The 112,474-nt window shown below is 72.4% G+C and carries 99 protein-coding genes, 2 tRNA genes and 1 pseudogene (2 of these 102 running past the window's edge); 52 read left to right on the top strand and 50 right to left on the bottom strand.

Going from position 1 to position 112,474, the window contains the following annotated elements; genetic code table 11:
* Together ACH4S9_RS01955 and ACH4S9_RS01950 are read left to right on the top strand one after the other, a co-directional pair.
* A protein-coding gene (locus tag ACH4S9_RS01955) for a DEAD/DEAH box helicase (protein ID WP_398369201.1) crosses the window boundary here: on the top strand, positions 1–902 show its 3' portion. It extends 583 nt beyond the left edge of the window; only the last 902 of its 1,485 coding nucleotides appear in the window; its start codon lies beyond the left edge, outside the window; its stop codon occupies positions 900–902.
* Between the two features lie 66 nt (positions 903–968).
* Positions 969–1,769 carry a phosphatase gene (locus tag ACH4S9_RS01950; RefSeq protein WP_311729692.1) on the top strand — a complete coding sequence of 267 codons (801 nt, stop codon included), beginning with the start codon at positions 969–971 and terminating at the stop codon, positions 1,767–1,769.
* A 36-nt stretch (positions 1,770–1,805) separates the two neighbouring features.
* On the opposite strand, the gene ACH4S9_RS01945 is transcribed toward ACH4S9_RS01950, so the two are convergent.
* The 3 genes from ACH4S9_RS01945 to ACH4S9_RS01935 all read right to left on the bottom strand — a co-directional run bounded on the left by ACH4S9_RS01945 (position 1,806) and on the right by ACH4S9_RS01935 (position 4,718).
* A complete protein-coding gene (locus ACH4S9_RS01945; RefSeq protein WP_311729693.1) occupies positions 1,806–2,732 on the bottom strand; it encodes an acyl-CoA thioesterase II in 927 nt (308 codons plus the stop codon).
* A gap of 55 nt (positions 2,733–2,787) precedes the next feature.
* Positions 2,788–3,945: an acyl-CoA dehydrogenase family protein gene (locus ACH4S9_RS01940; RefSeq protein WP_398369198.1), complete on the bottom strand. Its 1,158-nt coding sequence runs from the start codon at positions 3,943–3,945 to the stop codon at positions 2,788–2,790.
* A gap of 107 nt (positions 3,946–4,052) precedes the next feature.
* On the bottom strand, positions 4,053–4,718 hold the full coding sequence (locus tag ACH4S9_RS01935) for a TetR/AcrR family transcriptional regulator (protein WP_398369196.1): 666 nt from the start codon (positions 4,716–4,718) through the stop codon (positions 4,053–4,055).
* A 95-nt stretch (positions 4,719–4,813) separates the two neighbouring features.
* Here ACH4S9_RS01935 and ACH4S9_RS01930 point away from each other — a divergent pair, with 95 nt between their 5' ends.
* From ACH4S9_RS01930 to ACH4S9_RS01915, 4 genes are read left to right on the top strand one after another with little or no spacing between them, the layout of a single operon-like run.
* A complete protein-coding gene (locus ACH4S9_RS01930) occupies positions 4,814–6,466 on the top strand; it encodes a carboxyl transferase domain-containing protein (RefSeq protein ID WP_311729696.1) in 1,653 nt (550 codons plus the stop codon).
* Positions 6,467–6,496: 30 nt separating this feature from the next.
* A complete protein-coding gene (locus tag ACH4S9_RS01925; RefSeq protein ID WP_398369194.1) occupies positions 6,497–8,587 on the top strand; it encodes an acetyl/propionyl/methylcrotonyl-CoA carboxylase subunit alpha in 2,091 nt (696 codons plus the stop codon).
* Complete coding sequence (locus tag ACH4S9_RS01920; RefSeq protein ID WP_311729698.1) at positions 8,587–9,531, top strand: hydroxymethylglutaryl-CoA lyase; 945 nt, start codon at positions 8,587–8,589, stop codon at positions 9,529–9,531. The genes ACH4S9_RS01925 and ACH4S9_RS01920 overlap by 1 nt, the downstream gene beginning before the upstream one ends.
* 3 nt (positions 9,532–9,534) lie before the next feature.
* Complete coding sequence (locus ACH4S9_RS01915) at positions 9,535–10,701, top strand: acyl-CoA dehydrogenase family protein (protein WP_385340691.1); 1,167 nt, start codon at positions 9,535–9,537, stop codon at positions 10,699–10,701.
* Between the two features lie 40 nt (positions 10,702–10,741).
* Here ACH4S9_RS01915 and ACH4S9_RS01910 read toward each other — a convergent pair whose 3' ends face one another.
* A complete protein-coding gene (locus tag ACH4S9_RS01910) occupies positions 10,742–12,379 on the bottom strand; it encodes a beta-N-acetylhexosaminidase (protein WP_398369191.1) in 1,638 nt (545 codons plus the stop codon).
* Between the two features lie 127 nt (positions 12,380–12,506).
* Between ACH4S9_RS01910 and ACH4S9_RS01905 the strand changes: the two genes are divergently transcribed.
* Positions 12,507–13,421, top strand: coding sequence for a DUF4429 domain-containing protein (locus tag ACH4S9_RS01905; RefSeq protein WP_398369189.1), 915 nt, complete (start codon positions 12,507–12,509; stop codon positions 13,419–13,421).
* 42 nt (positions 13,422–13,463) lie between these two features.
* Here the strand turns inward: ACH4S9_RS01905 and ACH4S9_RS01900 are convergent, their stop codons facing one another.
* The 3 genes from ACH4S9_RS01900 to ACH4S9_RS01890 all read right to left on the bottom strand — a co-directional run bounded on the left by ACH4S9_RS01900 (position 13,464) and on the right by ACH4S9_RS01890 (position 17,272).
* The gene (locus ACH4S9_RS01900; RefSeq protein ID WP_398369187.1) at positions 13,464–15,062 is read right to left on the bottom strand and encodes a S41 family peptidase; all 1,599 of its coding nucleotides are present in this window, start codon (positions 15,060–15,062) and stop codon (positions 13,464–13,466) included.
* 92 nt (positions 15,063–15,154) lie between these two features.
* Positions 15,155–16,459 (bottom strand): sensor histidine kinase, encoded by a 1,305-nt coding sequence (locus ACH4S9_RS01895; protein ID WP_398369185.1) that lies wholly within the window; start codon positions 16,457–16,459, stop codon positions 15,155–15,157.
* 153 nt (positions 16,460–16,612) lie between these two features.
* Positions 16,613–17,272 (bottom strand): response regulator transcription factor, encoded by a 660-nt coding sequence (locus ACH4S9_RS01890; RefSeq protein WP_311729704.1) that lies wholly within the window; start codon positions 17,270–17,272, stop codon positions 16,613–16,615.
* 239 nt (positions 17,273–17,511) lie between these two features.
* On the opposite strand from ACH4S9_RS01890, the gene ACH4S9_RS01885 reads away from it, so the two are divergent.
* Both ACH4S9_RS01885 and glmS read left to right on the top strand, forming a co-directional pair.
* Positions 17,512–17,787 (top strand): hypothetical protein, encoded by a 276-nt coding sequence (locus ACH4S9_RS01885; RefSeq protein ID WP_311729705.1) that lies wholly within the window; start codon positions 17,512–17,514, stop codon positions 17,785–17,787.
* Between the two features lie 57 nt (positions 17,788–17,844).
* Entirely contained in the window at positions 17,845–19,686 is a 1,842-nt protein-coding gene (gene glmS, locus ACH4S9_RS01880; RefSeq protein ID WP_311729706.1) for a glutamine--fructose-6-phosphate transaminase (isomerizing), read from the top strand.
* A 305-nt stretch (positions 19,687–19,991) separates the two neighbouring features.
* Here glmS and ACH4S9_RS01875 read toward each other — a convergent pair whose 3' ends face one another.
* Entirely contained in the window at positions 19,992–20,513 is a 522-nt protein-coding gene (locus ACH4S9_RS01875; protein ID WP_311729707.1) for a universal stress protein, read from the bottom strand.
* 452 nt (positions 20,514–20,965) lie between these two features.
* On the opposite strand from ACH4S9_RS01875, the gene ACH4S9_RS01870 reads away from it, so the two are divergent.
* From ACH4S9_RS01870 to ACH4S9_RS01855, 4 genes are all read left to right on the top strand, one after another.
* The gene (locus ACH4S9_RS01870) at positions 20,966–21,292 is read left to right on the top strand and encodes a hypothetical protein (RefSeq protein ID WP_311729708.1); all 327 of its coding nucleotides are present in this window, start codon (positions 20,966–20,968) and stop codon (positions 21,290–21,292) included.
* Between the two features lie 438 nt (positions 21,293–21,730).
* Complete coding sequence (locus ACH4S9_RS01865; RefSeq protein ID WP_311729709.1) at positions 21,731–23,038, top strand: helix-turn-helix domain-containing protein; 1,308 nt, start codon at positions 21,731–21,733, stop codon at positions 23,036–23,038.
* A 5-nt stretch (positions 23,039–23,043) separates the two neighbouring features.
* The gene (gene orn / locus ACH4S9_RS01860; RefSeq protein ID WP_311729710.1) at positions 23,044–23,652 is read left to right on the top strand and encodes an oligoribonuclease; all 609 of its coding nucleotides are present in this window, start codon (positions 23,044–23,046) and stop codon (positions 23,650–23,652) included.
* Positions 23,653–23,747: 95 nt separating this feature from the next.
* A tRNA-His gene (locus ACH4S9_RS01855) sits at positions 23,748–23,820 on the top strand.
* Between the two features lie 45 nt (positions 23,821–23,865).
* Here ACH4S9_RS01855 and ACH4S9_RS01850 read toward each other — a convergent pair.
* Complete coding sequence (locus ACH4S9_RS01850) at positions 23,866–24,978, bottom strand: sensor histidine kinase (RefSeq protein ID WP_398369181.1); 1,113 nt, start codon at positions 24,976–24,978, stop codon at positions 23,866–23,868.
* Positions 24,975–25,637, bottom strand: coding sequence for a response regulator transcription factor (locus tag ACH4S9_RS01845; RefSeq protein ID WP_311729712.1), 663 nt, complete (start codon positions 25,635–25,637; stop codon positions 24,975–24,977). Before ACH4S9_RS01845 ends, ACH4S9_RS01850 begins: the two co-directional genes overlap by 4 nt.
* A gap of 201 nt (positions 25,638–25,838) precedes the next feature.
* On the opposite strand from ACH4S9_RS01845, the gene ACH4S9_RS01840 reads away from it, so the two are divergent.
* Genes ACH4S9_RS01840 through ACH4S9_RS01830 form a run of 3 tightly spaced genes read left to right on the top strand, consistent with a single transcriptional unit; the run spans position 25,839 to position 29,043 of the window.
* A complete protein-coding gene (locus ACH4S9_RS01840; protein WP_385340675.1) occupies positions 25,839–26,774 on the top strand; it encodes an ATP-binding cassette domain-containing protein in 936 nt (311 codons plus the stop codon).
* The gene (locus ACH4S9_RS01835) at positions 26,771–28,270 is read left to right on the top strand and encodes an ABC transporter permease subunit (protein ID WP_398369178.1); all 1,500 of its coding nucleotides are present in this window, start codon (positions 26,771–26,773) and stop codon (positions 28,268–28,270) included. The genes ACH4S9_RS01840 and ACH4S9_RS01835 overlap by 4 nt, the downstream gene beginning before the upstream one ends.
* A complete protein-coding gene (locus ACH4S9_RS01830; protein WP_398369176.1) occupies positions 28,267–29,043 on the top strand; it encodes an ABC transporter permease in 777 nt (258 codons plus the stop codon). Before ACH4S9_RS01835 ends, ACH4S9_RS01830 begins: the two co-directional genes overlap by 4 nt.
* Positions 29,044–29,129: 86 nt before the next feature.
* Here the strand turns inward: ACH4S9_RS01830 and ACH4S9_RS01825 are convergent, their stop codons facing one another.
* Positions 29,130–29,360, bottom strand: coding sequence for a hypothetical protein (locus ACH4S9_RS01825; protein WP_311729715.1), 231 nt, complete (start codon positions 29,358–29,360; stop codon positions 29,130–29,132).
* A 122-nt stretch (positions 29,361–29,482) separates the two neighbouring features.
* Between ACH4S9_RS01825 and ACH4S9_RS01820 the strand changes: the two genes are divergently transcribed.
* Positions 29,483–30,463 carry an NADPH:quinone reductase gene (locus ACH4S9_RS01820; protein ID WP_398369174.1) on the top strand — a complete coding sequence of 327 codons (981 nt, stop codon included), beginning with the start codon at positions 29,483–29,485 and terminating at the stop codon, positions 30,461–30,463.
* Positions 30,464–30,509: 46 nt separating this feature from the next.
* On the opposite strand, the gene ACH4S9_RS01815 is transcribed toward ACH4S9_RS01820, so the two are convergent.
* The gene (locus ACH4S9_RS01815; protein WP_311729717.1) at positions 30,510–30,845 is read right to left on the bottom strand and encodes a YnfA family protein; all 336 of its coding nucleotides are present in this window, start codon (positions 30,843–30,845) and stop codon (positions 30,510–30,512) included.
* Positions 30,846–30,986: 141 nt separating this feature from the next.
* Positions 30,987–31,337 carry a hypothetical protein gene (locus tag ACH4S9_RS01810; protein ID WP_385350600.1) on the bottom strand — a complete coding sequence of 117 codons (351 nt, stop codon included), beginning with the start codon at positions 31,335–31,337 and terminating at the stop codon, positions 30,987–30,989.
* A 142-nt stretch (positions 31,338–31,479) separates the two neighbouring features.
* On the opposite strand from ACH4S9_RS01810, the gene ACH4S9_RS01805 reads away from it, so the two are divergent.
* From ACH4S9_RS01805 to ACH4S9_RS01785, 5 genes are all read left to right on the top strand, one after another.
* Positions 31,480–33,096 carry a N,N-dimethylformamidase beta subunit family domain-containing protein gene (locus ACH4S9_RS01805; RefSeq protein WP_398369171.1) on the top strand — a complete coding sequence of 539 codons (1,617 nt, stop codon included), beginning with the start codon at positions 31,480–31,482 and terminating at the stop codon, positions 33,094–33,096.
* A gap of 112 nt (positions 33,097–33,208) precedes the next feature.
* The gene (locus ACH4S9_RS01800) at positions 33,209–34,645 is read left to right on the top strand and encodes a hypothetical protein (RefSeq protein ID WP_398369169.1); all 1,437 of its coding nucleotides are present in this window, start codon (positions 33,209–33,211) and stop codon (positions 34,643–34,645) included.
* Positions 34,646–34,768: 123 nt separating this feature from the next.
* Positions 34,769–37,264 carry a glycosyltransferase gene (locus tag ACH4S9_RS01795; RefSeq protein WP_398369167.1) on the top strand — a complete coding sequence of 832 codons (2,496 nt, stop codon included), beginning with the start codon at positions 34,769–34,771 and terminating at the stop codon, positions 37,262–37,264.
* 46 nt (positions 37,265–37,310) lie between these two features.
* Positions 37,311–37,688: a hypothetical protein gene (locus ACH4S9_RS01790; RefSeq protein WP_398369165.1), complete on the top strand. Its 378-nt coding sequence runs from the start codon at positions 37,311–37,313 to the stop codon at positions 37,686–37,688.
* Positions 37,685–38,731, top strand: coding sequence for a glycosyltransferase family 2 protein (locus ACH4S9_RS01785; protein WP_398369163.1), 1,047 nt, complete (start codon positions 37,685–37,687; stop codon positions 38,729–38,731). Before ACH4S9_RS01790 ends, ACH4S9_RS01785 begins: the two co-directional genes overlap by 4 nt.
* A 58-nt stretch (positions 38,732–38,789) precedes the next feature.
* Here the strand turns inward: ACH4S9_RS01785 and ACH4S9_RS01780 are convergent, their stop codons facing one another.
* Positions 38,790–41,636: a glycoside hydrolase family 48 protein gene (locus tag ACH4S9_RS01780; RefSeq protein ID WP_358846948.1), complete on the bottom strand. Its 2,847-nt coding sequence runs from the start codon at positions 41,634–41,636 to the stop codon at positions 38,790–38,792.
* 531 nt (positions 41,637–42,167) lie between these two features.
* On the opposite strand from ACH4S9_RS01780, the pseudogene ACH4S9_RS01775 reads away from it, so the two are divergent.
* The 4 genes and pseudogenes from ACH4S9_RS01775 to ACH4S9_RS01760 form a co-directional block, all read left to right on the top strand.
* Positions 42,168–43,171: pseudogene (locus ACH4S9_RS01775) on the top strand (glycoside hydrolase family 5 protein); the annotation flags it as partial.
* The gene (locus tag ACH4S9_RS01770) at positions 43,168–44,565 is read left to right on the top strand and encodes a glycoside hydrolase family 6 protein (protein WP_398369161.1); all 1,398 of its coding nucleotides are present in this window, start codon (positions 43,168–43,170) and stop codon (positions 44,563–44,565) included. The pseudogene ACH4S9_RS01775 and the gene ACH4S9_RS01770, both read left to right, overlap by 4 nt.
* Positions 44,566–44,945: 380 nt before the next feature.
* A complete protein-coding gene (locus ACH4S9_RS01765) occupies positions 44,946–45,329 on the top strand; it encodes a hypothetical protein (RefSeq protein WP_398369159.1) in 384 nt (127 codons plus the stop codon).
* Positions 45,326–45,631 (top strand): hypothetical protein, encoded by a 306-nt coding sequence (locus tag ACH4S9_RS01760; protein ID WP_398369157.1) that lies wholly within the window; start codon positions 45,326–45,328, stop codon positions 45,629–45,631. The genes ACH4S9_RS01765 and ACH4S9_RS01760 overlap by 4 nt, the downstream gene beginning before the upstream one ends.
* 28 nt (positions 45,632–45,659) lie before the next feature.
* Here ACH4S9_RS01760 and ACH4S9_RS01755 read toward each other — a convergent pair whose 3' ends face one another.
* Complete coding sequence (locus ACH4S9_RS01755) at positions 45,660–46,706, bottom strand: LacI family DNA-binding transcriptional regulator (protein ID WP_311730398.1); 1,047 nt, start codon at positions 46,704–46,706, stop codon at positions 45,660–45,662.
* Between the two features lie 280 nt (positions 46,707–46,986).
* Here ACH4S9_RS01755 and ACH4S9_RS01750 point away from each other — a divergent pair, with 280 nt between their 5' ends.
* From ACH4S9_RS01750 to ACH4S9_RS01730, 5 genes are all read left to right on the top strand, one after another.
* Complete coding sequence (locus tag ACH4S9_RS01750; RefSeq protein WP_385350618.1) at positions 46,987–48,324, top strand: ABC transporter substrate-binding protein; 1,338 nt, start codon at positions 46,987–46,989, stop codon at positions 48,322–48,324.
* A 7-nt stretch (positions 48,325–48,331) separates the two neighbouring features.
* Positions 48,332–49,357 carry a sugar ABC transporter permease gene (locus tag ACH4S9_RS01745; RefSeq protein WP_311730400.1) on the top strand — a complete coding sequence of 342 codons (1,026 nt, stop codon included), beginning with the start codon at positions 48,332–48,334 and terminating at the stop codon, positions 49,355–49,357.
* Positions 49,358–49,375: 18 nt separating this feature from the next.
* Positions 49,376–50,302 carry a carbohydrate ABC transporter permease gene (locus tag ACH4S9_RS01740; RefSeq protein ID WP_358848306.1) on the top strand — a complete coding sequence of 309 codons (927 nt, stop codon included), beginning with the start codon at positions 49,376–49,378 and terminating at the stop codon, positions 50,300–50,302.
* Positions 50,303–50,421: 119 nt separating this feature from the next.
* The gene (locus ACH4S9_RS01735) at positions 50,422–51,825 is read left to right on the top strand and encodes a GH1 family beta-glucosidase (protein WP_398369153.1); all 1,404 of its coding nucleotides are present in this window, start codon (positions 50,422–50,424) and stop codon (positions 51,823–51,825) included.
* 203 nt (positions 51,826–52,028) lie between these two features.
* Entirely contained in the window at positions 52,029–53,714 is a 1,686-nt protein-coding gene (locus ACH4S9_RS01730) for a cytochrome bc complex cytochrome b subunit (protein WP_398369151.1), read from the top strand.
* Between the two features lie 57 nt (positions 53,715–53,771).
* On the opposite strand, the gene ACH4S9_RS01725 is transcribed toward ACH4S9_RS01730, so the two are convergent.
* On the bottom strand, positions 53,772–54,086 hold the full coding sequence (locus tag ACH4S9_RS01725) for a DUF1330 domain-containing protein (protein WP_311730404.1): 315 nt from the start codon (positions 54,084–54,086) through the stop codon (positions 53,772–53,774).
* 77 nt (positions 54,087–54,163) lie between these two features.
* Here ACH4S9_RS01725 and ACH4S9_RS01720 point away from each other — a divergent pair, with 77 nt between their 5' ends.
* Positions 54,164–54,886: a TetR/AcrR family transcriptional regulator gene (locus ACH4S9_RS01720; RefSeq protein WP_398369149.1), complete on the top strand. Its 723-nt coding sequence runs from the start codon at positions 54,164–54,166 to the stop codon at positions 54,884–54,886.
* Positions 54,887–54,934: 48 nt separating this feature from the next.
* Here ACH4S9_RS01720 and ACH4S9_RS01715 read toward each other — a convergent pair whose 3' ends face one another.
* The gene (locus ACH4S9_RS01715) at positions 54,935–55,831 is read right to left on the bottom strand and encodes a fused MFS/spermidine synthase (RefSeq protein WP_311730406.1); all 897 of its coding nucleotides are present in this window, start codon (positions 55,829–55,831) and stop codon (positions 54,935–54,937) included.
* A 46-nt stretch (positions 55,832–55,877) separates the two neighbouring features.
* Positions 55,878–56,372, bottom strand: a complete 495-nt coding sequence (locus ACH4S9_RS01710; RefSeq protein ID WP_311730407.1) for a hypothetical protein — start codon at positions 56,370–56,372, stop codon at positions 55,878–55,880.
* A gap of 165 nt (positions 56,373–56,537) precedes the next feature.
* On the opposite strand from ACH4S9_RS01710, the gene ACH4S9_RS01705 reads away from it, so the two are divergent.
* Positions 56,538–57,923, top strand: a complete 1,386-nt coding sequence (locus ACH4S9_RS01705) for a hypothetical protein (protein ID WP_385350638.1) — start codon at positions 56,538–56,540, stop codon at positions 57,921–57,923.
* Between the two features lie 16 nt (positions 57,924–57,939).
* Here the strand turns inward: ACH4S9_RS01705 and ACH4S9_RS01700 are convergent, their stop codons facing one another.
* Positions 57,940–58,533, bottom strand: coding sequence for a histidine phosphatase family protein (locus ACH4S9_RS01700; protein ID WP_385350641.1), 594 nt, complete (start codon positions 58,531–58,533; stop codon positions 57,940–57,942).
* Between the two features lie 267 nt (positions 58,534–58,800).
* On the opposite strand from ACH4S9_RS01700, the gene ACH4S9_RS01695 reads away from it, so the two are divergent.
* The 7 genes from ACH4S9_RS01695 (at position 58,801) to ACH4S9_RS01665 (ending at position 65,405) form a co-directional block, all read left to right on the top strand.
* Complete coding sequence (locus ACH4S9_RS01695) at positions 58,801–59,859, top strand: phosphatase PAP2 family protein (RefSeq protein WP_311730410.1); 1,059 nt, start codon at positions 58,801–58,803, stop codon at positions 59,857–59,859.
* Positions 59,840–61,066, top strand: a complete 1,227-nt coding sequence (locus ACH4S9_RS01690) for a hypothetical protein (RefSeq protein ID WP_398370481.1) — start codon at positions 59,840–59,842, stop codon at positions 61,064–61,066. Before ACH4S9_RS01695 ends, ACH4S9_RS01690 begins: the two co-directional genes overlap by 20 nt.
* Positions 61,057–62,682, top strand: coding sequence for a hypothetical protein (locus ACH4S9_RS01685; protein ID WP_398369145.1), 1,626 nt, complete (start codon positions 61,057–61,059; stop codon positions 62,680–62,682). The genes ACH4S9_RS01690 and ACH4S9_RS01685 overlap by 10 nt, the downstream gene beginning before the upstream one ends.
* Positions 62,679–64,055, top strand: a complete 1,377-nt coding sequence (locus ACH4S9_RS01680; RefSeq protein WP_361193791.1) for an AAA domain-containing protein — start codon at positions 62,679–62,681, stop codon at positions 64,053–64,055. Before ACH4S9_RS01685 ends, ACH4S9_RS01680 begins: the two co-directional genes overlap by 4 nt.
* Positions 64,056–64,151: 96 nt before the next feature.
* Complete coding sequence (locus ACH4S9_RS01675) at positions 64,152–64,517, top strand: hypothetical protein (RefSeq protein ID WP_361193788.1); 366 nt, start codon at positions 64,152–64,154, stop codon at positions 64,515–64,517.
* 191 nt (positions 64,518–64,708) lie between these two features.
* Positions 64,709–65,275 (top strand): bifunctional DNA primase/polymerase, encoded by a 567-nt coding sequence (locus tag ACH4S9_RS01670; protein WP_311730415.1) that lies wholly within the window; start codon positions 64,709–64,711, stop codon positions 65,273–65,275.
* 56 nt (positions 65,276–65,331) lie between these two features.
* Positions 65,332–65,405: transfer RNA gene (locus tag ACH4S9_RS01665), tRNA-Lys, on the top strand.
* 198 nt (positions 65,406–65,603) lie between these two features.
* Here ACH4S9_RS01665 and ACH4S9_RS01660 read toward each other — a convergent pair.
* Together ACH4S9_RS01660 and ACH4S9_RS01655 are read right to left on the bottom strand one after the other, a co-directional pair.
* On the bottom strand, positions 65,604–66,836 hold the full coding sequence (locus tag ACH4S9_RS01660; RefSeq protein WP_385351878.1) for a serine hydrolase domain-containing protein: 1,233 nt from the start codon (positions 66,834–66,836) through the stop codon (positions 65,604–65,606).
* Between the two features lie 175 nt (positions 66,837–67,011).
* A complete protein-coding gene (locus ACH4S9_RS01655) occupies positions 67,012–67,308 on the bottom strand; it encodes an ATP-binding protein (RefSeq protein WP_398369141.1) in 297 nt (98 codons plus the stop codon).
* Between ACH4S9_RS01655 and ACH4S9_RS01650 the strand changes: the two genes are divergently transcribed.
* Positions 67,303–68,070, top strand: a complete 768-nt coding sequence (locus tag ACH4S9_RS01650) for a DUF5753 domain-containing protein (RefSeq protein ID WP_385351884.1) — start codon at positions 67,303–67,305, stop codon at positions 68,068–68,070. The genes ACH4S9_RS01655 and ACH4S9_RS01650 overlap by 6 nt on opposite strands.
* A complete protein-coding gene (locus tag ACH4S9_RS01645) occupies positions 68,067–68,258 on the top strand; it encodes a DUF397 domain-containing protein (RefSeq protein WP_398369139.1) in 192 nt (63 codons plus the stop codon). Before ACH4S9_RS01650 ends, ACH4S9_RS01645 begins: the two co-directional genes overlap by 4 nt.
* On the opposite strand, the gene ACH4S9_RS01640 is transcribed toward ACH4S9_RS01645, so the two are convergent.
* The 14 genes from ACH4S9_RS01640 to ACH4S9_RS01575 form a co-directional block, all read right to left on the bottom strand.
* On the bottom strand, positions 68,220–69,245 hold the full coding sequence (locus ACH4S9_RS01640; RefSeq protein ID WP_398369137.1) for a Gfo/Idh/MocA family protein: 1,026 nt from the start codon (positions 69,243–69,245) through the stop codon (positions 68,220–68,222). The genes ACH4S9_RS01645 and ACH4S9_RS01640 overlap by 39 nt on opposite strands.
* Positions 69,242–70,666 (bottom strand): NDP-hexose 2,3-dehydratase family protein, encoded by a 1,425-nt coding sequence (locus ACH4S9_RS01635; RefSeq protein WP_361189353.1) that lies wholly within the window; start codon positions 70,664–70,666, stop codon positions 69,242–69,244. The genes ACH4S9_RS01640 and ACH4S9_RS01635 overlap by 4 nt, the downstream gene beginning before the upstream one ends.
* Before the next feature lie 74 nt (positions 70,667–70,740).
* Positions 70,741–71,844: a nucleotide disphospho-sugar-binding domain-containing protein gene (locus ACH4S9_RS01630; protein WP_398369134.1), complete on the bottom strand. Its 1,104-nt coding sequence runs from the start codon at positions 71,842–71,844 to the stop codon at positions 70,741–70,743.
* A 134-nt stretch (positions 71,845–71,978) separates the two neighbouring features.
* Entirely contained in the window at positions 71,979–72,746 is a 768-nt protein-coding gene (locus ACH4S9_RS01625) for an SDR family oxidoreductase (protein WP_311730471.1), read from the bottom strand.
* Positions 72,746–74,128, bottom strand: coding sequence for a lipopolysaccharide biosynthesis protein RfbH (gene rfbH, locus ACH4S9_RS01620; RefSeq protein ID WP_398369132.1), 1,383 nt, complete (start codon positions 74,126–74,128; stop codon positions 72,746–72,748). Before rfbH ends, ACH4S9_RS01625 begins: the two co-directional genes overlap by 1 nt.
* Before the next feature lie 149 nt (positions 74,129–74,277).
* The gene (locus ACH4S9_RS01615) at positions 74,278–75,054 is read right to left on the bottom strand and encodes an NAD-dependent epimerase/dehydratase family protein (protein ID WP_398369130.1); all 777 of its coding nucleotides are present in this window, start codon (positions 75,052–75,054) and stop codon (positions 74,278–74,280) included.
* A gap of 93 nt (positions 75,055–75,147) precedes the next feature.
* The gene (locus tag ACH4S9_RS01610; protein ID WP_398369128.1) at positions 75,148–76,911 is read right to left on the bottom strand and encodes an FAD-dependent oxidoreductase; all 1,764 of its coding nucleotides are present in this window, start codon (positions 76,909–76,911) and stop codon (positions 75,148–75,150) included.
* Complete coding sequence (rfbB, locus tag ACH4S9_RS01605; RefSeq protein ID WP_352134436.1) at positions 76,908–77,876, bottom strand: dTDP-glucose 4,6-dehydratase; 969 nt, start codon at positions 77,874–77,876, stop codon at positions 76,908–76,910. The genes ACH4S9_RS01610 and rfbB overlap by 4 nt, the downstream gene beginning before the upstream one ends.
* The gene (locus ACH4S9_RS01600) at positions 77,873–79,003 is read right to left on the bottom strand and encodes a glucose-1-phosphate thymidylyltransferase (protein WP_385347103.1); all 1,131 of its coding nucleotides are present in this window, start codon (positions 79,001–79,003) and stop codon (positions 77,873–77,875) included. The genes rfbB and ACH4S9_RS01600 overlap by 4 nt, the downstream gene beginning before the upstream one ends.
* 131 nt (positions 79,004–79,134) lie before the next feature.
* Complete coding sequence (locus ACH4S9_RS01595) at positions 79,135–80,499, bottom strand: FAD-dependent monooxygenase (RefSeq protein ID WP_311730428.1); 1,365 nt, start codon at positions 80,497–80,499, stop codon at positions 79,135–79,137.
* Positions 80,496–81,296, bottom strand: coding sequence for an SDR family oxidoreductase (locus ACH4S9_RS01590; protein ID WP_398369125.1), 801 nt, complete (start codon positions 81,294–81,296; stop codon positions 80,496–80,498). The genes ACH4S9_RS01595 and ACH4S9_RS01590 overlap by 4 nt, the downstream gene beginning before the upstream one ends.
* Positions 81,286–83,580, bottom strand: coding sequence for an AMP-binding protein (locus ACH4S9_RS01585; RefSeq protein WP_398369123.1), 2,295 nt, complete (start codon positions 83,578–83,580; stop codon positions 81,286–81,288). The genes ACH4S9_RS01590 and ACH4S9_RS01585 overlap by 11 nt, the downstream gene beginning before the upstream one ends.
* Positions 83,573–84,538, bottom strand: coding sequence for an aromatase/cyclase (locus ACH4S9_RS01580; protein WP_398369121.1), 966 nt, complete (start codon positions 84,536–84,538; stop codon positions 83,573–83,575). Before ACH4S9_RS01580 ends, ACH4S9_RS01585 begins: the two co-directional genes overlap by 8 nt.
* 14 nt (positions 84,539–84,552) lie before the next feature.
* The gene (locus tag ACH4S9_RS01575; RefSeq protein WP_311730432.1) at positions 84,553–85,338 is read right to left on the bottom strand and encodes an SDR family NAD(P)-dependent oxidoreductase; all 786 of its coding nucleotides are present in this window, start codon (positions 85,336–85,338) and stop codon (positions 84,553–84,555) included.
* A 176-nt stretch (positions 85,339–85,514) separates the two neighbouring features.
* Here ACH4S9_RS01575 and ACH4S9_RS01570 point away from each other — a divergent pair, with 176 nt between their 5' ends.
* On the top strand, positions 85,515–86,003 hold the full coding sequence (locus ACH4S9_RS01570; protein ID WP_398369118.1) for a nuclear transport factor 2 family protein: 489 nt from the start codon (positions 85,515–85,517) through the stop codon (positions 86,001–86,003).
* On the opposite strand, the gene ACH4S9_RS01565 is transcribed toward ACH4S9_RS01570, so the two are convergent.
* The 7 genes from ACH4S9_RS01565 to ACH4S9_RS01535 all read right to left on the bottom strand — a co-directional run bounded on the left by ACH4S9_RS01565 (position 86,004) and on the right by ACH4S9_RS01535 (position 92,402).
* Positions 86,004–86,126, bottom strand: a complete 123-nt coding sequence (locus tag ACH4S9_RS01565; RefSeq protein ID WP_398369116.1) for a hypothetical protein — start codon at positions 86,124–86,126, stop codon at positions 86,004–86,006.
* Between the two features lie 197 nt (positions 86,127–86,323).
* Positions 86,324–87,526: a nucleotide disphospho-sugar-binding domain-containing protein gene (locus ACH4S9_RS01560; protein ID WP_398369114.1), complete on the bottom strand. Its 1,203-nt coding sequence runs from the start codon at positions 87,524–87,526 to the stop codon at positions 86,324–86,326.
* 11 nt (positions 87,527–87,537) lie between these two features.
* Positions 87,538–87,822, bottom strand: a complete 285-nt coding sequence (locus tag ACH4S9_RS01555) for an acyl carrier protein (protein ID WP_385347116.1) — start codon at positions 87,820–87,822, stop codon at positions 87,538–87,540.
* Between the two features lie 47 nt (positions 87,823–87,869).
* On the bottom strand, positions 87,870–89,105 hold the full coding sequence (locus ACH4S9_RS01550) for a ketosynthase chain-length factor (protein WP_398369112.1): 1,236 nt from the start codon (positions 89,103–89,105) through the stop codon (positions 87,870–87,872).
* Positions 89,099–90,388, bottom strand: coding sequence for a beta-ketoacyl-[acyl-carrier-protein] synthase family protein (locus ACH4S9_RS01545; protein ID WP_361189327.1), 1,290 nt, complete (start codon positions 90,386–90,388; stop codon positions 89,099–89,101). The genes ACH4S9_RS01550 and ACH4S9_RS01545 overlap by 7 nt, the downstream gene beginning before the upstream one ends.
* Positions 90,389–90,548: 160 nt before the next feature.
* Positions 90,549–91,325 carry a cyclase family protein gene (locus ACH4S9_RS01540; protein WP_311730439.1) on the bottom strand — a complete coding sequence of 259 codons (777 nt, stop codon included), beginning with the start codon at positions 91,323–91,325 and terminating at the stop codon, positions 90,549–90,551.
* A gap of 252 nt (positions 91,326–91,577) precedes the next feature.
* Positions 91,578–92,402 (bottom strand): AfsR/SARP family transcriptional regulator, encoded by an 825-nt coding sequence (locus ACH4S9_RS01535; RefSeq protein ID WP_311730440.1) that lies wholly within the window; start codon positions 92,400–92,402, stop codon positions 91,578–91,580.
* Positions 92,403–92,656: 254 nt separating this feature from the next.
* Here ACH4S9_RS01535 and ACH4S9_RS01530 point away from each other — a divergent pair, with 254 nt between their 5' ends.
* The 3 genes from ACH4S9_RS01530 to ACH4S9_RS01520 all read left to right on the top strand — a co-directional run bounded on the left by ACH4S9_RS01530 (position 92,657) and on the right by ACH4S9_RS01520 (position 96,685).
* On the top strand, positions 92,657–92,836 hold the full coding sequence (locus tag ACH4S9_RS01530; RefSeq protein ID WP_311730441.1) for a hypothetical protein: 180 nt from the start codon (positions 92,657–92,659) through the stop codon (positions 92,834–92,836).
* On the top strand, positions 92,836–95,295 hold the full coding sequence (locus ACH4S9_RS01525) for a TOMM precursor leader peptide-binding protein (protein WP_398369109.1): 2,460 nt from the start codon (positions 92,836–92,838) through the stop codon (positions 95,293–95,295). The genes ACH4S9_RS01530 and ACH4S9_RS01525 overlap by 1 nt, the downstream gene beginning before the upstream one ends.
* Positions 95,296–95,443: 148 nt before the next feature.
* Entirely contained in the window at positions 95,444–96,685 is a 1,242-nt protein-coding gene (locus ACH4S9_RS01520; protein ID WP_385347125.1) for a sensor histidine kinase, read from the top strand.
* Between the two features lie 83 nt (positions 96,686–96,768).
* Here the strand turns inward: ACH4S9_RS01520 and ACH4S9_RS01515 are convergent, their stop codons facing one another.
* From ACH4S9_RS01515 to ACH4S9_RS01505, 3 genes are read right to left on the bottom strand one after another with little or no spacing between them, the layout of a single operon-like run.
* Positions 96,769–97,374 (bottom strand): response regulator transcription factor, encoded by a 606-nt coding sequence (locus tag ACH4S9_RS01515; protein ID WP_311730444.1) that lies wholly within the window; start codon positions 97,372–97,374, stop codon positions 96,769–96,771.
* Positions 97,375–97,395: 21 nt separating this feature from the next.
* Positions 97,396–98,196, bottom strand: coding sequence for a 4'-phosphopantetheinyl transferase family protein (locus ACH4S9_RS01510; protein WP_398369106.1), 801 nt, complete (start codon positions 98,194–98,196; stop codon positions 97,396–97,398).
* Entirely contained in the window at positions 98,193–99,905 is a 1,713-nt protein-coding gene (locus ACH4S9_RS01505; protein ID WP_398369104.1) for an AMP-binding protein, read from the bottom strand. Before ACH4S9_RS01505 ends, ACH4S9_RS01510 begins: the two co-directional genes overlap by 4 nt.
* 301 nt (positions 99,906–100,206) lie before the next feature.
* Here ACH4S9_RS01505 and ACH4S9_RS01500 point away from each other — a divergent pair, with 301 nt between their 5' ends.
* A complete protein-coding gene (locus ACH4S9_RS01500) occupies positions 100,207–101,187 on the top strand; it encodes an ABC transporter ATP-binding protein (protein ID WP_311730472.1) in 981 nt (326 codons plus the stop codon).
* Complete coding sequence (locus ACH4S9_RS01495) at positions 101,187–101,912, top strand: ABC transporter permease (protein WP_311730447.1); 726 nt, start codon at positions 101,187–101,189, stop codon at positions 101,910–101,912. Before ACH4S9_RS01500 ends, ACH4S9_RS01495 begins: the two co-directional genes overlap by 1 nt.
* A gap of 36 nt (positions 101,913–101,948) precedes the next feature.
* Here the strand turns inward: ACH4S9_RS01495 and ACH4S9_RS01490 are convergent, their stop codons facing one another.
* The gene (locus tag ACH4S9_RS01490) at positions 101,949–103,220 is read right to left on the bottom strand and encodes a M6 family metalloprotease domain-containing protein (protein ID WP_398369101.1); all 1,272 of its coding nucleotides are present in this window, start codon (positions 103,218–103,220) and stop codon (positions 101,949–101,951) included.
* A 312-nt stretch (positions 103,221–103,532) separates the two neighbouring features.
* Here ACH4S9_RS01490 and ACH4S9_RS01485 point away from each other — a divergent pair, with 312 nt between their 5' ends.
* Complete coding sequence (locus ACH4S9_RS01485; RefSeq protein WP_385347133.1) at positions 103,533–105,443, top strand: putative bifunctional diguanylate cyclase/phosphodiesterase; 1,911 nt, start codon at positions 103,533–103,535, stop codon at positions 105,441–105,443.
* Positions 105,444–105,501: 58 nt separating this feature from the next.
* Here the strand turns inward: ACH4S9_RS01485 and ACH4S9_RS01480 are convergent, their stop codons facing one another.
* The 3 genes from ACH4S9_RS01480 to ACH4S9_RS01470 form a co-directional block, all read right to left on the bottom strand.
* Positions 105,502–106,551: an LLM class flavin-dependent oxidoreductase gene (locus ACH4S9_RS01480; RefSeq protein WP_398370479.1), complete on the bottom strand. Its 1,050-nt coding sequence runs from the start codon at positions 106,549–106,551 to the stop codon at positions 105,502–105,504.
* 279 nt (positions 106,552–106,830) lie between these two features.
* On the bottom strand, positions 106,831–107,625 hold the full coding sequence (locus tag ACH4S9_RS01475) for a decarboxylase (protein WP_398369099.1): 795 nt from the start codon (positions 107,623–107,625) through the stop codon (positions 106,831–106,833).
* Between the two features lie 83 nt (positions 107,626–107,708).
* Positions 107,709–108,692, bottom strand: coding sequence for a decarboxylase (locus tag ACH4S9_RS01470; protein ID WP_311730450.1), 984 nt, complete (start codon positions 108,690–108,692; stop codon positions 107,709–107,711).
* A gap of 233 nt (positions 108,693–108,925) precedes the next feature.
* On the opposite strand from ACH4S9_RS01470, the gene ACH4S9_RS01465 reads away from it, so the two are divergent.
* Together ACH4S9_RS01465 and ACH4S9_RS01460 are read left to right on the top strand one after the other, a co-directional pair.
* Positions 108,926–109,873: a D-2-hydroxyacid dehydrogenase gene (locus ACH4S9_RS01465; RefSeq protein ID WP_385347136.1), complete on the top strand. Its 948-nt coding sequence runs from the start codon at positions 108,926–108,928 to the stop codon at positions 109,871–109,873.
* A gap of 13 nt (positions 109,874–109,886) precedes the next feature.
* Positions 109,887–111,308 carry an amidase gene (locus ACH4S9_RS01460; RefSeq protein ID WP_398369096.1) on the top strand — a complete coding sequence of 474 codons (1,422 nt, stop codon included), beginning with the start codon at positions 109,887–109,889 and terminating at the stop codon, positions 111,306–111,308.
* 80 nt (positions 111,309–111,388) lie between these two features.
* On the opposite strand, the gene ACH4S9_RS01455 is transcribed toward ACH4S9_RS01460, so the two are convergent.
* Positions 111,389–111,889, bottom strand: coding sequence for a DUF3830 family protein (locus ACH4S9_RS01455; protein WP_311730453.1), 501 nt, complete (start codon positions 111,887–111,889; stop codon positions 111,389–111,391).
* Between the two features lie 117 nt (positions 111,890–112,006).
* Here ACH4S9_RS01455 and ehuB point away from each other — a divergent pair, with 117 nt between their 5' ends.
* Positions 112,007–112,474, top strand: the 5' portion of a protein-coding gene (gene ehuB, locus ACH4S9_RS01450) for an ectoine/hydroxyectoine ABC transporter substrate-binding protein EhuB (RefSeq protein WP_398369094.1). It continues 447 nt past the right edge of the window; the window shows 468 of its 915 coding nt (coding positions 1–468); its start codon is at positions 112,007–112,009; its stop codon lies off the right edge, out of view.

Below are 112,474 nucleotides of genomic sequence, written 5' to 3'. Positions count from 1 at the left end.
CCACCCCGGGACGGCTTCACGATCTGATCGAACGCGGCGACTGCCACCTGGACCAGGTGCGCGTCACGGTTCTGGACGAGGCCGACCAGATGGCCGACATGGGCTTCCTCCCCCAGGTGACCCGGCTGTTGCGGCAGGTCCCGGCCGACGGTCAGCGCATGCTGTTCTCGGCGACCCTCGACCACAACGTCGGCCAGCTGGTGCGCCGCTTCCTCGACGATCCGGCCGTGCACTCGGTCGACGCCTCCGCGGGCGCCGTCACCACGATGGAGCACCATGTGCTGCACATCGCGGACACCGACAAGCGCACCGTCGTCACCCGGGTGGCCGCCCGCGACGGCCGCGTCATCATGTTCCTGGACACCAAGCGCGCGGTGGACCGGCTGACCAAGCATCTGCTGGCCAGCGGGGTGCGGGCGGCGGCGCTGCACGGCGGCAAGTCCCAGCCGCAGCGCACCCGGACGCTGGACTACTTCAAGACCGGCCATGTCAGCGTGCTGGTGGCCACGAATGTCGCCGCCCGGGGCATCCACGTCGACGACCTCGATCTCGTCGTCAACGTCGACCCGCCGGCCGACCACAAGGACTATCTGCACCGCGGCGGCCGCACCGCCCGCGCGGGCGGCTCGGGCACCGTTGTCACGCTGGTCCTGCCCGACCAGCGCCGTGCGATGAACGGCCTGATGACGGACGCGGGCATCTCCCCGCACATCACCCGGGTCCACTCCGAGGACGCGGAGCTGGCCCGGATCACCGGCGCGCAGGCCCCCTCGGGTGTCCCCGTCACCATCAGCGCACCGGCCCCGGATCAGGCGGCCCCGGGCGCCGGCGGGCAGCGCCGGGGCCGTGGCCGGCGGCGCGGCCGCCGGGCGGGGGCGTCCCGGCCGAGGTCGGCATCATGATCCTGTCAGGGCCCGCACCTCGGTAGTCGCCCCCATTTCCTCGCGTCAGGGGCGACAATAGGCCCCATGCCGATACCCAGCTCCGTGCCCGGCCGGGCCGAACTGATCGACCACCTGGTCCGTACTCGCATCGCCGGCGACGTCGCCACGCCCAGAGACAACAACCTCTCCCACTACCGCAAGCTCGCGAACGGCGACCGCCACTACTGGCTGGGTCTGGAGCTGGGCGACCGCTGGGCCGATGAACAGGACGTGCTGGCGGTCATGGCGGAGCGCTGCGGCGTGGTCGACGACCCGCAGCACCGGATGGGGCAGGACACCATCGACCCCGAGCTCACGGTCGGGGCGCTGGACCGGATGGCCTCGGTGCTGCGCAAGGCGGCCGAGGCGAAGGAGCGGGTGCTGTTCGCCACCGGGCACCCGGGCGGGCTGCTGGAGGTGCACCGCTCCACGGCGGCGGCGCTGCGGGCCGCGGGGTGCGAGATCGTGGAGATCCCGGGCGGCCTGGAGGCGGACGAGGGGTACGTCTTCCAGTTCTGCGACGTGGCGATGCTGGAGCGCGGCGCGACGCTGTGGCACACCCACTCCCCCGCCCCGATGGCCGCGATCCTGGACGGGCTGGAGCGGGAGGGGCGGCCACTGCCCGATCTGGTGGTCGCCGACCACGGCTGGGCGGGGTGCGCGGGGCAGCGGGGCATCGACGCGGTGGGGTACGCGGACTGCAACGACCCGGCGCTGTTCCTCGGCGAGGCGGAGGGCACGCTCCAGGTGGTGGTGCCGCTGGACGACCATGTCACCAACCCGCGGTTCTACGACCCGATGGTCGCCTATCTGCTGGACGCGGCGGGGCTCACGGCCCGGTTCTGACCCGAGCGGGCCCGAACCGGACCCCAGGGCCCGTCGTCAACGGGGGCGCGGGACGCGCATGACGCCTTCCTGGATCACCGAGACCGCCAGCTGACCGTCGGCGGTGAAGATACGACCCTTGGCCAGGCCCCTCCCACCGGACGCGGAGGGGCTCTCCTGGTCGTACAGGAGCCACTCGTCCGCGCGGAACGGGCGGTGGAACCACATGGCGTGGTCCAGGCTGGCGCCGACGATGTCGCCGACCACCCAGCCGCCGCGGCCGTGGGCGAGCAGCACCGAGTCCAGCAGCGTCATGTCGGAGACGTAGGTGACCAGGCAGATGTGCATCAGGGGGTCGTCGGCGACACCGTCCAGTTTGCCGTTCGTCCGGAACCAAACCTGCGACTTCGGCTCGCGCGGCTGCCCCACGCTCGCGTACGGCGGCGCGTCCACGTACCGCAGGTCGATCGCGCCCCGCGCCTCCAGCATCCGCTCGATCACGCTCGGGCCGCTGAAGAGGTGCGCGTACCGGGGCAGCAGTTCCTCGCCCGCCGGGAGGGTGAGCGGGTCGGGCACCTCGGGCATCGGCTCCTGGTGCTCGAGCCCCTCCTCGTGGCGCTGGAAGGACGCCGAGAGGTGGAAGATCGGCCGGCCGTGCTGGACCGCGACCACCCGGCGGGTGGTGAAGGAGAAGCCGTCGCGGATGCGGTCGACGGTGTAGACGATGGGCACGTTCGGGTCGCCGGGGCGCAGGAAGTAGGAGTGCAGCGAGTGCGCCGGGCGGTCGGCCGGGACGGTACGGCCGGCCGCGATCAGGGCCTGGGCGGCGACCTGGCCGCCGAAGACGCGCGGCACCAGGGGTGCCGCGCCGCTGGTGCCGCGGAAGATGTCCTCGTCGATCCGCTCGAGGTCGAGCAGATCCAGCAGGTTCTGGAGCGCGCTGGGCGATGCGCCCCGCGGTGCTCCTTGTGGTGCTTCGTTCATGGTTTAAGGAGTTTTGCAGACCAAGATGGCTCGGGTCTTACAGGTCTTGCGGGGCTCAAAGGCCCATCGACTTCGCGACGATGGACCGCATGACCTCGCTGGTGCCGCCGTAGATGCGGGTGACGCGGGTGTCCGCGTACAGCCGGGCGATGGGGTACTCCATCATGTAGCCGTAACCGCCGTGCAGCTGGAGGCACTTGTCGATCACGACGGCCGCGCGCTCGGTGGTGAAGAGCTTCGCGGAGGCGGCGTCGGCGGCGGTGAGCTCGCCGGCGTCGTGCGCCTCCAGGGCCCGGTCGACGACCGCCTGCATCGCGTCCACCTCGGACTTGCAGTCGGCGAGCGCGAACTTGGTGTTCTGGAAGGACGCCACCGTCTTGCCGAAGATCGTACGGTCCGCCACATACGCCTTGGCGAACTCGACGGCCGCCGCGGCCTGCGCGTAGGCGCTGACGGCGATGCCCAGGCGCTCCTGCGGGAGGTTGTGGGCGAGGTACTCGAACGCCCGGCCCTCCTCGCCCAGCAGGTCCCGGGCCGGCACCCTGACGTCGGTGAAGGACAGCTCGGCGGTGTCGGAGGTCTTCAGGCCCAGCTTCTCCAGCTTGCGGCCGACCGCGTAGCCCTCGCTCCTGGTGTCGACGACGAGGATGGATATGCCGCCGCGGCGGTCCTCGGGGGTGGCGGGGGCGGTGCGGGCGCAGACCAGGACGCGGTCGGCGAGCACGCCGCCGGTGATGAAGGTCTTGGCGCCGTTGAGGACGTAGTGCGTGCCGTCCTCGGACAGCTTGGCGGTGGTCTTCATGCCCGCCAGGTCGGAGCCGGTGCCCGGCTCGGTCATGGCGATGGCGGTCATCAGGTCGCCGGAGACGAACGGGGGCAGCCAGCGCCGCTTCTGCTCCTCGGTGGCGTACTTGAGGAGGTACGGCAGGCACAGCGCGGTGTGCACGCCGCTGCCGCCGAAGCTGACCCCGGCCCGGGCGGTCTCCTCGGTGATGATCGCGTTGAACTTGAAGCTGGTCTCGCCCGCGCCGCCGTACTCCTCGGGCACCTCGATGCCGAAGATGCCCAGCTCGCCGAGTTTCTTGTAGAACGCGCGCGGGGCCTGGCCGGCCTCCCGCCACTCCTCGTAGTACGGCACGACCTCGGCGGCGATGAAGTCGCGGATGGTCTCCCGGAACGCCTCGTGGTCCTCGTTGAACACCGTGCGGCGCATCTGCGGCGGCCTCCTCGGTCAGCTGGCTAAGCGCTTGCTCAGCGAAAGCTACCGGCCGGTCGGCCGCCTGTCCAGGCCTGTCCGCCCCCGCCCGGCGGGCCCGCGGCTCAGGCCCCGGACCCGGCTTCGGACCGGGCTTCGGATCCGGCTTCGCCCCCGGCGTCCGGAGCGCCCCCGTCCGCCGCGGCGCTGAAGGCGCCGAGCGCCAGGCGGTGCAGCAGCTCGGCGGCGGCCGCGCGGCCCGGGAGGGTGCCGGGGCGACTGAGGTGCGGGGTGGAGTTGAGCAGGCCGAACACGGCGTGGACGCACACCCGCGCCTCGGGCTCGGCGAGCCGCGGATGGACCTCGCGCACCACCTGGACCCACAGCTCGACGTACTGCCGCTGGAGCGAGCGCACCAGCTTGCGGTCGGTGTCCCGGAGCCGGTCCAGCTCGCGGTCGTGGAGGATGATCAGCGGGCGGTCGTCGAGGGCGAAGTCGATATGGCTCCGGACCAGCGAGTCCAGTACCGCGGCCGGGTCCCGCTCCCGCTCCGAGGCCTCGGCGGCGCGCTGCTTGCCGCCCGCCAGGAGCCGGCCGCTGATGCCGACCAGCAGCTCGGCCAGCATGGCCTCCTTGCCCGCGAAGTGGCGGTAGAGGCCCGGTCCGCTGATGCCGACCGCCGCGCCTATCTCGTCGACGCCGACGCCGTGGAAGCCGCGCTCGGCGAACAGGCGCGCCGCCTCCTTCAGGATCTGCTCGCGGCGGGTGGGGGCAGGGGCTTGCGTGCTCATGGAAGAGATTCTAGACAGCGGCGTTAGTGGTCGTTAACCTGGCAGGGATGGGTTAACGCTCATTAACCGGACCACGAGCAAGGGAGCCCGTAGTCATGGAGCAGGCACCGGTGCTGGGCAGCGCCGCCGATCCGGCGTCCGACGCCTGGGCGGCCAATGAGGCCGCGCACCGCGAGCTGGCCGCGCGGCTGCGCGAGAAGCTGGCCGCGGCGCGGCTGGGCGGCGGCGAAAAGGCGCGGGCGCGGCACACCGCGCGCGGCAAGCTGCTCCCCCGCGACCGGGTCGACACCGTGCTGGACGCGGGCTCGCCGTTCCTGGAGCTGGCCCCGCTCGCGGCCGACGGGATGTACGGCGGCCAGGCCCCGGCGGCGGGCGTGATCGCGGGGATCGGGCGAGTGGCGGGCCGCGAGGTGGTCGTGATCGCCAATGACGCCACGGTCAAGGGCGGCACCTACTACCCGATGACGGTCAAGAAGCATCTGCGCGCCCAGGAGGTCGCGCTGGAGAATCGCCTGCCGTGCGTGTATCTGGTCGACTCCGGAGGAGCCTTCCTGCCCATGCAGGACGAGGTCTTCCCCGACCGGGACCACTTCGGCCGGATCTTCTACAACCAGGCGCGGATGTCGGGCGCCGGCATCCCGCAGATCGCGGCGGTGCTCGGGTCCTGCACAGCGGGCGGGGCGTATGTCCCGGCGATGAGCGACGAGGCGGTCATCGTGCGCGGGCAGGGCACCATCTTCCTGGGCGGGCCGCCGCTGGTGAAGGCGGCGACGGGCGAGGTCGTCACGGCCGAGGAGCTGGGCGGCGGCGAGGTCCACTCCAAGGTCTCCGGCGTCACCGACCACCTCGCGGAGAGCGACGCCCACGCCCTGCGCATCGTCCGCACGATCGTCTCGACGCTCCCCGCGCCCCTGCCCGCGCGCGGGGAGCTGCCGTGGCAGGTGACACCCTCCGAGGAGCCCGCGGTCGACCCGGCGGGGCTCTACGGGGCGGTGCCGGTCGACTCGCGCACGCCGTACGACGTGCGCGAGGTGATCGCGCGGGTGGTGGACGGCTCGCGGTTCGCCGAGTTCAAGGCCGAGTTCGGCACGACCCTGGTGACGGGCTTCGCGCACATCATGGGCCATCCGGTGGGCATCGTCGCCAACAACGGCATCCTGTTCTCCGAATCGGCCCAGAAGGGCGCCCATTTCATCGAGTTGTGCGACCAGCGCGGCATCCCGCTGGTGTTCCTTCAGAACATCTCGGGCTTCATGGTCGGCCGCAGCTATGAGGCGGGCGGCATCGCCAAGCACGGCGCCAAGATGGTCACCGCCGTGGCCTGCACCCGCGTGCCCAAGCTCACGGTCGTCGTCGGCGGCTCGTACGGCGCGGGCAACTACTCGATGTGCGGGCGCGCCTATTCGCCGCGCTTCCTGTGGATGTGGCCGAACGCGAAGATCTCGGTGATGGGCGGCGAGCAGGCGGCCTCCGTGCTGGCCACCGTCAAGCGCGACCAGCTGGAGGCGCGCGGCGAGGAGTGGCCGGCGGACGAGGAGGAGGCGTTCCGGGCGCCGATCCGCGAGCAGTACGAGACCCAGGGAAACGCCTACTACGCGACGGCGCGGCTGTGGGACGACGGCGTGATCGACCCCCTGGAGACCCGCACGGTGCTGGGCCTCGCCCTCACCGCCTGTGCGAACGCGCCGCTTCCCGGCAAGCCCGGCCAGGATCCCGTGACGCCCGGCTTCGGCGTCTTCCGGATGTGAGGGACCGTGGAGCTGAAGAGTGTGAGCCCGATGTTCGAGACAGTCCTGGTGGCCAACCGCGGGGAGATCGCCGTCCGGGTGATCCGTACGCTGCGGCGGCTCGGTGTGCGCTCGGTCGCCGTGTTCAGCGACGCCGACGCCGACGCGCTGCATGTGCGCGAGGCGGACACGGCGGTCAGGCTGGGCCCGGCGAGCCCCGCCGAGAGCTATCTGTCGGCCAAGCGGCTGCTGGACGCGGCCGACCGGGCCGGCGCCCAGGCCCTGCACCCCGGCTATGGCTTCCTCGCGGAGAACGCGGCCTTCGCACGCGCCTGCACCGGCGCCGGGCTCGCCTTCATCGGCCCGCCCGCGGCCGCGATCGAGCTGATGGGCGACAAGATCCGCGCCAAGGAGAGCGTGCGGGCGGCGGGCGTGCCCGTGGTGCCCGGCTCCACGGGCAGCGCCCTGACCGACACCCAGCTCGCGGACGCCGCCCGCGAGATCGGCATGCCGGTGCTGCTCAAGCCCTCGGCGGGCGGCGGCGGCAAGGGCATGCGGCTGGTGCGGGAGGAGGCGCGGCTCGCGGATGAGATCGCGGCCGCGCGGCGCGAGGCCCGCGGCGCGTTCGGCGATGACACGCTGCTGGTCGAGCGCTGGATCGACCGCCCGCGGCACATCGAGATCCAGGTGCTGGCCGACGGCCATGGCCACGTCATCCACCTCGGTGAGCGCGAGTGCTCGTTGCAGCGCCGCCATCAGAAGATCATCGAGGAGGCGCCGAGCCCCCTTCTGGACGCCGCCACCCGGGCGGTCATGGGCGAGGCCGCGGTCCAGGCGGCGCGCTCCTGCGGCTATGTGGGCGCGGGCACGGTGGAGTTCATCGTCCCGGGCGACGACCCGGCGGCGTACTGCTTCATGGAGATGAACACCCGCCTCCAGGTCGAGCACCCGGTGACCGAGCTCATCACGGGGCTCGACCTGGTGGAGTGGCAGCTGCGGATCGCGGCCGGCGAGCATCTGCCGCTCGCCCAGGACGACATCACCTTCACCGGCCACGCCGTCGAGGCCCGCATCTGCGCGGAGACCGCCCGTATCACCGCGTCGGGCACCGTCGACTTCCTGCCCTCGGCGGGCACCGTGCTGGCGCTGTCCGAGCCGGACGGGGAGGGCCTGCGGGTCGACTCCGGGCTGGCCGTCGGCACCGAGGTCGGCACGGTGTACGACCCGATGCTCGCCAAGGTCGTCGCCCACGGCCCCGACCGCCCCACCGCCCTGCGCCGGCTGCGCGCGGCGCTGGCCCGCACCACCACCCTGGGCCTGGACACCAACACCGGCTTTCTGCGCCGCCTCGCCGCCCACCCGGCCGTGGCCTCCGGCGACCTGGACACCGGCCTCGTCGACCGCGAGGCCCCCGGCCTGGTCCCCGCCACCATCCCGGACGAGGTGTACGCGGCGGCGGCCCTGCTGCGCCAGGCGGCGCTGGAGCCGGGCGGGCCTGCCGCCATGGCCGGTTCGGGCTGGGTCGACCCGTTCTCCGTCCCGACCGGCTGGCGGCTGGGCGGCGAGCCGGCCTGGACCGTCCATGCGCTGCGGGTGCCCGGACACCCCCCGGTGACCGTCCGAGTGCGCGGCCGGGCCCATGACGCGGAGGTATGGGTGGCGGGCCCGGACGCCCCCGAGACGCCCGAGACGCCCACCGCCGACGCGACGGTCCGCGCGCGGCTCACCCTGTCCGAGGCAGGCGCCGTGGACAGGGCCGTGCTGGACTGGGGCGGCGTCACCCACACCTTCGCGTACGCCGCGCGGGGCGCCGGCCACTGGCTGGGCCGGGACGGCGACGCCTGGCAGGTCGCCGACCACGACCCGGTGGAGGCGGCGCTGCGCGGCGGGGCGGCCGGCGCCCACGCCGGGGAGCTCACCGCGCCCATGCCCGGCACGGTCACGGTGGTCAAGGCGGCCGTCGGCGACCGGGTCACCGCCGGGCAGGGGCTGGTGGTGGTCGAGGCCATGAAGATGGAGCACGTCATCTCCGCCCCGCACGACGGCACCGTCACCGAGCTCGATGTGACCCCCGGCTCCACGGTCGCCATGGACCAGCCGCTGGCGGTCGTCACCCCGCACGACACCGAGGAGCGTGAGTGATGGCCCTCCCCGACAGCCTCCCCATGACCTTCCCGGCCCCCGGGCTGCCCGCCCGGGTGCGCATCCATGAAGTGGGCCCCCGGGACGGGCTTCAGAACGAGAAGACGCTGGTCCCCGTGGCGGTGAAGGCGGAGTTCATCCGGCGGCTCGTCGAGGCGGGGCTGACCACCGTCGAGGCGACGAGCTTCGTCCACCCCAAGTGGGTGCCCCAGCTGGCCGACGCCGAGGAGCTGATGCCGCTGCTGGAGGGCACCGAGGCCCGGCTGCCCGTGCTGGTGCCGAACAAGCGCGGCCTGGAGCGCGCGTTGGCGCTCGGCGCGCGCGATGTCGCCGTCTTCGCCAGCGTCACCGAGTCCTTCGCCCGCGCCAACCTCAACCGCTCGGTGGGCGAGGTGCTGGAGATGTTCGAGCCCGTGGTCGCCGAGGCCCGCGCCGCGGGCGCCGGGGTGCGCGGCTATCTGTCGATGTGTTTCGGCGACCCGTGGGAGGGCGCGGTCCCCGTCTCACAGACGGTCTCGGTCGCCCGCCGCCTGCTGGACATGGGGTGCGAGGAGCTGAGCCTGGGCGACACCATCGGCGTGGCCACCCCCGGCCATGTGCTGGAGCTGCTGTCCGCCCTGAGCGAGGCAAGCATCCCGGCGACCAGGCTCGCGGTCCATTTCCACGACACCTACGGCCAGGCGCTGGCCAACACCCTCGCGGCGCTTCAGTACGGCGTCACTTGCGTCGACGCCTCCGCCGGCGGCCTCGGCGGCTGCCCGTACGCGAAGAGCGCGACCGGCAATCTCGCCACCGAAGACCTGGTGTGGATGCTCGACGGCCTCGGCATCGAGACCGGGGTCGATCTGCGCCGGCTCGCCGCCACCAGCGCGTGGATGGCCCGCCATCTGGGCCGGCCGAGCCCCTCCCGTACCGTCCGTGCGCTCTCCCCGAAGGAGATCTGAGCCATGTCGACCGACCACCGCCTCTCTCCCGAGCACGAGGAACTGCGCCGCACCGTCGAGGCGTTCGCGCACGACGTGGTCGCCCCGAAGATCGGGGAGTTCTGGGAGCAGCATGAGTTCCCGTACGAGATCGTCCGCGACATGGGCCGGATGGGCCTGTTCGGGCTGCCCTTCCCCGAGGAGTACGGCGGCATGGGCGGCGACTACTTCGCGCTCTGTCTGGCCATCGAGGAGCTGGCCCGGGTGGACTCCTCCGTGGCGGTCACGCTGGAGGCGGGCGTCTCGCTGGGCGCGATGCCGATCTTCCGCTACGGCACGGAGGAGCAGAAGCGCCAGTGGCTGCCGGGCCTGTGCTCGGGCGAGTCCCTGGGCGCGTTCGGCCTGACGGAGCCCGGTGGCGGCTCCGACGCGGGCGCCACGCGCACCACCGCCCGGTTGGACGAGGCCACGAACGAGTGGGTGATCAACGGCACCAAGTGCTTCATCACCAACTCCGGCACGGACATCACCGCGCTGATCACGGTCACCGCGGTCACCGGCCGCAAGCCCGACGGCAGCCCCCGGATCTCCACGATCATCGTCCCCTCGGGCACCCCCGGCCTGACCGTCGCCGCGCCCTACTCCAAGGTCGGGTGGAACGCGTCGGACACCCGCGAGCTGTCCTTCTCCGACTGCCGGGTCCCGGCGGACCATCTGCTCGGCGAGCAGGGCCGCGGCTACGCCCAGTTCCTGCGGATCCTCGACGAGGGCCGGATCGCGATCTCCGCGATGGCCACCGGCCTGGCCCAGGGCTGTGTGGACGAGTCGGTGGCCTACGCGAAGACCCGCGAGGCGTTCGGCCGCCCCATCGGCGCCAACCAGGCCATCCAGTTCAAGATCGCGGACATGGAGATGCGGGCGCATATGGCCCGGGTGGCCTGGCGGGACGCGGCCTCGCGGCTGGTGCGCGGGGAGCCGTTCAAGAAGGAGGCGTCGATCGCCAAGCTCTACTCCTCCGAGGTCGCGGTGACCAATGCGCGGGAGGCCACCCAGGTGCACGGCGGATATGGCTTTATGAACGAGTATCCGGTGGCCCGGATGTGGCGGGACTCCAAGATCCTGGAGATCGGCGAGGGCACCAGCGAGGTCCAGCGGATGCTGATCGCCCGCGATCTGGGCCTCGCGGGCTGACCCACTCGGCCATGGCCCGTACGGCCGTGGCCCGCGCCGCTCAGCGCGTGGGCCACGGCACCTGGGGCGAGCGGTAGTAGTCGATGCCGAGCGCGTCCCAGCGCGGCCCCTGCGCGGCCAGCCGTACCCGGTACCCGGCCCAGTCGTGCGTGGCGGACGGGGACCAGCCGAGCTCGGCGATGCCCGGGAGCCGGGGGAAGGCCATGTACTCGAGGTGCGCGCTCGTCGAGAGGGTCTCCGTCCACAGCGGCGCCTCGACCCCGAGGACCGAGGACGCCGGCGCGCCCTGGATATAGGTGCCCGGGTCCCAGTCGTAGGACTGCCGGGCGTCCACCAGCCCGGCCCAGTCCTGCCCCAGCGGCGTGTCCTCGTCGTACTTCATGTCCAGGTAGGCGCGGTTGGCGGGCGAGAGGATCAGCCGGGTGCCCGCCCTGGCCGCGTCCGCGACCTCCTTCTCGCTGCCGTCCTGCCCCCAGTACTGGGCGATGGCCCCCTTCGCGGGCCGGGCGCCGGTCAGCTGATGCCAGCCGATCACCGTCTTGCCGTACTTGGCGACGATGGGCTGGACCCGGTCCATGAAGGCGACGAAGTCCTCGTGGCTGGTGGAGTGCGCCTCGTCCCCGCCGATATGGAGATAGCGGCCGGGGGTGAGCGCGGCGAGCTCCCGGATGACGTCGTCCGCGAAGTCGTACGTCACCTCCTTGGGCGCGCACAGCGAGCTGAAGCCGACCTCGGTGCCGGTGTAGAGCGGGGGTGCGACGCCGTCGCAGTTCAGCTCGGCGTAGGAGGCGAGCGCGGCGTTGGTGTGACCCGGCATGTCGATCTCGGGGACGACGGTCAGATGGCGGCTCGCCGCGTACCGCACGATCTCCCGGTAGTCGGCCTTGGTGTAGAAGCCGCCGGGCCCGCCGCCGACCTGGGTGGAGCCGCCGTAGGTCGCGAGCCTGGGCCAGGAGTCGATGGCGATCCGCCACCCCTGGTCGTCCGACAGATGCAGATGCAGGGTGTTGATCTTGTAGAGGGCGAGCTGGTCGATATAGGTCTTGACCTGGCGGACGGTGAAGAAGTGCCGGGACACATCGAGCATCGCGCCCCGGTAGGCGTAGCGCGGCACATCGGTGACGGTGCCGCCGGAGACGGTCCAGGGGCCGGGCTGCGAGGTCTTCCGCTCGACGGCGGCCGGCAGCAGCTGGCGCAGGGTCTGGACGCCGTGGAACAGGCCCGCGGGCTCGCGGGCGCTGATGGTGATCCCGCGCCGGGTCACCTCCAGCCGATAGCCCTCCGCCCCGAGGCCGCGCCCGCCGGCCGCCTCGCCGACGAGCCGCAGCCGGATGCCGTCACCGCCCCCGTGCGCGGTGACCGGCAGCCGGTACCCGGTGGAGGGGCGCAGCACGCCCGCCAGATAGTCGCCCACCTGGCGCGCCGCGCGGGAGCCGGGGGCCACCAGGATCCGGGTGCGCGGGCCGAGCGTGTACGGGGTCTCCGCGGGCCGTACGGAGGCGGGGGCGGGCACCACCCGGTCCAGCGGCACCGGTCGCACCCCGGCGGCCGTGGCGCCCGCCTCGGTGGCGCCCGCCTCGGTGGCGCCCGGTTGCGCGGCGCCGGCGGTGCCCGTACTCGCCGCCACGGCGAGCAGCAGGGAGCACAGGAGGCGGAGGCGGATCCGGCGTCGTCCCATGGCGTTCCCTTCGGCAGACGGACAAGGCGGACCAAGCGAACCAGGCGTACATCCTGCTTACCGCGCAGCCCAGTTGAGGTCAAGGTCCAGACCAATGCGTGTCTGTTCACCTGTCAGAATTCACGCCATGGCGGAAATCACCCAGCGCGATGGAACGTGGAGCTTCGACGGCGACACCGTGCGGATCGTCCCCGGCCGGGACAAGCGCGTGAACCCGGCGCGCCAGGCGCTCGGCGAACTCGCGGTGCCGCTGGAGGCGCTGGCGGGCATCGCGTACGAGCCGGGGCGCCGGACCGGGCGGCTGCGGCTGAAGCTGCGCGAGGGCGCGGACCCGCTGCTCCAGGCGGCGGGCGGCGAGCTGCCGGAGGCCGCCGACCCGTATCAGCTGCCGGTGGAGTCCGAGCGCGCGGGCGTCGCCGAGTACATGGTCGACGAGGTGCGCCAGGCCCTCCTGCTGGAGCAGGTGGACGCCGGGCCCTGCGACCGCTATCTGCTCCCGGGCCCCTCGGTGCCGCTGTCGGCCTCGGCGGGCGACGGCACGGCCTCCTTCGACGGCGAGCAGATCCGCCTGGAGTGGAACTGGAAGACCGAGCAGGCCAAGAAGTCGGGCGGGCCACGCGTCTTCCCGGTGTCGGACGTCGAGGCGGTGCAGTGGAGCCCGGCCAAGGGCCTGGAGAACGGCTACCTCCGCTTCGCCCTGTTCAAGGTCCCGACCTCGGCCCCGCCCAAGTACGACCCGTACGCCGTCGTGATGTACGGCCTCAAGAGGGACCCGCTGATGGCCCTGGTCGCGGCCGCGGTCACGGCCCGGCTGCCGCACCCCGCCGGGCCGCCGGAGCCCGCCGACGCCGTCCCGGTGGCGCTGACGAAGGATCCCGCCGCGATCGGGGCCGGGGCCGGGCAGGGCGGCGACGGGGGCGGTGACACGGATCACGACGCGCTGCTGCGCCGGCTGCGCGAGCTCGGCGAGCTGCGCAGCAACGGGGTGCTCACGGAGGAGGAGTTCACCGCCGTCAAACAGGCCGTGCTCCGCCGTTTCTGAGACTTGATCCGCAGTTCACCAGAGGCAGGGCCGCCGCGTCGGCTACGACGAGAGGATCGCTGTCGCCTTGTCGAGGGCCGGGTCCTTGCCGGTGGACACGTCCGCCGCGGTCAGCGGCGCGAAGTGGTCCGGGGGGACGCCGACACCGTCGATGATCTCGCCGTTCGCGCCGATGACGCGCTGCGACGGCAAGCGGATCAGGCTGGTGTGATCGTTGAGCGCGTACAGGCGGGCGGGGCCGGAGTTCACTCCCGCGGTGCGGGTGCCGACGAGGGCGCCCAGGTGGAGGTCCTTGACACCCGTCGCGAACACCTCGCACGCGGAGGCGCAGCCGTCGTCGGTGAGCGTGACCATGGGCAGGTGCAGCAAAGGGGTGCTGTTGTCGACGGGCTGGGGGTCGCAGTCGCCGTCGGCGTCGCAGAAGGAAACGGCCGATGCGTCGTGGACGAACGCGCCCATCAGCTTGTTGCCCTCGTCGGCGACGCCGCCGCGGTTGCCGCGCAGGTCGAAGATGATGCCGGTGAGCTTGGTGGTCGCGTTGAGGTCGTCGATGGCCTTGAGGGCTTCCTGGGCCGCGCCCGGATAGAAGGCGTCCAGGCGGACGTTGGCGATGCCGCCGGCCACCAGGGTGACGTCCACGCGCGGCTTGGGCTGCGCGGGCAGCGAGCCGGGAGTGACACGCACGCGCCGGGTCCGGTCGGTGGCGGGTCGCCGTACGGTGAGGGTCACCGGGACGCGCCGGGGATACGAGGGGTGGAGGGAGTCCACAACTCCCGGGTTGAGCTGCCCGTTGGTGAAGACCGGGACATTGTTCACCGCCTCGATGACGTCTCCGGGCTTGAGCCCGGCCGCGGCGGCGGGAGTACCGGTGCCGACCGTGGTGAGGAAGAGCGGACCGGTGAAGTCCGGGGCGGTCGCGGCCGGGGGAAGGGTTCTGTTCAGCCCGATGCCCAGGCCCCACGGGTGGGCGTCCGGCGTGGCACCCGGGCTGCCGGGACCCTGGTAGTCGGCGTGGTTGTCGTGCAAGGCCGTGAGCATCCCCTGGATCGCGGCCACGGCGAGTGAGGAGCGCAGCGCCTGGTCGTCCGGCACCGCGTCCAGCACTTCCTGGAGCCGCTTGGCGAAGAGCGGCCAGTCCTTGTCCCGGTCGCCGGTCAGCGTCGGCAGGACCGCGAACGGCTGGTCGACATCGCGTTTGCGCAGTTCCCGGACGACGGCCTGGGCGGCGTACTGGAGCAGTGGGCGGTCATCGAGCCGGGAACCGCCGTAATAGTTGTCGAAGATGCAGTAGTACGCCTGCTCCACCGTGCTGACGGAGGTCGGGGCCGGGTCCTGCGCGGGCGGCTGGGGGCTGGTCGGGTCCTGCGGTGCGCAGGCAGCGGGCCGGTCGGCCTGGTCCGGCTCTGCCGATGGGCTGGCGGACGCGGTCAGGGCGGTGACGAGCACGCTGCCCGCGAGTACGGCGATCCCGGTCGTGACCAGTACACGCCGCTGCCGCAGCAGCCCGATCCGGCGGTGGCCGAGCCTGCGGCCCGCCGACGGCGCTTGGGTGGCCGCGGGCTCGGCCGGTACGGGGTCGGTCGGCGTGGGGTCGGTCGGCGTGGGATCGGTCGGCAGCGGGTCGGCCGGTGTGTTGCTCATGCGGAGTGCTCCTGAACTCGCGTCGGTCGTGCCGTGGGCGTCGCCGCGGTCGGTGCGGCGTCGCTGACGGACGTTCTACGCGGCGGGCGGTTTCACGGCGGTTGCGTCGTCGCGGTGGGGAAGCCGACCGTGACGACCAGGCCGCCGCCGGGCCGCGGGGCGGCGGTGAGGGTGGCATCGTGGGCGGCCGCGATGGCCGAGACGATGGACAGGCCCAAGCCGAACCCCTGGGACGACGCGCCGCGGGCGCCGCTGCCGGTGCGAGCCGGGCCGAGACGCTGGAAGGGCAGGAGGATCCGCTCGACGGCGTCCGCGGGCACGTCCGGGCCGGTATTGGCGACCGTGAGGACCGCGCGGCCGGCCTGTGTGCCGGTGGTGACGTCGACCTGCCCGCCGGGCATGTTGTAGCGGATCGCGTTGTCCAGCAGATTGGCCACCAGCCGTTCGGCGAGCGCCCGGTGGCCCGAGGAGACGGCCGCGCCGGCCTGGGGGCGCAGCGTCACCTGCCGTTCGTGGGCCGCGGTGGCGCGCGCGGCCACGGCTTCCCGGGCGAGCCGGGCCAGGTCGAAGGGGTGGCGCTCGTCAAGGCCCGCGTGGCCGCGGGCCAGGGTCAGCAGCGCTTCGATGAGCCGTTCCTGCTGCCGTCCGGCGGCAAGTATCCGTTCGTGGGCCGTGCGCAGGGACTCGACGGTCGGTTCGGGGTCGGCCAGGGCGACCTGGCCCAGCACGCGCTGGCGGGCCAGCGGCGTACGCAGCTCGTGGGATGCGTTGGCGACGAACTGCCGCTGCGCTTGGAAGGAACCGTCGAGCCGGGTCAGCAGCGCGTCGAACGTGTCGCCCAGCTCCCGCAGTTCGTCCCGCGGGCCGGCCAGGGCCAGCCGCCGGTGCAAGCTGGTCGCCGAGATGTCCTGTGCGGTGGAGGTGATGGTCCGCAGCGGGCGCAGGACACGGCCAGCCACCACCCAGCCCAGCAGCACGGATGTCAGCGACATCAGGCCCAGGGCGATCCCCGACTGGACCAGCAGGGTGTGCAGCATGGCGGACTTCTGGTGGTCGACGGTCCGCTGTGCATCCTTCTGCAGGGCCGCCATGGCGGTGTCCATGGCGGCCCGGTCGCCGGGCTCGGCAGGCCGTGTCCCCTCGTTCCCGGATGCCCGGCCGGCCGGTGCGCTCGGGCTGGGGGCGGCCACGGTCACCTCCCGCTTCAGGACCATGGGCGGACGGTCGACGGCGCCGGCCACCAGGCCGTACGTGACCGCGAGCAGCGCGGCGCCGGACACCAGGAACAGCCCTCCGTACAAGGCGGTCAGCCGCAACCGTACGGTGCGGCGGGGCAGACCCGCGCGCACGATCCGGCCGGTGAGCCTGCACAGAGCGGCGGGGGCGTGGACGGGCATGTGAACGTCGCGACCTTTCGGTTGGATCCTGCGCTGTGCTCGGTCGGAGCGGCCGGCGGGCGTAGGTACCCGCGGACAGGCCAGGGAGGACCGTGTGGGAGACCGCCGAATGCGACCGCGCGACAGAACCCGGCGCTTCGCCCCCACAACCCCTCAGATCCGGTAACCGCTCCTGGCCACCGTCTCGATGACCGGCGGCGCCCCGAGTTTGGCCCGCAACCGGCTGATCGTGATCTTCACGGCGCTGGTGAAGGGGTCGGCGGCCTCGTCCCAGACCCGTTCGAGCAACTCCTCGGCGGAGACGGCACGGCCCCCGGCGGCGAGGAGCAGTTCGAGGACGCCGAACTCCTTGGGCGTGAGGGCCAGCGCCCGGCCTGCCCGTACGGCGGTGCGCCGGGCGCTGTCGACCAGGAGGTCGCCGTGGCGCACCACGGGCGGTACGGCCGGATGCGCGCGGCGCGCCAGGGCAGCGATCCGGGCGACGAGTACGGGGAAATCGAAGGGCTTGGGGAGATAGTCGTCGGCGCCCAGGCCCAGCCCGTCCACGATGTCCTCCGCCGTTCCCGCGGCGGTGAGCATCAGGATGCGGCTGCGGCACCCGGCGGCGATCAGCGCCGCGCAGACCTCGTCACCATGCGTCCCGGGCAGGTCCCGGTCCAGGACGACCACGTCGTACGCGTCGCCGTCGGCGCCCAGCCGTTCCAGCGCCTCCGTACCGTCGAACGCCACGTCGACGGCCATCTGCGCACGGCGCAGGCCCACCGCGACGACCTGTGCCATCTCCTCGTCGTCATCGACGATGAGCACTCGCATCCCCCCGGCACCCCCTCTCGTGTCGTCGTCCCGGTGCCCCGCAGCCCCACCGGGCCGGCTCCAGCGCCAGCCGGGCGAACGTACCAGTGACACATCGGGCACGCACTGAGCTGGTCCCCTGCCCTGCTGAACAGGCCCCGTGCGGACAACGTGCGTCTTGTTAGTCACCCACCCTTCCCCTCTGCCCGATATCGGGCAGGATTCTTGCGAAACGGGGCGGCTCACCGCAGTATCAACGGGTGCTCGATCGCCGTATGTCCCACGATGACCTCATCGACCACCTGGTACGCAGCACGCCGCTCAGCCGCGGCGAGGCCGCCCGGGTGGTGCTGGACGTGCTCGCGTACTTCGACGAGACGACCGAGGAATACGTCCGCCGCCGCCATCGGGAGCTCCAGTCCGGCGGGCTGACCAACCCGGACATCTTCGAGCGGATCACGGCCGAGCTGCCGCACCGCGCGGTGGCGCCGCCGGACCTCTCGCTGCGCCAGCTGCGCCGCATCGTCTACGGCTGAGCCGCCGGCCGAGCCGAGCACTCATGAGCGACCCACCAGGGAGGGACTGACACCACCATGTGCGGAATCGTTGGATATATCGGAAAACGCGATGTGGCGCCGCTGCTGCTGGAGGGCCTCCAGCGCCTGGAGTACCGCGGCTATGACTCGGCCGGGATCGCGATCCACGCCAAGCCCGCCAAGTCCGGTCAGGCGGCACAGTCCCCCGGCCTGAAGACCGCCAAGGCCAAGGGCCGGGTCCGCGAGCTGGAGGCCAGGCTCCCCAAGCGCTTCGCGGGCACCGTCGGCATCGCGCACACCCGCTGGGCCACCCACGGCGCGCCCAACGACGTCAACGCGCATCCGCACCTGGACGCGGACGGCAAGGTCGCGATCGTCCACAACGGCATCATCGACAACGCCTCCGAGCTGCGCGCCAAGCTCACCGCCGACGGCGTCGAGCTGGCCTCCGACACCGACTCCGAGACCCTGGCCCATCTGATCGGCCGCTCGCAGGCCGCCACGCTGGAGGAGAAGGTCCGCCAGGCCCTCGCCCTGGTCGAGGGGACGTACGGCATCGCGGTGCTGCACGCGGACTTCCCCGACCGGATCGTCGTCGCCCGCAACGGCTCCCCCGTGGTGCTGGGCATCGGCGAGAAGGAGATGTTCGTCGCCTCGGACGTCGCCGCCCTGGTCAGCCACACCCGCCAGGTGGTCACCCTCGACGACGGCGAGATGGCAACCCTCAAGGCCGACGACTTCCGCACGTACACCACCGAAGGCTCCCGCACCTCCGCGACGCCGACCACCGTGGAGTGGGAGGCCGAGTCGTACGACATGGGCGGCCACGACACCTATATGCACAAGGAGATCCACGAGCAGGTCGACGCCGTGGACCGGGTGCTGCGCGGGCGGATCGACGACCGCTTCGCCACCGTCCGCCTGGGCGGGCTCAACCTGGACGCCCGCGAGGCGCGCGGGGTGCGCCGGGTGAAGATCCTCGGCTGTGGCTCGGCGTACCACACGGGCCTGATCGGCGCCCAGCTGATCGAGGAGCTGGCCCGTATCCCCGCGGATGCCGAGCCCGCGAGCGAGTTCCGCTACCGCAACGCCGTCGTCGACCCGGACACCCTCTACATCGCGGTCAGCCAGTCCGGCGAGACCTACGACACCCTGGCCGCCGTCCAGGAGCTCAAGCGCAAGGGCGCGCGCGTGCTGGGCGTCGTCAACGTCGTCGGCAGCGCGATCGCCCGCGAGACGGACGGCGGGGTGTACGTCCACGCGGGCCCCGAGGTCTGTGTGGTGTCCACCAAGTGCTTCACCAACACGGCCGTCGCCTTCGCCCTGCTCGCCCTCCACCTCGGCCGGATCCGCGATCTGTCGGTCGCCGACGGCAAGCGGATCATCGCCGGACTGCGGCGGCTGCCGGAGCAGATCGCGGAGGTGCTGCGCGGCGAGGAGAAGATCAAGGAACTCGCCGCGGAATACGCGAATGCGAAGAGCATGATGTTCATCGGCCGGGTGCGCGGCTACCCGGTCGCCCGCGAGGCCTCCCTGAAGCTCAAGGAGGTCTCCTACGTCCACGCCGAGGCGTACCCGGCCTCCGAGCTCAAGCACGGCCCGCTGGCGCTCATCGAGCCCGAGGTGCCGACCGTCGCGGTGCTCCCGGACGACGACCTGCTGGAGAAGAACCGCGCGACGCTGGAGGAGATCAAGGCCCGCAGCGGCCGGATCCTGGCCGTGGCGCACCAGGAGCAGGAGAAGGCGGACCACACGATCGTGGTCCCGCGCAACGAGGTGGAGCTGGACCCGATTCTGATGGGTATTCCGCTGCAACTCCTCGCGTATCACACGGCGCTGGCGCTCGGCCGCGACATCGACAAGCCGCGGAACCTGGCGAAGTCCGTGACGGTGGAGTGACCGCTCGGCGGTCCCCCGCGTGAGCCACCACGCACGCGGGGGCCGCCTCCCCTGTGCCGGCGTCGCCCTAACGCCGGCAGGTGGGCCGCCGACAGGAACCGTCACTTCCCGGCCGACGGCACGTGAACACTCGCCCGTTCGCTCGGTTTGTACCCGTCACAAACGCACAATCCACCTCTACGCACGGGTAGATTTATCGACTGTCAAGCGGGACTTGCCGCCATCTCACCAGCTGTCAAGTGGAGTTGGCCGTGTCCGATTCCGGGCGCCCGCCGCCGGCCCACCGGAACCCGGTGAGCGCCGGGTCAGGGAATGACCACCACGGGGCGCTGCGCCCGCCGGGCCAGCCGCCCCGCGACCGAGCCGAAGATCCGCCCCACCAGCCCGTGCGTGGAGCCGACCACGATCGCGTCGGCCGCGTACTCCCGGCCGACCTCCTCCAGCTCATGACAGATGTCCCCGCCCCGCTCCACCAGGATCCAGGGCACTTCGGCGAGATGGTCCGCGCAGGCCAGTTCCAGGCCCAGCACTTCGGTGCGATGGTCGGGCACATCCACGAAGACCGGGGGCTCGCACCCGGCCCACACCGTCGTCGGCAGCCGGTTGGCCACATGGACGATGATCAGCCCGGAGCCGGAGCGCCGGGCCATGCCGATCGAGTACGCGAGGGCGCGCTCGCTCGATGTCGAACCGTCGAATCCCACCACGACGCCGTGCTGGAACGCCGGATCGCAGGAATGACGTGATTCTTCCGCCGCTTCGGGGTGCGCCATGTGATCGGCGACCCGCTTGCGGTCCGCGGGTTCGGGGAATTCGTGACCGGCCATCGGTGTCTCGGCGAAGGAAGTCCTCGTGAGGAGGGATCGGCGGGGGCTTGAGGGGTTGCGGTTGTCGGGGGCGGCGGCTCGCCGGCGCTCGGGGGAGCGTATCGAACGAACCGAATCCGTCCGGGATTCATCTTTCCAAGCCCTTACCCCTAAGGGTACGGCGCCACTCCCCTCCTGCCCAGAGAGCTCTTGGACGGCGAACCGCCCGAGGCGTTCCACGGAGCATGCCGGAGGGCGGCCGGTAACGCAATGCCCCAAGTGGTCCCGACCGTGCCGATGTGCGGCTGTGCGGCGTGGCCTGAGTGAGCCTTGAGCAAACCCCTAGTCGTCGCCCCGCGTACACCGTGCGGATGGTCGGCAGTGACCCGGGAGCCCGCCCGGCGTTGTAGTAGCCGCGCGGTGATCGCGACCGCCCCGGCCCCCCGTCCGCCCGCTCTCCGAGGAGCAGATACGTGCCCGCCACCCCCGAGTACGACGCGCCCCGCGACGACCGGGGCCACCCCTCCCCGACCCCGGCCGGCGAGGCGGCGGACGAGGTGATCCGCTGGGGCGCCTTCAGCTGCGCCCTGGTGCCGGTCGTCCTGCTGGCGTGCGGCTCGCCGTTCGGCGCGGCGGCGGGCGCCGCCCTCGGGCTGGCCGCGGTCACCGCCGTCTGCCGGACGCTGCTGCGCCGCTACGAGCGCACCGCCGCCCGGCTCGCCGGCACGGTGGTGAGTCCACATCGTGGACGACATGGGCGCACCGGAATCGGGGCGCACAGGGGCGGCCGGCGCGGCTGAAGGCGCGCTCCGTAGCGCTCCGGGTACACAGTGGTGAGAGTCACCGTGCGGGTCGTACGCCCGGCGGAGGACCCTTCCGTACGTCTGCGCCCACTCCTTTTCAGCCAACTTCCCGTGAAAGTTCTTTCCTTGGCAAACGCCGGGCCCAACCCCCTCCGACCAGCGCGGAAAGGGGTATGAGCGGGCCGTACCCCCTACGCGAAGTGGGGACGAAGGCTAGGCGTACTTCACAGGGAGGCCCACGAGTGCAACGCTTCGTGATCGAATGCTTCCCGCCAAGTTGTCATGTCGACATAGTGGCGGGTGGTGAACTGGTCACGGCGACCACACGCGACACAGTAGATTCGATCTTGGCCATGACCGGCGGGGGAACCGTTCAGGACCGAGGGGAAACGTGCAGGACCGAGAGGACGCGACCACCGAGGGGGGCTTAGTTCGATGAGCCAGGACTCCACGACCGTACCGGAGACCTCGCGCAAGCTCTCCGGACGCCGGCGACGAGAAATAGTCGCGGTGCTGCTCTTCAGCGGCGGCCCTATCTTCGAAAGCTCCATCCCGCTCTCCGTCTTCGGCATCGACCGCCAGGACGCCGGAGTCCCGCGGTATCGATTGCTGGTGTGCGCGGGCGAAGATGTGCCACTGCGAACGACCGGCGGACTGGAACTGACCGCACCATACGGCCTGGAGGCGCTGTCCCGGGCCGGCACCGTCGTCGTACCGGCCTGGCGGTCGATCACGCAGCCGCCACCGACCGCCGCGCTCGACGCGCTGCGCCGCGCGCACGAGGAGGGCGCGCGCATCGTGGGCCTCTGCACCGGGGCCTTCGTACTCGCCGCCGCGGGGCTGCTGGACGGCCGCCCGGCGACCACCCACTGGATGTACGCGCCGACGCTCGCCAAGCGCTATCCGTCCGTCCACGTCGACCCGCGCGAGCTGTTCGTGGACGACGGCGACATCCTGACCTCGGCGGGCACGGCCGCGGGCATAGACCTGTGCCTGCACATCGTGCGCACCGACCACGGAGCGGACGCCGCGGGCGCGCTGGCCCGCCGCCTGGTCGTGCCGCCGCGCCGCAGCGGGGGGCAGGAGCGATATCTGGACAGGTCTTTACCAGAGGAGATCGGCGCGGATCCGCTCGCCGAGGTCGTGGCGTGGGCGCTCGAGCATCTGCACGAGCAGTTCGACGTCGAGGCCCTGGCCGCCCGCGCCTATATGAGCCGGCGCACCTTCGACCGCCGGTTCCGCTCCCTCACTGGGAGCGCTCCACTCCAGTGGCTGATCACCCAGCGGGTGCTCCAGGCCCAGCGTCTCCTGGAGACCTCCGACTACTCCGTCGACGAGGTCGCCGGGCGCTGCGGCTTCCGCTCCCCGGTCGCGCTGCGCGGACACTTCCGGCGGCAGCTGGGGTCCTCCCCGGCCGCCTACCGGGCCGCGTACCGCGCCCGCAGGCCCCAGGGCGGCGGCCCCGACCGTGCGGACCGCCCGGAGCGCCTGGAGCGGGCCGACCGGCTGGAGAGGGCCGAGCTTGGCGAGCAGCGGCCCGGAGAGCACTCCATGCCGCTACGGCGCCCCGGCGCGCCCCTCGGGCACCCGGCCCACCCCCATCACGCCCCGCACCCGCACGGCGGCGGGGACCCCGGCAAGCCGGAATCCGATGCCTACGTCCCGCGCCTGCCCGAGCAGGCCACCGGGCGTGTGCCGGGCCGCCCGACCCTGCCCGGCCAGCGGGAGCGCCCCGTAGGGTGAGACGTATGAACGATCGCATGGTGTGGATCGACTGCGAGATGACGGGGCTCTCGCTGTCGGACGACGCGCTTATCGAGGTGGCCGCGCTGGTCACCGACTCCGAGCTGAACATCCTGGGCGAAGGAGTGGACATCGTTGTCCGGCCGCCGGCCGAAGCGCTGACCACCATGCCCGAGGTGGTGCGCGACATGCACACGGCCTCCGGACTGCTCGCGGAGCTGGACGGCGGGACCACGCTGGAGGACGCCCAGCGGCAGGTCCTGGCGTACATCCGCGAGCACGTCCCGGAGCCCGGCAAGGCGCCCCTGTGCGGGAACTCGGTCGGCACCGACCGCGGCTTCCTGCTCCGGGACATGCCCGAGCTCGAGAGCTACCTCCACTACCGGATCGTCGACGTCTCGTCGATCAAGGAGCTGGCCCGCCGCTGGTACCCGCGGGCCTACTTCAACAGCCCGAAGAAGAACGGCAACCACCGCGCCCTCGCGGACATCCACGAGAGCATCGCGGAGCTGCGCTACTACCGGGAGGCGGTCTTCGTCCCGCAGCCCGGCCCGGACTCCGACACGGCCAAGTCGATCGCGGCGAAGCACGTCCTTCCCGCCCGCCGGCCGTGACGCCTCGCTCCCGGCCCGAAAAGCCGGGAGCGAGCACCCCCGCGGACCCTGTACACTTTTTCTCGGCCGGTGCGGAACGGAAAGCGCCGGTCATGGTGGGTATAGCTCAGCTGGTAGAGCACCTGGTTGTGGTCCAGGATGTCGCGGGTTCGAGTCCCGTTACTCACCCTGAATAATCAAGGGGCTGACCTGGGAAAACAGGTCAGCCCCTTGTCATGTCCAAAGAGCGGTGCGCTCGAACCGTACAGCGATGGACAGGCCTCCTTCCGGGCGTGCGCTGGTGGTGAGGGTGGCGTGGTGAGCCTGGGTGACGGCGTTGACGATGGCGAGGCCGAGACCGTAGCCGTCGCCGCGGCCGTGACGATCGGGCGCCAGCTTCTGGAAGGGTTGGAAGAGGCGCTGGACCTGGCTGTCGGGGATGGCCGGCCCGCTGTTGGTGATCGTCAGGGTCGCCCGCGTGCCGGAGGTCTCGGTGGTGATCTCTACGTACCCGTCCGGGTGGTTGTGGCGGATGGCGTTGTCGACGAGGTTGGCGACGAGGCTTTCGATCAGTCTCGGGTCCCCGGCCGTCACCGCGGGCGTCAGGTGTTCGGCGACGTCGATGCCTCTCTCGGTGGCCTGGTCGCGGCGGGAGGCGAGCACTCCTTCGACGATGTGGGCGAGGTCGAGGGTGTCCCGGCGGGAGATTCCGCGCTCGCTGGTGGCGAGGGCGAGCAGTGCCTTGACGAGCCGTTCCTGGTGTCCGCCGAGGGCGAGGGCTTCCTGGCAGGCCGAGCGCAGCGTGTCGGCGTCGGCGTGGGGGTCTGCGAGGGCGACTTCGAGGAGGGTGCGCAGGCCGGCGAGGGGGGTTCGCAGCTCATGGGAGGCGTTGGCGACGAAGTGGCGTTGGGCGTCGAAGGAGGCTTGCAGGCGGGCGAACAGGTCGTCGAGGGTGTGGCCGAGCTCGGTCAGCTCGTCCGTGGGCTCGCCGAGGTCGAGGCGCCGGTGGAGGTCGCCGGCGGAGATGATTTTGGCGGTCGCGGTGATGGACCGCAGCGGGTGCAGGAACCGGCCGGCGACGAACCAGCCGAGAGCCAGGGCGACGGGTATCAGAACGACCAGCGCGACGGCGGATCCCGTGAGGAGTTGGGGCAGGCTGATCCCGTTGCCGGTTCCGGTGATCGCGCCCGATGACGGCCGGCCTTTGGGCTTGGTCGACTGGGCGCCGGCGAGCGGGACGGCGACGCATACGAGCACGAAGACCCCGGCGGCGTAGATGCCTGCCGCGTAGGCGAGCGCGAGCCGCGTCTGCAAGGACCTTCTGGCGGGCTGCTGGGGGGAGGTCATGACGATCCGATCCGGTAGCCGCCTTCGCGGATGGTCTCGATCACGGGCGGGCCGCCGAGCTTGGCCCGCAGCCGGTGCATGGTGTGCTTGACGGCGCTGCTGAAGGGGTCGGCGGCCTCGTCCCAGACGCGTTCGAGCAACTCCTCGGCGGAGATGACCAGGCCGGGTGCGGCGAGCAGGCATTCGAGGAGGGCGAACTCCTTGGGGCTCAGCTCAAGGCGCCGGCCGGCCCGGAACGCGGTGCGGCGGGCCGGGTCGAGGGTGATGTCCCCGCAGGCCAGGGTGGGCGGTAGCGGCGGGGTGGCGCGGCGGGCCAGCGCGCGGACGCGGGCGACCAGTTCGGCGAACGCGAACGGCTTGGGCAGGTAGTCGTCGGCGCCGAGGCTGAGCCCGTCGACACGGTCCTCGATCGTGTCGGAGGCGGTGAGCATCAGTACGCGGGTCTCGCAGCGGCCGTGGGCGAGTTGTCGGCAGATCTCGTCCCCGTGGACGCCGGGCAGGTCGCGGTCGAGGATCACCACCTCGTAGCGGGTGGCGGCCAGGCGGTCGAGGGCGGCGGTTCCGTCCAGGACGACGTCGACGGCCATGCCCTCGCGGCGCAGTCCGGTTCCGAGGGAGCGGGCGAGGACCTCGAAGTCCTCGACGACGAGGACCCTCACCCCCGCTCACCGCAGGTCGCTGCGCGGGCGGGGCGGACAGGGCGGACAGGGCGGCCGGACCGGCCGCCGGGTCGAGGTGCCATGCCCCGACGATGCCAGATCCCAGGTCGCAGCCGGGTCGCAGCCGCTGCGACCGGGCCGGAACCGGGTGCCGCGTACAACCGTCGGCATGAGTCCATTTCGAACCGTGAGCTCGCCGCGGTGAGCGCCCCAGGGATCGTCGTCGCCGGACTGCGCAAGCGGTATGGGGCGACCCTGGCCCTCGACGGCATGTCCTTCACCGTCCGCCCGGGGCTGGTGACCGGCTTCGTGGGGCCGAACGGGGCCGGGAAGTCCACCACCATGCGGGTGATCCTCGGCCTGGACGCGGTCGACGAGGGCACCGCGCTCATCGAGGGGAAGCCGTACCGCGGTCTTCGGCACCCGCTGAACCATGTCGGCTCGCTGCTGGACGCGGCGGCACCGCACCCCGGCCGCAGCGGGCGCAACCACCTGTTGTGGCTGGCGCATTCGCAGGGCCTGGCCGCGCGGCGGGTGGACCAGGTGATCGAGCAGGTCGGCCTCGCCCCGGCGGCCCGGCGCAAGGCCGGCGGCTACTCGCTCGGCATGCGGCAGCGGCTCGGGATCGCCGCGGCCCTGCTGGGCGACCCGCCGATCATCATGCTCGACGAGCCGTTCAACGGCATGGACCCGGACGGCATCATCTGGATGCGCGGCTTCCTGCGGTCGCTGGCCGCTCAGGGCCGCGCCGTGCTGGTCTCCAGCCACCTGATGAGCGAGATGCAGGACACGGCCGACCGTCTCGTCGTGGTCGGGCGCGGCAAGGCCATCGCCGACGCCGGCGTGGCCGAGCTGATCGCCGCCGCCTCCGGAAACCGGGTGGCCCTGCGGACCACGGCCAGGACACACGCGATGAGGGTGCTCGAGCGTGCCGGCGCGACCGTGGCGGCCACCGGCCGCGACACCATCGCCGTCTCCGGCCTGCCCGCGGACCGGATCGTGACGCTGCTCAACGACAGCGCGGTGCCGTTCTCCGAGGTGTCGGCACACCGCGCCACCCTTGAGGACGTCTACCTGGAACTCACCCACGAGGCGGTCGAGTTCCACGCCGCGACACCCACGGAGGTCTCGCGGTGACCGCCACCCTCGCTCACGTGGTGCACGCGGAGTGGACCAAGTTCCGGACTGTCCGCGGCTGGGTGATCGGCGTGGTGGTGGCGGCGCTGATGCCGGTGCTGTTCGCCCTGCTCGTCGGGGTCAGCAGCGATCAGAAGGGCTCACCGCCCGTGCCGGTCGGACCTGGCGGTGAGCCGGTGACCGACAGCTTCTACTTCGTGCACCAGCCACTGACGGGAAACGGCAGCATCACCGTCTCCGTTTCCGCGCTCAGGAGCAGCATCCCCGAGCGCCCCGGTGACCTGCGGCCCGGCACCGTGCCGTGGGCGAAGGCCGGGATCATCATCAAGGAGAGCACCCGTCAGGGATCGCCCTACGCGGCGATCATGGTGACCGGCAGCCACGGCGTACGGATGCAGGACAACTACGTCAACGACACGGCCGGCCTCCCCGGCCCGGTCTCCGCCGCGTCCGTCCGCCGGCTGCGGCTGGACCGCTCGGGCGAGGTGATCACCGGCTATGCCTCCGCCGACGGCACACGCTGGACCAAGGTGGGCACCGTGCGTGTGCGCGGGCTCGGACCGACCGCGCAGGGCGGGCTGTTCGTCGCGTCCCCGCCTTCCGTGGACGGCATGGGCACCCGCGGCAGTGTGTCCACGGCCGTCTTCGGGGATCTCCGTATCCGGGGGCGCTGGGCCGGGGCCGGTGGCAACTGGACAGGCGGCCAGGTGGGAGCCGAATCCCCCAGCTTCTCCGGCTACCCGCGCAACACGTCGGGTTCGTTCACGGGAGCGGGATCCGACGGCAGCTTCACCGTGACCGGCGCCGGCGACATAGCGCCCGCCGTTCGCGACACTCTGCCGACCGGCGGCACCCTCGGAGAAATCCTCACCGGCACGTTCGCCGCGCTGATCGTGGTGATCGTCGTGGGGGCGCTGTTCATCACCACGGAATACCGGAAGAACCTGATCCACGTCACCCTGGCCGCCGGCCCGGGACGGAGCCGGGTGCTGGTGGCCAAGGCACTGGTGCTGGGGGGCGTCACCTTCGCCGCCGGGTTCGCGGGGGCGGCCGTCGCGGTTCCGCTCGGCGAGCGGCTCGCCCGGGCCAACGGCGTGTACATCTTCCCGGTGGCGTCTTCGACCGAACTGCGGGTGGAGCTCGGGATCGCGGCGCTGCTCGCGACCGCCTCGATCCTGGCCCTCTGCATCGGCACCGTTTCCCGGCACAGTGCCGGCGCGGTCACCACCGTCGTCGTGGCCATCGTGCTGCCCCACACCCTGATCGCCATCCCGTTCATGCCCGCGAGCGTGTCGAACGTGCTGGCCCAGGTGACCCCGGGCGCGGCCTTCGCCGTCCAGCAGACTCTTGTGCCGTATCACCAGGTCACCAGCAACTACACGCCGTACTACGGCTATTACCCGCTGGCACCGTGGGCCGGGTTCGCCGTCCTGGCCGGCTACGCGGTGGCAAGCCTGGCCGCGGCCGCCCTCCTTCTCCGCAGGAGGGACGCATGAGACCGGCCCTGCACGCGGAATGGACGAAGATACGGACCGTCGCCAGCCCCCTCTGGCTGCTGCTCGGTACCGTCGTGGCGACCGTGGCCCTGAGCGCTGGGGCGACCTCGATGGTGAGATGCACGTCAACCGGCTGCGGCGGCGACATGACCAAGCTCAGCCTCATCGGCGTTCAGCTGGGCCAGGCGCTGGTCGTCATCCTGGGCGTCCTGGTCATCGCGGGCGAGTACAGCACGGGCATGATCCGCACCACCCTGGCGGTGATGCCGCGCCGGGCCACCGTCCTCGCGGCCAAAGCCGTCACCCTCGCCGGGGTCGTGGCCGCGGCCGGGACCATCGCGGTGCTCGGGTCGCTGGTGGCCGGGCGGCTCCTCCTGCCCGGCCATGCCTTCACGACTGCCCGCGGCCACCCGGCCCTGTCCCTGGCCGACGGGCCCACGCTCCGCGCGGCCCTCGGGTCGGTCCTCTACCTGGCCCTGATCGCCCTGCTCAGCCTCGGCGTCGCCACCGCGGTGCGGGACTCCGCGACCAGTATCGGGATCGTCCTCGGCCTGCTTTACCTGGTCCCCGTCCTCTCCCAGATGATCGGCGATCCGCGCTGGCAGCGCCTGCTCCAGCAGATCGGGCCGATGAGCGCCGGGCTCGCCATCCAGGCCACCACCGACCTCCATAGCCTGCCCATCGGCCCCTGGGCCGGTCTCGGCGTGACCGCCGGGTGGGCCGCCGCGGCGCTCCTGGCCGGCGGCCTGCTGCTGCGCGGGCGCGACGCCTAGCGCCTTTGCTGCCATGGGAAGGGGCAACGGTGGGGGGCCTGACCTGCGCGCGCAGGTCAGGCCCTTCGCCATGCGGGTGCGGATGGTCAGTCACCCGGGTCCGGATGTCGTACGGCCTTCTTCACCGCGGCCTCGAGCTTCCCGCGCGGCGTGTCCGTCTCCTGGGCATGCGCGGTGAGCGCCGCCTGGCTCTCGACGGCGGCCTCGTACCAGTGCTTCCACTGCGCCTCCCACTCGTCGCCGATGAGCCCGGAGAGCTTGGCCCGCTCGGCGTCCGCGTTCTGCTGGAGGGAGATGAGTCTGTCGGGGATGTCCACGCGTTGGATCATAAGTCCGACGCTTCGGGCACCTGTGCGCACCGCGCGACCCGACACGCGCGGCGGGCGCGCCCCCTCGTAGGCTCGAAGCATCCGCGAGCCGACACGCGACGGAGATCCCCATGCTTGCGTCCTGGTACGACGAACAAGGTCCGGCCGCCGAGGTGCTGCGCGTCGGCGAGGCGCCCGACCCGGTCCCCGGCCCCGGCGAGGTCCGGGTCCGGGTCACCGTCTCGGGGGTCAACCCCGGCGACACCAAGAAGCGGCGCGGCTGGACCGGCTCGGCGATGCCCTTTCCGCGGGTGATCCCGCACAGCGACGCCGCCGGGGTCGTCGACGCGGTCGGCGAGGGTGTCGACGTCCGCCGTGCCGGGCAGCGCGTGTGGGTGTACGGCGCCCAGTCCTACCGGCCCTTCGGCACCGCCGCCCAGTACACCGTCGTGCCCGCCGATCACGCCGTCCCGCTCCCCGGCCACCTGGGCGACGACCTCGGGGCGAGCCTCGGCATCCCCGGCATCACCGCGCACCGCACCGTGTTCGCGGACGGCCCGGTCGACGGCAAGGTCGTGCTGGTCAACGGCGTCCTCGGCGGGGTCGGCTCGCCGGCCGCGCAGCTCGCCCGCTGGGCGGGGGCCACCGTCATCGGCACCGTCCGCCGCGGCGCCGATCTGAACCGCGTCGATCCGGCCGTCGTCTCCCACGCCGTCGCCCTGGACGGCGCCGACCCCGCCGCCGAGATCCGCTCGTACGTCCCCGGCGGCGTGGACCGGATCGTCGAGGTCTCCCTGTCCGACAACGCCGACCTGGACAACGCCGTCGCCGCGGGCGGCGCGGTCATCGCCGCGTACGCCACGGGCGCCGACCGCACCGAGATCCCCTTCTGGACGCTGCTGTTCAACAACGTCACCCTGCGGCTGATGGGCAGCGACGACTTCCCCGCCGAGGCCAAGCGGCACGCCGCCCGCGATCTGACGGCCGCGGCCGCCGTCGGCGCGCTCACCGTCGATGTCGGCGACCGCTACCCGCTCGCCGACATCGCCGAGGCCCACGAGCGCGTCGACGCGGGCGGGCGCGGGCGGGTCCTGGTCGACATCCCCCGGTGACCGCCACCGCCCTCGTACGACGGGCCGGACCGACCGGTGAGGCGGGTCAGTGGCCGCGCGGGGCGTACATGATGACCGCCATCCCGGCGAGGCAGACCAGCGCGCCGATGATGTCGAAGCGGTCGGGCCGGTAGCCGTCGGCGACCATGCCCCAGGCGATCGACCCGGCGACGAAGATTCCTCCGTAGGCGGCCAGGATGCGCCCGAAGTCGGCGTCGGGCTGGAAGGTCGCGGCGAAGCCGTAGGCGCCCAGGGCCAGGACGCCCGCCCCGATCCAGAGCCATCCGCGGTGCTCTCGTACGCCCTGCCAGATCAGCCAGGCGCCTCCGATCTCGAACAGGGCGGCGACGACGAACAGGGCGATGGAGCGGGCGACGAGCACGGCGAGGGGGCTTTCCGGTGAAGAGGGACGACGGACGGCACCGGGCCCCCGCGCTCGTGGAAGCGCGGCTGGGAGATCCGTACGGTGCGCATACCCGCGACGGTAGACCTTCGACCCGGCTCGAAGGTCAAGCGGTCGCCGTCAGGAGGCGGGCGGGCCGGTGTCGTGGTCGGGGTCGGTGTGCCCTCCGGCCCTCCCCCAGTGGTGTCCCCTGTGGTGCTCCCTGTGGTGTCCGCGCCCCGCCCGCCGGGGCGGCCACCACGGCGTCCAGGTGAACTTGTCGCCGCCCACCCAGCGGACGACGTCCGGGTCGTCGAGGTCGGCGTCCTCCATGCCGATCGTGCGAGCGATCTCGATCACGTCCAGGACCGAGTGCGCCTTGCCGATCACCTCCCCGGCGACCTCGACCAGGCGGAACGGAGGGTTGTTCGGCTGCACCCCGAGCACCACGATCGGCGGCAGGTGGACGCGCGGGCTCTCGCTCTCGGTCATATGTCCACGCTGCGACCGCCGCCGCCCCTTCGCACCCCGGCCGTCTCAGACGGGCGATCGCCGGTTCGGGCGCCCTCCGGTCGCCCGGCCCCCGGGCCCGGCCCAGGATGGCCGCAGGAGCACAGCGGCCGGGACGGGTGCGATGGACGACCAGGCGGAACACGGCGACGTCTCGACCCATGGGGACGTGCGGCCGCAGGACAGCGACCAGCCCGCCCTCGGGCGCCGGCGCTTCCTCGGGGCGGTCGGGGCCGCCGCCGGAGTGGCGGTGGCCGGGTGCGACTCGGCGAGCCATGGGGAGCCCGACCGCGCCGCCCGCCCCTCCGAGGCCATGCGGGCCGTGGACGCCGAGCGGTCCAAGCGGGGCAACGCCGACTGGCGGATCCGCTCGGTCGGCCCTCAGGAGGCCGTGGAGGGCTATGCCGACAAGGTGAGCGTGGTACCCGGGGAGGAGTTCGGGCTGTATGTGTCGACCACCTCGCCCGGCTTCCGCGTCTCGGCGTACCGGGTGGGCTGGTACGGCGGGGCACAGGCGCGGCTGATCTGGCGCTCGGGCCGGGTGCCCGGCCACCGGCAGAAGCCCCCCGTGCTGATCGACAAGACCCGTACGGTCCAGGCGGACTGGCAGCGCACGGTCCGGGTCGGCACCGAGAACTGGCCGGAGGGCGCGTATCTGCTGCGGCTGGACGCGGAAGGCGGCCACCAGCGCTACGTCCCGCTGATCGTCCGCTCCGAAGCGGCCGCGGGCCGGACGCTGTTGATGCACGCGGTGGCCACCTGGCAGGCGTACAACACCTGGGGCGGCTTCAGCCTCTACCAGGGCCAGGACGGGGCGTACGGGACGCGCTCGCTGGCCGTCGGCTTCGACCGGCCGTACGACGGCAACGGCGCGGTGAAGTTCCTGGTCTACGAGCGGGCGCTGGTGGTGCTCGCGGAGCGGCTCGGCATACCGCTGGCCTACACCACGGGGGTGGACGTACACCGCGATCCGAAGGTGCTGCACGGCGCCGCGGCGGTGCTCTCGCTCGGCCACGACGAGTACTGGACGCCGCAGCAGCGCCGCTATGTCACCCGCGCCCGCGACGCCGGGACCAATGTGGCCTTTCTCGGCGCCAACACCTGCTACCGCCGGATCAGGCTGGAGCGCGGCCCGGGCGGCGCGGACCGCACGGTGGTCTGCTACAAGAGCGCCTACCACGACGACCCGTATCTCGCGAACCGCCGCGACCTGGTCACCACCGACTTCCGGCAGCAGCCCGCCCCCGACCCCGAGTCGTCCCTGACCGGCGTCTTCTACGAGGGCTACCCGACCGACGCCCCGTATGTCGTGCACAACCCCGGCCACTGGGTGTACGCCGGCACGGGGGTGCGGCGCGGCGACTCCTTCGCGCATCTGGTCGGGGTGGAGTACGACCGGGTGACCCCCGGCGAGCCCACCCCGGAGCCGCTGGAGATCGTGGCCCACTCCCCCCTGGTGTGCAACGGCCGGCACAGCCACGCGGACTCCGCCTACTACACCGTCCCGAGCAAGGCGGGTGTGTTCGCCACCGGGACGATGCGGTGGGTCGAGGGCCTGATGGCGGGGACCCGCGAGGCCGGGCGCAACCACGGCATGGACGCGCGGACCGGCGCGTTCGTCCGGCGCACCACCGAGAACCTGCTGCGCGCCTTCGCGGCGGGCCCCTGTGCGAAGCACCGGCCGAAGCCCGAGGACAACGTGGCCGAGGTGTATCCGGGCGCGTCGCGCGTGCGCGCGTGAGGCGCCGCCGCTCTCCCCCGGTCTCCCTCGTCGTCCCTCGTTGTCCCCGAAAGCCCTCGGCCCGCTCCCCAACCCCCGTATGGTGCCCGGGACATGACAACGGGAGGCTCCCATGCGGAGAACGGACAAGGCCCGGCACGGCGCGCTGCGCCGCCGGGCGCCATGGATCAGCACGGCGGTGGCCGCGGTGCTCGGGGCCGGCGCGCTGCTGTTCACCAACGCCACATCCCAGGCCGCCGTGGCCGACAACCCCGGCGCGCTCACACCATTAACCACCTCGGCGGAGTTATCGAAGCTCGCGCTCACCCAGCGCACGGTGGCCGACACCACGATCGCCGAACTCGACCGGCTGCTGCCCAACGTGGGCGTGGACACCGTGCTGGGGAGCGCCAACCACACCATGCCCACCCCCACCTCCAGCCCGGCCTGCCGCGCCTCGGAGCAGGCCGCGCTGCCGGTGAAGCCGAAGGCCACCGCGGCGTACTGCTTCACCACCGGTGACGCGCTGACGCAGAGCTGGCTGCCGCAGTCGGTCACCTCCTCCGGGGACGCGGACGACGACGGCGCCTGGGGGGAGAACAAGGTCATCCTCTCCGGCTGGACGCACAACGACCACCTCTACGACGAGTACCCGGGCGCGGAACCGGCGGCCGACCGGGGCCTGGCCCGGGTCGCCTTCATCGACGCGAACACGCCCGGCGCCTTCAAGTACCGCTGGGTCCTGCTGACCGTGCCCACCGAGGGCGGCACCAACTTCGCCAAGCTGGGCTCGCACCTGGGCGGCATGGTCTGGTACGGCGACAAGCTCATCGTCACCGCGTCCAACGGCGACGCCAGCCAGAACGCCCTGTACGTGTTCTCGATGAAACACATCCTCCAGGCGACGGTGAACTCCACCGCCATCGGCAAGGTGAGCGGCGGCTACTCGGCCCACGGCTACCAGTACCTGATGCCCGCCATCGGCTCGTACGGCCTGAGCGGGAAGTGCTCCTCGGCCAACGACGACGGCATCCCCTGCTTCGCGTCCATCTCGCTGGACCGCTCCGCCACCCCCGACCGCCTGGTGGCGAACGAGTGGTTCTCCTCGGGCGGCACCCAGCCCGCGCGGCTGTTCCGGTACGACCTCGCCGCGCCGGGCGGCGCCATGCCGCTGGCCGTGGACGGCTCCGGGAAGGCCAAGGCCGCCGACGCGTACGAGACCAAGGCCGTGGGTGTGCAGGGTGTGCTGTCCTACCAGGACGACGCGGGCGGCAAGCGCTGGTACGTGCCCAGCGCCCGGGGCGGCCCCGGCCAGCACGGCATCCTGTGGCGCCAGGACACCGCCGAGGCGTCCGCGACGAGCTGTTCGGGCACCGACCTGGCCAGCGCCTGCTGGGCCAAGCACTCCGAGTCCATGTCGCTGTGGTGGAGCACCAAGACCGTGTGGTCGGTCACCGAGTGGGCCGCCGACTCCAAGGGAAACTGGCAGGATCCGACGTCCAGCGGGTGGCAGGACCGGGTGGTCCCCGAACGGGTGCTGTTCTCGGTGCCGTTGTCCTCGCTCGGCTGACCGCGGCCGACGGCCGCCAGCAGGGGCTTTGCCGCCCGGTCCGGCGCGCGCGCCGGACCGGGCGGGTGAATTTCCGCCGCCGCCCTCCGCCTGGCCGGCACACCGTCGGGACATACTGCGCGAATGTCCGAGAAGCCAGGAATTCCACATCTTATCCACCAGACCTGGAAGAACACCGACGTACCGCCCGAGTGGCGGGAGTGGTCCGAGACCTGGCGGCGGCACCACCCCGACTGGGAGTACCGGCTGTGGACGGACACGGACAACCGCGCGTTCCTCGAAGAGCACTACGCGTGGTTTCTCCCCGTCTACGACGGCTATCGCGAACCGATCAAACGGGCCGACGCCATCCGCTACTTCCTCCTCGACCACTTCGGCGGGCTGTACGTCGACATGGACTTCGAGTGCCTGCGCCCGATGACCGAGCTCTTCGCCGGGCAGGAGCTGGTGCTCGGCCTGGAGCCGGAGGCCCATGTCCACCTGCCGTTGAGCCGCCGCGGCGGAATGCGGCGCATCGTCTGCAACGCGTTCATGGCCTCCCGGCCCGGCCATCCGTTCTGGCCGCATGTGCACCGGCGGCTGGTGGGCGCCCACACCAGGCCCGGCACGCTGGACGCGACAGGCCCGTTCTTCCTCACGCGCGCCGTCGACAGCGCGCCCGAGGGCTGCTCCCCCGCCATCCTGGGGGCCGACACCCTGTATCCCAAGCTGAGCCCGGCCGCCGCGGAGCTGTTCGGGCAGCGCGAGACCGACCGGGACCTGGCGCATGCGGTGCACCACTGGGCGGGCAGCTGGATCCGGGAGACCCCCGGCGCTCCGGGGGCCTCGACGGGGCGTCAGGTCAGGTTCTGGACGAGCCAGGATCTACAGCCCTGCGCCCAGGGCGTGGTCGACCTCGACGCACAGCGCAGGCGGTGGGCCTCGGGGTCGCCCGCGCCGACGGTGTCCTGTCTGATGGTGACCAAGGGCCGGCTGCCGCTGGCCGAGCGGGCGATCCGGTGCTTCCTCGCCCAGACCTACACCCGCGCGGAGCTGGTCGTGGTGGACGACGGCGCGGACGGCGCCCTCGAGGACCACGTACGCGAACTCGCCGACCCGAGGATCCGTCTGCACCGGCTGCCGCCCGAGGGGCGGACGCTGGGCGAGCTGCGCAACATCGCGGTGGACCTGGCCGCCGGGCCGTATGTGTGCCAGTGGGACGACGACGACCTGTACGACCCGGAGCGGCTCGAGGTGCAGCTCGCGGCGGTCCTCGCGCTGGACGCCACGGCGTGCTTCCTGGCCCGGGAGCGGCTGTGGTGGCCAGCGCGCCGCAAGCTGGCCATCTCCGGGGTGCGGGTGTGGGAGGGCTCCATGCTCTGCGCGAAGGACGCGCTCCCCCGCTATCCGGAACAGCGGCGCGGCGAGGACTCACCGGTCGCGGAGGCCGTGGTGCGCGGCGGGCGGACGGTGTCCCTGGACGCGCCCGAGCTCTACACCTATGTGTTCCACGGGGCCAACACCTTCGACGAGCCGCACTTCACGAGCCTCTTCGACGCCGCGACCCAGGTGTGGCCGTCCGGCGACGCCTACGCGGACCAGGTCCACGCGATGGCGGCCCGGCTGCCCGTCGCCCCGGCGGACGTCCTGGAAGCGGAAGCCCCCGCGGAAGCCCCCGCGGAGGCCCCCGCGCACAACGCCGCGGACACCGCCGCCGACAACACCGCCGGCCCGTCGGCCCGGGTCCCGCACACCCGGCGGCCCGCCCCCGTGGGCGTACGCCCGGACGCGGACGGGCATCCCCCGCTCCTCGTCCTCACCCCCGTCAAGGACGCCATCGCCTTCCTGCCCCGCTACCTCGACCGGCTGCGCGCCCTCGCCTACCCCCGTGACGCGCTCTCCCTCGGCCTGCTGGAGGGCGACAGCCGCGACGGGACCTGGCAGGCCCTCCAGGGCGTCCTGCCCGCGCTGGAGGCGGAGTTCCGGCGGGTCACCCTCGTACGGCGCCACTTCGGCCTCCGGACGGCCGGGCCGCGCTGGGCGCGGACCGTCCAGCGGCGGCGGCGGTCGGTGCTGGCCATGGCCCGTAACCACCTCCTGTCGCGCGCGCTGGGCGACGAGGAGTGGGTGCTGTGGCTCGACGTGGATGTGGCCGACTACCCGCCCGACCTCGTCCAGCGGCTGCTCGCCGTGCGCGGGGAGATCGTCGTCCCGCACTGCGTCACCGAGCCCGCCGGCCCCAGCTTCGACCTCAACACCTTCGTACTGCACCCGAACGCGGCGGACCTGGACTGGGACCGATGGGTCCGGGACGGGGTCCTTCAGCCGCCCAAGGGGTTCGGCCGGAGCTATCTCGACGAGCTGCGCGCGCAGGAGAGGGTCCGAGTCGACGCGGTCGGCGGTACGGCCCTGCTGGTCCACGCGGATCTGCACCGCGACGGCCTGGTGTTCCCGGCCGTTCCCTATCGGCGGCTCATCGAGACCGAGGGGCTGGCCGCGCTGGCCCGGGACATGGGCATCGAGTGCTGGGCGCTGCCCGGGGTGGAGGTGGTGCACCCCCGCCACCTGGGCGATGGCGCGCTGGGCCGGACAGGTGAAGCCGCCGCCGGGCACGAAGCCCATGACGCCCGGCGTCGTTAGCGGGCTGTCCGCAGGCCTCTGCGGAGAAGGAGATCAGGAGAATCACATGAATATCGGCAAGACGGCAGCCCTGGTGACGGCGGCGGCCGGCGCGGTGGTCTTCGGCGGGTCCGCCGCCGGCGCACTCGCCTGGGACACCCCCACCCAACAGACCAACGACTGCGACTCCTCGAGCGGGGTGAGCATCTCGGGGCCGTCGGCCCAGTCCGACTGCCTCAACTTCGCGGAGATCTTCGGCGACCCGCACGGCGTGGTGCAGCAGAACGACTGCGACACCAGCGTCGGCGCCGCGGCCAACGTGACCATCCTCGCCCCTGTCGGCGGCGGCGAGATGGGCTCGGAGTGCGCCAACATCGCGGTCTCCGCCAAGCCGTCGAAGTCCAGGATGGACCACCGCGGCGCGTTCGGCGCCGGTCTCCGATGACCTCGGCACCGCCCGGCCCGGAACGCGGCCCCCGGGAGGCCGGCACCCTCCCGGGGGCCGCGGCCGCGCCGCCCGGAGAACGCGGCGGGCCTCCCGTGGTCTCGGTGGTCATCCCCTGCCACGACTACGCCCGCTATCTGCCGCAGGCCGTGGCGAGCGTGCTGGCGCAGACCTACGCGGACTGGGAGCTGGTCGTGGTCGACGACGGCAGCCGCGACGACACCGCGGCGGTGGCCCGGTCGCTGATCGCCGACCACCCCGAGCGGCGCATCCGGCTGCTGGAGCAGGCCAACGCCGGGGTCTCGGCCGCCCGCAACGCGGGCATCGCGGCCACCACCGGCCGCTATGTCCTGCCGCTGGACGCCGACGACGTGCTCGCCCCCACCATGCTGGAGCAGACGGTGGCGGTGCTGGAGCGGCGCCCGGACATCGCCATCGTCTCCACCGATGTGTCCGTCTTCACCGACGACGGCCTCCCCGCACAGGTGCTGGCGCTCCCGGCCTACGACCGGGACCTGCTGCTCCGGCGGCTGATCATGTTCTACTGCTCGCTCTACCGCCGCGAGGTGTGGCAGACCGTGGGCGGCTATGCCGAGGACATGCGCGCGGGCGAGGACTGGGACTTCTGGATCGCGTGCGCCGAACACGGCTTCACGGCCCACCACATCCACGAGGCGCTGTTCGGGGCGCGCAACAAGGACGACGGGCTGCATGTGGAGGCGGCCGAGAACGACCTGGCGGTCCGGGCCAGGATCGTGGCGGGCCACCCCGGGATGTTCAAGCCGGTCACCCGGGCCTGGGCGCAGGCCGTGCTCGCCGAGGACGAGCGGGATTGCCCGACGGACGAGCGGGATTGCCCGACGGACGAGCGGGAGTGCCCGGCCGACGAGCGGGTGCCCGACGACATCCTCACCCGGGCCGCCGACATGGACCAGTTCCTGCGGGTCGTCCTGCGGCTTCAGCGCACCGCGCGGCTCCAGCACCGCCACATCCGGCGGCTGGAGGCGGCCCTGGCCGAGCGCGAGATCCCCGTACCGGTCTGAGAGCGGCGAGAGCGGGGCTCCCCGTGGAGCCCCGCTCGGCGTGCCGGTCCGCTATCCGCTATTCGAAGAGATCGGCGTAAGACCCCATCGCGAGCGCGATGTCGGCCTGGGCCCAGAACCGGTGGTACGTGAAGCTCGGGACCGCCCCGCCCTTCAGATACGCCTCGACCTTGGACCAGGCCGGGTCGTTCTTGTAGAAGGACCGGATCGACATGAAGGTGGAGCTGGAGTCGACCTTGTCACCGTTCGGCATGGTGCCGGTCCAGCCGCTGGGCACATAGACCGGGTCGTCGAAGCGGTTGTAGTCGGCGCGGGTCTCCGGGACCGCGATGCCCAGCGCGTCCTGGTAGTTGTTCCACATGCCGTCCAGCAGCGCCTTCGCGGTGTCCCTGGCCTGGGTGTCGCCGGACTTGGCGGCGTAGTAGGACAGGGTCTTGGCGTACGCGGCCGTCACGCCGACGTCGTTGGTGTAGTCGGCGACGGTGACGTGCAGGCTCGCGTTGGCGCCGGGGCTGGAGGCGTTCCAGGTGTCCGGCTGGCCGGACCACTGGAGGGTGGACGGGATCTGGTAGGTGCCGTTGGCGTTGACCGTGGTCTTGGACAGCGCCCACTTCACCCACTTGTCCAGGATGGTCTTCGCGGAGGCGTCACCGGTGCGGTTGTAGTACTCCGCGACGCGCTCCATGGACCAGGCCTGGAAGCCGAACCACTGGTTGGACGGCGGGTCGTGGTAGACCGGCTTCTCGTCGTAGTACATGCCGTAGAACGTCGAGGTGCCCGACGGCGGCGTGGCGTAGCGGCCCTGCCAGCTGTTGGTGGCGCCGCCCGCGATGGCGCCCTCGCTGGACTGGAGCCAGCGGTAGAACTCCAGCTGGCGCTTGAGGCTGGTGGACCAGTCCGCGGCACCGGTGGCCGACTTGGGCTTGAGGTCGGCGTAGTTGGCCAGCGCCCAGGCCGCCATGGGGTTCTGGTAGCCGCCGTGGGCGTGGCTGGAGCCGATCCGCCAGGCCCAGCCGGCGGAGGTGTCGGTGGCGCCGCCCCAGGCGTAGTACCAGGACAGCAGGTAGTGGGAGCTGTTCTTGCCGCTGCCCGCCGCGCACGCGGTCTCACCGACGCAGTTGCCGACCTTCTTGAAGTACTTGTCGTACATCGCGTAGCGCAGGTAGTCGCCCATCTTGGCGGCCTTGGCCACATTGGCCGACACCTGGCTGCCCTTGCCCTGCGCCTTGGCCCACTCGGCGGCCCAGTAGGCGGCCTGGACCACGCGGGCGTCGGCGTCCGGGGCGTTGGTGAACTTCCACTGCTTGGCGTACGAGGCGTCGCCGGTGAACAGGTCCAGATAGCCGTTCTTGCCGCCGTACTTGAAGCTGTCGCAGGTGGGCTGGGTCACGGTCTCCCAGACCGACTCCTGCGGGCCGCGCTGGAAGGTGTTGACATAGCTCGGCCCGGTGTCGCTCGGCCCCGCCTCGCACTTGCCGGGGGAGTTGCCGTAGCCGTAGACGTTGTCGACGTCCTGGATCCAGTGCATGCCGTAGATGTCATCGGTGCCGTACGCGCTCTTCAGCTCGGCGGCGATGGGGTCGTTGCCGACCGACACATTGCCGTTGAGCTGCGAGGGGTACTGGGAGGGCTGGTCCCACTCGGGCGCGTAGGTGGCCGGCTTGGAGGCGTTGTAGAAGCTGTTGGTGGGCTGGTCGGCGTGGGTGGGGATCATGTACTTCTCCATGGTGTCCCACGCGTTGTTGAACTTCGACCAGTCGCCGGTGACCTTGCCGTACATCGCCTGGAGCCAGATCAGATAGCTGTACGCCTCGGAGGTCGTCTCATGGCCGTGGTCGGGGGCCTCGACGATCAGGGTCTCCACCGAGTGGTACGGGATGCCCTCGGGCGAGAAGTAGCCCGCCGCCGGAGCGGTGATCTTGTTGTAGAGATCCAGGAAGCGGGCGTCGTACGCCTTGGAGGCGGCGAGCTGGGTGACGGTGACCTCGGCCTTGGTGTGGCCGGTGGCGGTGGCGGTGAAGGTCGCCGAGCCGGTGCCGCTGTTCGCGGCGGTGACGGTCACCTGCTGGGCGGTGTCCCAGTTGGTGGGCGTGAAGGTGAGGGTGGCGCCCGAGGACACGGTCAGCCCGGTGTTGCCCGCGGTGCGGGCCACGGACACCGTTACGTTCGCGGACGGCTTGGTGGACAGCTTCACGCCGAACGTGCCGGTCTTGCCCTGCTGCACCCCGAGCTGGCCGGGGCTGGCGACGAGCGCGGGCCCGGCGGCCACCCGGATGCCGACGGGGGTGGACTCGGCGGAGGCGCCCTGGCTGTCGTACGCCTTGGCGTAGAGCGAGTAGTCGCCCGCGGGCACATCGGTGTAGTCGAACGTGAACGGGGAGGCGGTGTCGGTGCCGAGGAGCTTGGTGTCGCTGTAGAACTCCACCTTGGTGACGGTCGCGCCGTCGGCGGCCGCGGCGGTGGCGGCCATCGGGACGGTCCCGCCGGCGCTGAACGTGGCGCCGGGGGCCGGGCTGCTCAGCACGGCGATGGGCGGCTGGTGGGCGCCCGTGCAGCTGATGCCGTTGACGGCGAAGGTGGTGGGCGCGGTGTTGGTGCCGCTGTAGGTGAACTGGGCGCCGGTCGTGACATTGCCACCCGCCGCGATCTTCGCGTTGTGGGCGGCGTTCTTGACGGTCACGGTCTTGCCGGACTGGGACCAGGTGCCGTTCCAGCCGTTGGACAGCTTCTGGTCGCCCGTATAGCCGTACGACAGGGTCCAGCCGTCGATGGCGTCCGCGCCGGGGTTGGAGATGGTGAGCTCCGCGGTGAAGCCCGAACCCCAGTCGTTGGTCTTGTAGTCGACGCCGCACTGGACGGCGGCGGCGTGGGCGGGGGCCGCCCCGCCGGCCGCAGTCATGGCCATCGGCAGCGAGAGGGCGGCGGCCAGGGCGGTCACCAGCCGTCTCGTCCTCGGCCGCCTCGTCCCCGGGAGTCCCGTCTTCGGCCTTCTCAGCCCTAATCGAGCCAGGGTTGTTCGTGCCCCTGACAACGGCGAGCCTCGCTGTACACGCATCTGGGAGGTCCTCCTCGCGGGTCCGTGCGGGTGGGGGGGCAGTGCGAACCAGTGGGAGCGCTCCCAAGATGCGTGGGCCCTGAAGGGGTGTCAAGTCTTTGAACAAGATGCGCCTGTCGAACGTGTTCGACTGATAAATCTGTGAACGCCTCTGTTGACATGTGCGACACAGGCGTTACGGTCACTTCAACCAGTGGGAGCGGTTCCAGCAGTCAGCGCCACCTTCGGGTCACCCCGGGAGGCGCCTGGACTTCGAGGAGTCGCTCCATGCGAGCACCACCGCGCCTTTATGCCTTGGCGGCCACCGCGGCACTGACCCTCGCGGCCGCTCTGCTCCCCGTCGCGCAGGCGTCGGGTGCGGCCGCCGCGGCCACCGCACCACCGAAGCTGCACGCCTCGGGCAACAAGCTGGTCGACGAGAACGGCACCACCCGCAGACTGCTGGGCGTCAACCGCTCCGGCGGTGAGTTCATGTGCGTCCAAGGGCGCGGCATCTTCGACGGGCCGGTCGATGACGCGTCCGTCAAGGCCATCGCGGACTGGAAGGTCAACGCCGTCCGCATTCCGCTCAACGAGGAGTGCTGGCTGGGCCTTTCGTACATCAACGCCGCCTACCGGGGCGCCAACTACATCTCGGCGGTCAAGGGCCTCGTATCCCGGCTGGAAGCCCATGGCATCACCCCGATCGTCGAGCTGCACTGGACCCACGGCAAGTACACGGGGGGCGACAACCACTGCCGGGACACCGAGTACGCCACCTGCCAGAAGCCGATGCCGAACGCGCAGTACACCCCGGCCTTCTGGAGCTCGGTCGCCCAGACCTTCAAGGACGACCAGGCCGTGGTGTTCGACCTGTTCAACGAGCCGTTCCCGGACCGCGCCACCAGCGACCTCGCGGCGGCGTGGAACTGCTGGCGCGACGGCGGGAAGTGCCCCGGCATCGACTTCGAGGTCGCCGGGATGCAGGACCTGCTGGACGCGGTGCGGGGCGCCGGAGCCAAGAACCTCGTCCTGATCCCTGGAGTCGCCTACTCGAACGACATGCGCCAATGGCTCGCACACAAGCCGAGCGACCCGGCGGGCAACCTCGCCGCCGCCTGGCACACCTACAACTTCAACACCTGCAACAACGAGAGCTGCTGGAACGAGCAACTGGCCCCGGTCATCGGCCAGGTGCCCTTCGTGGCGGGTGAGATCGGTGAGAACACCTGCTCACACGGCTATATCGACCGGGTCATGGCCTGGCTCGACGCCAAGGGCGCCTCCTGGGCTGGACCTGGAACACCTGGGACTGCTCCTCCGGCCCTTCCCTGATCAGCGATTTCAACGGCACGCCGACCGGCTTCGGCGTGGGACTCCGTGACCACTTGAAGGGATTGTCATGAGCCGCACAACTTCACCCCCCCGTCGCAAGCGCACCGTCGCGCTGGCCGGCTCCGCGCTGCTCGCCGCCACCGCCCTGACCGTCTCGGCCCTGAGCGGCACCGCGGCCGCCCAGGTGGAGGGCAGCAACGCGGCCGCCGCCAAGGTGGACAACCCGTACTCGGGCGCCAAGGTGTACGTGAACCCCGACTGGTCCGCGAAGGCCGCCGCCGAGCCCGGCGGCAGCAAGATCTCCAACCAGCCGACCGGCGTCTGGCTGGACCGCATCGCCGCCATCAACGGCACCACCGGCGCCCGCGGTCTGCGCGCCCACCTGGACACCGCGCTGTCCCAGTCGGGCGGCAGCCCCACCGTCGTCCAGTTAGTCGTCTACGACCTGCCCGGCCGCGACTGCGCCGCGCTGGCGTCCAACGGCGAGCTCGGCCCGAACGACATCGACAAGTACAAGACGCAGTTCATCGACCCGATCGCCGCGATCCTCTCGGAGTCCAAGTACGCCAACTCCAACCTGCGGATCGTCACCACGATCGAGATCGACTCGCTGCCCAACCTGGTCACCAACACCAACGGCCGTCCCACCGCGACCCCGCAGTGCGACACCATGAAGGCCAACGGCAACTACGTGAAGGGCGTCGGCTACGCCCTGAACAAGCTGGGCGCCATCGGCAACGTCTACAACTACATAGACGCCGGCCACCACGGCTGGATCGGCTGGGACGACAACTTCAACGCCACCGCCCAGGTCCTCCAACAGGCCGCGACCGCCGAGGGCAGCACGGTCGACAAGGTGGCCGGGATCATCGTCAACACGGCCAACTACAGCGCCCTGAAGGAAAACAACTTCACCATCAACGACAACATCGCCGGCAAGTCCGTGCGCGAGTCGAAGTGGGTGGACTGGAACCGCTACGTCGACGAGCTGTCCTTCGCCCAGGCCTTCCGCCAGCAGCTCGTCAATGTCGGCTTCCCGAGCAACATCGGCGCGCTGATCGACACCTCCCGCAACGGCTGGGGCGGCACCGCCCGCCCGACCGCCCCCGGCGCGCAGACCACCGTGGACACCTACGTCAACGGCGGGCGCTACGACCGCCGGATCCACATCGGCAACTGGTGCAACCAGTCCGGCGCCGGGCTCGGCGAACGGCCCAAGGCGGCACCCGCGGCCGGGATCGACGCGTACGTGTGGATGAAGCCCCCGGGCGAGTCCGACGGCTCCAGCTCCGCCATCCCGAACGACGAGGGCAAGGGCTTCGACCGGATGTGCGACCCGACGTACACGGGCAACCCGCGCAACGGCAACAGCATGTCCGGCGCGCTGCCGAACTCGCCCCTGTCGGGCCACTGGTTCTCGGCCCAGTTCCAGGAGCTTCTGAAGAACGCGTACCCCGCGCTGTAATCCGCTCGGGCGACGACCGATAGACCGCACCAGGCACCCGCACCCGACGGGGCCGGTGGACGCGCACCCGCGCTCCGCCGGCCCCGTTGGCGATCACCCGTCGGACAGCCCGCCTCCTGAAAGCCCGAGGTGAGGGCCGCCAGTGACTTTGTGGTGAGTTTGGGACGTCGACACGCCGTCGCGTGGGGGGGGGGGCGGGCCCAACACACCCCCCCAACGGGGGGGGGGGGGGCGGGCGGGCGGCGGCGGGGGGCCGCGGGCCGCCGCCCCCCCTCACCCCCGGGGGGGGGGCCCCCTTTTTTTTTGGGTTTTTTTGGGGCCCGCCCCCCCGCGGCCGTGGGGGGGGCCCCACGACCCAAACTCACCACAGATCCGGGCGCGTGGTCTCAGGACGGCCGGCGCAGTTGCCCGGCGGCCTGCACATGCGGGGTGCACTGCTGGAACGCCCCGGCCCGAGCGGGGTGGCGCTCGCCCTGGACAACGCCGTGGCCTCGACGCTCGCCTTCTCCGACGGGTTCACCGCGAACGGGACCGTACGGCTGCGGGGTGCCCGGATCTCGGACGACCTGACCTTCGCGGGAGCCATCCTGAACGGGCCGCCCGACGGCCACGGCCCGTCATTGGTCGCCCTGCGGATGCAGGGAGCTGGTACCGGAAGGGCGGCCATGACGACGACGCCCGCCGCGTGCTCCTGGCCAAACAGCGCCATCGGCGTCGCACGCTGCCCCCGGTCAAGTGGGTGTGGGGGCACCTGCTGGACGTGACCGTCGGTTACGGCTACCGCCCCTGGCTGGCCGGCGTCTGGATCCTCGCGCTGACCTCGCTGGGCGCGGTGTCCTTCGACGCCCACTCCCCCGTCCCGGTCAAACAGGGCGAAGGCGCCCCGTTCCAGCCACTCGTCTACACACTCGACCTCTTGATCCCCATCGGTGGTCTGGGTCAGCGCACGGCCTGGTACTGGACGGACGACAGCGTCCAGTGGCTGGCCTACCTGCTGATCGCCTTCGGCTGGGTGCTGACGACCGCCGTCATCGCGGGTGTCACCCGCACCCTTCAGAAGAACTAGCGGCGCCGAGCCCCGTGCCCGGGGGTCCTCAGGACGACCCCCGCCGCACCAGCTCGGTCGGCAGCACCAGCTGCGGCCGCTTCGAGGTGCGGTCGCCCTGGGACTCGATCTCCTCCAGCAGCACCCGGACCATGGCCCGCCCCATCTCCTCGGTGGTCTGCCGGACGCTGGTGAGCGGCGGTTCCATGTGGCGGGCGACGGCCGAGTCCTCGAAGCCGACCAGCGCCACGTCCTCGGGCACCCGGCGGCCCTTCTCGCGCAGCACCTGGCGGGCGCCCGCGGCCATCACGTCGGAGGCCGCGAAGACGGCGTCCAGGCCGGGGCGGCGGTCCAGCAGATCGCGCATCGCCCGGCGGCCGCCCTCCTCGGTGAAGTCGGCGGCCGCGATCAGCCCCGGGTCCACCTCCTGGCCCGCCGCCTGGACCGCCTCGCGGTAGCCGTCGAGGCGGCACTGCGCCACGTACATGTCCAGCGGACCGGTGATCGTGGCGACCGAGGAGCGGCCGCGCCCGAGGAGGTGCTCGACCGCGGACCGGGCGCCGCCCGTGTTGTCGCAGTCGACGTACGGCACCGACTCGTGCGCGGAGCGGCGGCCGCTGAGCACCGCGGGCATCTCTATGCGCTCCAGCAGGTCGGGCAGCGGGTCGTCCGCGTGCACCGACACCAGCAGCACCCCGTCCACCCGGTGCGCCGAGAGGTACTCGGCGAAGCGCTGGCGCTCCTTGGGGGTGCGCAGGAGGGTCAGCAGCAGCTGGAGATCGGCCTCGGCGAGCTCGGCGCCCACCCCGCGGATGATGTCCGAGAAGTAGGGCTCGGCGAACAGCCGGGTCTCGGGCTCGGGGATCACCAGCGCGACCGCGTCGGCGCGGTTGGCCGCCAGCGCGCGGGCCACCCGGTTGGGTACGTACCCCAGCTCGGCGACCGCCTGCTCGACCGCGCTACGGGTGCGGTCACTGACCCTCGGGGAGCCGTTGATCACCCGGGACACGGTGCCGCGGCCGACCCCCGCGCGGGCCGCGACCTCTTCGAGCGTGGGCCTTCCCCGGCCCACACCGCGCCGTCGGGTTCCTGCCATTTCGCGCCTCCAGCCGTCCGGTACACCGAGCAGAACCACCCCGCGTGGGGAGCTGTTGGGCCATTCAACAGCAGGAGTGGGACCGAAATGTTTCCGCACGCTCCCTTGACACCCCGTCGGGGAGCCGCAACCCTTCAACACATCAACCTGGGAGCGCTCCCACAGTACCTGAGCCATACATAACCCGCACGTTCCCCGCCCGAGCCGATGCACCACAAACCCCCATGCAATGCCACCTTTTGGCCGGGAGCGGTACGTCAGGGCGTCAAGGAGGACGTGAATGTTCAGAAGTTCTGGTACGTACCGACACCGGGCGGTAACCCTCGCGGCCGTGGCGGCCATCAGCGCCGGACTCCTCGCGGGCTGCGCCAACGACAGCGATGACGAGACCGGCTCGTCCGGCGGCGGCAAGGGTGGCAACAAGGGGGGCACGACCATCACGGTCGGCACTTTCGGCGTCTTCGGCTACAAGCAGGCCGGGCTTTATGACGAGTACATGAAGCTCCACCCCGATATCAACATCGAGGAAACGTCGATCGAGCGGAACGAGAACTACTATCCGCAGCTGCTGACCCACCTCGGCGCCGGCAGCGGCCTGGCCGACATCCAGGCCATCGAGATCGCCAATATCACGGAGATCAAGACCACCCAGGCCGACAAGTTCGTCGACCTCTCCAAGGCGCCCGGGGTCAAGAAGGACAACTGGCTCTCCTGGAAGTGGGCCCAGGGCACCACCGAGGACGGCAAGACGATCGGCCTGGGCACCGACATCGGCCCGATGGCCATCTGCTACCGCAAGGACCTGTTCCAGCAGGCCGGGCTGCCCACCGACCGCACCGAGGTCGCCAAGCTGTGGGCGGGCGACTGGAACAAGTACATCGAGACCGGCAAGAAGTACATGAAGAAGGCGCCGGGCGACACCACCTTCGTGGACTCCGCCGGCGGTGTCTACAACGCGGTGATCTCCAGCAACGCCAAGCGCTACTACGACGAGAGCGGCAAGGTCATCTACAAGGACAGCCCTGCCGTCAAGGAGGCGTGGGACCTCGCGACCACCGCGTCACAGGACAAGCTGACCGCCAAGCTCCAGCAGTTCCAGAAGTCCTGGGACCAGGCCTTCTCGAACGGCAAGTTCGCCACCGTGTCCTGCCCGCCGTGGATGCTCGGCCACATCAAGGAGAAGGCCGGGGACAAGGCCAAGGACCAGTGGGACGTGGCCGCCGCCCCCAGGCCCGGCAACTGGGGCGGCTCCTTCATCGGCGTGCCGAAGGCCTCCAAGCACCAGGAAGAGGCGATCAAGCTCGCCGCCTGGCTGACCGCGCCCGAGCAGCAGGCCAAGGTCTTCGAGAAGCAGGCCAGCTGGCCGAGCTCCCAGGCCGCGTACAGCCTGCCCCAGGTGGGCGACGCCAAGCACCCGTACTTCGGCAACGCGCCCATCGGCAAGATCTTCGCCGAGGCGGCCAAGGGCATCCCGACCCAGGTGCTGGGCCCGAAGGACCAGATCATCGGCTCGAACATCGCCGACATCGGGCTGCTCCAGGTGGACCAGCAGGGCAAGTCCCCCAAGGACGCCTGGAAGGCCGCCACCAAGACGATCGACAACGCACTGGACCAGTGAGCCCGGGATGACACCCCCTTCCGGTTTCACTGCTGGTACGGCCGCGCCCCCCACAGGGCAGGGGGGCGCGGCCCCGCGCGCCACGGCCGCCAAGGCCCCCGATCCGGGCGAGGAGCGGCGGCGCGCCCGGCGCAGCCGCCGCTACCGCTGGGACCTCAAGTACTCCCCGTACGCCTTCGTCGCCCCGTTCTTCCTCTTCTTCGCGGCCTTCGGGCTCTTCCCGCTGCTCTACACGGGATGGGCCTCGCTGCACCGGGTGGAGCTCACCGACCCCACCCATATGGAGTGGGCGGGGTGGCACAACTACTCCCGGCTGTGGGAGGACGACTTCTTCTGGAACGCGCTCCAGAACACCTTCACCATCGGGGTGATCTCGACCGTTCCGCAGCTCCTGATGGCCCTCGGTCTCGCGCATCTGCTGAACTACAAGCTGCGCGGCTCGATGTTCTTCCGGGTGGCGATCCTCACCCCATACGCCACCTCGGTGGCCGCCGCGACGCTGGTGTTCGTGCTGCTCTTCGGGCGCGACTACGGCATGATCAACTGGGCGCTCGGGATGTTCGGGATCGACAACATCGACTGGCAGAACGGCACCTGGACCTCGCAGCTCGCGGTGTCCACCATCGTCATCTGGCGGTGGACCGGCTACAACGCGCTGATCTATCTGGCCGCCATGCAGGCCGTGCCCAACGATCTGTACGAGTCGGCGGCGCTGGACGGCGCCTCCCGCTGGCAGCAGTTCCTCAACGTCACCATCCCCTCGCTGCGGCCCACGATCCTCTTCACGGTCGTCGTCTCGACGATCGGGGCTACCCAGCTCTTCGGTGAGCCGCTGCTGTTCAACGGCGGCGCCGGGGCCTCCGGAGGCCCCGACCACCAGTACCAGACGCTCGGCCTGTACCTGTACGAGCAGGGCTGGGTGAACCTTCACCTCGGCCGGGCCTCCGCGATCGCCTGGACGATGTTCGTGATCCTGCTGCTGATCGCCGCCGTCAACGCGATCGTGGCCCGTCGGCTGCGCAAGAGCCAGTGAGTTGCCCGAGGGAGAACCATGAGCGCTGTTATCTCTTCCGGTAGGGCCGCCGAGGCCACCGAGGGCGGGGGGAGCCCGGACACAAAGGCGAGAAGAGGGAACAAGGGGGCCAAGGGCGCCGGCCGGCAGCTGCACGGTGGCAAGATCACCTATGCCGTGCTGATCCTGTTCACCATCGGCTCGCTCTTCCCGCTGGTGTGGACGGCCATCGCCGCCTCCCGCACCAGCACCCGGCTCGCCGAGACGCCACCGCCCTTCTGGTTCGGCGGCAATCTCTTCAAGAACCTGGACACGGCGTGGAACGACGTCAACATGGGCGCCGCGCTGCTCAACACCACCCTGGTGGCCGGGACCATCGCGGCCGGCACCGTGCTGTTCTCGACCATCGCCGGCTTCGCGTTCGCCAAGCTGCGCTTCCGGTTCAAGAACCTGCTGCTGATGCTGACCATCGGGACGATGATGGTGCCGCCCCAGCTGAGCGTGGTCCCGCTGTACATGGCCATCGCCAAGCTGGAGTGGACCGACCAGTTGCAGGCGGTCATCCTGCCCACGCTGGTCAGCGCCTTCGGCGTGTTCTTCATGCGGCAGTATCTGACCCAGGCGCTGCCGAGCGAGCTGATCGAGGCCGCGCGCGTGGACGGCGCCAGCAGTCTGCGGGTCATCTGGCACATCGTCTTCCCGGTGGCGCGTCCGGCCATGGCCGTGCTGGGCATGCTCACCTTCGTCCAGGCGTGGAACGACTTCTTCTGGCCCATCATCGCCCTCACCCAGGCCGGCAACCCGACCGTGCAGGTGGCCCTGACGGGGCTCGGTCGCGGCTACACCGTCGACCAGTCGCTGATCATGGCGGGAGCACTGCTCGGTACCCTTCCCCTGTTGATCGCCTTCGTCCTCTTCGGCAAGCAGATCGTCGGAGGCATCATGCAGGGCGCGGTCAAGGGCTGACCGGCCACAACCCGCCGACCCCGGCGCGCCGGCCGCAGCCCGGCCGGCGCGCCGTGACCCACCACTCGCCACCCCCCTCCCTTCCGCCCCGCACCACAACATCGAATGGGAGCGCTTCCATGAGTCTGACCTTCCCGCCCGGATTCCTGTGGGGCACGGCTGCCGCCGCCTACCAGGTCGAAGGCGCCGCACAGGAGGACGGCCGCACCCCGTCCATCTGGGACACCTTCAGCCATACGCCAGGCAAGACGCTCGGCGGCGACAACGGCGACATCGCCATCGACCAGTACCACCGCTTCCGCGACGACGTCGGCCTGATGTCCGAGCTGGGCATGGGCGCGTACCGCTTCTCGGTCTCCTGGTCCCGCGTCCAGCCCACCGGCCGCGGGCCCGCCGTGCAGCGCGGCCTCGACTTCTACCGCTCGCTGGTCGACGAGCTGCTCGCGGCCGGGATCCAGCCGGCGCTCACCCTCTACCACTGGGACCTGCCCCAGGAGCTGGAGAACGCCGGCGGCTGGCCGGAGCGCGAGACCGCCGAGCGGTTCGCCGAGTACGCCGGAATCGTGGCCGAGGCGCTCGGCGACCGCGTCGAGTTCTGGATCACCCTCAACGAGCCGTGGTGCAGCGCGTTCCTCGGCTATGGCTCCGGGGTGCACGCCCCGGGCCGCACCGAGCGGCTCGCCCCGCTGCGCGCCGCCCACCACCTGAACCTCGCCCATGGCCTCGGCGCCCAGGCGCTGCGCGCCGCGCTGCCCGCCCGCGCCCAGATCGGCATCAGCCTCAACCCGTCGGTGGTCAGGCCGCTCACCCAGCAGCCGCAGGACCTGGACGCCCAACGGCGCATCGACGCGCTCGCCAACCGGGTCTTCTCCGGCCCGCTGCTGCGCGGCGCCTATCCGAGCGACCTGATCGCGGACACCGCGGCCATCACCGACTGGTCCTTCGTGCGCGACGGCGACCTCGCCGCCATCAAGCACCCGCTCGACGCGCTGGGCATCAACTACTACACGCCCGCGCTGGTGTCGGCCGGCAGCGAGGGCGACCGCGGCCCCCGTAACGACGGTCACGGCGCCAGCGACCACTCCCCCTGGCCCGGCTCCGAGCGGGTGGCCTTCCACCAGACGCCGGGCGAGCGCACCGAGATGGGCTGGACGGTCGACCCGACCGGCCTGCATGAGCTGCTGATGCGCTACACCCGCGAGGCGCCGGGCGTGCCGCTGTACATCACCGAGAACGGCGCCGCCTACGACGACAAGCCGGACGCGGACGGCGCGGTCCACGACCCGGAGCGGATCGAGTATCTGCGCGCCCACTTCGCCGCCGCCCACCGCGCCATCGCGGACGGCGCCGATCTGCGCGGCTACTTCCTGTGGTCGCTGATGGACAATTTCGAGTGGGCTTACGGCTACAGCAAGCGGTTCGGCGCGGTCTACGTCGACTACTCGACGCTGGCCCGCATCCCCAAGTCCAGCGCCCACTGGTACGGCCAGGTGGCCCGTACGGGCGAAGTGCCGGACGCGTAGGACCACGGAGACCCGGTCGCGATCAGGCGGCCGGGTCGAGCCCGCCTCACCCCCGCCCCTCACCCCGTCCCTCACCGCAAGCCGTCACCGACATACGGGCGTGCCTTTCCTCCGAACGGCCTACGCAGGCCCGCCGTGCGTGGTCGGCCACTGGAATGTCCTGGTAAATCTGGCATATCCAGACTCGGTGACGAGGGTGAGGCATGACAGCAGAACCGGGGCGCCGACCTACCGCACACGAAACCGGCCCCAGCCGGCCCGGAGAGCGACCCGAACGGGTCGGCAAGGGGGAGGCTCTCGCCGACTGGTTCGACGGGCGGGTCGGCCTCTTCAAGATGGGCAAGGCCCAACTGAGGAAGGTTTTTCCGGACCACTGGTCCTATTTGATCGGCGAAATCGCCCTCTACACGTTTCTCATCATCATTCTGACCGGTGTCTATCTCACCTTCTTCTTCACGCCGAGCATGAACGAGGTCGTCTATCACGGCTCGTACCGGCCGCTGAACGGCATCCGGATGTCGGAGGCGTACCAGTCCGCCCTGAACATCAGCTTCGATGTGCGCGGCGGGCTGCTCATGCGGCAGATCCACCACTGGGCGGCCATCCTTTTCGTGGCGAGCATGCTCGTCCATATGATGCGCACGTTCTTCAACGGCGTCTTCCGCAAGCCGCGCGAACTCAACTGGCTCTCCGGCGCCGGCCTGCTGATCCTCGGCATGTTCGACGGATTCCTCGGCTACTCCCTGCCCGACGACCTCCTCTCGGGCACGGGTATGCGCTTCATGGAAGGCGCGATCCTGTCGGTACCGCTGGTCGGCACCTACCTCTCGTTCTTCGTTTTCGGCGGGGAGTTCCCCGGCCAGATCATCATTCCGCGGCTGTTCACGGTCCACGTCCTGCTGATTCCCGGCATCATGCTCGGTCTGCTCGCGGTCCATATGATCCTGCTCGTCTACCACAAGCACACCCACAACATCGGGCCGGGAAGACGGGACATGAACATCGTCGGGCCGCCCCTGTGGCCCATCTATGTCGCGAAGTCCGGCGGTTTCTTCTTCCTCGTCTTCGGCGTCACCGCCGTCATGTCGGCGATCGCCAGCGTCAATCCGGTCTGGCTCTACGGCCCCTACCGCCCCGACCAGGTGTCCACCGACGCCCAGCCCGACTGGTACATGGGCTTCTCCGAGGGCCTGATCCGGCTGATGCCGGGCTGGGAGATCCATCTGTGGGGCCACACCCTGGTCCTCGGGGTCTTCATCCCCCTGCTGGTCTTTCCGATGGTGCTGCTGGCCATCTGGCTCTACCCGTTCATCGAGGCATGGGTCACCGGCGACAGACGTGAGCACCATCTCAACGAGCGCCCCCGCAATGCCCCGACCCGCACCGCCTTCGGCGCCGCCTGGATCGGCCTGTACGTGGTCCTACTGGCCGAGGGGGGCAACGACCTCGTCGCCACCCACTTCGATGTGTCGCTCAACGCGGTCACCTGGGCCGCCCGGATCGCCTTCTTCGTGGTGCCGACGGTGGTGTTCATCGTGACCAAGCGGTGGTGCATCGGCCTCCAGCGGCGCGACCGGCAGAAGGTGCTGCACGGCCGCGAGACCGGCATCATCAAGCGCCTCTCGCACGGCGAGTACGTCGAGATCCACGAGCCGCTGACCCAGGCCGAGCGGTACACCCTGGTCGCCCACGACCAGATGGTCCCCATCGAGCCGCCGGTCGAGGTCGACAAGGCCGGGATCCCCCGGAAGGTGACCCGCCGGGAGAAGCTGCGCGCCAGGCTGTCCCGCAGCTACTTCGGCGCGCGGGGGCAGATGCCCAAGCCCACGGTGGAGGAGTACCGGGAGCACCACCACGAGGAACACGAGGAGCCCGAGCGGACCCACTGACCGGCCGGCCCGGCGCGGTGCCTCCAGGCGGCACCGGCCGGCCGTTCCCCGGCCCGCCTAGGCCGGGAGCGAGAAGCCCTCGGGCGGCGCGCCCTCGGCGAACAGCATCGCCACCCGTACCCCGCCCTCGCGTATCTCCCGGGCTCGCCGGTACTCGGGGGAGTCGTACCACTCCCGGATCCGGTCCATGTCCGGAAACTCGAGGACCACGAACCGGGAGGAGTCCCAGACGCCTTCGACGGCCTGGGGCGTGGCGCCCGCGACCAGGTAACGGCCGCCGTGTTCAAGGATGGATCTCTGGGCCACGGGCGCGTAGGCCAGTCCGGCCTCCTCGTCCAGCACATCGACGTTGACGATGACGTAAGCGGGCATGGGATTCCCCATTCCTTTGGACACGGCGTGTACTTATGTCACGGCGGAGACTATTGCACCCCTGTAACCTGTTCAAGGTGAGCAGCGACGAGGGCGAACGCGCCGCGGGGGTGATGAGCCGCCGGGAGCGGCTGCGGCTGGAGACGAGCCGGGAGATCAAGACCATCGCGCTGCGGCAGATGGCAGAAGGGGGACCCGGAGCGATCTCGCTGCGCGGCATCGCCCGCGAGATGGGGATGACCGCTCGTGCGATCTACAGCTACTTCCCCACCCGCGACGACCTGATCACGGCGCTGATCAGCGAAATCGCCGCCTCACTCGCGGACGCGGTGGCGACCGCCAGCAACGCCGTGCCCGACACCGACCCCGGCGGCCGACTGCTGGCGTGGGGCCAGGCCCTGAGGGAATGGGCGCTGGCCCACCCGGAGAGCTTCCGGCTCTTCTACGGCCACCCCGTCCCCGGCTACCAGCCCCCTGAGAACGGGCCGGTGGAACAGGCCGCGCGCCGAGTGTGCCGCGAGCTCACCCGCCTGGTGGCCGCCGCATGGCCCCACGCGCGGCACCACCAGCCCGAGGACACCTCCTGGTCCGACCTCCACCCGGACTACGTCGTGAAGATCCAGGCAGACCTCCCGGACGTGCCACCCGCCGCGGCGGCGCTCGCACTGCGCGTCTGGGGCCGGATGCACGGCCTGGTGGCCCTGGAGATCGACGGCCATATCCACCCCGTCGCGGGCAACCCGGCCGCCCTGCACCGCGCGGAAATGCTCGACCTGGTCAGGTCGCTGGGCCTGGCCTGACACCTCGTCGGTCGACATCCCCACTGTCGCGGGCGCGCTGCCGAGGCGTCAGTCGAAGACCTTCGGCGGCGGCGCCGGGGAGGGCGCGGCGGTCGCGTCGGTGACCGGGGCGGCGCCGCCGGTGAAGTCGGCGAGGGCGCGGCCGTGTTCGGTCCGCGCCGGGTGGGGGTCCCCGGCGGCGCGGCGGGTCAGCTCGGCGACGGGCAGCTCGCGGTCGGCGGCCAGCAGGACGGCGTTGCCGAAGCGGCGGCCGCGCAGCACGGCGGGGTCGGCGGTCAGCGACACCTGGGCGAACGCCGCTCGCGCGGTGGCGACCTGGGCACGCAGATGGGCGAGCGGCGGGCCGTCCGCGATGTTGGCGGCGTACAGCCCGTCGGGGCGCAGCGCCCGGCGCACCTCGGCCAGGAACTCCACGCTGGTGAGATGGGCCGGGGTGCGGGCCCCGCCGAAGACATCGGCGATGATCAGATCGGCCCAGCCGTCGGGCACCTTGGCCAGCCCGGCCCGTGCGTCCGCGCCGCGCACCCGGATCCGGTCGGCGGGGTTCAGCGGCACCTCGCGCCGTACGAACTGGACGAGCGGGGCGTCGATCTCGACCACCTGCTGGGTGGAGCGGGGCCGGGTCGCCGCGATGTAGCGGGCGAGGGTGAAGGCGCCGCCGCCGAGGTGGACGGCGTGCACCGGACGGCCGGGCGGGGCGGTGAGGTCGGCGATGTGGCCGAGCCTGCGCTGGTACTCGAAGTCCAGGTACGACGGGTCGTCGAGGTCCACATGCGACTGCGGCTTGCCGTCCACCAGCAGGGTCCACGCGCGCGGGCGGTCCCGGTCGGGCACCAGCTCGGCGAGCCCGCCGTCCACCGGCGCGGCGACCGGCTCCAGGGCGCGCGCCCGCGCCGGGCCTCGCTCCCGTACCGCCGCCGCTCGCTTCCGTACGCCCTTCGCCATGGGGCCCAGTATGCGGTGAGCGACAGGGGACACCGGCGGCGGGCGGTCACTGGCAGCGGTCGACGGCCTCGATCATGCGGGCGGCCTCGCCGAGCGCGGCCCGCAGCTCGGCGGGGTCGGTGGTGCCGGTGTACGCGTCGGCCGGCGGCACCAGCCAGCCGGTGCCGGTCAGCGGTGGTGACACCGTGCCGGGTCCGTCCGCGACGCCATCGTCTTCCCCCGCGCCGTCCTGGGCGGCGCCGCCCGTACTCAGACGGACCCCGCACCCAGGCGTCTCCGCGCACTCGCTGCCCGGCATGTCCCAGCCGGCCGCGGTGCCGGCGGGCACCACGAAGCCGAGCGTGTCACAGGCGTTGTCGTGCAGCACGGGGCCGACTCCGTCGCGTGCGCGGCGCAGGAGGTCCACCGCCTCCAGCCCCTGGCGGGCCGGCACGGTCACGAGGTCGCAGTCCTGGCACGGGAGATGCTGAGCAGCTGTCCGCGAGCCACTGATGTCCACTCCGGCCTCCCTCTCCGACGGGTTGCAAAGAGCCCAACGCATGACAGTGTCAACGGCTACGGCCGAATGCCGCCATAAAGGATGGCAGTTCATGGCAAATCACGGGCGATATGCCCCGTTTATCAATAAAGTCCGGGTGCCGATGGTGCCCCAACCGGTACGGTTCTCCTCTTCGCCCACACGGAGCCCCGTTAAGGAGGCGCCGTTATGACGCCGCTTCCAGCGTCTTCGCCGTCACCGCCTTCGTCGCCGCGGCCGAACACCGCCTTCCGGCGGCTGCGCGGGCAGCTTTCCCCGTCCGAGTTCGCGGCGGCCGTACGAAGAGCCGCGCGGGAGATCGGCGAACAAGTCTCCTGCGACCCCCGCTACATCGGCCGCGTCGAGTCCGGGGCGATCCGCTGCCCCAACTACGCGTACGAGCGCGTCTTCCTGCATATGTTCCCCGGCCGCACCCTGACGGACATGGGCTTCTCGCCCCGCGAGGCGGTACGCGGGCACCGGACCCGGCCCACCGCCGCGCCGGGCCCCGCCCCGGGCCCGGTGCCGCGCCCTCGCCCCGCGCCGGGATCCGGCCCCGCACCGAGGGCCGGTCCCGGCACCGGCACCGGCCCGCGGACGGCGCCCGTAGACAGCGGCGACCCGCTGCGCCGCGCCTTTGTGATCCAGGAGCCGGTCGGCGCCCCCGGCGGCCGGGTCGGCGAGACGGAGGCGGCGTCCGTCGAGGAGGCCGTCCGCCGCATCCGGGTGCTGGACGACCGGCACGGCGCGGACAGCATCTACCCGCACACCGCCCGCCCGCTGAACGCCGCCTACGCCCTGCTCGACGCGGGCGTACGGCGCCGCTCGATCGCCGACCGGCTGTACGCGGGCGCCGGGGAGCTGGCCATCTCGGTCGGCTGGCTGGCCCACGACTCGGGCCGGCTGGCCGACGCCCGCGCGCACTACGCGGAGGCCCTGGCCACCGCGCGCGTCACCGGCGACCCGGCCCTGGAGGCGCACGCCTTCTGCAACACCGCGTTCCTCGCCCGCGACGCGGGCCGCCCCCGCGAGGCGGTACGGGCCGCCCAGGCGGCGCAGCGGGCCGCGGGCCGGCTCGCCTCGCCGCGGCTGCTGTCGCTGATCGCGCTGCGCGAGGCGGGCGGCTGGGCCTTCACCGACCGGGCCGGCTGCGAGCGCGCCCTGCTGCGCGCCCAGGCGCTCTTCTGCCGCGGCCCGTCCGACGCCGACCCCGAGTGGATGTCCTTCTACGGGGAGGCCGAGCTGGAGGGCCTGGAGGCGCAGTGCTGGTCGGCGCTCGGCGAGTGGGGGCGGGCCGTCGAGCACGCCCGGCGCGCGGTCGCCCTCCAGAATCCGCACTTCACCCGCAATATCGCGCTGTTCACCACGGAGCTGGCCAGCGACCTGCTCGCCGACGGCGCGCCGGACGCGGCGGCCGTCGCGGCGGGCCGCGCCCTCGCGCTGATGGACCAGGTCAGATCCGCCCGCATCCGGCTGATGCTGGACGAGACCGCCCGGGTGCTGCTCCCGCACGCCCGCAACGCGGTGGTGGCGGACTTCCTCGCGCGCTATGAGGCGGCCCCGGGAGCTGTCTGAGCCCCTCTGGCGACCGTCAGCCCAGGTGGCCCGTGTCGTTCCAGCGCTCGATGGCCGGTTCGCCGTACGCCCAGCCCAGGACGGACAGGGAGGTCGGCTCCAGGCGGATCCGGGCCGCGAAGGACACGTCGAGGCCCAGCCAGCGCGCGCCGAGCGTGCGCAGGATGTGACCGTGCGCGAACACCAGCACGTCCCGGTCGGCCGAGCGCGCCCACTCCACCACCGCGTCCGCCCGCGCCGCGATCTCAGCCCGCGTCTCGCCCTCCGGGACGCCGTCGCGCCATATCAGCCAGCCCGGCCGGATCGCCTGGATCTCGGCGGGGGTCATGCCCTCGTACGCGCCGTAGTCCCACTCCAGCAGCGCGTCCCAGTCCCGCGCCCGGTCGCCGAAGCCCGCCAGCTCGCAGGTCTCCTTGGCCCGCGCCAGCGGGCTGGTGCGCACCTCGACGCCCGGCAGGCCCGCCCACGACCCGTGGTGCAGCCGCTCGCCGAGCAGCTTGGCGCCGCGCCGCCCCTCCTCCAGGAGCGGGATGTCGGTGCGGCCGGTGTGCTTCCCGGACAGCGACCACTCCGTCTGTCCGTGCCGGGCCAGGAGGATGCGTGGTGCCATGAGGGAATTGCCTTTCACCGGATCGGGAGCGCCTCACCGGACGGGTAGCGCCGTACAGCCCCATCATCGCTCACGCGTTCTGGATGCAACCCCCGGGGCGATCTCGGCGTCTTCCTGATCGCGCACCTGACGGTGGGGGGGATTCCATCTGCGGCGACCCACGCTTTCCGGACGCATCCCGGGGGCGGTGCGCAAGCCGCCTTGCCTACACCGTACGGTTGACCGCGCGCCATTTCGTGGCCGCCTGATTTTTTGGAGAGCGTCCGGATGCCCCAGACCGCGCCCCGTGCCGGAACATGGCAGGGCAGTCGGCCACGTTGGTGGACCGAACTGCCCCTGATAGCCGTGGTGTACGCGGCGTACTCGGCCGGCCGGCTGCTGGCCCGGGGCGACGTGACCACCGCCGTCGACCACGGCCTGGGGATACTCCACCTCGAGCAGCGGTTGAACATCGACTTCGAGACGCCGCTCAACGACATATTCACCGCCCACAAGCTGATAGGCATACCCGCCGACTTCGCGTACGCCTCGCTGCACTACGTGGTCACCCCCGCGATCCTGATCTGGCTGTGGAAGCGCCACCGCGCCGCCGACTACCGGCTGATGCGCACCTGGCTGCTGGTCTCCACGCTCATCGGGCTGGTCGGCTTCACGCTGATGCCGACCTGTCCGCCCCGGCTGCTGGAGGCGGGCCACGGCTTCGTCGACACCATGGCGCAGTACAGCTCCTACGGCTGGTGGGGCGGCGAGGCGAGCGCGCCGCGCGGGCTCGGCGGGCTCACCAACCAGTACGCGGCCATGCCCAGCCTCCATGTGGGGTGGGCGCTGTGGTGCGGGGTGGTGCTGTGGCGGCACGGGCGTTCGGTGTGGGCCAAGGCCGTGGCCATCGGCTATCCGCTGACCATCGCCATCGTGGTGATGGGCACCGCGAACCACTACTTCCTCGACGCGGTCGCCGGGGCGGCCGTCATGGGCGTCGGGCTGCTGCTGGCCAAGCCCGGACTGCGCCTCGCGGGCCTGATCCGGGCCCGTCTCGGCGCGAACCAACGGCCAGACCAGGCAGGCAACCCCGCCGCGGCCACCGGAACAACCGGCGTCGCTACCGCCGCGAATGGCGCCTCAAACCTCAATGTCGCCTCGAATGTCAGTGACAAGTGCGAGACTTCGGCGCGTGAACGGGAACGGATCCCTCGACAGCAGGGCAGGGACGCGGACGGAAGCGCGAGCGGCGACGGCGGCGGCAGAGGGGCCGGGGCGGGCGTCCGCAGCGGCACCGGCGGCAAGACCGCCACTGCCGGGGACAGCGCTGCGGCAGCGGCTCGCTGAGCTGCGCGGCCCGGCCGCCTCCCCGCACCCCCTGGACGCCCGCGCGCTGGCCGCGCTGGCCGCCAACCCCGGCTGCCGCCGCCGCGCGCTGCTGGACGGCGCGGGGGTGGACAAGCTCGCGCTCGCCCAGGCGCTGGGGTCTCCCGGCTCCTTCGGGCAGTCCCAGTTCGCGCACCAGCGGGGCAACACCTTCGAGGCCCGGGCCAAGACGGACGGCGGCGAGGCGCTGCTGCGCCTCCTCCACGAGCGGCTGCGCGACGGCTCGCCCGAGCCCGAGCCGGGCACCACCGACGTCCCCGACCTGGCCGCGGTCGGCCCGCAGGGGCGCACCGCGCGCACCGCGCTGGCCCTGCGGGAGGCCACGGCCGCGGGGCGCTGGGCGCTGCTCGACCACCCGATGGTGAGCCTGGACATCGCCGGCTCCCCCGCCTTCCTGGAGCCGGACGCGGTCGTGGTGCACCCCGACGGCTCCTGGACCGTCGTCGAGATCAAGTCCTTCCCCATGGTGGACGGCTCGGCGGACCCGGCCAAGGTGGGCGCGGCGGCGCGGCAGGCCGCGGTGTACGCGCTGGCTCTGGAGCGCGTGGCCGCCCGGATCACCGACGTCTCCCCCGAGGCCGCGGAGTCCCCGCAGGCCCCGGCACCGGGCCCGGCGCGCGCACGGGTGCGGCACGAGGTGCTGCTGGTGTGCCCCAAGGACTTCTCCAACCTCCCCACCGCGGAGCTGGTGGACGTGCGCAAGCAGCTGGCCGTCACCCGGCGGCAGCTGACCCGGCTCACCCGGATCGACGAGATCGCCGCCGCGCTCCCCGAGGGCCTCACCTTCGATCTGCGGCTCGCGGACGACGGCCGCACCGTGACCCGGCCGGCCGAGGAGCTGGCCGCCGCCGTGGACGCGGTGGACGCGGCCTACGCCCCGGAGTGCCTGTCCGCGTGCGAGCTGGCCGTCCACTGCCGGGCGCGGTGCCGGGCCGCGGGCGGCGTGGAGTCGCTGGGCCGGGGCGTCCGGGGCGAGCTGGGCGGGCTGGCGACCATCGAGGCAGTGCTCGCGGCCGCCCTCGGCGAGGCCGCCGGCGCCGACAGCACCGACCGCCCCGCCGCGTCCACCGGCGACCCCGCGGTCGACGCGCTGCGCCGCGCGGCCGCCCTGCGCGCCGAGGCGCTGGGCGCCGTGCCGCCGCCCGCCCGGGAGGCGGCGTGTCGCTGATCACGACCCTGGCCCGGATGGAGGCCGTCCGGGACGGGCGGGCGCGGCCCGTCGCGACGGTCCGCCACCGCCATCTGTCCGACCGGCCGCTGGTCTTCGTGCCGCTGACCACCGCGGGCGAGGCCGGTGCCCCGCTGGGCGCGCTGGTGGGGACCGAGCGGGACGCCCCGCGGCTGCTGGCCGTGGCGCAGCCGCGCGACCGCGACCTGCGGTTCGCGTTCCTCGCCGAGCTGGCGGAGGTGGTGCTGCCGCATCTGGACTCGTACGCGGACGACGTCGATCTGGAGGAGCGCAAGGAGACCGACCCGGAGACCGGGCAGAAGGTGCCGGTCCAGGTCGAGCTGTGCGCGGACGCCCCGCAGCTGCTGGTGCCCAGCGGCCCGGCGCGCGAGTTCGTACGGCTGCTCGGCCGGTCGATGCGGTTCCGGCGGACGGCCGAGCAGGACCCGGAGACGCCCTTCCCTGCGCCCGCGCGGGTGCCGCTGCTCGGGCGGTGGCTGACGCACTACGGGGAGCGGTCCCGGGTGCCCGGCTCGTCGCTGCTCCAGTCGATGACGGACCTGCTGACCCGCCACTGGGCGACCGGGCAGTCCAATCTGGAGGACCAGCACCTGGGCGCGCTGCTCGCCTGGATCGACCCGCCGGACGGAGCGCGGGGGGACGCGGCGGCGCTGCGCGCCGAGTCGGAGCGGGACGCGGCCGGACAGCTGCTGTGCCCGCCCGCGGGCCCCGCCACCGACCCGGCCTTCGACAACAAGCTGCTGGCCCCCGCGATGGCCCGCTACGACGCGGCGCGCATGGCGGCCGCCGGCGCCGTGGACGGCGCCCGCGCGGAGCGGCACCAAGCCGAGCTGCACCGCGCCGAGGCCGAGATCCGGGAGCTGATCGCCGCGCAGCTGCGGCCCACCTGGGACGCGGTGTGGCACGGCCTCGACCTGCTGCGCGACCTCCCGGAGGGGGCGCGGGTGGCCGAGCGCTGGAAGCGGGACCGCTGGTCGTACACCGGCCACCGGGACCGGGTGCGCGCCGGGGAGCCGCCGCAGCCCAAGCGGGACGACGCGGTGACCGCCGCGCAGAAGCTGGCCGCCCGCGAGACCGCGCAGGCGCAGCTGGACGCGCAGGAGGCGCTGGACGACCCGCTGGTGATGGCGGGGCGGCGGCTGGCCGGGGAGGCGTTCGCCGGGGAGGTCACCGAGGTGGTCATGGCCTGGTCGGAGGCGAGGGTCCCGCGCCCGCGCCCGCTGGTCACGGTCCGCACCGGGGACCGGCCCTACCTGGGCGTGGGCGTGAAGCTGTACCGGGCGACGGCCGACGGCAGAACGCAGACCGGGGAGTTCGCGGGCCACGCGGAGCCCGACGACCCTGATGCCCCTGATGAGGGCGCCGGAGGCGGGCTGGTGGTGCGGCTGACCGGCGGCATGGGGCGGGGCAAGACCCCCGAGCCCGGGTCGGTGCCGGAGCCGGGCGACCTGGTGTGCTGGACCCTGTTCGAGCACGCGCCGCGCGGCGGCCCGGAGCTGCCCGATCCGGAGGCCACGCCCTGGACCCACGGCGGCCCGCCCGACGCGGCCGCCGCGCAGGCCCCCGACCCGGTGTCCGAGGAGGACTTCCTGTGACCGCCCCGAACCCGGCCGCGGGGGGCGCCGCCCCGGCCTTCGACCCGGGGGCGGCCGCCGCCCGCGCGACGGACGCGATCCTGCGCGACACGCTGCACGGCCCGCACCGGGGCGTGGTCGTGGACTCCCCGCCCGGCGCGGGCAAGTCGACGCTGGTGGTGCGCGCGGCCCGCGAACTCGCGGCGGCCGGGCGGCCGCTGATGGTGGTCGCGCAGACCAACGCCCAGGTGGACGACCTGGTGGACCGGCTGGCCCGGGAGGACCCGGAGCTGCCCGTGGGGCGGCTGCACAGCAGCGAGCCGCACCCGTACGACCCGGTGCTCGACGGGCACCCGGCCGTCCGTATGTCGGCCAAGGTCGCGGACCTCGCCGGGCTCGACATCGTGGTCTCCACGGCCGCGAAGTGGGCGCACGTCAAGAACGTGGAGCCCTGGCGGCACGCGATCGTCGACGAGGCCTACCAGATGCGGTCGGACGCGCTGCTGGCCGTCGCGGGCCTCTTCGAGCGGGCGCTGTTCGTGGGCGACCCCGGGCAGCTGGACCCGTTCAGCGTGGTGGGCGCGGAGCAGTGGGCGGGCCTGTCGTACGACCCGTCGGCAAGCGCGGTGACCACGCTGCTCGCACACAACCCCCACCTGCCGCAGCACCGGCTGCCGGTCTCCTGGCGGCTGCCCGCCTCCGCCGCGCCGCTGGTCTCGGACGCCTTCTACCCGTACACGCCCTTCCGCAGCGGCACCGACCACGGCGACCGGCGGCTGAGCTTCGGCGTCCCCTCCGACGGCTCGGGCCCGGACCGGGTGCTGGACGAGGCCGCCGAGTCGGGGTGGGGGCTGCTGGAGCTGCCCGCCCGGCGGACGCCGCGCACCGACCCGGAGGCGGTGGGCGCCGTGGCCCTGGTGGTGCGGCGGCTGCTGGACCGGGGCGGGGCCGCGGTCAGCGAGCGCTCACCGGACCCGGTGCCGCTGACGGCGGACCGGATCGCGGTGGGCACCGCGCACCGGGACCAGGCGGCGGCGGTCCGGGCGGCGCTGGCGGACCTGGGGGTGACCGGGGTCACCGTCGACACGGCCAACCGCCTCCAGGGGCGTGAGTTCGATGTGACCGTGGTGTTGCACCCGCTGTCGGGGCGGCCGGATGCCACGGAGTTCCATCTGGAGACCGGCCGGCTGTGCGTGCTGGCCTCGCGCCACCGGCACGCGTGCGTCGTGGTGTGCCGGGCGGGCGTGGCCGAGTTGCTGGACGAGCACCCGTCGACGGAGCCGGTGCAGCTGGGGGTGACGGTGAAGTTTCCGGATGGATGGGAGGCCAACCACGCGGTCCTGGCGCATCTGGCGGAACACCGTGTGAGCTGGCGGCCATCGGGTATGTCCTGAGGCGCTCTTGCCCAACGCGAGACAATGGGGGGAGAGAACGAGACAGCACGGCCGATAAGGCCCCTACGGGTCCGAGGACTCACGAGGAGAGATCACATGCCCGAGCCGCACCCGGCTCAAGGCCCGCACGGCACCGCGCCCCGGCGGCTGAAACCCGCACCCCTGCTGTTCGAACCGATCGCGGCCGCCGCGGACGAGGCGCACTTCTTCGATCTGGAGTCGATAGAGGACCCGCGCGAGCTGCTGTCCCGCTCCACTGAGCTGGTGCTCGCCTTCCGCGCGGCGGCCGACCGCGCGATGGAGTTCCAGGCGATGGCGGCGGCCCAGCTCGCCGATCCCCGGCGGTTCGACCGGCTCACCCCGGCCGTGATCGCCGAGCGCGCGGAGTGGACCGAGGACTACGCCAAGAAGATGGTCGAATTCGGCCGCGAGCTGATGCGGGGCGGCGACGCGACGGACTGATCGCGACGGTGTTCGCGACGGACCGACCGCGACGATCCTTCGCCGTACGCAGGGCCGCCATCGCGTGGCCGCCAAGGGGCCGTAACAGGGCCGCTGGCATATGCGGGCGGAAGATACCGCACCCCTCATCGTCACGTACCGGTTTTACCTCATTCCCCTAAGTAATCACCTCCACCGGTAAGTGTAGAAACATGACCACATGGCCTCGGGACTCACATCACGCCGCCGCCTATGTCACCCCCGCCGGAGCGGACTGGCTCGCCTCCGCCAGCGCCTGCCCCCGCAGCGTGCACGCGCTGTGGGCACAGCGCCCCACCATGCCCGTCACGCTGCCGTGCGGCACCGTCTTCGACGTCGTCAGCATGGACGCCCTCTTCGGCCGCCGGGTGGTGAGCCGGTTATGGACCGACGGGCCGGGCACCGGCCCGGTCGCGACCGGGCGCGGCCGCGTCATGCTGTTCGCCGCCCCGGGCGCCGCCCGGCGCCTCTCCGCGCTGCTCGGCTGGGAGGAGTGGGCGGCGACCGCCCCGCCGCTGCTCTGCTACGGCTGGGGTGACGCGGTGACCGTCCCGCCGCCCTACCCCGAGGAGACGCCCGCCGCCGCCACCGGCCGGTGGCTGGTCGCCCCCGACGTCCGGCGGCCCTGGCTGCCCGGCCCCGAGGCGCTGCTGTGGGCGTGCGTACGGGCGGCCCGCGCGGCCTCCCAGCTACTCGGCCGCACCACTGTGACCAGCACACCCGCCGTTTTTCCGGGGTGAGGGATATCGATTTTCTCTCCGCCGGATCCGGGTGCTAAGGTCTCCTACGTCAGCAGGCGCCGCTAGCTCAGTTGGTTAGAGCAGCTGACTCTTAATCAGCGGGTCCGGGGTTCGAGTCCCTGGCGGCGCACCTTGGCTCTTAGAGCCACTGACCTGGGGTTTCTCGGTTCTCCGAGAAACCCCAGTCGCGTTTTCGGGGGCCGTGCCAGTGAGTTTGCGGTGAGTATCGGACAGCGACACACCATGGTGTCGGCGTGTCGCTGTCCAATACTCACCGCAAACTCAGGGTTCGGATTCCGTGCCTGCGGCCGCGGAATCCCCCGGTAGCTCAGCCACCTGATCCCCCGCCGACCGGGGCCCCGGTGATGGCCTGCATCTCCTGCCCGATCATCTCCTGCAACGGCACACCGTCGCGGTTGCTGAGGATGACACCGACCCAGCCGGTGTACGGGTAGATGTCCCAGTTGGCGCCGACACCGGGGTTGCCACCGGCGCGCTGGTAGTTCCACTGGCCGTTGACGATGGAGACCGGAATCCCGTACGCCCCGAACGACGCCGGTCCATGGGGGACCTTGGCGGCAGTGAGCACGTCGGCCCAGGGCCGGTCCAGCACCGTTCCGTCGCCCAACGCGCGCGCGAACCGGACCAGATCCGGCGCGGTGGCGAAGCCACCGTCCCCGGGGGCATCGATGAAAGCGCGGCCCGGATTTTTGCCGAGTACGTTCGGGTCCGGACTGCTCTTGTCCAGGTTGCGGACGGCGTCCACCACGCTGCCGTCGGCCAGTTTCATGTACGGGTGCGCGATGTGCTCGTCGGTGAGCCACTGCGGCCTGGTGCAGAACGCCGAGCCGGTCATGTTGCAGCGCTCGAAGATGTTCTCCTGCACGTAGTCCCAGTACGTCTTGCCGGTCACGGCCTCCACGATCAGCGCGGAAATGGTGACCTCCGCCTCCTCATGGTCGGTGTCAGGAGCGCCCGGGGCGCCCACCAGTTTCGCCTGCCGGGCCCGCTGCTCGTAGTACTCGTGCACCTCATCCCGGCTTTGAAAGACACGCTGCACGTCGTCATCCGGGCCGTCGAGCCCGGAGGTGCCGGACAACACGTGGTGGATGGTCACCTGCTCGGCGACCTCCCTGGCGAAGCCCTTCAGGTGGGTGCCCACCGTGTCCGACAGCTTCACCTTGCCCTGCTGCGCCAACTGCAGAATGGCCACCGCGCCGAAGGGCTTGCCCGCCGAACTGAGGCTGAACGCGACGCCCTCGTGGTTGGCGATCCCCTTCTCCTTGTCGGCCATGCCGTAGCTGCGGGACAGCACCGTCTGGCCCCGGTGCGACAACAGCACCACGCCGGAGAACTTGCCCTCGGCGGCCAACTTCGCCACATACCGGTCGTAGGCTCCGCCAGGCCGGGTGTCCGGCGGGATCGGGTCGGTTGGGGCCTGGTCGGCGTGGCTGGGCTGGGCGTCCACCAGCGACGCGCCTGCCACCACGCCGGCGGCCGCCACCCCGCCCCACCCGAGCAACTGCCGCCGGTTGACACCGCGTACGGAATCCGAGTCCATGATCACAGTCCTTTTCCGATGGACGAACTGACCGTTGACGCACTGTGGTCCATGACTCCACTGAAGACGGGAGACTGTTGCGGTGGCGTATGCGATATTCGATACGTCCGCGATACACGTTCCGGGAAGATCGCTGGTCGCCGTACCGAGGTCAGCCCGGCGCGAGCAACCTCGCTCAGCCTGATCGCTCCACGAGCGCCCCGGTGCCGTGCGTCGTCGGCTCATCCCGCTGGCATGGTGCGGTTACCTCGGCCCACACCGTCTTCCCCGGTCCTTGGCGATCCCGCACACCCCAGCGGTCGGCGAACGCATCGACCAGGAGCAGGCCCCTGCCGTGCTCGTCGTCCCGCTCGGGCACGAGCCGCGCGGGCTGCCTGTCGTGCGTGTCCGACACCTCGATCTGCACGACGCCGGTCTCGTCGTCGCACCGGAGCAGCAGCGCGAAGTCCCGCCCCGGGACGAGGCCGTGCACCACGGCGTTGGCGGCCAGCTCTGCGACGACCAGGGCCGCAGCCTCGAAGCCGCTACTGGGGCTTACATCGCCAAGATCGAGCAGGGGAGGCGGTTCCCTCCGAGGGACCTCATCGAACGGTCGGAGGGGGTGCTGGGCGCGACGGCCGCCCGCGTCCTGAGGGCTGCGGCCCGCAGTCTGACGCGCAAGGCGGGGCTGGCGTCGTGGTTCCAGCAGTGGGCGGGGATCGAGGAGGAGGCGGTGTCGCTGTATGCGTACGAATCGAGCGTCGTACCAGGACTGTTGCAGCCCGAGCCGTACATCCGAGAGATCTTCGAACGCCGCCTTCCTCCACTCACAGAGGAGCAGTTCGAGAACCAGGTGGCTGCTCGCCTGACGAGGCAGCAACTCCTTACGGAGCGCCCGAACACAACGTTCTCCTTCATCATCGAACAGGCCCTATTGGAGCGCCAGTTCGGCGGCCTTGACGTCACCAAGGCTCTGTACGACCACCTGCTGGAACAGGGGTGTCACCGCAACGTGGAGATCCAGGTCATGCCTCTGCGGCAGGAGGACCATTCCGGTTTCGAGGGGCCGATGTACCTTGCCGAAACCGCGGACAACCGTTGGGTCGGCTACGTAGAAGCACATGACGCCAGCATGCTGATCACCGACCCGAAATCCGTCAGTGCCATGCTTCAGCGCTATGGCAAGATGCGCTCACAGGCTCTGGGTCGTCAGGCCACCACGAGCCTGATCGAGCAGATGCGAGGAGCGCTATGAGCACCACTGAACTGGACTGGTTCAAGAGCAGCTACAGCGGCGGTGGAGGCGGCAACTGTGTCGAGGTCGCCGTACGTCCTGAAAGGGTGCACGTCCGCGACTCCAAGGACACGCACATAGGCTCGCTGGTTGTGTCTCGCGAAGCCTGGTCAGCGTTCACCGTCCTCGCGGCGGACGCCCAGGTCTGAGGCCGCCAACCTCGCCGCCTCCCGGATCTCGTGGAGCAGTTCCGCCTGGCGCAGCACGGCGGCCCGCCCGTCCGGCGCCTCCCCGCCGCCCTGGGCGTCCCGGACGGCCCGTACGAAGGCGGCGACGGTGTTCGCCACCTGGTCGTCGCAGGCCAGCGGCAGCTCCTTCTCGCCGTCCGCGCGCCGCAGCCGGACCTGGGGCTCGAAGTCGGCGGGCGGGGTGAAGGCGCGCTCCACGGTCAACCGGCCCTCCGTGCCCCACAGTTCGTAGGTGGCCACATAGGGGTGGTCGAGGCCGAAGGTCAGCTGGGCGGTGACGCCGTCGGGGGTGTGCAGCACGGCGGCCCCGGAGGTGTCGACCCGCCGCCCCTCGCCCTCGGTGAGCACCGCGCCCGCGACCCGCAGCTCGGGACCCAGGAAGTGCAGCGCCGCGCGCACCGGATACACGCCGACGTCCCACAGGGCGCCGCCGCCGAGGTCGGCGTCGTAGCGGATGTCGGCGTCCTGGAGCCGGGGGATGGCGAACGCGGCGTGCATCGCGCGCAGTTCGCCGATCGCGCCCTCGGCGAGCGCCTTGCGCACGGCCTCGTGCTGGCCGTGGTGGACGAACATGACGTTCTCCATCAGCACCAGGCCGAGCCCGCCGGCCAGGGTCAGCAGCTCGGCGGTGCGGGCCCGGTCGGTGGTGAGCGGCTTCTCCGCCAGCACGTGCTTGCCCGCGCGCAGCGCGGCCGCCACCCAGCGCTCGTGCAGGGCGGCGGGCAGCGGTACGTACACCGCGTCCACCTCGTCCAGCGCCAGCAGCTCCGCGTAGCCGGTCACCGGGCGGCAGCCGTATGTCCGCGCCGTCTCCGCGGCCTTGGCCGCGTCCCGGCTGGCGACCGCCACGACCTCGATGCCGGGCGCGGCCGTCATGGCGGGCAGCATCCGGCGGCGGGCGATGCCGGCGCAGCCCAGCACCCCCACCCGCAGCACGGCGTCGCTCATCGGCCTCCCTCTCCCATCGCTCCCAGACAGGCCAGCAGCGTACGCGCCTGGACGTTGACGTAGTGGCCGTGCCGGACCAGGCCGCGCAGCTGGGCCGGGGTGACCCAGCGGTATCCGGGGGGCGGGTCCAGCGGGGTGTCCTCGGCCTCCACGACCAGGGTGTGGCTCTCCGCGTTCAGGAACCGCCCGCCCTCCTCCGAGTGCACCGCGTCGTACCGCACCCGGGCGCCGCGGGGGTCGAGGACCAGGTCGAGGAAGGGCGGCCGGTCCGCGGCGGGCAGATGGTCCCAGTTCCCCGGGGTGCACTGGACGGTGGGGCCGAGCTCGACCGTGTCGAGGAAGCCGCCCTCGACGCGCGCGTGGGCGAGCACGTGCAGCACGCCGCCGATCCGCCGCGCCACGAACGCCGTGACCCCGGCGCCCACCGGCTCGAACAGCGGCTGGGTCCACTTGCTCACCTCGCGGCTGGCCGCCCGCACCGACACCGCAACGACCTTGAAGTACCGGCCCTCTTCATGGTCGACGGACATCTCCCCGCGCACCCAGCCGGGCACCGACGCGAGCGGGACCCGCTCGGCCCGCAGCTCGCGCCGGGAGCGCTCGCCGGTGAACCAGGACCGAAGCTCGGCGTCGCTGTGCAGCGCCCGGTCCCCGGCGCTCGGGCCGTGCTCGGTCCCGGTCTCGCGCCCGTACTCCGGCATGCAGGACAGCACGGTGCGCGCGTCCATGTTGACGACCAGGTCCCGGTGCAGCAGCTGGTTGATCTGGCCCAGGGTCAGCCAGCAGAAGTCGTCGTCCGGCGGGACGTCGTCCAGCGCCTCGACGATCATGTTGCGGTTGCTCTTGCGGTAGAACCACGAGCCGTGCTCGGACTGGAGGGCGTCGGCGATGACCCGGCCGCGCCCGGGCTGGACGAAGTAGTCCAGATACTTCACGTCCAGGCCCTTGTGCACCTTGGTGTAGTTGCTGCGGGTGGCCTGCACGGTGGGCGACAGCTGGAGCAGATTGGGGTTGCCCGGCTCCATCTTGGCCTGCATGAGGAAGTGCAGGACCCCGTCGAACTCCTTGGCCAGGATGCCCAGAATGCCCACCTCGGGCTGGACGATGATCGGCTGGTGCCAGTCGCGGTACGGGCCCTCGTCGGTGCCCGCGGACAGCCCCTCCACGGTGAAGAAGCGCCCGCTGCGGTGCACCAGATCGCCGGTCCCGGGGTGGAACGACCAGCCGTCCAGCTCGGCGAACGGAATGCGGTCCACGCCGAAGTCGTGCGCCCGGCCGCGGGCGGCGAGCCAGTCGGCGAAGTCCTCGGTACGCAGCTGAACCCCCTGGCCCGCGGCGGCCGACCGGGCCAGCCGGGCGGACAGCCCGGGGTCCTCCCGGGGCCGCAGGACGGGGCGGGTCGGCAGGCTGGTGGTCGGCACGGGGCGGCTCCTCGAGGTGCGTCAGGTGTGGGACGTGAACAGGGGTTGCCGATGCGGGCTCGGGTCGCGACTGCCTATGGTGCACGGGGCGCTTGTGCCGGGCTTGTCAGCCAGGTCACCGCCTCTTCCGGCCCCGGCATCGACCTGACCTCGGCGCGCAGTTCGCGCGCGGCGGAGGCGTACGAGGGCTGCTCCAGCAAGCCCGACAGCGCGGCGGAGACGCGGACGGCGGGCGCGTCCGGAGGCAGCAGGAGCCCGGCGCCCACCAGCGCCAGCCGCGCCCCGTTGAGCTGCTGCTCGGGGCGCGGCGCGACGACCAGCTGCGGCACCCCCGACGCGGCGGCGGCCACGACGGCCGCGCCGCCGCCCTGGTGGAGCACGGCCCGGCAGCCCGCCGGCAGCCGCTGCGGCGGCCCGGGGGCGCGCCGCGCCCCCGCCTGCCGCAGGGCGTCGCGCACGGCCTCGGGCGGGCCGTCGGCGTCGTCCCAGGCGGCACAGACCCGGGGCGCGGCGGCGGCCCCGCCCCGCTGGGGCGCGCCCGCGTGTTCGTACGGGATGAAGCGCACCGCCATCCGCCGCACCGCCGAGGGCAGCGCCAGGCTGGGCGGGCAGGGGTCCAGCCACAGGTCGGGCTCCCGCGCCGGCTCCACGCCGTAACGCCGCATCAGGCGGGCGTAGCCGGGCAGCGGCGGGCCGTGCAGATCCTGCCGGTCGAGCCGGAGCAGGGCCGCGCTCCCCCACATCTGGCCGACCGCGGGCACCCCCAGCGCGGCCGCGGCCACCGTCCCCGCGTAGGTGCTCGCGTCGTGCACCACCAGGCCGGGCTGCCAGCAGCGGGCGAAGGCCACCAGGCCCTGTGCCATCGCCTCGGCGATCCGGACCTGTTTGTCGCCGAGCGCGCGGAGCATGCCACGCTGCTCCGGGCCGAGCGCCTCGGGCCGTGACGGCCAGTCGGCGGGCCAGTGTCCGCGGGGGCGGGGCGCCGCCGCGGCGGCCCCGGACGCCTTGGGCAGGGTGCCGACCGGGACGGACATCAGACCGGCGTGGGCGACGGCCGCGGCGCAGCCGGACGGCACCGCGACCCGCACCTGGTGTCCGGCCGCCACGAACGCCCGCGCGAGCGGCACCATCGGGGCGAGGTGCCCGCCCGAGGACCAGGTGGTGAACAGAACACGCACGGGACTCCTCCGGAAGTTCGAACGAGCCGGCCCGCGAAATCGAGCGGCTGTCGATGTGCGGCTCCGCCGCGAGGCGGCCGGGAAGGGGCGGGGTGGGGTAGGGAAAGGGGGCTACCGGACACGAGCGGGCCCGCTCACCGCCCGCCGGACACCGTCAGGACCTCGCCGGTGATGTTGCCGTTGGCCGCCGAGCACAGGAACAGCAGGGCGCGGGCGGTGTCCTCGGGGGTGCTCAGCCGCCCGGTGGGCGTGGCGGCGAGCTCCCGCTCGCGGACCGCGCCCGGCAGCCCGGACAGCACCCGGTCGGTCGTGGTCAGGCCCGGGCACACCACGTTGACCAGCACCCCGTCGCCGCCCAGATCCCACATCAGGCTCCGGGCCAGGCCGTGCAGCCCGGCCTTCGCCGCGCCGTAGAACTCCTGGCCGCGCGCGCCGTCCAGCGCGTTGTGCGAGGAGACAAGGGCGATCCGGCCCCAGCCGCGCTCGCGCATCCCGGCCACGGCGCACTGGACCGTGCGGATCGCGGGGGCCAGGTTGTCCGAGACGACCGGCAGCCACTCGTCTTCCCGTACGTCCTCGAACCGTTCACGCGGCCCCCGGCGGCGCCCCCACTGCCAGGCGCCCGCCACCAGCACGTCCAGGGCGCCCCAGCGCCGCTCCACGGCCGCCACCACCCACCGCGGCGAGGCGGGGTCGTCCAGCGCGTACGGCACGGCGAACGCCCGCTTCTCACCGGCCTCCCCGGCGAGCTCCGCGGCGAACGCCTCGGCCGCCTCGCGCTGGTGGCGGTAGGCCACCGCCACCCGCGCGCCCTGCTCGGCGAAGGCCCGGGCGGTGGCCCGCCCGATGCCGCCGGTGGCGCCGGTGACCAGGACCGTGCGTCCCTCCAGGCCGAGGTCCATCACGCCTCGGCTCCCCGGCCGGTCGCGGCCCGTGCCCGCGCCCGGCCGGTCCCCCGCGCGCCGCGGGCCCCGCGGGCCGCCACGAACTCGCGGATGGACGAGACGACGTAGTCCAGCATCTCCTCGGTCAGCCCGGGATAGACCCCGACCCAGAAGGTCCGCTCGGTGATCACATCGCTGTTGGTGAGGTCCCCGGACACCCGGTGGGTCAGCCCCCGGTACGCCGGGTGGCGGGTGAGGTTGCCCGCGAACAGCAGACGGGTGCCGATCCGCCGCCCCTCCAGGAAGTCCACCAGCTCGGCGCGGCCGAACGGGGCCCCGGGCTCGACGGTGATGACGAACCCGAACCAGCTGGGGTCGCTGCGCGGGGTGGCCTCGGGCAGCAGCAGATGCTCCACCCCGTCCAGGCCCTCGCGCAGCCGCCGCCAGTTGCGGCGGCGCGCCGCGCCGAAGGCGTCGAGCTTGGCCAGCTGGGTCAGCCCGAGCGCCGCCTGGAGATCGGTGGTCTTCAGGTTGTAACCGACGTGGGAGAAGATGTACTTGTGGTCGTAGCCCGCGGGCAGCGTCCCCATCTGGTAGTCGAAGCGCTTGAGGCACTTGTTGGACTCGCCCGGCTCGCACCAGCAGTCCCGCCCCCAGTCCCGCAGCGACTCCACGATCCGCGCCAGCGCCAGGTTCGAGGTCAGCACACAGCCGCCCTCGCCCATCGTGATGTGGTGCGCGGGGTAGAAGCTGACGGTGGTCAGATCGCCGAAGGTGCCGGTGAGCCGGCCGTCGTAGCGGGAGCCCACCGCGTCGCAGTTGTCCTCGATCAGGAACAGCTCGTGCCGCTCGGCGAGTTCCGCCAGCTCGGTCGCGGGAAACGGATTGCCCAGCGCGTGGGCGACGACGATGGCCCGGGTGCGCGGGCCGATGGCGGCGGCGACCCGCTCGGCGGTGGTGTTGTACGTACCGAGGTCGACATCGACGAAGACCGGCACCAGCCCGTTCTGGAGGATCGGATTGACGGTGGTGGGGAACCCCGCCGCGACGGTGATCACCTCGTCCCCCGGGCGCAGCCGCCGGTCCTCCAGCTGCGGTGACGTCAGTGCCGCGACGGCCAGCAGATTCGCCGAGGAGCCGGAGTTCGTCAGGTGCGCCTTGCGCAGCCCCAGCTTGCGGGCGAACTCCGACTCGAACTTCCGGGAGCTGCGCCCGGCGGCGATCCGCATCTCCAGGGCGGCCTCCACCAGGGACACCCGGTCGTCCTCGTCCAGCACCGCGCCCGACGGCCAGATCTCGGTCACTCCGGGGACGAACGCCCGGCGGGGCTCGCGCTCCTGCTCCCGCTCCTGGTGGTACTTGCGGACCTCATCGAGAACCAGCGCCCTGTGGTCGCTCATCGCCACGCCCTTCCTGTCCGTAACCGCTCACCACTGGCCACCGCCTGTGCCGTCGTCGTCCGTTCCGTACAGACCGGACCCTGCCGTCATCGGCTCGAAGCCCCCTCGACACCCGGTCGGGCGGCGGCCCCGCGACCGCACCCCCGCTATCAGCGGCAGCCGGGCGCCTCGGGCACGGCCGGGCCGGTGGCGCAGGTCTTGGCGAAGGCGTCGAGGACCCGTCGGTAGTAGCCGGGGCCGAAGCCCATCCGGGCCGTCTGCGGGACCAGGGCCCGCAGCTTCTCGGTGGAGATGACGTGCTGAGCGCCTGCCTCCCGGTACTCCCGGTGCGCCACCAGACCCAGCCGTCCCTCCAGATGGTCGACGATGCGCTCCACCGGAACCGCCTCCCCCGAGGCCACGTTGACCGTCTCGCCCCGCAGATCCTGTGTCAGCAGCAGGTCGATGACGCGCACCACGTCCACCACGTCGATCAGATCCCGCGCCGCCCCCCGGTGGATCCGCACCCGGCCCTCCCGCATCTGCCGCACCAGCGCGGGCAGCAGCTGGTGCGGCGGCTGCCCGGGGCCGACCAGATGGCCGAGGCGCAGCACCAGCCACTCGGCCCCGGAGTCGTGCAACTGCCGCTCCAGCCCCAGCTTGTGCGCCCCGTACGGGGTGCAGGGCACGACCGGGGCGTCCTCCCGGCCGGGGCCGTCCACCCCGCCGTACATCCCGGTGGAGGCGGTGGAGAAGAACAGCAGCCGCCGTCCGGTGGCCCGGCACCCCCGCGCCACCTCCGCCAGCAGGGCCGCCTCCCGCGCGAAGTCCGCGTCCGAGGTGCCGCTCGCCCAGGACACACCGGCCGCGAGGACCACGGTGTCCGGGTGCTGATGGGCGATCGGCTCAAGACTCCGGGCGAGGAACCCGTTTCCCACAATCTCCATGCCACGTCCTGAGGTGAGAGTCGGTGTCGTAGGGGGCGGTGCCGGGGGCCGGTCGGTGGGAGACCGCGCGCAGGACGCGCATCGGGGCTCGCATCAGGACTCGCCTCCCAGCACCTCGGGCCGCGGTGCGCCCGTGCGTCCGACCACGTACAGCACCGGCCGCAGCCCCAGCGCGGCGAGCGCGTCGCGCGGGCGGTCGGCGGCGGTGCCACGGGCCGCCGAGTAGCCGTCCGGCCGGATCAGCAGCCAGCCGCCGGGCTCGGCGCCCAGGTCGGCCCGCAGCCGGCCGTCCGGGTCGGCCAGCGGCCCCGGCGCGCCTTCCCCGGGCGACCCGGGCACGGGCGACCCCGGCACGGGCGTCCCGGGCACGGCCGTACGGACGCTCAGATAGCCGCCGTACGCCTCGGCGAGCGCGCACAGCGACGGGTACTGGTCGGGGGTGGCGAAGGCGAGCAGCGTCCAGCCGGGCCGGGCCAGTTCGGCGGTCAGCTCCCGCCACCCGGGGCTGCGCGCCGCCCGCCGCGGCCCCACCTTGGCCACCCGGGTGCCGGCCGTCTCCCCCAGGACCGCGGACCCGGCCCGGTACGTCAGGTCGAGCGCGGTCATCCCGCCCATGATCCGGCGCTGGATACGGGCCCTGAGCGGCGGCAGCGCGCGGACGACGCCGAACGCCGCGCGCAGCAGCGAGGCGGTGGTACGGCTGCGCAGCTGCACCAGCGCGGTGGCGAACCGCGTGGAGTGCAGCAGCCGCTCGCCGACCGGCACCCGCTCCGCGCCGTAGGAGTCGAGCAGCCGGGTGTTCGCCTCGCCGCGGATGACGGCGGCGAGCTTCCAGGCGAGGTTGGCGGCATCCTGGACGCCGGTGTTCATGCCCTGTCCGGAGGCGGGGCTGTGCACATGGGCCGCGTCGCCCGCGACGAACACCCGCCCCGCGCGCATGCGCGGCACCATGCGCTGCTGGATGGAGAACACCGACACCCAGCTGGGTGTCCCGACCCGCGCCGGGCGGCCGGTGCCCGCGCGGATCTTGGCGGTGAACCGCCGCGCCACCGCAGCGTCCTGCGCCTCGCCGCCGTCGTAGTCGACGTCCGTGGTGTCCAGCAGCCGCCACTTGCCGGGCTCCGGGAAGGGCACCATCATCACGGTCCCGGCGGGGGTGCGCATCCAGTGGATGCTGTCGCGCGGCAGGTCGCAGTCCACGACCGCGTCGGCGATCAGCCAGGTCTCGCTGGAGTCGCCGAGCAGCGGCAGCCCGAGTTTCTTGCGCACCGTGCTGTGCCCGCCGTCGCAGCCCACCAGCCACCCGGCGCGGATCTCCGCCACGCCGCCGTCCGCGCGGCTCAGCCGGGCGCGCACCGCGGTGCCCAGGTCCTCGAACCCGGTCAGCCGCATGCCCCACTCCACGTCGACCCCGTGCCGGGACGCGGCCGTGCGCAGCACCTCCTCGGTGATCACCTGGTCGACCATGAGGGTGAAGGGGAAACGGGTGGGCAGCCGGCTGTAGTCGGTGTCGAGGCGGATGAGGCGGCGGCCGTTCTGGTGCAGGGTGAAGTGTTCCACCCGCTGTCCGCGGGGCAGCAGGTCGGCGGCCACGCCCATCTGGTCGTAGGTCTCCAGGGTGCGCGCGTGGGTGGCCAGGGCGCGGCTGGTGGTGGCCGGGCCCGGGGCGCCGTCCACCAGGCGCACCCGCACCCCGTGGCGGGCCAGTTCATGCGCCATGGTGAGCCCCACTGGCCCGGCGCCGACCACCAGCACCTGCGTGTCCGTGTGGTCCTTGTGGCCCCCGTGGCCTCCGTGTTCCTTGTGGGCCCGCGGCCCCGGGTCGTCCCCCGGCTGGTGCCGCTGCGTGAGACTCATCCGCGCGTCTCCCCCTTCCACCAGCCCGGGTTGTCGCGGTACCAGGCGACGGTGGCGGCCAGGCCGGTGTCGAAGGGCACGCGCGGCGCGTAGCCCAGCTCCTCCCGGATCTTCGTCTCGTCGAGGGAGTAGCGCAGGTCGTGGCCCTTGCGGTCGGCGACGTGGCGCACCATGCGCTCGTCGGCGCCGCACAGCTCCAGCAGCCGTCGGGTCAGGGCGGCGTTGGTGTACTCGTTGCCCCCGCCCACGTTGTAGATCTCGCCCGCCCGGCCTCGGTTGAGCACCAGGTGGATCGCGCGGCAGTGGTCCTCTACGTGCAGCCACTCGCGCATGTTCGAGCCGTCGCCGTAGAGCGGGACCTCCTTGCCGTCCAGGAGGTTGGTGACGAACAGCGGTATGAGCTTCTCGGGGTGCTGGTAGGGGCCGTAGTTGTTGGAACACCTGGTGATGGACACATCGAGGCCGTGGGTGCGCCAGCAGGCGCGGGCGATCAGGTCGGAGGCCGCCTTGGACGCCGCGTACGGGGTGTTGGGCGCGAGCGGCCACTCCTCGGTCCACGAGCCGTGCTCGATCGAGCCGTAGACCTCGTCGGTGGACACGTGCACCACGCGGGGGACGCGGGCGCGCAGACAGGCGTCGAGCAGGATCTGGGTGCCGCAGGCGTTGGTGGTCACGAAGTCGGCGGCGGCCTCCAGGGAGCGGTCGACATGCGACTCGGCGGCGAAGTGCACCACCGCGTCGTGCCCCGGCAGGAGGTCGCTCAGCAGCGCGGGGTCGCAGATGTCGCCGCGTACGAAGGTCAGGCGCGGATCGGCGGCCGGGAGGCTGTCCCGGTGTCCGGCGTAGGTCAGCTTGTCCAGGACGGTGACCCGGGCGCCCGCGCAGCCGGGGTAGCCGTCGGCGAGCAGGGTGCGGACGTAGGTCGAGCCGATGAAGCCGGCGCCGCCGGTGACCAGGATCCTCACGCGGCCACCTCGATACGGGTGTGATCGCCGACGACGAGGCGGTGGCGGCTGGAGGCCATCCGCGGGCCGGTGGTGACGCCCGTGGCGGCTCCGGGGGCGGCTTCGGGGGCGGCTTCCGGGGGCGGGACGGTGGCGATGGCGGCGGAGCGGCCGATGACCGAGCCGTACAGCCCGCGCACCCGGGAGAGGGAGGCGCCGTCCAGCACGATCGAGTCGTCCAGCCGGGTGTCGCGCAGCACGCAGTGGCTGCCGACCGAGGTGTGCGGCCCCACGTGGCTGTCCTCCACCAGCGTGCCCGCGCCGATGATCGCCGGTCCCTCGATCCGGGAGCGCACCACCCGGGCGCCCGGCTCGACCACGACCGGCCCGGTGATCTCGCTGACCTCGTCGACGTCCGCCGCCACCGAGCGGGTGAGGGTGCGCAGCACCTCGCGGTTGCAGTCCAGGACGTCCTCGACGCGCCCGGTGTCCTTCCAGTAGCCCGAGTACTCGCTGGCCCGTACCGTCTCGCCCCGGGCGACCAGCCACTGGATGGCGTCGGTGATCTCCAGTTCGCCGCGCGCGCTCGGCTCGATCGCGGAGACGGCCTCGTGGATGGCGGGGGTGAAGAAGTAGACGCCGATCAGGGCCAGATCCGTGCGCGGCCGCGCGGGCTTCTCGACCAGCCGCAGCACCGAGCCGTCCGCCGCCACCTCCGCCACCCCGAACGCCTGCGGATCGGGGACCTTGTGCACCACCACCTGCGCGGCGGGCCGCTTGGCGCGGAACTCGGCCGCGACGGCCGCCACCCCTTCCGGGAGCATGTTGTCGCCGAGGTACATCACGAAGTCGTCGTCGCCCAGGAAGTCGCGGGCGATGGCGACGCAGTGGGCCAGCCCCAGCGGCTCGGTCTGCTGGATGTAGGTGATCCGCACGCCGAGGGCCGAACCGTCGCCCAGCGCCGCCGAGATCGCCCGGAGCTGGTTGCCGACGACGATGCCGATGTCCGTGACGCCGATGTCGCGGATCGCCGTCAGGACGTGTTCGAGGACCGGCTTGTTGGCGATGGGGATGAGCTGCTTGGGCATCGAGTAGCTGAACGGGCGCAGGCGGGTGCCCGACCCACCGGACAGCACGAGAGCCTTCATGTAAGTCCTCCTTAGCGGACAGCGCGAGCATGTGAGCGCCTGGTCGAGGACCCCTCGAAGACCGGTGAACCTCGCCACGGACCTGCCGTGCACCGGACTTCCGGTCCGACGTGGGCCACGTCGACGGCCTTCTAGCCGTGCGAGATGCGGATCGACGGATTGCCGTAGGCGATGCGGTGAAGGACCTTGCGGTAGAGCGGCGTGTGCCGCAGCACGCGGGCGAGCCGGGGGCGGACCCGGGTGGCGATGGGGCCCTGCGAGAGCATCGCCTTGCTCTGGAGGGTCTGGAGCCGCATCACGGCCGCGATGTCGGGGCCGCGGCGCTCTTCGAAGACCCCGAGGCGGGCCGCGCCGGTGTCGCCCGCGGCCAGCGCGCCGACCAGGACCGGGTGCAGCACCACCGCGTCCTGGACGGCCAGGTTGATGCCCTGGGCGCCGATCGGGCTGTGGGTGTGGGCGGCGTCGCCGATCAGCACCAGCCCGTCGTCGGTCCAGCGCTCGGCCCGCGAGGAGAACACGTCCAGCAGGCTGAGGTCGCGCGGGGAGCGGATCTGTTCGCGGATGAGGTGGGCGTACGGCGGCACGGCACGGCAGAGCTGTTCCCTGACGTGGTCCAGGCCCTGCCCCGCGATGTCGCGGTACCCCTGGTGCGGCAGGGTCCAGCCGATCTGGATGCGGTCGGGCCACGAGGCGTAGGCGAGCACGGGGCTGCCACCGGCGCGGAACACCCGCACATCGCGGAGCGGGGGCTCGACGCCCGGCCGCTCCCGCGCCCGTTCCCGCCGGCTCTCCTGCCCGGCCTCTCTCCTGCCGCTCTTCTTCTCGGTGTTCTTCTCGGTGTTCTTGCCGGTGTTCTTGCCGGTGTTCTTGTGCTCCGTGAGCTTGAACCACAGCACGTCGTGGTCGAACGCCTCGGTGCGCCCCGCCCCGATGCCCGCCAGCCGCCGGATCCGCGAATAGCGCCCGTCCGCGCCGACGACCACCCGGGCCCGTACGGTGCACGGGCCCTCCGGCCCGGCGGCGGTGACGCCCGCGACGCGCCCCTCCCGGCGCACCAGACCGCCGACCCGGCGCCCGTCCAGCCACTGGAAGCCGTCGAACTTGGCGCAGTGGTCGAGGAGTTCGTCCAGTACATGCGCCTGGGGGATGCTCAGCAGGTGGTCGTACGGGGCAGGCAGCAGCCGGTAGTCGGCCTCCAGCAGCACGCGGTCCCCCTCGACCAGGCGGAACCGGTCGTGCTCGTGTCCGCCGCGGGCCCGGGCCCCGGTCAGCACGCCGAGTTCGTCCAGCAGCGCCATCGCACCGGGCTGGAGGATCTCGCCGCGGAACTCCCGGTGGTGGCCGCGGGCGCGCTCCACCACGGCCACCCGGACGCCCGAGCGCAGCAACAGCAGGGCCAGGACCAGCCCGGCCGGTCCGCCGCCGACCACGCACACGTCGGTGTCGAACTCCTCCGCCACCTCGCCTCCCTTCCGGTCCGCCGGGGCCGCGCTCACGCGCGCAGCCCCAGGCCGCCGTCCGCGGTGATCACCTGGCCCTGGATCCAGCCGGCCTCCGCCGTGCACAGCAGGGCCACCACATCGGCGATGTCGCGCGGGGTGGTGAGCCGGCCGCCGGGGGTGCGCGCGGCCAGCGCCGCGGCGGCGGCCGGGTCGGGGGTGTCCGGCCCCTTGTCGAGCTTCGCGGTGGCCACCGCGTTGACCGCGATCCGCCGGCCCGCCAGCTCCACGGCGAGATAGCGCACCAGGCTCTCCAGCGCCGCCTTGGCGATCCCGGGGCCGACGTAGCGCGGTACGGCCCGGTGGGCCCCGCTGCTGGACACCGCGACGATCCGCCCGGGGCCGCCCGCCATCAGCTCGGCGATCGCGGAGGCCCCGTACAGCAGCGGGTCCAGGGCGGCCGAGAGGTCGGCCCGTATGTCCCCGGGGCGCGCCCCCACCGCGGGCATGGGGTGCCAGGAGGCGGCGCTGTGCACGAAGATGTCCAGCCGGCCGTACCGCTCGCGCACCTCGGCCAGCAGCGCGCGCAGTTGCTGGGGGCTGGTCACATCCGCCCGGCGGGCGATCGCGCCGCCCCCCAGTCCGGACAGCTCGCGGAGCGCGCGTTCGGCGTCCGCGTCGCTGTGCGCGTAGTCGAGGATCACCTGCGCGCCCGCGACGGCCAGCTTGCGGGCCACCGCGAACCCGACCCCGCGGGTCGCGCCCGTCACCAGCGCGACCTTTCCCTCCAGCCCCAGCGTGACCGGGTCACCCGGGTCACCCGGCTCACCCGGCTCGGCTGGTTCAGGCGACATGGTTCGCCGCTTTCCGGTCCGCGGCATGAGCGGCCAGGTGCACGGCGCGCTCGGCCGTACCGGCGGCCGGGGCACCGGTACGAGAGGCGCGCCAGGAGCCCCCGTCCGACCACCAGGTGACGAAGGTGTAGCTGCCGGGCCTCGTCAGCGACCGGCTGAGGTCGGCGTGCAGAAAGCCCGGCCGCGCCGCCAGGTCCCGGACGTACGCCCGGTAGGAGTCGGCGAAGGCGTCCAGGCCGGCCCCGGCCCCCTCGGCCCCCTCTGCGCCCTCGGCGCCCAGATGCTCGACGACCACCACCGGCGCGCCCTCGGCGACATCGCCGCCCGCCCGCAGCACATTGAGGGACGGATCGGCGTCCACGTCCACCAGCTCGTGGAACTGCTCGGCGTGTGCCTGGAACACCTCGCTGCCCCGCACCCGCTGGAAGGACTCGGGCGAGCGCCAGCGGCCGAGGTTGACGTACACCCCCGGGCGCTCCACCAGCCGTACCGCCTGGTGTGAGTCGAAGCCCTCCTGGGCGCGCATCCACGCCACATGGTCGAGGAAGCGCCGCTCGAACTCATCGGCCCGGCCCGGGTCCTTCAGCGTGAAGGTGTTGATGACGGTGAACAGACCGGTCGGGTGGTCCAGCTCGTCGCATGACGACATCGGGGTACGGCCTTCCTGGGTGTGGACGAGGGCGTCGCGCAGGGCGCGGCGCCGCACCTTTCCGTTCGCGTTGCGCGGGATGGCCTCCACCACCTCGATGTGGTGCGGCCGCTGGTAGTACGGGAGCCGGTCGGCCACGGCCGCCGCGATGGCCTCCGCGATGGCCTCCGGCCCGCCCGCACCCGGCCGGAGCACCACCAGCGCGGCGGCGAGCGCGCCCCGCGCGGGATCCGGCAGGCCGAAGACCACGGCCTCCCGGACCAGTTCGTGGTCGAGCAGCACCTGCTCGACCTCGGCCGGCGCGACGAGGAAGTTGTCGCACTTGAACGTGTCGCCGAGCCGGTCGACCAGGAACAGCCTCCCCTCCTCGTCGATCCGGCCGACGTCTCCGGTGGAGAACCAGCCGTCGTCCTCCAGGCCGGTGCCGTCCGGGCCGCCGAGGTAGCCCTTCATCACCTGCGGCCCGCGCACCTGCACCTCGCCCACCTCGCCGGGCGCCGACACCGTACGGCGCTCGACGTCCACGACCCGGCACTCGGTGCCCGCCACCGGGCGGCCCACCGAGCCGGGCGCCGGGCGGGCCGGGTCGTCGCTGTGGGTCAGCGGGGACGTCTCGGCGAGCCCGTACCCCTGAAACACCGGCACCCCGAACCGCTCGGCCAGCCGCGCCGCGTCCCGCACCGGCAGCGCCGAGCCGCCCGACGCGATCTGCCGTACGGTCGTCAGCTCCAGGCCGTCGAGGGCGGGGTCGGCGGCGAGCCGGGCGAGCCTGACCGGCAGGCTGTAGAAGTGGGTGGCGGAGTGGCGGTTGGCCGCCGCCACCGCGTCGAGGGGGTCGGGCGCGGCGCACAGCACCTGCGTGGCGCCCGCGAACACGGCCGAGTTGAGGTGCATGGGGTGGTAGGTCGGCAGGTGGTTGAGTGCGACCGAGCCGCCGTCGACCCGATGGGCCTCGGCGATCTGCGCCGCGTTGACGACCAGGTTGCGGTGGGTGAGCCGGACGGCCTTGGGCAGTCCCGTCGTACCGCTGGTGAACTGGACGCACACCACGTCGTCCGGGCCCACCGTGCCGGGCGGCCCCACCAGCGTCCGCTTCTCCAGCACATCGTCCAGGCGTGGCACGTCCGGCCCGGTCGCCCCGGGCTCGGCCGGGCCGATCAGCACCACCTCCCGCAGCGCGGGCAGCCGGTCGCGCACGGCGGCGAGCCGCGCGTACAGCCCGGCGTCCACGAGCGCCAGGCGCGCCTCGCTCACCGACAGGGTGTGCAGCAGCGCCTCCTCGCGCAGCAGCGGGTTGACCACCGCCACCACGTTTCCGCAGCGTGCGGCCGCGTAGTAGGCCACGGCGAAGTCCGGGTGCAGGACGGAGGCGACCGCCACCACGGAGCTGCCCCCCCGGCCCGGGGGCAGCAGCCGCCGCAGGGCGTCCGCGGCGCGCGACACCCGCAGGTCGAGCCCCGCGAAGTCCAGCGTCTCCCGGCGGGCCGGGGTCTGCCCGGAGTTTCCGTCCCACACCAGCGCGGGCCGGGTGGGGTGGGCCCGGGCCGCCTCGGCCGGCAGCCCGTCGAGCCGCACGGCCCCGCCGCCCCTCCCGGCCCCGCCGCCCCGCTCAGCCCTATGGCTCGGCTCACTCACGAGTGGCCGCCTCCGCGAACGCCCGCGCGTGGCGGAGCGTCGTGGTGCTGTTGGTGCTCAGCGCGCGCTGTACGAAGGCGCGGGCGTCGGCGACGGTCTTGTCCGGTCCGAGCACCCGCTCCACGGCCTCCGGCTTGAGGATCACGGTGTGCCGGGAGGTGACGGCCACGCCGTCGCCGGCCGGGGTGATCGTCCAGCTGCCGGTGTGCGCGGTCATCAGCGCGGGCACGGTGGTCTGCTTGTAGACGATGCGGTCCGGCCCGAAGCAGACCCGTACGGACTCGGTGGTGTGCACCGAGCCGTCGGCCGTGCGGGTGTCCATCGTCATCACCTGGACGCGCGGCTCGGTGGCGTCGGCCGGGTCCTCCTTGAGGTCGAGCCGGGACACATGCGGCAGCCGCTCGGGCCACAGATCGGCGCGGTACAGATAGTCGTACACCAGCGCGGGGTCGCCCGTCGTGAACACCGTGTCCTCGAAGGAGAACTCCAACTCTCCCATCCTGTCGCCGAGTTCCGCGAGCGCCTTGACCGCCGCCAGCTCGGAGTCGCTGTTGCGGTCCACCGCCGCGGTGATCCAGCGGACGCCCGACGGGTCGTCGTCGACGGCACGGAAGTCATGGCGCAGCTCCAGCCGGGAGATGTTCTCCCCATGCGCGGTGATGATCCACTCACCGCCCATGGCCGCCACCGGTGGCGCGGAGACCTCCTGCCGGAAGGTGACGCGCAGCCCGTCCGGGTCCAGCTCGCGGCGCGAGGTCCAGCTCTTGACCACCTCGCCCGCGGTGGCCCAGATCCGGATCCGCTCGCCGTCGGGCGTCCGCTCCAGGTGTTCGACATGCACGTTGGGCGCGAAGCGCTGGGGCCAGTCGGCGACCTCGGCGATGATGTCGTACACCGCGCGGGCCGGGGCCAGCACGGTGATGCCGTGCGTGGTCAGATATGTGTCGGTGGTGGTCACGGCGCGCATTCCCCTCAGTAATTTCCCAGCCCGCCACAGACGTTGAGCGCCTGGGCGGTGATGGACGCGGCGGTGTCGGTGACCAGATAGCCGACCAGGCCCGCCACCTCCTGCGGGGTCGAGTAGCGGCCGAGCGGGATCTTGGCCTGGAAGCGTTCGAGGATGGCCTGCTCGGTGGTGTCGTACACCGCCGCGTAGCCCTGGCGGACGCGCTCGGCCATCGGCGTCTCGACATACCCGGGGCAGACCGCGTTGACGGTGATGCCGGTCTTGGCCAGCTCCAGGCCGACGGCCTTGGTGAAGCCGATCACGCCGTGCTTGGAGGCCGAGTACGGGGCGCCGAGCACGACGCCCTGCTTGCCGCCGGTGGACGCGATGTTGACGATCCGGCCCCAGCCGCGGTCCCGCATCCCGCCCTCGGCCAGCACCTCGCGGGTGGTCAGGAACACGCTGTTGAGGTTGGTGTCGATCACGTCGTACCACAGCTCGTCGGCCAGCCCGGCGGTCTCGCCGCCGCCGCTGCGCCCGGCGTTGTTGACCAGGACGTCGATCCGGCCGTACCGCGCGGTCACGGCCGCCAGCAGGGCACGCACGTCCTTCCGCTTGCTCACATCGGCGCGGGCGCCGTCGGCCTCGTGGCCCGCGGCCCGCAGCTCCTTGACGGTCATCTCCAGGGACTCGGCGGTCCGGGCGCAGATGAAGACCGCGAGGCCCGCCGCCGCCAGCCCCCGCGCCACCGCGAGACCGATTCCGCTCGTGCCTCCCGTGACCAGCGCCACTCGCCGCTCGTCGCTCGCCATGCGCGTCGTCCTCCCCGGGATCCTTGGTTGCGTTGTCTGCACCGAAGAGTGACCGGGGGCTCTCGATCCTCGATCGCACGGCGGTCGAGCGGGCTGTTCGACCGCCCGTCAAGGGGCGTGCGAGGGCACGCGGCGACGCTGCCGCGCGACACACAGGACGCGAGAGAGGGACCGTCATGACCGTCGCGGCACGCCCCGCCACCACCGCACCGGCAAGCCCCGCCGGGCCCACCGGCCCCACCCGGCCCACCGGCCTCGCCGAGCTGTATGCGGAGATCCAGCAGTTCTACGCCCGCCAGATGCAGCTGCTCGACGACGGCGAGGCCGAGGCCTGGGCGGAGACCTTCGCCGAGGACGGCGTCTTCGCCGCCAACGCCCACCCCGAGCCGTTCACCGGCCGGCCGGCCATCGCCGCCGGCGCCCGCCGGGCCACCGACGACTTCGCCGCGCGTGGCATCCGGCGCCGCCACTGGCTGGGCATGCTCTCCCTCGAACCGAAGGACGAGCACACCGTCTTCGTCCGCTCGTACGCCCAGGTCATCGAGACCGCGCGGGGCGGCCAGTCCGCGCTGCGGGCCTCTACTACGTGCGCGGATCTGCTGGTGCGGCGGGACGGCCGATGGCTGGTGCTCGACCGCCGGATCCACCGCGACGACCTGGACTGATCACGCGCGGGCGTGGATGTCCAGCCCGCTCGCGCCGGGCGCCTCGACGCCCGGCAGCAGCCGCATGTCGCGGCCGTGGTCGCCGCCGGTGAGGGTGCGGAACGGAACGGGCTCGTCCGTCACCTTCTCGGCCGTGAACGGCCGAGCTTGGGCGCTCGGTCGTTCACACCTCGTCGCCCTCCCGACTGCCCCCCCACAGCGCGGACAACGCTGTGCGGTATAGGCCGCATCCACCTCGAGGAACGGCACCCCGCGGCCCTGCGGGCCTTGTGGACGAGGTGCCGGCCGAGCTGGTGGAACGGCCAGGAGGACAGGGCGTCTCAGGCCGCGCGCGGGGCCGCGGCGCGCGCCGGCGCGGGGCGCGCCCCGGCGAGTTCCTCCAGCTCGGCGACCACCTCCGAGGGCGCCGGCATCGCGGCCATCTCGTCGCGCACCCGGCCCGCCGCCGCCCGGTAGGACCGGTCGTCCAGCACCTCGCGCAGCGCCGTACGGATCGCCTCGGGATCCAGCTGCTCACCGGGGTCGAGCGACCGGCCGGCGCCGCAGGCCTCGATCCGCTCGGCGTAGACGCCGAGGCTGGGCAGCGGTGGGGCCAGGACGAGCTGGGGCAGCCCGTGGCGCAGAGCCGTCAGCCCGGTGCCGGAGCCGCCGTGGTGGATCAGGGCCGTGCAGCGCGTCAGGAGCTGCGAGAGCGGCGTGGGCTCGATCACCTGTACGTTGCCGGGCAGCGGCGCCAGTTCCTCGGCGCGCGCCCGGGACAGGGTGAACACGCCCCGCACCCCCTCCAGCCCCTCGAACGCCCGGGCCGTCGCCGCCAGCGTGGCCGTCCCCGACTTGTCGATGGTCCGGGAGCTGAACGACACGCATATGGTCCGCCGCTCCGGCGAGGCCATCGGCCCCCGGACGGGGTAGCTGCCCGGGCCGTTGTACGGCACGAACCGCACCGGCCTGGCCGGGGCCGCGCGGGGGTGGCGCAGCAGCGGCGGGCAGGGGTCGAGCAGCAGGTCGGGGTCGGGCAGCAGCCCGCCCGGGGTCCCCACCCGCTCGCACACGGACCGCAGCGCGGCGCGGGCGGGGCCGCGGGCCAGCGTGGTCAGGACGTCGGTGCCCCAGCGGTGGACCACCGACGGCACGCCCAGGGCGCCGGCGACGATCGTCCCGCAGAACTCGACCGGGTCCGACAGGACGAGGTGGGGGCGCCACTCCCGGGCGAATCTCAGATACCCGTCGATCACCCGGCCGACGCGGAACCGCCAGCGGACCGCGAGCGCCTCCCAGTCGGGTTCCCACGCCGCCGCGGGCGCCCCTCCCGTACGCCGGGCCGGAGCGGGGGGCGGGGCGTCGGCGGGCAGCGGCTCGGCCTCGATGTCCACGGTGTGCAGCCCGGCGGCGCGGGCCACCTCCACGGCCCCGGGCTCCCCCGCGCAGATCACCTCATGGCCCGCCCCGGCGAGCGCCCAGACCAGCGGGACGAGCGGCAGCAGATGGCTGCTGATCGGGGTGACGACGATGAGTACGCGCACGGCGGCTCCCCCTAGGCCTGGGCGGGCCGGGTGCGCGCCTCGGTCAGGCCCGCGTTGACGTACTGGAGCAGCAGCCGGGGCGTGACGGCCTCGGCGACCGTGTCGTCGGCCAGCGTGACGCCGTACTCGCGCTCGATGCGGCCCACGGTCTGAAGCACGGCGAGGGAGTCGTAGTTGAGGTCGGTGAAGGGGGTGTCGAGCACATCTCCGTCGAGGTCGACGGTCTCGTCCTCGCCCGCGCACTCGCGCAGCAGGGTGGTCAGCTCGGACAGCGTCATCCGGGTCATCTGTGTCATCGTGTCCATCTCTCTCTTCGGGGCTGCGGGCCGACTGGTGGCCGCGGTCAGTGGGGGCGGGCCGCGGCGACCACGGCCGCCGCGTTGAAGCCGCCGCGGCCGCGGGCCAGCACCAGGGCGGTGCGTACGGGGCGGGGGCGCGGCTCCGCGGTCACCAGGTCGAGTTCGAGGCCCTCGGCGAGCCGGGTGACGTTGACGGTCGGCGGGATCAGGGCGTCGCGGATCGCGAGCAGGGCGGCGGCGAGGTCGAGGGCGGCCCCGCCCGCGTACAGCCGTCCGGTCATGGTCTTGGGCGCGGTGACCGGCACCCGGCGGGGCCCGAAGACGGCGGTGACGGCCTCCGCCTCGGCCCGGTCGAGGTCGGGCACGCCCGCGGCGTCGGCGAAGACCACATCGATGTCCTCGGGGGCGAGGCGGGCGTCGGCCAGGGCGAGTTCGACGGCGCGGCGCAGGGCGGGGACGCCGCCGACGCGCTCGCTGCCCGGCCTGGCGTCGAAGGTGGCGGCGTAGCCCGCCAGTTCGCCGTAGACGCGGGCGCCGCGGGCGCGGGCCTCGGCGGCCTCCTCCAGGATCAGGATGGCCCCGCCCTCGCCCGGCACATAGCCGCGGGCGGCGGCGTCGAAGGGCAGATAGGCGCGCGTGGGGTCGTCGGCGAGGCTCAGCCGGCCGCCCGCGAGCTGTGCCGTCCAGCCCCATGGGCAGATCGCCCCGTCCACGCCGCCGGTGACGATGAGCCGGCTGCTGCCGCGCAGCCGCCGGCGGGCCTGGGCCACCGCGTCGAGGCCGCCCGCCTGCTCGGTGACGAGGACGCCGCTGGGCCCGCGCAGCCCGTGCCGGATGGAGATCTGGCCGGTGTTGACGGCGTAGAACCAGGCGAAGGACTGATACGCGCTGACGTACTGCCCGCCCTTGCTCCACAGCGCCTCCAGCTCGCGCTGGCCGAACTCGAAGCCGCCCGCGGAGCTCGCGGTGACGACCCCGGCGGAGTACTCGGGGAGCTGGGCGGGGTCGGTGCCCGCGTCGTCGAACGCCTCCTGGGCGGCGGCCAGGGCGAGCCGGGTCATGTGGTCGGTCTGCGGCAGCAGGCGGCCCGGGATGTGTTCGGCGGCGTCGAAGCCGGGCACCTCGCCCGCGAGCCGGGCCGGGTAGCCGGAGGCGTCGAAGCGGCTGACCGGGCGGATGCCGCTCTCGCCGTTCAGGGTGGCCTTCCACCACTCCGGGGTCGACAGGCCGTTGGGCGCGGCGACGCCGATGCCGGTGAACACGGCCGCGGCGCTCACCACGCTCCCCTCTCGGACCGCTCCGAGTCCGCCCGGGCCAGCACGATGGCGCTCTGAAAGCCGCCGAAGCCGCTCCCCACGCTCAGCACCGTGTCGATGCGCTGCTCGCGGGCGACCAGCGGGGTGTAGTCGAGGTCGCACTCGGGGTCCGGCTCATGGAGGTTGGCGGTGGGCGGTACGACACCGTGTTCGATGGCCAGGGCGCTGGCGGCGATCTCCAGGGAGCCGATGGCGCCCAGCGAGTGGCCGACCATCGACTTGATGGAGCTGATGGGCGTGGCCCGGGCGTGCTCGCCGAGAGCGCGTTTGAAGGCGGCGGTCTCATGGCGGTCGTTCTGCTTGGTGCCGGAGCCGTGCGCGTTGATGTAGTCGACGGCCGTCGACGGCAGCCGGGCCTCGTCGAGGGCGACGCGGATGGCCTCGGCCATCTCCCGGCCGTCGGGGCGCAGCCCGGTCATGTGGTACGCGTTGCAACGGGACGCGAAGCCGGCGACCTCGGCGTAGACATGGGCGCCCCGGCGGCGCGCCAGGGACAGCTCCTCGAGGACGAAGAGGGCCGAGCCCTCCCCCAGGACGAAGCCGTTGCGGGTGCGGTCGAAGGGGCGCGAGGCGTGCTCGGGGTCGTCGTTGCGGGGCGAGGTGGCCTTGATGGCGTCGAAGCAGGCGACCGTGATCGGGGAGATGGGCGCGTCGGTGGCCCCGGCGACCATGACGTCGGCGCTGCCCTCCCGGATGAGTTCGACGGCGTGGCCGACCGCGTCGAGGCCGGAGGTGCAGCCGGTGGAGATCACCGACGCCGGGCCCTGGGCGCCCACGGCCCAGGCGACCTCGGCGGCGAACGAGCTGGGCACGAAGTGGTCGAAGAGGTGCGGCACCGCGTAGGTGTAGTCGACGAGCCACTTCGCGCCGCCGTCGCTGACCACGCGGTATTCGGTGTCCAGGCTGGTGGTGGCGCCCACCGCGCTGCCGACGGTGACCCCCACCCGGTACGGGTCGAACCCGGCGCCGCCCAGCGCCCCGGCGGCCTCGATGCCGCTGTCGGACACCGCCTCCCGGGCCGCGACCACCGCGAACTGCGAGGCGCGGTCCATGCGGCGCACCTGCTGCGGCGTCAGGCCCTCATGGTGCGGGTCGAAGTCGGCCTCGGCGGCGATCCGGGAGCGGAAGCGGGTGGCGTCGAAGAGGGAGATGGCGCGGGTGGCGGTGCGGCCCTCGGTCAGCAGCGACCAGAACTCCTTGGTCCCCACGCCGCCCGGGGCCACCACGCCTATGCCGGTGATCGCCACCCGCCTCCTCCCCCGTCGATCGGTAACGCGCTGATGCTTCACGTCGGTTCGACCTTCCTGCTCGATGCCGTCCGTGCCGTCCGTGCGACAGTGCCGCCGGCCTCTCAACCGCCGCTCGACTCGGGACGGAGCGCCCCGACGGCGGGCGGCGGGGCGTCCGTCACTCGTCGAGCAGCGCCACGGCCCGGGTCCAGCCCGCGCCCGCGCCCGCGATCTTCACGGGGAAGCACGCGACCCGGAATCCGGTGGGCGGCAGGGTCTCAAGACCCGCCAGCCGCTCGATCTGGCAGTACTCGCGGCGGCGGCCCGCGAAGTGGGCGGGCCACAGCACCGAGGGGTCGCCGGTGGCGTGGTAGCGGCGGATCATGTCGCCGAAGGGGGCGTCGAGGCTGAACGCGTCGGTGCCGATGACGCGGACGCCGAGGTCGAGCAGATAGTCGGTGGCGGGCCCGTCGAGCCCGGTGAACTCCGTGAAGTAGCGGGGCGTTCCGACGTGCCGGGAGGCGCCGGTGTGCAGCAGGACGATGTCCAGCGGCTGGGGCCGGCAGCCGATGCGGGCCAGCTCCTTCTCCAGGTGCGGGACCCCGACGGTGCGGGTGTCCGGCTCCACGCCCGTGATGTCCAGGACGTGGGCGGGGCGCAGAAACCACTCCAGGGGCATCTGGTCGATGGTGCGGGGCACCCCGTACGCGCCGGTCGAGCCGTAGTGCGCGGGGGCGTCGACATGGGTGCCGGTGTGGCTGGTCAGGGTGAGCGTGTCCAGGGAGAGCAACTCCTGGCCCGGCAGTTCGGCGGGGTCGAACTCGATGCCGAAGTGTTCGCGCATCTCCTCGCTCATGTGGCGGGCCGCCTCGGCCGGCGTCATGATCTCGTGGATCAGCGGGTCCGGCTCCCAGCCGGAGGCGTCCACCGGTGTCGACAGGTCGATGATGCGCATTGCGGGCCCCCTCTGGCTCGTGGTGTGTCTCACCGCCGGACCGTGGCAGGAGGCCCTGGAATACGGCTGGATCCAGCCGACGCGGACAGGGCGTACGGGACCCGGACAGCACTACGGCTCCGCTCTCCCGCGCGGGGGGTGTCGGGGAGCGGAGCCGTAGCCGGCCCGGCAGAAGGGCGGCGCCGGGCGTTCGGGGGGGGGGTACGGGTGGAGCGGCTGAGGTGCGGAGGTACGGCCGGGCCCTGCCCGGCCCTACGCGGCGAACAGGTCGAGCACGGGACGGCGCCAGTGGGCGCTCGGCTCCAGGTCGAGCGCGGGGTCCGAGGCGAGCACCGCCTGTTGCAGCTTCTGGAGCCGCGGCGAGGGTTCGAGCCCCAGATCCTCGACGAGCCTGCCGCGCAGCCCCTGGTACACCTCCAGCGCCTGCCACGGGCGGCCGGACCGGTACAGGGCGGCCATGCACTGCGCGTGAAGCCCCTCGTGGAGCGGATGTCGGGCCGTCAGCTCGGTAAGCTCGGTGAGCAGTTCGGCATGGCGGCCGAGGCGGAGGTCGGCCTCGATCCGCCGCTCCAGGACGCCCAGCCGGCTCTCCTCCAGCCGGGCCAGCTCGATCTCCAGGATCGGGCCGACGCGCACGTCCACCAGGGCGGGGCCGCGCCAGACCGCCAGCGCCTCGCGGAACAGGAACGACGCCTCGACGTCGTCGCCCGCGTCGAGCGCGTCCCGCCCGGCGGCGACCAGCCGGTCGTACTCATGGATGTCGACCGCGCCCGGCTGGGCCTCCAGCACATATCCGCCGTACCGCGTGGCCAGCACGTTCTTCGACGCCTCGGGCGCCTGGGGACCGTACGCCGCGGCCAGTCTCCGCCGCAGCTGGAGGATGTACGTCTGCAAGGTGGTCAGTGCGCTGCGCGGCATCTGCGCGCCCCAGATTTCCTCCATAAGTGTGGGCACCGGGAGCATCTGGTTGGCGTAGACCGAAAGCAGTGCAAGGATCTGCCGCGGCTTGCCCGCGCTGGGCACGATCGACTGACCGCAGGCCTCGACGCTCAGTGGCCCCAACACCTTGATGTCCATGGTCCTGTACACCTCCGTCAGACGGTCCGCCAGGTGCCTCGTTGGCCGCGCGGCCTTGCCATTGAGACACGTAGAAGCCTCGCGTGCGGGCCGTGGACGCGGCCAGTGCCGGACTCCCGAACTGCCCATGAGTCCTGCGAGGCGGAGGTCATGACAAGTTCACACCCTGGTTATGACATAAGCACTGGCAAGCCATGGATCCGTCACCGCAGACTCCTTGCCAGGACCGCCTCTTACCCCGAGGAGAGCCCCCAATGACCAAAACATCCATGCTCCCCGCGAGCCCCCCGGCCCGGTACGCCACGGGCCCGAGCAGCGCCGACCCGGGCGGCCAGCTCCCCGTCGCCGACGATCTGGTCATCGAGGACCTCTTCGCCGACCCCTGGCCGGCGCCCGCGCCGGGAATCTGCATCTGCACCATCAGCGTCTGCTGATGGGCACATTGGGCTTCTCCCCGCATCTGCGGGTCGAGCGGGTCCCGGGAGAGGCCGTCTATCTCGTCTCGGAGCGCGGCGTCACGGCGCTGCACGGGCGGACGGTCGAGACGCTCGCGCCGCTGCTCGACGGGTCCAGGGACCTGGAGCGCATCCTCGCCGAGGCCGCCGTGCGCACCGGCGCGGCCGGCGTCACGGAAGCCGCTGACGCCGCCGGGGCCATGGACGTCACCGGTGCCACCGGTACCGCCGGCACCACAGGCGTCACAGGTGTCACCGGCGTCGTCGACAGCGCGGTGCGGACCGCCGCCGCACAGGTCGAGCGCGTCATCGCCCGGCTGTGCGAGGCGGGCCTGGTGTGCGAGCGCGGGCGCCACCCGCGCCCCGAGGACGCGTACTGGGGGCTGGCCGGGGTGACCACCGCCCCCGCCATGGCCCCCCTCGCCCTCCCGAGGAGGCCCTGCGCCGCCGCCCTGCGGGCCGCCGCCGTGACGCCCGTGGCCCTCGGCTGCACGGGCCGGGACGAGGCCGTCCAGGCGCTGCGGGCGGCCGGCATCCGCGCACTGGACGAGGACGGGTCATGTCAAATCGACAAGCGTCAACACAGCGACGCGCATCTCACTCTTGTGGTGTGCGACGACTACCTCGATCAACGCCTCTCGGCGCTCGACGCCGAGCACCGGGCGGCCGGCCGCCGCTGGCTGCCGGTCAAGCCCGTCGGCACGACGGCGTGGATCGGCCCGTTCCTGGGCGGACCGGACGACCCGTGCTGGTCCTGCCTGGCCGACCGGCTGTGGCGGCGGAGACAGGCGGAGGCGCACGTCCAGCGCAGACTCGGCCGCCAGGGCCCGGTGCCGCTCCCGCCCGCGTCGCTGGCCGCCAGCCGCGCGGCCGCGCTCCAGCTGGCCGCGCTGGAGGCGGCCGGCTGGCTGGCCGGGCACCGCCACCCGGGACAGCGGGCGCTGTGCACCCTGGACACCCTCACCTCCGCCCTGGAACACCACGCGGTGAGCCGCCGCCCGCAGTGCCCCGCCTGCGGGGACCCACGGCTGGTCGCGACCCGGATACGGACGCCCATGCCACCGCCCGCGGCCGCGCCCCCGGAGCAGTTCGCCGAGATCCCCGCGCGGCGGATCATGGAGACGTACGGGCATCTGATCAGCCCCGTGACCGGGCTGGTGAGCGAGATCCGCCGGGACCCGCGCGGGCCCGCCTTCCTCAACTGCTTCCACGCCAGGCACCCTTCGTACGCCAACGTGCACGCCGCCAACGCCACCGACGCGCCCGGCGCGCGCTCCGGCCCCGGCGCGCCCCCCGGCCTCGACGTCATACGGGCCGGGCTGCACACCGCCGCCCACGGCAAGGGCATGACCACCGAGCAGGCCCAGGCGAGCGCGCTGTGCGAGGCCCTGGAGCACTACAGCGGCCACTTCCAGGGGGACGAGCCCCGCCTTCGCGCCCGCTACCGCGACCTGGACCCCGAGGACGCCGTACACCCCGACGCGGTGCAGCTCTTCGACCCGAGACAGTTCCACGACCGGGGCACCTCCGCGCGCCACCGGGTCTGCGATCCGTTCGACGAGGGGGCGGAGCTCGACTGGACGCCGATGTGGTCGCTCACCGCACAGCGCCACCGGATGCTGCCCACCGCCCTGCTGTACTACGGCGCACCCCAGCCGCCGGGGCGGCGCTACTGCCGGGCCGACTCCAACGGCGCCGCCGCCGGGGGCGGTCTGGCCGACGCGGCGCTGCGCGGCTTCCTGGAGCTGGTGGAGCGGGACGCGGTGGCCCTGTGGTGGTACAACCGCACCCGCCAGCCGGCGCTCGACCTCGACGCCTACCACGACCCGTGGATCGCCGAACTGCGCCGCGTCCACGGCGAACTGCGGCGCGAGGTGTGGGCGCTCGACCTGACCTCCGACCTCGGCATCCCGGTGGTGGCGGCCGTGTCCCGCCGCCACGACAAGCCCGCCGAGGACATCACCCTGGGCTTCGGCGCCCACTTCGACCGGCACACCGCCCTGCGCCACGCGCTGGCCGAGCTCAACCAGATGCTGCCGCCCGTGGTCGAGGCCCGCGCCGACGGCGGCGGGTACGGCGCGACGGCCGACCTCGAAGCGCTGCGCTGGTTCCACACCGCGACCCTCGCCAACCAGCCCTACCTGGCCCCGTCAGGGGCGGTGGCGGAAGGCGCGGACATATCCGGTCCGTCGCCCCTGCCCCGCGATCCCCTGTGCCACATAGCCGAGTTGGTCCGCGGGCTCGGCATGGAGCTGCTCGTACTCGACCAGACCCGGCCGGATGTCGGGCTGCCCGTGGCGAAGGTGCTGGTGCCCGGACTGCGCCCGCACTGGGCCCGCTTCGCGCCCGGCCGGCTCTTCCAAGCGCCGGTGACCCTGGGGCGGCTGAAAGAACCCACCCCGTACCACGACCTCAACCCCGTCCCGCTCTTTCTGTAAACCCTTGTGATCGGCCGTGAGCTCCAGTAACCCTTTGTGCACCGTCAGCCTCCTACGCCGTCTCTCCACCCCTGGAAAAGTTCGGATACTCTCGGGCAAGCCACCCAATCCGGCTCGACCATCCGGAGGACGAGTGCAGGGGACCCCCTTGCCCGACGCAGCCGGGAACGACCCGGCTCGTTACCGCGACGATCTCGCGCCGCGCCTGGCCGTGGTGATCACGGCGGTCGTGCTCGTGGGCTACTTCTGTGTCGCGGTCACCTACGTGGTCGACGCGCGCCCGTCCGGACGGGCCCTGGACGCGGCGCTGTTGATGCTGGCGCTGCTCCCGGTGCTGGCCGCCCTGCTGGGGCTCCAGCTGACGCACTCCTTCCCCGGGCTCGCGCCCCGGCTCAGCGGGGCCCGGCACTGGACGCTGGGGCTCCAGGCGCTGCTGACCTTCCTCCCCTTCGCGGTCTTCAAACACGCCTGGCTCGGCATGCCGGGGTTTCTGGCGGGCTCCTCGCTGCTGGTGCTGCCGCCCCCGCTGTCCTGGGTGGCCTTCGCCGCCATCATGGGGTGCACCGATGTGCTGCTGTTCCAGGTGGGGTTCGGGTGGGGCGAGGTGGCATACACGACCGTCTCCACCGCCCTGACCGGGCTGGTGGTCTTCGGCCTCTCCCGGCTGTCCGGGCTGGTCGCCGAGGTGTCCCGGTCACGAGCCGAGCTGGCCCGTCTGGCGGTGGCCCAGGAGCGGCTGCGGTTCGCCCGCGATCTGCACGACCTGCTCGGCTACAGCCTGTCCACCATCACCCTCAAGTGCGAGCTGGTCCACCGCCTGGTGCCCCCGGAGAACTCCCGCGCCCAGCAGGAGCTGTCCGAGATCCTTCAGACCTCGCGCCAGGCGCTCGCGGACGTACGGGCGGTGGCCAGCGGATACCGCAAGATGTCGCTGTCCGCGGAGGCCGGCACGGCCAAGTCGATGCTGGCCGCCGTCGGCATCGACACCACCGCGGAGGTCGACTGCGGGGAGCTGCCCGGTCTGGTGGACACCGTGCTGGCGAGCGTGTTGCGGGAAGGGCTGACCAACGTGCTGCGCCACAGCAAGGCGGAGCACTGCACGATCGAGGCGCGGCGCACGGACCGCACCGTCCGACTGACGCTCGCCAACGACGGGGTGGGCAAGCCCTCGACCATTCTGCGCGCCGACAGCTCCGACCGGTCGGACGGCGGCAGCGGGATCGGCAACCTCAAGGTCCGGCTGGAGCATCTGGGCGGGCGGCTGAGCGCGCGCGTACGCGACGATGGCTGGTTCGAGCTGCGGGCCGAGCTCGAACTGCCCGTGGAGGCGGCGCCGGAGGGGCGTGAGCGGGGCACGGAGGACGAGTACGGCTGCACGGTGCGGCGGTGAGCGGTGAGCGGTACGACGTCGTCGGTGGGGCGGCCCGCCCCACCGACGACGTATGGAGGTATGACGGCGTGACGGCGTGACGGCTACAGCCAGCCGGCCTCGCGGGCGATGCGGATGGCGTCGACCCGGTTCCGCGCGTTCAGTTTGGTGACGACGGACGTCAGATAGTTGCGCACCGTCCCCACCGACAGATAGAGCCGGGCCGCGATCTGCGCGGAGCCCTCCCCCTGGGAGGCCAGCAGCAGCACCTCCAGCTCGCGCGGGGTCAGCGGCTGCGGCTTGTCGTCCAGGGCGGCGAGGACGAGCTGCGGGTCGATGACCCGCTCGCCCTTCGCGACCGCCCGGATGGCGTCGCACAGCTTGTCCGGGGTGCTGTCCTTGAGCAGAAAGCCCGAGACATGGGCGGCCAGGGCGCGGCGCAGATTGCCGGGTCTGCCCAGGCTCGTGAGCATCATCGTCCGACACTCGGGCACCGCGGTGTGCAACTCGGCGGCGGCGGTCAGTCCGTCCATGCCGGGGAGGTCGATGTCGAGGACCGCGACATCCGGGCGGAGCTCCTTCGCACGCGGCAGGATTTCGGCACCGCTCGAGAACTCGGCGACGACCTCGATATCCGGTTCGAATTCGAGCAGGGCGACAAGTGCCTTGCGCAGCATGTGCATGTCTTCGGCTATCAGCACTCTGACCACGTCGCCCCTGCCCCTGCTTGCTCATCCCCCGCCGTCTGCCCGCATACGATTATTCCCAAATCCCCCCGGCCGCTCCACCAATTCTCGGCCGAATCCGCCCACCGAACACGCGTGCTGGCGCCATACCGCACTCACCAGATGGCCGTTTTCCTTTTCGCCGCCGCTCACTTCGGAGACCATGAAGCGCCATCCACCGCGCGACACCATGGCCTCGAACTCGAATTCGGCGAATGCCAGTCGCATTCCGCGCCCCAGCGCTTTTGTATAGGCCTCCTTCAATGTCCACAGCCGCAGCAGCGCCCGCTCACGCTCGGGTTCGGCGAGTCCGGCCAGTGCCGCGCGCTCGGCGGGGGCGCACAGCCGCGGGCCCACGTCGTCGTAGCACATCGGCCGCCCGGCCGCCTCGACGTCCACGCCGATGCGGCCGCGCCGGCTGACGCCCGCCACGAGCAGGTCCCCGGTGTGGCTGAGGCTGATCTCCACGCGATACCCCCCTGGGCGGACCGCGTACGGCCGCCCACCCGACTCGTACGCGAGGCACACCGCCTCGGCCGTGGTGTCCGACACCGCCGCGACCAGGTGTTTCAGCAGCAGGCGCGAGGCCACGAAGCGCCCGCGGGCCGCCGGGCGGGGCAGGGTGCGCAGGCGCCGCCGGTCGCGGGCGTCGAGCGCCGGGCCCTGGGGACCGGCCGGAGGCCATTCCCGCCACCGGCTGTGGACGACGGCCCGGCCGTGCGCGGCGAAGGCCTCGCGCACCGGGTGCCAGGGGCCGTCGGGCCCGGTCAGCGCCAGGGGCGGCACGGGTGCGCCGTCCGCGCTCACGCCACGCCCCCGGCGGATTCGGTCGATGTGGCGAGTGCGGCGGGGCCGGCCGCGGGCTCGCGTCGACGGGGCGCCAAGTCGCGGTACAACGGCCTGACTTCCCCCCGCAGATACAGCTCGCGGAGCGTGGCGCGGGGCACCTTGTGGGACCCGGCACGACGGACCGTGCCGGGGCGCACGAGCAGCACCGCGCCCGTGGCGGCGCCGAACTCCTCCGCCACGCGCTCGCGGATCCGCCTGGCCAGCCGGGAGAGCACGGCGTGCGAGCCGCCCGCCGTACGGACCTCCTGCACCACCACCAGGGGCCCGGCGCCCGGCCCCGCGCAGAACACCCGGGCGGAACCCAAGGGCCTGCCACAGCGCAGCAGTTCGCGCTCGACGTCCTGCGGGTGCAGGGCCCTCCCGTCCACCATGAGGCTGTCGGCCGGGTGGCCTTCCTGGGTCCGGCCCGTCATCCGGATCTCCCCGTCCCGCGCGAGGCCGAGGTCGCCGGTGCGCAGAAACCCGCCCATCGCGGTGTCGGTGTCGCGCGGGTGGCCCCAGTGACCGGTCCCCACGGCGGGGCCGCGCACCCAGATCTCGCCGACCACGCCGTCGGGCTGCGGGGCGCGGTTCGACGGGTCGACGACGCGGAGGTCCAGGCCGGGGACCGGGCCCCGGCCCTCCGCGGTGAGCAGCGGCGCCGCCTGCGCCGGGGCGTATCCGGCGACCAGGGTGCCGGGGTGCAGCCCGGCGGCGGCGCAGCGGCGCTGGAAGGCCTCGGCGGTCGCGGCCGAGACCGGCTCGGCGGCGTTGAGCGCCGTACGGAGGCGGGACAGGTCGAGCCCGGCCAGCTGCTCGTCGGTGGCCTCGGCGGCGCAGCGGGCGTAGCAGGTGTCGGGGGCGACGGTCTCGGTGATGCGGTGGCGGGCGAGGGCCCACAGCCAGGCGACGGGGTCGGCGAGGTGCGGCTGTACGGGCAGCGGTACGGCGGTGGCGCCCAGCCACAGCGGGTGCAGCAGCTGGCCGATGAGGCCGGAGGTGTGGTGGCTCGGCAGCCAGCCGCCGATCCGGGAGCGGGGGCCGGTGCCCAGCGCGCGGCGCAGCGCGGGCATGGCGGCGAGGAGGTTGCCGTGGGTGATCAGCGCGCCGCGCGGGGCGGTGGCCGGGCCGGTGTCGTAGGCGAGGAGGGCGAGGCTGTCGGGGGTGATGCGCACGGGCGTGGGGTCGGGCGCGGTGGCACCTGTGGTGTCGTGGTCGTGTGTGGCTGTGTCCGGCCGGAGGCCGTCCACGGCCAGGCAGGTGATGCCGGTGCGGCCGACGAGGGAGAGCCTGCGGGAGGTCTCCGTGGCGTGTGCCGTCTCGGTCAGCGCCAGGTCCACGGCGGCGTCCTTGGCGATGGCCGCGAAGCGCTCCGCCTCGGTGCGCGAGGCGGTCGGGGCGGGGACGGGCACGGCGACGGCCCCCGCGTAGAGGCAGCCGAGCAGTGCGGCCGCCGCGTGCGGTCCGGGGTCGAGGGCGATCAGCACCCGGCGGCCGGGCGCGTCGCGGTCCCGGAGCCGGGCCGCCACGGCGCGGGCGCGGGCGTCGAGCGCGGCGTAGGTGATCCGCTGTTCGCCGCCGCCTTCGGCCGGGTGCGCCAGCGCCTCGTCGGCGGCGCACAGCATGGCCCGGTCCATCAGGGCCTCGGCCATGTTCGCCCTGTTCGCCCTGTTCGTTGGATGGTGCATTCTCAACTCCCCAGCGCCGCACGGGACCACCGGCCCGACACCGCCCCGCCGCCTCGGCGTAGGGGGCATCGAGGTGTCGAGGCAGCGGGGCGGCGGCTCGCAGGGAGTCTCGGGGTGGCGGCTCGAAGCCTGCTCGAGCCTGGGCAGGTGATAGGACAACAGGTCATAGGACAAGCGGAGAAGCTGAGCAGATCACCCCTCCGGTCATGACATTTGTCCTGTGAGACTGCGGACTGACGACACTGCCGCGGGCACGGTGGCGTTCCGTAGCGTCTCTTTCATGACGAGCACGAGCACAGCGATGACAGCGGCGGACACGCCCGTGGTGGAGTTCGCCGGGGTGGCGAAGCACTACGGCGCGGTGCGCGCGGTGAAGGGCATCGACCTGACCATCCGGCGCGGCGAGTCGATCGCCCTGCTGGGCCGCAATGGCGCGGGCAAGTCCACCTCGATCGGGATACTGCTCGGCCTGCTGCCGCCGAGCGAGGGCCGGGTGCGGCTGTTCGGCGGCGCTCCGGAGGCGGCGGTCCGCTCGGGGCGGATCGGGGCGATGCTTCAGGAGGGTGCGCTGATCACCCGGGTGACCGTCCGTGAGCTGGTCGCCTTTGTGGCCGGCACCTACCCGAGGCCGCTGCCCGTGGCCGAGACGCTGGAGCTGGCGGGGCTGACCCACCTCGCGGAGCGGCGCGCGGACCGGCTCTCCGGCGGGCAGGCGCAGCGGCTGCGGTTCGCGCTCGCCATGGCGGGCGGCCCGGAGCTGGTGGTGCTCGACGAGCCGACGGCGGCGCTTGACGTCAGCGCCCGCCGGGAGTTCTGGGCGGCGATGCGCGGCTACGCGGCCCGGGGGAACACGGTCCTGTTCTCCACCCACTATCTGGAGGAGGCCGATGAGAACGCCGACCGGATCGTGGTGATCGACAAGGGCCGCAAGGTGGCGGACGGCACCGGTGAGGAGATCAAGCGGACGGTGGGCGGCAATGTGGTCGCCTTCGACCTGGGGGACCGCTCCTCCGAGGGGCTGGAGCAGCTGCCGGGGGTGACGAGCGTCGAGATCCGGCGCAGCCGGGCGTATCTGCGCAGCGCCGATTCGGACGCGACGGTACTGGCGCTCGCCGAGCGCGGTGATGTGCGGAATCTGGAGGTTCGGGTGTCCCGGCTGGAGGACGCCTTCGTCGCGCTCACCACCGGCGCGGACGACACGGACGGCGCGGACGGCGCGGTCAGCGCAGACGACATGGACGGCCGGGACGGCCACGAGGACCGAGAGGAGGCGATGGTCTGATGCTGACATCCATCGCGCTGGAGCTGCGCAGGTCGACCCGGGACCTCGCGTTCCTGATCTTCGGGGTCGCCCTGCCTGTGGTGATGTATCTGCTGTTCACCAACGTCGGCGGTGGGGACGGCGACCGGGACGCCTCGAACACCGCGTCGATGATCGGGATGGCGGCGTACGGCGCGCTCGGCGCGGCCCTGGCGAACGGCACGGGGGTGGCGGAGGACCGGGGGCGCGGCTGGCTGCGCCAGCTGCGGATCACCCCACTGACACCCCTCCAGGTGGTGGGGGCGCGGGCGGTGACCGGCTCGCTGGTGGTGCTGCCGTCGATCGTGGCGGTGCTGACGGCCGGTTTCCTGGTCAACGGGGTGCGGATGCCGGTCCTGCGGGCGCTCGCCCTGGTGGTGGTGTTGTGGCTGGGCACGCTGCCGTTCACGCTGCTGGGCCTCGGCAACGGCTATCGGCTGTCCGCCCAGAGCACGGGGATGGTCAACATGGCGGCCAGCATGGGGCTGTCCATCATCGGCGGGCTGTGGATTCCGCTGAGCGCCTTCCCGCACTGGTTCGGCTCGATCGCCGAGTGGACACCCACCAACCGCTTCGCGCAGCTGGGGTGGGATGTGTCCGAGGGCGCGCTGCCGGCGCTCGGAGCGGTGGTGGTCCTGGCGGGATGGTTCGCGGCGTTCGGCGCCTACGCGGCGTCCGCGTACCGGAAGAGTACGCACACCAGGTGAGGCGGTGTGTCTCCCGCTCTCGCGGCTCGCGTCGGCTCAGGTCGGCCGCGTCTCGCGGTCGACCTCGACGGTCCAGCCGCCATCCGTGGTGCGACCGGTGACGGTCACGCGCACATGGTCCCGCCGCGTGGACAGGGTCTCGCCGACGCCCAGGGTGGCGTCGGCGAGCTCGGGGTAGACCGACTCGTTCCAGCACGCTCCGGTGCCGGGGTGTCCGTCCAGCACCTCGATCGGGCCTTCGCCCGAGGCGGCGTCATTGCGCACGCGGTAGACCAGCACCCCCTCGGTGCAGGTGTCCTCGTCGTTGCCGTACGAGCCGCGTGCCTCGATGGCCAGCGCGGTGGTGGGGCCGGTGCGCACCACGAGGAGGCGGGTGCGGCTGTCGGCGGCCGGGCCGCCGGGCGCCATGGGCGCGCCGAGGGGTTCGAGGGTGTGCAGGGTCGCGCCGGGGGCGCGCACACACTGCACCTGGCGCGGGCGCAGCCATCCGAGCTTCCACTTGTGCCACCCGAAGGGGTCGGGCGCCAGCCCGAACTGGCTGCCCATCAGGTCCCAGTCCCCGACATAGGTGTCCCAGTCGCCTTCGCCGTCGTCGTTCTTCGGCCGGTGGTAGAGGTCGGGGAGATCGAAGACATGGCCGGTCTCATGGGCCAGCACATTCCGGTCCGGCGGGTGGTTCTCGAAGACGGTGACGAGCCGGCGCAGCTCGACACCGTCCGCGCGCAGCGGCTGCTCGAAGTTGACCACTTTTGTTGCATCGGCGTCCACGCCCGGGGCGTCGGGATCGGCCACCAGATAGACCACGTCATAGCGGGCGAAGTTGATGGAGGGGTCGGCGGCGGCGATGGCGTCGCGCAGATACGCGGCCCGCCGCCCGGGGTTCCAGTCGCGCTTTATGGCGTAGGAGGTGGACGCCTCGGGCATCGTGATCCACCGCTTCGCGAGGTGCACCCGCAGCCTGAACTGCCCGTATGACGCCCGCCGGAAGAAGTCGGTGGTCGCGGGGATGTGGTCGGCGGCCAGCCGGCGGGGGGTCACCTTGGGTGTGGCGTCGGGGAAGGCGAGGAAGACCATGGCCGCGTGGACCGTGCGCGCGGGGCGGGGGTAGCTGGTGTTCCAGGTGTCCAGGCCCTCGGAGTGGTGGGCGCCGGTGCGCTCGAGGGTGCACGGGCCGCCCGCGCCGGCGGCGATGGCGGGGCCCGACACCACGGTGGTCGCGATCACGGCGCTCAGCGAGGTGAGCATGGCCCCGGCGCGGCGCAACCGAGGCGGGCACCCCACCCCCGCGGGCAGCTGAGGACGCCCCATGTCGACCTCCCGGACAGAGTCGGACCACCCCATCCACCCTCAGGCGGATTCGCGCGGTACGCCCTGTTCGGCTGGCCCGGTCGAGTGAATCGGCCTCGATGCGGGTACGTAACAGACGGTCACAGTCGGTCGTGAGGTCAGTTGGTCCGTGCAGAGTCGAACAGATTTGACCAAACAGTTGTTCAAGTCTTCGTTGGTCGCGGTCGCATTGTTGGAACTGTCGGAGCACGAGCCTCTATGATCGGCACATTTCCAGCGGGGACTCCCTATTCGGGCGGGCATTCACGGCCCGTCCGGCACCCGGTGTGAGACATGCACAAGATGTGTACGACAGACCTGTACGAGACGAGCGCCACGCGGGAGCGAGCGGTGAGCGGATCCCCTGACGGCCAGGGCCGCGCGCCCGGCGCGACTCTGCCGACGATCACGGAACGTAACGCGGTACCCAGCGATGAGCGAGCCACACCGGCCAAGGCCGCACCGGCCGGATCCACACCGCCCGGGAGCACAGCGCCCGGCCCCGCGCCGAGCGACTACCGGGCCGCGTTCAACGCGGCGCGGCTCCCCATGGCCGTCATCGACCGCGAGGGCGTGGTGCTCGACGCCAACCCCGCGCTCGGTTCGCTGCTGGGCGCCGAGCCGTCCCGGCTGATCGCGCGCAGCGCCGCCGACCTGGCGGATCTGCGCGAGGATCCGCGCACCTGGAGCGAGTACCGCGATGTGCTGCTCGGCCGCCGCTCGCGGCTGTGCTGCACCCGTCGGCTGAAACACCCCGACGGCCATGCCCTGTGGGCCGAGATCACCGTGGAGCCGGTGCCGGACAGTTGCAGCATGCTGCTGTCGATGGCCGACATCAGCGACCGGCGCGACCTCCAGGGGCGGCTGCGCCACCTTCAGATGCACGACCCGGTGACCCGGCTGCCCAACCGCAACCTCTTCTTCGAGCGGCTGTCCTCCGCCCTGGAGGCCGCCGCGTACGACCGGGGCGGCACCGGGCGGATCGGGCTCTGCTACCTCGACCTCGACGGCTTCAAGGCCATCAACGACACGCTCGGCCACCGGGTCGGGGACCGGCTCCTCGGCGCGGTCGCCCAGCGGCTCACCGAGTGTGCCGCGCCCGGCGGCCACCTGGTGGCGCGGCTCGGCGGCGACGAGTTCGCCCTGCTGGTGCGGGACTCCACCGGCACGGAGCAGCTGTGCGAGCTGGCCAGGTCCGTGCTGGCCGCGCTCCAGCGGCCGTTCGACGTGGCCGGGCAGCGGCTGTCGGTGTCGGCCAGCATCGGCGTGGTGGAGCGGCCCGCCGCCGGGACACACACCACCTGGCTGATGCAGGCCGCGGACACCACGCTGTACTGGGCCAAGGAGGACGGCAAGGCGCGCTGGACGCTCTTCGACCCGGAGCGCAACGCACACCGGATGACCAGACAGGCGCTGTCCAGCACGCTTCGTCCGGCGGTCGAGCGGGAGGAGTTCGTGCTCGACTACCAGCCGCTGGTGGGGCTGGTCGACGGTGTGGTGAAGGGTGTGGAGGCGCTGGTGCGGTGGGAGCATCCACGATTCGGCAGGCTGTCGCCGAATCGGTTCATCTCACTCGCGGAGGAGAACGGCGCGATCGTTCCGCTGGGGCGGTGGGTGCTACGGACGGCCTGCCGGCAGGCCCGCGCCTGGCAGTTGGCCCACCCCCACAACCCGCTGATCGTGAGCGTCAATGTGGCGGTCCGTCAGGTCTGGGACTCGGACCTGGTGGCGGACGTGGCCGCGATCCTCGCCGAGACGGGACTGCCGCCGCATCTGCTCGAGTTGGAGCTGACCGAGTCCGCGGTGATGGGGTCGGCGGGGCGGCCGTTGCAGGCGCTGCTGCGGCTCAGCGAGATGGGCGTGGCCATCGCCATCGACGACTTCGGCACGGGCTACTCCAACCTCGCCTACCTCAGCCGACTCCCGGTTTCCACGCTGAAGCTCGACGGGTCGTTCGTCCAGGGGTTCCGGGCGGAGGAACACCCGAACCCGGCCGATGAAACGATCGTCCAGGCGCTCGTCGAGCTCGCGCACCGGCTCGGCCTGACGGTGACCGCCGAGTGTGTGGAAAGCGCCGAGCAGGCGGAGCGGCTGGCGCGGATCGGCTGCGACACCGGGCAGGGCTGGTTCTACTCCCGCCCGGTGCCGCCGGAACAGATCTCCGCCATGATCGGCGGCCATCCGGCGGCCACGGGCGCGCCGTAACGGGCGGGGCCGGGCCCGGCCCGGCCCGGCGGTCCCGGCCCGGTGGGGCCCGTACAGGTCAGGCTGCCGCCGTCGGCAGATCGTAGGCGTCGGCGATCAGCTCGTACGAGCGCAGCTTGGCCTCGGGGCCATGGGCCGTGGTGGTTATCTTGATCTCGTCCACACCGGTCCTCTTGATCAGCCCGTCGAGTCCGTCGCGCACCGCCTCCGGGGTGCCGTACACCACGTTCGTCAGCCAGCTGTTGACGAAGTCCTCCTCGATGACATTGAACTCATAGGCCTCCGCCTCCTCCGGGGTGGGCACAAGGCCCGGCCGCCCGGTGCGCAGCCGCACCATCGACAGCGCGCCGGTGAGGACCTGGCGGCGCGCCTCCTTCTCGTCCTCGGCCGCGAACGCCGAGACCCCGATCGAGGCATACGGCCGGTCGAGGACCGCGGACGGCCGGAAGGACTCGCGGTAGAGGTCGAGCGCGGGGATGGTGTTCGCGGCGGAGAAGTGGTGGGCGAAGGAGAACGGCAGGCCGAGCGCCCCGGCGAGCCGGGCGCTGAAGCCGCTGGACCCCAGCAGCCACACCGAGGGCCGGTCGGCGGACTGCACCCCGCCGGGCACCGTGCCCTGCACCGGCCCGGGGACCGCGTGGATGCGCGCGTAGCGGTGGCCGTCCGGGAAGTCGTCGTCGAGGAATCGGAGCAGTTCGGCGAGGAGCTGCGGGAAGTCGTCGGCGCCCTCGTGCAGCCGGTCGGTGCGGCGCAGCGCGGCGGCCGTGGCCCCGTCGGTCCCGGGCGCCCGTCCCAGGCCCAGGTCCACCCGCCCCGGCGCCAGGGCCTCCAGCGTCCCGAACTGCTCGGCGATGACCAGCGGCGCGTGGTTGGGCAGCATGACCCCGCCGGAGCCGAGCCGGATCCGCTCCGTGTGCGCGGCCAGATGGGCCAGGATCACCGCCGGGGAGGAGCTGGCGACCCCGGGCATGGAGTGGTGCTCGGCCACCCAGAACCGGTGGAAGCCCCGCCGCTCGGCGAGCCTGGCGAGCTCGACGCTGCTCCGCAGCGCCTGCGTGGCGGTCAGCCCGCTGCCGACGGTCGCCAGGTCCAGCACCGACAGCGGGATGGGCGCACTGCCCCGGGGAGCGGCGTGGACGCCGTGATCCCCCGCCCCGCCCTGCTCATGCCGGGCGTCACGCCCGGCCTGGTCGGTCTGCCCGCCCTGTTCGCCGTGGAGCCGGTTCTGCTCGCTCTGCCGGTCCTGCCCGTCCTGCCGGTCCTGCCCGTCCTGCTGGTCGGCCACGGTGGCCCGCCTCCCTGGTCGCTCTGTCCGCGTTGCTCTGCGTGCGTCACACCGCACCGGACACAGCCAACCGGAGAATGGCTCCGCTTTATTCCCACGGCTTCATTTCCTCTCCTCCCCCGTGACTCCCGCGGGGCGGAAGAGCGCCCCGAGCCGGTCAGAGGACACCTCCCGGCCGAGCAGCCGCAGCCCCTCCCAGACCGTGACCTGGTTCGCCGTGAGCACCGGCTTGCCCAGCGCCTCCTCCAGATCGGGTATCCAGGCGGCGGTGTGCAGGGCGGTGTCCGGCAGCAGCACCGCCTGGGCGTCGGGGTGATCGCCCGCGTGGGCCAGGTGCAGCACCTCTTCCCGGCCCCAGGTGCCGACCTCGGCCGCGGTGATGATGCCGCTGCCGCGCATCGCCACGACCTCCGCCCCCGCCTCCTTGAGGAAGGCCCTGAAGTGATCCGCGACATCCGCCGGATAGGTCGCGGCGATCGCGACCCGCTCGGCGCCCAGCGCCCGCACGGCATGCGCGAAGGCGAAGGAGGTGCTGGAGGCGGGCAGGCCCGCCGTCTCCGACAGCTCGCGCACCTGCTCATGCGCGCCGTCCCAGCCGAAGACGAAGCTGGCGCTCGTGCAGGCCCAGACCACGGCCCGGGCGCCGCGCGCCTTCAGCTCCCCCACCCCGGCGGCGAGGCGCGCGGCCGCCCCCATCTCCAGCAGGGCGTCCACACGATGGGCGTCCTCGCCGATGTCGGTATGGACGAGAGGGAGCCGGACCCCGGCGCCCAGGATGGCTTCGAGCCGCGGATACTCGTCCTCCGCGGAATATCCCGGATACAGAAAGCCCACCGCATCGCCCGCCGGGCCGCTCGCCGCCCCGTCCACAGCTGCGTCCATCACCGGATCCACCATGGCTGCCTCCCTCCGGCGGCCCCCGCGAGCGCCGCCCCGTCGCCTGTCACTTCTCATACACCGCGGCCGCCCATCGCGTTCCCTCACATCGCCGGCGGAGCACCTCCCGACTCGTCCAGGTACGGGCCGTCCCCCGTCCCGGAGCCGAACGCCGGATCCAGCCCCTCGCCCGGATCACCGTCCGGCCCCTGCGGCGGCCCGGCCAGCGCCGCCTCGGGCTCCGGCAGGGGCAGGGACGGAGCGGGGTCGACCAGCGGCACGGAAGGGATCACCACGGGCTCCACCGGCCCGACGAAGTGATCCATCCCCGCCATACCGGCCGGGCCGCGCCGCGCCGCCGGGTCCAGCAGGGCCTGATACGGCCCCACCGCCCGCTCGCCGATCGCCCGCAGCGCCGCCCACATCGTGACCTGGTTCGCCGACAGGACGGGCATCCGCAGCTCGGCCTCCAGCTGCGGGATCACGTCGTACGTGGGGAGGTTGGTGCAGCTGATGAAGAGCGCGTCGGCCGCGCCGACCACCGCCTGCCGCGCCATGTCGACCACATCGCGGTACGGCACCTTCCAGATGTGCCTGGTCAGCCCGAGGTACGCCCGCCCGGTCACGGTGATCCCGGCCTCGCCCAGATACTCCTCCAGGGAGTCGGTCACCGACTTCGTATAGGGCGTCACCACGGCGATGCGCCGCGCGCCGATCTCCCGCAGCGCGCCGAGCAGCGCACCCGACGTGGTGAGCGACGGCATCTCGCCCGCCTGCGTCATCGCCGCGCACATCGCGCGCTCACCGGCCACGCCGCCGACGAAGCTGCCCGACGTGCAGGCGTACGCCACCACCTCGGGCGCGATCGCGCACAGGGCGCGCACCGCCTCGTGCAGGGTCTCGTGCTCGCTGACGAGCCGCGCCAGATCGAGACTCACCTCGACCGGAACGAACGGAGTGCGGGTCAGATGCAAGGAGACCTGGTCGGGCACCCAGCGCCACAGCTCACGGTCGAGAGCGAAATCGAATGGTGCTACGACACCCACACCGCGCTGCGGCTGTGGGCCACCCAGAAAGGAGACGTCCATATCGAGCCCCAATACACAACGGAGGGCTGGACCATTGGCCAGAGGGAATGAGCCGGCCTGAATGCCGGGACGTCGGGACAGATGCCGGAACGATGCCGTTATTGACGACGGTAGTTTCCGCTGCCTAGCGTGGTCAATCCTTGCTTCCGAGGCGGCTTCCCGATCATCCCGAACGTCCACGACAGCCAACTCAACAGCCAAGCGCACCTACGTTTCGAAACGGTTTCCCGCCCATGACCGAAAGCACTCTGGTCGTCTTCGGAGACGACCCTCCAGTCCGTCTCGACCGGCTGGCCGGCCGGGCCAGGATCCTCGTGTGCGACGAGTCCTCGCTGCCCGAACTGCTGCCCGCCGCCGACGCCCTGCTCGTCTGGGACTTCGCCTCCGACGCGGTACGCGCCGCCTGGCCCGGCGGCGGACCCCGGCCGCGCTGGGTCCACACCGCGAGCGCGGGCGTGGAGCGGCTGATGTGCCCCGAACTGACCGCGTCGGACACGGTGGTGACCAACGCCCGCGGCGTCTTCGAGCAGCCGATCGCCGAGTATGTCGCGGGGCTCGTCATCGCCATGGCCAAGGACTTCCACGGCAGTTGGGAGCTTCAGCGGCAGCGCCGCTGGCGCCATCGCGAGACGGTGCGGCTGGCCGGGTCCCGGGCGGTCGTCGTCGGCGCCGGCCCGATCGGGCGGGCCATCGGCCGTACGCTGGGCGCGCTCGGCATCGCGGTCGACCTGGTGGGGCGTACGGCGCGCGAGGGGGTGCGCGGCGGCGACGAGCTGAACGGCCTGCTGCCGGAGGCCGATTGGGTGGTGTGCGCGGCGCCGCTGACCGACGGCACGCGCGGCATGTTCGGGCGGGAGGCCTTCGCCCGGATGAAGCCGGGCGCCCTGTTCGTCAACGTGGGGCGCGGGCCGCTGGTCGTGACGGACGACCTGGTGGCGGCGCTGACCGCGCGGCGGATCGGCGGCGCGGCGCTGGATGTGTTCGAGCATGAGCCGCTGGCCGCCGACGACCCGCTGTGGGATGTGCCGGGGCTGTTCGTCTCGCCCCATATGAGCGGCGACACGGTCGGCTGGCGGGACCAGCTGGCCGAGCAGTTCCAGGACAACTACGACCGCTGGGCCGCGGGCGAGCCGCTGCTCAACGTCATCGACAAGCGCCTGGGGTACGTACCGGTCGACTGAAAGGAGACGGTGGATGACCGACATCCACGATCTGACAGCTGTTCAACTCCTCGAACGGTACGCCTCGGGCCAACTCTCCCCCGTCGAGGCGACCCGCGCCGCGCTGGGGCGGATCGAGCAGATCCAGCCGGAGGTCAACGCGTTCAGCCGGGTCGACGCGGAGGCCGCGCTGCGGCAGGCCGAGGAGTCGGCCGAGCGGTGGCGGCGCGGCGAACCGGCCGGTCTGGTGGACGGGGTGCCGGTGTCGGTCAAGGACATCCTGCTCCAGCGCGGCGGCCCCACGCTGCGCGGCTCGCTGACCGTCGAGGCCGAGGGCCGGGCCTGGGACGAGGACGCGCCCTCGGTGGCCCGGCTGCGCGAGCACGGCGCGGTGTTCCTGGGGAAGACGACGACCCCCGAGTTCGGCTGGAAGGGCGTCACGGACAGCCCGGTGTACGGGGTGACCGGCAATCCGTACGACCCGCGCCGCACCGCGGGCGGCTCCAGTGGGGGCAGCGCGGCCGCGGTGGCGCTGGGCGCGGGTCCGCTGAGTCTGGGGACGGACGGCGGCGGTTCGGTGCGCATTCCGGCCTCCTTCTGCGGCGTCTTCGCGTTGAAACCCACCTATGGGAGGGTCCCGCTGTATCCGGCGAGCGCGTTCGGGACGCTCGCTCATGTGGGCCCGATGACGCGGGACGCGGCCGACGCGGCCCTTCTGATGGATGTGATCTCCGGCCCGGACTGGCGCGACTGGTCCCAGCTCGCGCCCCCGGAAGGCAGCTTCCAAGAGGCCATCACGGCGGGGAGGGGCGGCGTGGACGGGTTGCGGGTCGCCTACAGCCCGGCGCTCGGCGGCTCGGCGGCGGTGGACCCGGAGGTGGCGGCGGCGGTGCGGCGGGCGGTGGATCTGCTGGCCGGGCTGGGTGCGTCCGTGGAGGAGATCGACCCGGGCATCGAGGACCCGGTCGAGGCGTTCCACACGCTGTGGTTCAGCGGCGCGGCGCGGGTGGTGCAGCCGCTGGGGCAGGACAAGTGGGAGCTGCTGGACCCGGGGCTGCGCGAGATCTGCGCCCAGGGCGCCTCGTACAGCGCGCTGGACTATCTCGCCGCCGTCGATGTGCGCATGGCGCTCGGACACGCCATGGGGCGGTTCCACTCCGCGTACGACCTGCTGGTCACCCCGACGCTGCCGATCACCGCCTTCGAGGCGGGGGTCGAGGTGCCGAAGGGTTCGGGCCACTCCCGGTGGACCGGCTGGACGCCCTTCACCTACCCCTTCAACATGACCCAGCAGCCCGCGGCGAGCGTGCCCTGCGGCCTCTCCGCCGAGGGGCTGCCGATCGGGGTGCAGCTGGTTGGCGCCCGCCACGCGGACGCGCTGGTGCTGCGGGCGGCGCACGCGCTGTACGAGGCAGGCCTGGCGGACGGCGTCAGGCCGCCGGCCCAGGCCGCCTGACGGACGGGGACAACCCGGCCCCGTACGGACCGTCCCGTCCCATCCGGGCCGCACAGCCCGGATGGGACGGAACCGCCCGCCTACGCCCGGCGGAAGCTCAGCGTCTCCCCCAGGGCGCCGGCCCGCCACAGGTCCTGGCAGGCGTCGGCCATCTCGTCCAGCCCGTCGACGACCGCGCCCCAGACGATGCCAGGCACCCACCCGGCGTCGCCGTTGATCAGCAGGTTGTTGCGTTCGTAGAAGAGGGCGAGGTCGACGACCCGCTGCTGCCCCTGGTGCTTGGCCTGCCGCTCATAGCCGTAGGAGGCGGTGCCCAGCTGGGTGTCGGTGAAGCTGAAGTAGCACAGGTCGCCGGGGATGGGGGTGATGGTCGGGTTCTCCAGGGGTGGCTCCTCGGGGGCGAAGGGGGGCAGCAGCGCGTAGATCTCGTTGCGCGCGTACTTCGCGTGGTAGACGTCGCCTCCCAGGGGCAGCGCGTTCCACACCGCCTCGCAGGTGATGGGCGCGCGGTCGTCGAGGAGTTTCGCCGTGCAACTCACGCCCCTCTTGGCGAGCGATACCTCGATAAACCGGTCAGCCATGACATTCCTCCCGCTCGTTTGCGGACCTGTTGCCGAGTGCGCCTACCCAGCCCGACCAAGCGTCAAGGGCTGAAAACGATCTGCATATTTCGCGTGCGGTCGGGTAGCCGCGCGCCCATGGCTCCACCACGACGGACACACAAGGACAACAGCGGAAGACGGCTGGACCGCCGCGCGCTTCTGGCGGGCGGAGCGGCCATAGGTCTGCTGGGCGCCACGGCCTGTAGCCGGGTGTCCAGCGCCGAAGCCAAGGATGGGGGAAACCTGCTGACGCGCCTGCGGTCGCAGGGGACGGTACGTCTGGGCATCGCGGGTGAGATCCCGTTCGGATACATCGACAAGAACGGAGACTTCACCGGCGAGGCGCCGGAAATCGCGAAAGTGATCTTCAAACGGCTGGGGGTGGCACATGTCCAGCCGGTCCCGACCGAGTTCGCCTCGCTGATACCCGGGCTGCGCTCGCAGCAATTCGACGTGGTCTCCGCCGGCATGTACATCAATCCGGATCGCTGTCAGCAGGTGATCTTCTCGGATCCCGACTATCGCGTCCGTGACTCGTTCATCGTGCGCAAGGGCAACCCCAAG

Origin of the sequence: Streptomyces sp. NPDC021225 (assembly GCF_044332865.1) — a bacterium.
Classification (GTDB): domain Bacteria; phylum Actinomycetota; class Actinomycetes; order Streptomycetales; family Streptomycetaceae; genus Streptomyces.
The sequence above is the reverse complement of the archived record's forward strand: the minus strand, read 5'-3'. Positions and strand labels throughout refer to the sequence as shown.

What these genes read in the sequence shown, in the direction of transcription:
- glmS (WP_311729706.1), top strand. Translation starts at nt 17,845, where the DNA reads ATGTGCGGAATCGTTGGATATATCGGAAAACGCGATGTGGCGCCGCTG.
- ACH4S9_RS01660 (WP_385351878.1), bottom strand. Translation starts at nt 66,836, where the DNA reads ATGGACTCGGATTCCGTACGCGGTGTCAACCGGCGGCAGTTGCTCGGG.
- ACH4S9_RS01465 (WP_385347136.1), top strand. Translation starts at nt 108,926, where the DNA reads ATGACCGAAAGCACTCTGGTCGTCTTCGGAGACGACCCTCCAGTCCGT.
- ACH4S9_RS01610 (WP_398369128.1), bottom strand. Translation starts at nt 76,911, where the DNA reads ATGAGTCTCACGCAGCGGCACCAGCCGGGGGACGACCCGGGGCCGCGG.
- ACH4S9_RS01570 (WP_398369118.1), top strand. Translation starts at nt 85,515, where the DNA reads ATGACCGTCGCGGCACGCCCCGCCACCACCGCACCGGCAAGCCCCGCC.
- ACH4S9_RS01645 (WP_398369139.1), top strand. Translation starts at nt 68,067, where the DNA reads ATGAGCACCACTGAACTGGACTGGTTCAAGAGCAGCTACAGCGGCGGT.
- ACH4S9_RS01805 (WP_398369171.1), top strand. Translation starts at nt 31,480, where the DNA reads ATGGACGACCAGGCGGAACACGGCGACGTCTCGACCCATGGGGACGTG.
- ACH4S9_RS01475 (WP_398369099.1), bottom strand. Translation starts at nt 107,625, where the DNA reads ATGGTGGATCCGGTGATGGACGCAGCTGTGGACGGGGCGGCGAGCGGC.
- ACH4S9_RS01770 (WP_398369161.1), top strand. Translation starts at nt 43,168, where the DNA reads ATGAGCCGCACAACTTCACCCCCCCGTCGCAAGCGCACCGTCGCGCTG.
- ACH4S9_RS01950 (WP_311729692.1), top strand. Translation starts at nt 969, where the DNA reads ATGCCGATACCCAGCTCCGTGCCCGGCCGGGCCGAACTGATCGACCAC.
- ACH4S9_RS01940 (WP_398369198.1), bottom strand. Translation starts at nt 3,945, where the DNA reads ATGCGCCGCACGGTGTTCAACGAGGACCACGAGGCGTTCCGGGAGACC.
- ACH4S9_RS01525 (WP_398369109.1), top strand. Translation starts at nt 92,836, where the DNA reads ATGGGCACATTGGGCTTCTCCCCGCATCTGCGGGTCGAGCGGGTCCCG.
- ACH4S9_RS01505 (WP_398369104.1), bottom strand. Translation starts at nt 99,905, where the DNA reads ATGCACCATCCAACGAACAGGGCGAACAGGGCGAACATGGCCGAGGCC.
- ACH4S9_RS01500 (WP_311730472.1), top strand. Translation starts at nt 100,207, where the DNA reads ATGACAGCGGCGGACACGCCCGTGGTGGAGTTCGCCGGGGTGGCGAAG.
- ACH4S9_RS01920 (WP_311729698.1), top strand. Translation starts at nt 8,587, where the DNA reads ATGGCCCTCCCCGACAGCCTCCCCATGACCTTCCCGGCCCCCGGGCTG.
- ACH4S9_RS01710 (WP_311730407.1), bottom strand. Translation starts at nt 56,372, where the DNA reads ATGCGTTGGGCTCTTTGCAACCCGTCGGAGAGGGAGGCCGGAGTGGAC.
- ACH4S9_RS01745 (WP_311730400.1), top strand. Translation starts at nt 48,332, where the DNA reads ATGACACCCCCTTCCGGTTTCACTGCTGGTACGGCCGCGCCCCCCACA.
- ACH4S9_RS01640 (WP_398369137.1), bottom strand. Translation starts at nt 69,245, where the DNA reads ATGAGCGACGCCGTGCTGCGGGTGGGGGTGCTGGGCTGCGCCGGCATC.
- ACH4S9_RS01895 (WP_398369185.1), bottom strand. Translation starts at nt 16,459, where the DNA reads ATGCCCGTCCACGCCCCCGCCGCTCTGTGCAGGCTCACCGGCCGGATC.
- ACH4S9_RS01820 (WP_398369174.1), top strand. Translation starts at nt 29,483, where the DNA reads ATGCTTGCGTCCTGGTACGACGAACAAGGTCCGGCCGCCGAGGTGCTG.
- ACH4S9_RS01850 (WP_398369181.1), bottom strand. Translation starts at nt 24,978, where the DNA reads ATGACCTCCCCCCAGCAGCCCGCCAGAAGGTCCTTGCAGACGCGGCTC.
- ACH4S9_RS01675 (WP_361193788.1), top strand. Translation starts at nt 64,152, where the DNA reads ATGCCCGAGCCGCACCCGGCTCAAGGCCCGCACGGCACCGCGCCCCGG.
- ACH4S9_RS01455 (WP_311730453.1), bottom strand. Translation starts at nt 111,889, where the DNA reads ATGGCTGACCGGTTTATCGAGGTATCGCTCGCCAAGAGGGGCGTGAGT.
- ACH4S9_RS01490 (WP_398369101.1), bottom strand. Translation starts at nt 103,220, where the DNA reads ATGGGGCGTCCTCAGCTGCCCGCGGGGGTGGGGTGCCCGCCTCGGTTG.
- ACH4S9_RS01750 (WP_385350618.1), top strand. Translation starts at nt 46,987, where the DNA reads ATGTTCAGAAGTTCTGGTACGTACCGACACCGGGCGGTAACCCTCGCG.
- ACH4S9_RS01590 (WP_398369125.1), bottom strand. Translation starts at nt 81,296, where the DNA reads ATGTCGCCTGAACCAGCCGAGCCGGGTGAGCCGGGTGACCCGGGTGAC.
- ACH4S9_RS01730 (WP_398369151.1), top strand. Translation starts at nt 52,029, where the DNA reads ATGACAGCAGAACCGGGGCGCCGACCTACCGCACACGAAACCGGCCCC.
- ACH4S9_RS01495 (WP_311730447.1), top strand. Translation starts at nt 101,187, where the DNA reads ATGCTGACATCCATCGCGCTGGAGCTGCGCAGGTCGACCCGGGACCTC.
- ACH4S9_RS01875 (WP_311729707.1), bottom strand. Translation starts at nt 20,513, where the DNA reads ATGGCCGGTCACGAATTCCCCGAACCCGCGGACCGCAAGCGGGTCGCC.
- ACH4S9_RS01755 (WP_311730398.1), bottom strand. Translation starts at nt 46,706, where the DNA reads ATGGCAGGAACCCGACGGCGCGGTGTGGGCCGGGGAAGGCCCACGCTC.
- ACH4S9_RS01910 (WP_398369191.1), bottom strand. Translation starts at nt 12,379, where the DNA reads ATGGGACGACGCCGGATCCGCCTCCGCCTCCTGTGCTCCCTGCTGCTC.
- ACH4S9_RS01695 (WP_311730410.1), top strand. Translation starts at nt 58,801, where the DNA reads ATGCCCCAGACCGCGCCCCGTGCCGGAACATGGCAGGGCAGTCGGCCA.
- ACH4S9_RS01485 (WP_385347133.1), top strand. Translation starts at nt 103,533, where the DNA reads ATGCACAAGATGTGTACGACAGACCTGTACGAGACGAGCGCCACGCGG.
- ACH4S9_RS01945 (WP_311729693.1), bottom strand. Translation starts at nt 2,732, where the DNA reads ATGAACGAAGCACCACAAGGAGCACCGCGGGGCGCATCGCCCAGCGCG.
- ACH4S9_RS01780 (WP_358846948.1), bottom strand. Translation starts at nt 41,636, where the DNA reads ATGGCCATGACTGCGGCCGGCGGGGCGGCCCCCGCCCACGCCGCCGCC.
- ACH4S9_RS01865 (WP_311729709.1), top strand. Translation starts at nt 21,731, where the DNA reads ATGAGCCAGGACTCCACGACCGTACCGGAGACCTCGCGCAAGCTCTCC.
- ACH4S9_RS01935 (WP_398369196.1), bottom strand. Translation starts at nt 4,718, where the DNA reads ATGAGCACGCAAGCCCCTGCCCCCACCCGCCGCGAGCAGATCCTGAAG.
- ACH4S9_RS01915 (WP_385340691.1), top strand. Translation starts at nt 9,535, where the DNA reads ATGTCGACCGACCACCGCCTCTCTCCCGAGCACGAGGAACTGCGCCGC.
- ACH4S9_RS01725 (WP_311730404.1), bottom strand. Translation starts at nt 54,086, where the DNA reads ATGCCCGCTTACGTCATCGTCAACGTCGATGTGCTGGACGAGGAGGCC.
- ACH4S9_RS01905 (WP_398369189.1), top strand. Translation starts at nt 12,507, where the DNA reads ATGGCGGAAATCACCCAGCGCGATGGAACGTGGAGCTTCGACGGCGAC.
- ACH4S9_RS01575 (WP_311730432.1), bottom strand. Translation starts at nt 85,338, where the DNA reads ATGGCGAGCGACGAGCGGCGAGTGGCGCTGGTCACGGGAGGCACGAGC.
- ACH4S9_RS01900 (WP_398369187.1), bottom strand. Translation starts at nt 15,062, where the DNA reads ATGAGCAACACACCGGCCGACCCGCTGCCGACCGATCCCACGCCGACC.
- ACH4S9_RS01890 (WP_311729704.1), bottom strand. Translation starts at nt 17,272, where the DNA reads ATGCGAGTGCTCATCGTCGATGACGACGAGGAGATGGCACAGGTCGTC.
- ACH4S9_RS01735 (WP_398369153.1), top strand. Translation starts at nt 50,422, where the DNA reads ATGAGTCTGACCTTCCCGCCCGGATTCCTGTGGGGCACGGCTGCCGCC.
- ACH4S9_RS01470 (WP_311730450.1), bottom strand. Translation starts at nt 108,692, where the DNA reads ATGGACGTCTCCTTTCTGGGTGGCCCACAGCCGCAGCGCGGTGTGGGT.
- ACH4S9_RS01795 (WP_398369167.1), top strand. Translation starts at nt 34,769, where the DNA reads ATGTCCGAGAAGCCAGGAATTCCACATCTTATCCACCAGACCTGGAAG.
- ACH4S9_RS01530 (WP_311730441.1), top strand. Translation starts at nt 92,657, where the DNA reads ATGACCAAAACATCCATGCTCCCCGCGAGCCCCCCGGCCCGGTACGCC.
- ACH4S9_RS01715 (WP_311730406.1), bottom strand. Translation starts at nt 55,831, where the DNA reads ATGGCGAAGGGCGTACGGAAGCGAGCGGCGGCGGTACGGGAGCGAGGC.
- ACH4S9_RS01625 (WP_311730471.1), bottom strand. Translation starts at nt 72,746, where the DNA reads ATGGACCTCGGCCTGGAGGGACGCACGGTCCTGGTCACCGGCGCCACC.
- ACH4S9_RS01740 (WP_358848306.1), top strand. Translation starts at nt 49,376, where the DNA reads ATGAGCGCTGTTATCTCTTCCGGTAGGGCCGCCGAGGCCACCGAGGGC.
- ACH4S9_RS01555 (WP_385347116.1), bottom strand. Translation starts at nt 87,822, where the DNA reads ATGACACAGATGACCCGGATGACGCTGTCCGAGCTGACCACCCTGCTG.
- ACH4S9_RS01785 (WP_398369163.1), top strand. Translation starts at nt 37,685, where the DNA reads ATGACCTCGGCACCGCCCGGCCCGGAACGCGGCCCCCGGGAGGCCGGC.
- ACH4S9_RS01535 (WP_311730440.1), bottom strand. Translation starts at nt 92,402, where the DNA reads ATGGACATCAAGGTGTTGGGGCCACTGAGCGTCGAGGCCTGCGGTCAG.
- ACH4S9_RS01615 (WP_398369130.1), bottom strand. Translation starts at nt 75,054, where the DNA reads ATGGAGATTGTGGGAAACGGGTTCCTCGCCCGGAGTCTTGAGCCGATC.
- ACH4S9_RS01830 (WP_398369176.1), top strand. Translation starts at nt 28,267, where the DNA reads ATGAGACCGGCCCTGCACGCGGAATGGACGAAGATACGGACCGTCGCC.
- ACH4S9_RS01670 (WP_311730415.1), top strand. Translation starts at nt 64,709, where the DNA reads ATGACCACATGGCCTCGGGACTCACATCACGCCGCCGCCTATGTCACC.
- ACH4S9_RS01460 (WP_398369096.1), top strand. Translation starts at nt 109,887, where the DNA reads ATGACCGACATCCACGATCTGACAGCTGTTCAACTCCTCGAACGGTAC.
- ACH4S9_RS01800 (WP_398369169.1), top strand. Translation starts at nt 33,209, where the DNA reads ATGCGGAGAACGGACAAGGCCCGGCACGGCGCGCTGCGCCGCCGGGCG.
- orn (WP_311729710.1), top strand. Translation starts at nt 23,044, where the DNA reads ATGAACGATCGCATGGTGTGGATCGACTGCGAGATGACGGGGCTCTCG.
- ACH4S9_RS01925 (WP_398369194.1), top strand. Translation starts at nt 6,497, where the DNA reads ATGTTCGAGACAGTCCTGGTGGCCAACCGCGGGGAGATCGCCGTCCGG.
- ACH4S9_RS01705 (WP_385350638.1), top strand. Translation starts at nt 56,538, where the DNA reads ATGACGCCGCTTCCAGCGTCTTCGCCGTCACCGCCTTCGTCGCCGCGG.
- ACH4S9_RS01700 (WP_385350641.1), bottom strand. Translation starts at nt 58,533, where the DNA reads ATGGCACCACGCATCCTCCTGGCCCGGCACGGACAGACGGAGTGGTCG.
- ACH4S9_RS01790 (WP_398369165.1), top strand. Translation starts at nt 37,311, where the DNA reads ATGAATATCGGCAAGACGGCAGCCCTGGTGACGGCGGCGGCCGGCGCG.
- rfbH (WP_398369132.1), bottom strand. Translation starts at nt 74,128, where the DNA reads ATGAGCGACCACAGGGCGCTGGTTCTCGATGAGGTCCGCAAGTACCAC.
- ACH4S9_RS01810 (WP_385350600.1), bottom strand. Translation starts at nt 31,337, where the DNA reads ATGACCGAGAGCGAGAGCCCGCGCGTCCACCTGCCGCCGATCGTGGTG.
- ACH4S9_RS01540 (WP_311730439.1), bottom strand. Translation starts at nt 91,325, where the DNA reads ATGCGCATCATCGACCTGTCGACACCGGTGGACGCCTCCGGCTGGGAG.
- ACH4S9_RS01600 (WP_385347103.1), bottom strand. Translation starts at nt 79,003, where the DNA reads ATGAAGGCTCTCGTGCTGTCCGGTGGGTCGGGCACCCGCCTGCGCCCG.
- ACH4S9_RS01930 (WP_311729696.1), top strand. Translation starts at nt 4,814, where the DNA reads ATGGAGCAGGCACCGGTGCTGGGCAGCGCCGCCGATCCGGCGTCCGAC.